General features: G+C 73.9%; 81 protein-coding genes and 4 pseudogenes. 43 read left to right on the forward strand and 42 right to left on the reverse strand.

Going from position 1 to position 90,833, the window contains the following annotated elements:
• Positions 1-10: 10 nt before the first annotated feature.
• Entirely contained in the window at positions 11-418 is a 408-nt protein-coding gene (locus AC3ET3_RS18410) for a DUF5997 family protein (RefSeq protein WP_435612484.1), read from the reverse strand.
• 58 nt (positions 419-476) lie between these two features.
• On the opposite strand from AC3ET3_RS18410, the gene AC3ET3_RS18415 reads away from it, so the two are divergent.
• Positions 477-1,295 (forward strand): LysR family substrate-binding domain-containing protein, encoded by an 819-nt coding sequence (locus AC3ET3_RS18415; protein ID WP_435612485.1) that lies wholly within the window; start codon positions 477-479, stop codon positions 1,293-1,295.
• 72 nt (positions 1,296-1,367) lie between these two features.
• Here the strand turns inward: AC3ET3_RS18415 and AC3ET3_RS18420 are convergent, their stop codons facing one another.
• Complete coding sequence (locus tag AC3ET3_RS18420) at positions 1,368-1,844, reverse strand: Lrp/AsnC family transcriptional regulator (RefSeq protein ID WP_432136140.1); 477 nt, start codon at positions 1,842-1,844, stop codon at positions 1,368-1,370.
• Between the two features lie 280 nt (positions 1,845-2,124).
• Here AC3ET3_RS18420 and AC3ET3_RS18425 point away from each other — a divergent pair, with 280 nt between their 5' ends.
• Positions 2,125-3,696 carry an FUSC family protein gene (locus AC3ET3_RS18425; protein ID WP_435612486.1) on the forward strand — a complete coding sequence of 524 codons (1,572 nt, stop codon included), beginning with the start codon at positions 2,125-2,127 and terminating at the stop codon, positions 3,694-3,696.
• 416 nt (positions 3,697-4,112) lie between these two features.
• A complete protein-coding gene (locus tag AC3ET3_RS18430) occupies positions 4,113-5,147 on the forward strand; it encodes a lactonase family protein (protein ID WP_432136142.1) in 1,035 nt (344 codons plus the stop codon).
• A gap of 107 nt (positions 5,148-5,254) precedes the next feature.
• Here the strand turns inward: AC3ET3_RS18430 and AC3ET3_RS18435 are convergent, their stop codons facing one another.
• From AC3ET3_RS18435 to AC3ET3_RS18450, 4 genes are all read right to left on the reverse strand, one after another.
• Positions 5,255-6,178: a sirohydrochlorin chelatase gene (locus tag AC3ET3_RS18435; protein ID WP_432136143.1), complete on the reverse strand. Its 924-nt coding sequence runs from the start codon at positions 6,176-6,178 to the stop codon at positions 5,255-5,257.
• 187 nt (positions 6,179-6,365) lie between these two features.
• Positions 6,366-7,355, reverse strand: coding sequence for an N-acetylglucosamine kinase (locus AC3ET3_RS18440; protein WP_435612487.1), 990 nt, complete (start codon positions 7,353-7,355; stop codon positions 6,366-6,368).
• Positions 7,352-8,029 (reverse strand): uracil-DNA glycosylase, encoded by a 678-nt coding sequence (locus tag AC3ET3_RS18445; protein ID WP_432136145.1) that lies wholly within the window; start codon positions 8,027-8,029, stop codon positions 7,352-7,354. The genes AC3ET3_RS18440 and AC3ET3_RS18445 overlap by 4 nt, the downstream gene beginning before the upstream one ends.
• A 137-nt stretch (positions 8,030-8,166) precedes the next feature.
• Complete coding sequence (locus AC3ET3_RS18450; RefSeq protein WP_435612488.1) at positions 8,167-9,252, reverse strand: WD40/YVTN/BNR-like repeat-containing protein; 1,086 nt, start codon at positions 9,250-9,252, stop codon at positions 8,167-8,169.
• 223 nt (positions 9,253-9,475) lie between these two features.
• Here AC3ET3_RS18450 and AC3ET3_RS18455 point away from each other — a divergent pair, with 223 nt between their 5' ends.
• A complete protein-coding gene (locus tag AC3ET3_RS18455) occupies positions 9,476-10,057 on the forward strand; it encodes an Rv1733c family protein (RefSeq protein WP_432157419.1) in 582 nt (193 codons plus the stop codon).
• A gap of 197 nt (positions 10,058-10,254) precedes the next feature.
• Here AC3ET3_RS18455 and AC3ET3_RS18460 read toward each other — a convergent pair whose 3' ends face one another.
• Both AC3ET3_RS18460 and AC3ET3_RS18465 read right to left on the reverse strand, forming a co-directional pair.
• Entirely contained in the window at positions 10,255-12,330 is a 2,076-nt protein-coding gene (locus AC3ET3_RS18460) for a HEAT repeat domain-containing protein (protein ID WP_435612489.1), read from the reverse strand.
• Between the two features lie 105 nt (positions 12,331-12,435).
• Positions 12,436-14,178, reverse strand: a complete 1,743-nt coding sequence (locus AC3ET3_RS18465) for a DNA alkylation response protein (RefSeq protein ID WP_435612490.1) — start codon at positions 14,176-14,178, stop codon at positions 12,436-12,438.
• Positions 14,179-14,252: 74 nt separating this feature from the next.
• On the opposite strand from AC3ET3_RS18465, the gene AC3ET3_RS18470 reads away from it, so the two are divergent.
• Positions 14,253-15,014 carry a PaaX family transcriptional regulator C-terminal domain-containing protein gene (locus AC3ET3_RS18470; protein ID WP_432136150.1) on the forward strand — a complete coding sequence of 254 codons (762 nt, stop codon included), beginning with the start codon at positions 14,253-14,255 and terminating at the stop codon, positions 15,012-15,014.
• Between the two features lie 29 nt (positions 15,015-15,043).
• Here AC3ET3_RS18470 and AC3ET3_RS18475 read toward each other — a convergent pair.
• Positions 15,044-15,435 (reverse strand): annotated as a pseudogene (locus AC3ET3_RS18475) (pectate lyase); the annotation flags it as partial.
• Positions 15,436-15,853: 418 nt separating this feature from the next.
• Here AC3ET3_RS18475 and AC3ET3_RS18480 point away from each other — a divergent pair.
• The 3 genes from AC3ET3_RS18480 to AC3ET3_RS18490 all read left to right on the forward strand — a co-directional run bounded on the left by AC3ET3_RS18480 (position 15,854) and on the right by AC3ET3_RS18490 (position 22,638).
• On the forward strand, positions 15,854-17,134 hold the full coding sequence (locus AC3ET3_RS18480) for an extracellular catalytic domain type 1 short-chain-length polyhydroxyalkanoate depolymerase (RefSeq protein ID WP_432136238.1): 1,281 nt from the start codon (positions 15,854-15,856) through the stop codon (positions 17,132-17,134).
• Positions 17,135-17,210: 76 nt separating this feature from the next.
• Complete coding sequence (locus tag AC3ET3_RS18485) at positions 17,211-17,954, forward strand: hypothetical protein (protein ID WP_435612491.1); 744 nt, start codon at positions 17,211-17,213, stop codon at positions 17,952-17,954.
• 7 nt (positions 17,955-17,961) lie between these two features.
• Positions 17,962-22,638, forward strand: a complete 4,677-nt coding sequence (locus AC3ET3_RS18490) for a cation-translocating P-type ATPase (protein ID WP_435612492.1) — start codon at positions 17,962-17,964, stop codon at positions 22,636-22,638.
• 264 nt (positions 22,639-22,902) lie between these two features.
• On the opposite strand, the gene AC3ET3_RS18495 is transcribed toward AC3ET3_RS18490, so the two are convergent.
• On the reverse strand, positions 22,903-23,982 hold the full coding sequence (locus AC3ET3_RS18495; protein WP_435612510.1) for an NADH:flavin oxidoreductase/NADH oxidase: 1,080 nt from the start codon (positions 23,980-23,982) through the stop codon (positions 22,903-22,905).
• A 117-nt stretch (positions 23,983-24,099) separates the two neighbouring features.
• Here AC3ET3_RS18495 and AC3ET3_RS18500 point away from each other — a divergent pair, with 117 nt between their 5' ends.
• On the forward strand, positions 24,100-24,453 hold the full coding sequence (locus AC3ET3_RS18500; protein ID WP_432136153.1) for an ArsR/SmtB family transcription factor: 354 nt from the start codon (positions 24,100-24,102) through the stop codon (positions 24,451-24,453).
• Positions 24,454-24,772: 319 nt separating this feature from the next.
• On the opposite strand, the gene AC3ET3_RS18505 is transcribed toward AC3ET3_RS18500, so the two are convergent.
• Entirely contained in the window at positions 24,773-25,483 is a 711-nt protein-coding gene (locus tag AC3ET3_RS18505) for a DUF305 domain-containing protein (protein WP_432136154.1), read from the reverse strand.
• Positions 25,484-25,663: 180 nt separating this feature from the next.
• Between AC3ET3_RS18505 and AC3ET3_RS18510 the strand changes: the two genes are divergently transcribed.
• Positions 25,664-27,166, forward strand: coding sequence for an LVIVD repeat-containing protein (locus AC3ET3_RS18510; protein WP_432157414.1), 1,503 nt, complete (start codon positions 25,664-25,666; stop codon positions 27,164-27,166).
• On the opposite strand, the gene AC3ET3_RS18515 is transcribed toward AC3ET3_RS18510, so the two are convergent.
• The 7 genes and pseudogenes from AC3ET3_RS18515 to AC3ET3_RS18545 all read right to left on the reverse strand — a co-directional run bounded on the left by AC3ET3_RS18515 (position 27,154) and on the right by AC3ET3_RS18545 (position 32,443).
• Positions 27,154-27,825 carry a TetR/AcrR family transcriptional regulator gene (locus AC3ET3_RS18515; protein ID WP_432157413.1) on the reverse strand — a complete coding sequence of 224 codons (672 nt, stop codon included), beginning with the start codon at positions 27,823-27,825 and terminating at the stop codon, positions 27,154-27,156. The genes AC3ET3_RS18510 and AC3ET3_RS18515 overlap by 13 nt on opposite strands.
• Before the next feature lie 187 nt (positions 27,826-28,012).
• The gene (locus AC3ET3_RS18520; RefSeq protein ID WP_432136157.1) at positions 28,013-28,702 is read right to left on the reverse strand and encodes an HAD family hydrolase; all 690 of its coding nucleotides are present in this window, start codon (positions 28,700-28,702) and stop codon (positions 28,013-28,015) included.
• Positions 28,703-29,039: 337 nt separating this feature from the next.
• On the reverse strand, positions 29,040-29,711 hold the full coding sequence (locus AC3ET3_RS18525) for a phosphatase PAP2 family protein (RefSeq protein ID WP_432136158.1): 672 nt from the start codon (positions 29,709-29,711) through the stop codon (positions 29,040-29,042).
• A 123-nt stretch (positions 29,712-29,834) separates the two neighbouring features.
• Positions 29,835-30,770, reverse strand: a complete 936-nt coding sequence (locus AC3ET3_RS18530) for a M56 family metallopeptidase (RefSeq protein ID WP_432136159.1) — start codon at positions 30,768-30,770, stop codon at positions 29,835-29,837.
• Positions 30,771-30,859: 89 nt separating this feature from the next.
• Positions 30,860-31,435 carry a DUF5134 domain-containing protein gene (locus AC3ET3_RS18535; protein WP_432157411.1) on the reverse strand — a complete coding sequence of 192 codons (576 nt, stop codon included), beginning with the start codon at positions 31,433-31,435 and terminating at the stop codon, positions 30,860-30,862.
• A 159-nt stretch (positions 31,436-31,594) separates the two neighbouring features.
• Positions 31,595-32,010, reverse strand: a pseudogene (locus tag AC3ET3_RS18540) (aldo/keto reductase); the annotation flags it as partial.
• 40 nt (positions 32,011-32,050) lie between these two features.
• Positions 32,051-32,443 carry a VOC family protein gene (locus tag AC3ET3_RS18545; protein ID WP_432157410.1) on the reverse strand — a complete coding sequence of 131 codons (393 nt, stop codon included), beginning with the start codon at positions 32,441-32,443 and terminating at the stop codon, positions 32,051-32,053.
• A gap of 73 nt (positions 32,444-32,516) precedes the next feature.
• Here AC3ET3_RS18545 and AC3ET3_RS18550 point away from each other — a divergent pair, with 73 nt between their 5' ends.
• Positions 32,517-33,074, forward strand: a complete 558-nt coding sequence (locus AC3ET3_RS18550) for a GNAT family N-acetyltransferase (RefSeq protein WP_432136162.1) — start codon at positions 32,517-32,519, stop codon at positions 33,072-33,074.
• Positions 33,075-33,077: 3 nt separating this feature from the next.
• On the opposite strand, the gene AC3ET3_RS18555 is transcribed toward AC3ET3_RS18550, so the two are convergent.
• A complete protein-coding gene (locus AC3ET3_RS18555) occupies positions 33,078-33,761 on the reverse strand; it encodes a glycerophosphodiester phosphodiesterase (RefSeq protein ID WP_435612493.1) in 684 nt (227 codons plus the stop codon).
• Positions 33,762-34,017: 256 nt separating this feature from the next.
• Between AC3ET3_RS18555 and AC3ET3_RS18560 the strand changes: the two genes are divergently transcribed.
• The 4 genes from AC3ET3_RS18560 to AC3ET3_RS18575 all read left to right on the forward strand — a co-directional run bounded on the left by AC3ET3_RS18560 (position 34,018) and on the right by AC3ET3_RS18575 (position 37,942).
• Positions 34,018-35,415, forward strand: coding sequence for a DUF6421 family protein (locus AC3ET3_RS18560; RefSeq protein WP_432136164.1), 1,398 nt, complete (start codon positions 34,018-34,020; stop codon positions 35,413-35,415).
• A 38-nt stretch (positions 35,416-35,453) separates the two neighbouring features.
• Positions 35,454-36,200, forward strand: a complete 747-nt coding sequence (locus tag AC3ET3_RS18565) for an SDR family NAD(P)-dependent oxidoreductase (RefSeq protein WP_432136165.1) — start codon at positions 35,454-35,456, stop codon at positions 36,198-36,200.
• Entirely contained in the window at positions 36,197-37,267 is a 1,071-nt protein-coding gene (locus AC3ET3_RS18570) for a threonine aldolase family protein (protein ID WP_432157408.1), read from the forward strand. Before AC3ET3_RS18565 ends, AC3ET3_RS18570 begins: the two co-directional genes overlap by 4 nt.
• 81 nt (positions 37,268-37,348) lie before the next feature.
• Positions 37,349-37,942, forward strand: a complete 594-nt coding sequence (locus tag AC3ET3_RS18575) for a transglutaminase domain-containing protein (protein WP_435612494.1) — start codon at positions 37,349-37,351, stop codon at positions 37,940-37,942.
• A 423-nt stretch (positions 37,943-38,365) separates the two neighbouring features.
• On the opposite strand, the gene AC3ET3_RS18580 is transcribed toward AC3ET3_RS18575, so the two are convergent.
• Positions 38,366-39,094 (reverse strand): lysophospholipid acyltransferase family protein, encoded by a 729-nt coding sequence (locus AC3ET3_RS18580; RefSeq protein WP_435612495.1) that lies wholly within the window; start codon positions 39,092-39,094, stop codon positions 38,366-38,368.
• Between the two features lie 218 nt (positions 39,095-39,312).
• Here AC3ET3_RS18580 and AC3ET3_RS18585 point away from each other — a divergent pair, with 218 nt between their 5' ends.
• The 6 genes from AC3ET3_RS18585 (at position 39,313) to AC3ET3_RS18610 (ending at position 44,544) form a co-directional block, all read left to right on the forward strand.
• Positions 39,313-39,639 (forward strand): TlpA family protein disulfide reductase, encoded by a 327-nt coding sequence (locus AC3ET3_RS18585; protein ID WP_432157406.1) that lies wholly within the window; start codon positions 39,313-39,315, stop codon positions 39,637-39,639.
• A 94-nt stretch (positions 39,640-39,733) separates the two neighbouring features.
• Positions 39,734-39,814, forward strand: coding sequence for a putative leader peptide (locus AC3ET3_RS18590; RefSeq protein WP_432136240.1), 81 nt, complete (start codon positions 39,734-39,736; stop codon positions 39,812-39,814).
• Between the two features lie 44 nt (positions 39,815-39,858).
• Positions 39,859-40,368 (forward strand): flavin reductase family protein, encoded by a 510-nt coding sequence (locus tag AC3ET3_RS18595; RefSeq protein ID WP_432157405.1) that lies wholly within the window; start codon positions 39,859-39,861, stop codon positions 40,366-40,368.
• A 218-nt stretch (positions 40,369-40,586) separates the two neighbouring features.
• On the forward strand, positions 40,587-41,375 hold the full coding sequence (locus AC3ET3_RS18600) for an electron transfer flavoprotein subunit beta/FixA family protein (protein ID WP_432136171.1): 789 nt from the start codon (positions 40,587-40,589) through the stop codon (positions 41,373-41,375).
• Positions 41,376-41,430: 55 nt separating this feature from the next.
• Positions 41,431-42,393 carry an electron transfer flavoprotein subunit alpha/FixB family protein gene (locus tag AC3ET3_RS18605; RefSeq protein WP_432136172.1) on the forward strand — a complete coding sequence of 321 codons (963 nt, stop codon included), beginning with the start codon at positions 41,431-41,433 and terminating at the stop codon, positions 42,391-42,393.
• A gap of 846 nt (positions 42,394-43,239) precedes the next feature.
• Positions 43,240-44,544 carry a DUF6986 family protein gene (locus AC3ET3_RS18610; protein WP_435612496.1) on the forward strand — a complete coding sequence of 435 codons (1,305 nt, stop codon included), beginning with the start codon at positions 43,240-43,242 and terminating at the stop codon, positions 44,542-44,544.
• 59 nt (positions 44,545-44,603) lie between these two features.
• Here AC3ET3_RS18610 and AC3ET3_RS18615 read toward each other — a convergent pair whose 3' ends face one another.
• The gene (locus AC3ET3_RS18615; RefSeq protein ID WP_432136174.1) at positions 44,604-45,665 is read right to left on the reverse strand and encodes a LacI family DNA-binding transcriptional regulator; all 1,062 of its coding nucleotides are present in this window, start codon (positions 45,663-45,665) and stop codon (positions 44,604-44,606) included.
• Positions 45,666-45,934: 269 nt separating this feature from the next.
• On the opposite strand from AC3ET3_RS18615, the gene AC3ET3_RS18620 reads away from it, so the two are divergent.
• The 3 genes from AC3ET3_RS18620 (at position 45,935) to AC3ET3_RS18630 (ending at position 48,409) form a co-directional block, all read left to right on the forward strand.
• Positions 45,935-46,897, forward strand: a complete 963-nt coding sequence (locus AC3ET3_RS18620) for an ROK family protein (protein WP_435612497.1) — start codon at positions 45,935-45,937, stop codon at positions 46,895-46,897.
• Between the two features lie 128 nt (positions 46,898-47,025).
• Positions 47,026-47,223 (forward strand): hypothetical protein, encoded by a 198-nt coding sequence (locus AC3ET3_RS18625; protein ID WP_432136176.1) that lies wholly within the window; start codon positions 47,026-47,028, stop codon positions 47,221-47,223.
• A 142-nt stretch (positions 47,224-47,365) separates the two neighbouring features.
• On the forward strand, positions 47,366-48,409 hold the full coding sequence (locus AC3ET3_RS18630) for an NUDIX hydrolase (RefSeq protein ID WP_432136177.1): 1,044 nt from the start codon (positions 47,366-47,368) through the stop codon (positions 48,407-48,409).
• 187 nt (positions 48,410-48,596) lie between these two features.
• Here the strand turns inward: AC3ET3_RS18630 and AC3ET3_RS18635 are convergent, their stop codons facing one another.
• On the reverse strand, positions 48,597-49,952 hold the full coding sequence (locus AC3ET3_RS18635) for a dipeptidase (RefSeq protein WP_435612498.1): 1,356 nt from the start codon (positions 49,950-49,952) through the stop codon (positions 48,597-48,599).
• A gap of 192 nt (positions 49,953-50,144) precedes the next feature.
• Between AC3ET3_RS18635 and AC3ET3_RS18640 the strand changes: the two genes are divergently transcribed.
• Complete coding sequence (locus AC3ET3_RS18640) at positions 50,145-51,383, forward strand: geranylgeranyl reductase family protein (protein ID WP_432136179.1); 1,239 nt, start codon at positions 50,145-50,147, stop codon at positions 51,381-51,383.
• 10 nt (positions 51,384-51,393) lie between these two features.
• Here the strand turns inward: AC3ET3_RS18640 and AC3ET3_RS18645 are convergent, their stop codons facing one another.
• The gene (locus AC3ET3_RS18645) at positions 51,394-51,846 is read right to left on the reverse strand and encodes a nitroreductase family deazaflavin-dependent oxidoreductase (RefSeq protein ID WP_432136180.1); all 453 of its coding nucleotides are present in this window, start codon (positions 51,844-51,846) and stop codon (positions 51,394-51,396) included.
• 193 nt (positions 51,847-52,039) lie between these two features.
• Between AC3ET3_RS18645 and AC3ET3_RS18650 the strand changes: the two genes are divergently transcribed.
• Positions 52,040-53,290 (forward strand): sensor histidine kinase, encoded by a 1,251-nt coding sequence (locus AC3ET3_RS18650; protein ID WP_432158530.1) that lies wholly within the window; start codon positions 52,040-52,042, stop codon positions 53,288-53,290.
• Positions 53,287-53,952: a response regulator gene (locus AC3ET3_RS18655; protein ID WP_435612499.1), complete on the forward strand. Its 666-nt coding sequence runs from the start codon at positions 53,287-53,289 to the stop codon at positions 53,950-53,952. The genes AC3ET3_RS18650 and AC3ET3_RS18655 overlap by 4 nt, the downstream gene beginning before the upstream one ends.
• On the opposite strand, the gene AC3ET3_RS18660 is transcribed toward AC3ET3_RS18655, so the two are convergent.
• Both AC3ET3_RS18660 and AC3ET3_RS18665 read right to left on the reverse strand, forming a co-directional pair.
• Positions 53,913-54,197: a DUF6332 family protein gene (locus AC3ET3_RS18660; protein ID WP_432136183.1), complete on the reverse strand. Its 285-nt coding sequence runs from the start codon at positions 54,195-54,197 to the stop codon at positions 53,913-53,915. The two genes, AC3ET3_RS18655 and AC3ET3_RS18660, sit on opposite strands and share 40 nt — an antisense overlap.
• A gap of 71 nt (positions 54,198-54,268) precedes the next feature.
• Positions 54,269-55,759, reverse strand: a complete 1,491-nt coding sequence (locus tag AC3ET3_RS18665) for an MFS transporter (protein WP_435612500.1) — start codon at positions 55,757-55,759, stop codon at positions 54,269-54,271.
• An 87-nt stretch (positions 55,760-55,846) separates the two neighbouring features.
• Here AC3ET3_RS18665 and AC3ET3_RS18670 point away from each other — a divergent pair, with 87 nt between their 5' ends.
• On the forward strand, positions 55,847-56,248 hold the full coding sequence (locus AC3ET3_RS18670) for a MarR family winged helix-turn-helix transcriptional regulator (RefSeq protein WP_435612501.1): 402 nt from the start codon (positions 55,847-55,849) through the stop codon (positions 56,246-56,248).
• Between the two features lie 27 nt (positions 56,249-56,275).
• Here the strand turns inward: AC3ET3_RS18670 and AC3ET3_RS18675 are convergent, their stop codons facing one another.
• Positions 56,276-57,007: a maleylpyruvate isomerase family mycothiol-dependent enzyme gene (locus AC3ET3_RS18675; protein WP_435612502.1), complete on the reverse strand. Its 732-nt coding sequence runs from the start codon at positions 57,005-57,007 to the stop codon at positions 56,276-56,278.
• Between the two features lie 174 nt (positions 57,008-57,181).
• Here AC3ET3_RS18675 and htpG point away from each other — a divergent pair, with 174 nt between their 5' ends.
• Positions 57,182-59,089 (forward strand): molecular chaperone HtpG, encoded by a 1,908-nt coding sequence (htpG, locus tag AC3ET3_RS18680; RefSeq protein ID WP_435612503.1) that lies wholly within the window; start codon positions 57,182-57,184, stop codon positions 59,087-59,089.
• Between the two features lie 108 nt (positions 59,090-59,197).
• Here the strand turns inward: htpG and AC3ET3_RS18685 are convergent, their stop codons facing one another.
• On the reverse strand, positions 59,198-59,977 hold the full coding sequence (locus tag AC3ET3_RS18685; protein ID WP_432136188.1) for a DeoR/GlpR family DNA-binding transcription regulator: 780 nt from the start codon (positions 59,975-59,977) through the stop codon (positions 59,198-59,200).
• Between the two features lie 130 nt (positions 59,978-60,107).
• On the opposite strand from AC3ET3_RS18685, the gene AC3ET3_RS18690 reads away from it, so the two are divergent.
• Together AC3ET3_RS18690 and AC3ET3_RS18695 are read left to right on the forward strand one after the other, a co-directional pair.
• Positions 60,108-61,004, forward strand: a complete 897-nt coding sequence (locus AC3ET3_RS18690; RefSeq protein WP_432158535.1) for an SIS domain-containing protein — start codon at positions 60,108-60,110, stop codon at positions 61,002-61,004.
• Positions 61,005-61,058: 54 nt separating this feature from the next.
• Entirely contained in the window at positions 61,059-61,919 is an 861-nt protein-coding gene (locus AC3ET3_RS18695) for a class II fructose-bisphosphate aldolase (RefSeq protein ID WP_432136190.1), read from the forward strand.
• Here the strand turns inward: AC3ET3_RS18695 and AC3ET3_RS18700 are convergent.
• Positions 61,906-63,042: a methyltransferase gene (locus AC3ET3_RS18700; protein ID WP_435612511.1), complete on the reverse strand. Its 1,137-nt coding sequence runs from the start codon at positions 63,040-63,042 to the stop codon at positions 61,906-61,908. The two genes, AC3ET3_RS18695 and AC3ET3_RS18700, sit on opposite strands and share 14 nt — an antisense overlap.
• A 489-nt stretch (positions 63,043-63,531) precedes the next feature.
• Here AC3ET3_RS18700 and AC3ET3_RS18705 point away from each other — a divergent pair, with 489 nt between their 5' ends.
• Entirely contained in the window at positions 63,532-64,773 is a 1,242-nt protein-coding gene (locus AC3ET3_RS18705) for an ROK family protein (protein ID WP_432136191.1), read from the forward strand.
• Between the two features lie 55 nt (positions 64,774-64,828).
• On the opposite strand, the pseudogene AC3ET3_RS18710 reads toward AC3ET3_RS18705, so the two are convergent.
• The 3 genes and pseudogenes from AC3ET3_RS18710 to AC3ET3_RS18720 form a co-directional block, all read right to left on the reverse strand.
• A pseudogene (locus tag AC3ET3_RS18710) lies at positions 64,829-65,211 on the reverse strand (phosphotriesterase family protein); the annotation flags it as partial.
• 18 nt (positions 65,212-65,229) lie between these two features.
• Positions 65,230-65,814 carry a DUF4865 family protein gene (locus AC3ET3_RS18715; RefSeq protein ID WP_432136192.1) on the reverse strand — a complete coding sequence of 195 codons (585 nt, stop codon included), beginning with the start codon at positions 65,812-65,814 and terminating at the stop codon, positions 65,230-65,232.
• A 17-nt stretch (positions 65,815-65,831) separates the two neighbouring features.
• The gene (locus AC3ET3_RS18720) at positions 65,832-66,392 is read right to left on the reverse strand and encodes a TetR/AcrR family transcriptional regulator (RefSeq protein ID WP_432136193.1); all 561 of its coding nucleotides are present in this window, start codon (positions 66,390-66,392) and stop codon (positions 65,832-65,834) included.
• Between the two features lie 176 nt (positions 66,393-66,568).
• On the opposite strand from AC3ET3_RS18720, the gene AC3ET3_RS18725 reads away from it, so the two are divergent.
• Entirely contained in the window at positions 66,569-66,859 is a 291-nt protein-coding gene (locus AC3ET3_RS18725; RefSeq protein WP_432136242.1) for an SHOCT domain-containing protein, read from the forward strand.
• 134 nt (positions 66,860-66,993) lie between these two features.
• On the opposite strand, the gene AC3ET3_RS18730 is transcribed toward AC3ET3_RS18725, so the two are convergent.
• Both AC3ET3_RS18730 and AC3ET3_RS18735 read right to left on the reverse strand, forming a co-directional pair.
• Positions 66,994-67,533 carry an ATP-binding protein gene (locus AC3ET3_RS18730; protein WP_432136194.1) on the reverse strand — a complete coding sequence of 180 codons (540 nt, stop codon included), beginning with the start codon at positions 67,531-67,533 and terminating at the stop codon, positions 66,994-66,996.
• A 211-nt stretch (positions 67,534-67,744) separates the two neighbouring features.
• Positions 67,745-68,068: a hypothetical protein gene (locus AC3ET3_RS18735; protein ID WP_432136195.1), complete on the reverse strand. Its 324-nt coding sequence runs from the start codon at positions 68,066-68,068 to the stop codon at positions 67,745-67,747.
• 350 nt (positions 68,069-68,418) lie between these two features.
• Between AC3ET3_RS18735 and cds1 the strand changes: the two genes are divergently transcribed.
• On the forward strand, positions 68,419-69,552 hold the full coding sequence (gene cds1 / locus AC3ET3_RS18740) for an L-cysteine desulfhydrase Cds1 (RefSeq protein ID WP_432136196.1): 1,134 nt from the start codon (positions 68,419-68,421) through the stop codon (positions 69,550-69,552).
• A gap of 30 nt (positions 69,553-69,582) precedes the next feature.
• Here cds1 and AC3ET3_RS18745 read toward each other — a convergent pair whose 3' ends face one another.
• Positions 69,583-70,050: an SRPBCC family protein gene (locus AC3ET3_RS18745; RefSeq protein WP_432136197.1), complete on the reverse strand. Its 468-nt coding sequence runs from the start codon at positions 70,048-70,050 to the stop codon at positions 69,583-69,585.
• 52 nt (positions 70,051-70,102) lie between these two features.
• The gene (locus tag AC3ET3_RS18750) at positions 70,103-70,930 is read right to left on the reverse strand and encodes a DeoR/GlpR family DNA-binding transcription regulator (protein WP_435612504.1); all 828 of its coding nucleotides are present in this window, start codon (positions 70,928-70,930) and stop codon (positions 70,103-70,105) included.
• A gap of 439 nt (positions 70,931-71,369) precedes the next feature.
• Between AC3ET3_RS18750 and AC3ET3_RS18755 the strand changes: the two genes are divergently transcribed.
• Positions 71,370-74,015: a hypothetical protein gene (locus AC3ET3_RS18755; protein WP_435612512.1), complete on the forward strand. Its 2,646-nt coding sequence runs from the start codon at positions 71,370-71,372 to the stop codon at positions 74,013-74,015.
• 73 nt (positions 74,016-74,088) lie between these two features.
• Here the strand turns inward: AC3ET3_RS18755 and AC3ET3_RS18760 are convergent, their stop codons facing one another.
• The 4 genes from AC3ET3_RS18760 to AC3ET3_RS18775 form a co-directional block, all read right to left on the reverse strand.
• Entirely contained in the window at positions 74,089-76,539 is a 2,451-nt protein-coding gene (locus AC3ET3_RS18760) for a right-handed parallel beta-helix repeat-containing protein (RefSeq protein ID WP_432136199.1), read from the reverse strand.
• A 157-nt stretch (positions 76,540-76,696) separates the two neighbouring features.
• Entirely contained in the window at positions 76,697-77,302 is a 606-nt protein-coding gene (locus AC3ET3_RS18765) for an Rv1733c family protein (RefSeq protein ID WP_435612505.1), read from the reverse strand.
• Positions 77,303-77,540: 238 nt separating this feature from the next.
• Positions 77,541-78,365, reverse strand: coding sequence for an MOSC domain-containing protein (locus AC3ET3_RS18770; protein ID WP_432136201.1), 825 nt, complete (start codon positions 78,363-78,365; stop codon positions 77,541-77,543).
• A 43-nt stretch (positions 78,366-78,408) separates the two neighbouring features.
• Positions 78,409-78,852, reverse strand: a complete 444-nt coding sequence (locus AC3ET3_RS18775; RefSeq protein ID WP_435612506.1) for a DUF6643 family protein — start codon at positions 78,850-78,852, stop codon at positions 78,409-78,411.
• Positions 78,853-79,115: 263 nt separating this feature from the next.
• On the opposite strand from AC3ET3_RS18775, the gene AC3ET3_RS18780 reads away from it, so the two are divergent.
• On the forward strand, positions 79,116-80,411 hold the full coding sequence (locus AC3ET3_RS18780; RefSeq protein WP_432158542.1) for a TerD family protein: 1,296 nt from the start codon (positions 79,116-79,118) through the stop codon (positions 80,409-80,411).
• A 14-nt stretch (positions 80,412-80,425) separates the two neighbouring features.
• Here the strand turns inward: AC3ET3_RS18780 and AC3ET3_RS18785 are convergent, their stop codons facing one another.
• Complete coding sequence (locus tag AC3ET3_RS18785) at positions 80,426-81,631, reverse strand: glycosyltransferase (RefSeq protein WP_435612507.1); 1,206 nt, start codon at positions 81,629-81,631, stop codon at positions 80,426-80,428.
• A gap of 39 nt (positions 81,632-81,670) precedes the next feature.
• On the opposite strand from AC3ET3_RS18785, the gene AC3ET3_RS18790 reads away from it, so the two are divergent.
• The 6 genes from AC3ET3_RS18790 (at position 81,671) to AC3ET3_RS18815 (ending at position 88,394) form a co-directional block, all read left to right on the forward strand.
• Positions 81,671-82,462, forward strand: coding sequence for a glutamate racemase (locus tag AC3ET3_RS18790; protein WP_435612508.1), 792 nt, complete (start codon positions 81,671-81,673; stop codon positions 82,460-82,462).
• 83 nt (positions 82,463-82,545) lie between these two features.
• Positions 82,546-83,091 carry a hypothetical protein gene (locus AC3ET3_RS18795; protein ID WP_432158545.1) on the forward strand — a complete coding sequence of 182 codons (546 nt, stop codon included), beginning with the start codon at positions 82,546-82,548 and terminating at the stop codon, positions 83,089-83,091.
• Between the two features lie 267 nt (positions 83,092-83,358).
• Entirely contained in the window at positions 83,359-84,969 is a 1,611-nt protein-coding gene (gene lnt / locus AC3ET3_RS18800) for an apolipoprotein N-acyltransferase (protein WP_432136207.1), read from the forward strand.
• 67 nt (positions 84,970-85,036) lie between these two features.
• A complete protein-coding gene (locus AC3ET3_RS18805) occupies positions 85,037-85,516 on the forward strand; it encodes an NUDIX hydrolase (protein WP_432136208.1) in 480 nt (159 codons plus the stop codon).
• Positions 85,517-85,570: 54 nt separating this feature from the next.
• Positions 85,571-86,371: a 3-hydroxybutyrate dehydrogenase gene (locus AC3ET3_RS18810; protein ID WP_432136209.1), complete on the forward strand. Its 801-nt coding sequence runs from the start codon at positions 85,571-85,573 to the stop codon at positions 86,369-86,371.
• A 76-nt stretch (positions 86,372-86,447) separates the two neighbouring features.
• On the forward strand, positions 86,448-88,394 hold the full coding sequence (locus AC3ET3_RS18815) for a helix-turn-helix domain-containing protein (protein WP_435612509.1): 1,947 nt from the start codon (positions 86,448-86,450) through the stop codon (positions 88,392-88,394).
• Between the two features lie 54 nt (positions 88,395-88,448).
• Here AC3ET3_RS18815 and AC3ET3_RS18820 read toward each other — a convergent pair whose 3' ends face one another.
• Both AC3ET3_RS18820 and AC3ET3_RS18825 read right to left on the reverse strand, forming a co-directional pair.
• Positions 88,449-89,837: an MFS transporter gene (locus AC3ET3_RS18820; protein WP_432136211.1), complete on the reverse strand. Its 1,389-nt coding sequence runs from the start codon at positions 89,835-89,837 to the stop codon at positions 88,449-88,451.
• A 388-nt stretch (positions 89,838-90,225) separates the two neighbouring features.
• Positions 90,226-90,504 (reverse strand): annotated as a pseudogene (locus tag AC3ET3_RS18825) (response regulator transcription factor); the annotation flags it as partial.
• 3 nt (positions 90,505-90,507) lie between these two features.
• On the opposite strand from AC3ET3_RS18825, the gene AC3ET3_RS18830 reads away from it, so the two are divergent.
• Positions 90,508-90,801 (forward strand): FtsX-like permease family protein, encoded by a 294-nt coding sequence (locus AC3ET3_RS18830; protein ID WP_432136212.1) that lies wholly within the window; start codon positions 90,508-90,510, stop codon positions 90,799-90,801.
• Positions 90,802-90,833: the final 32 nt, after the last annotated feature.

The following is a 90,833-nucleotide window of genomic DNA, read 5'->3' on the forward strand; positions in this document are numbered from 1 at the left end:
CTCCTCTTCGTCACGAGTGAGCCGGCTGCTCCTCCTCGGCGTCGCGCTCGGCGTCGCGTCGCTTGAGGCGGGCGGCCTCCTTGCGCACCTCGGCCTGCGTCGCGCGCTCCTTGACCAGCCACTCGGGCATCTCGCTCCTGACCGCCTCGATCTGCTCGGTGGTCAGCGCCTCGGTCACCCCGCCCCGGGCCAGCCCCGCGATGGACACACCCAGCTTCGAGGCGACCACCGGACGCGGATGCGGGCCGTTCTGTCGCAGCTCCCGCAGCCATTCGGGCGGGTTCGCCTGGAGCTCGTTCAGCTCGGCGCGCGAGACGACACCCTCCTGGAACTCGGCGGGGGTGGCGGGGAGGTACACGCCCAGTTTCTTCGCCGCGGTGGCGGGCTTCATCGTCTGGGCGCTCTGGTGCGACTTCATGCCGTCCAGAGTATCGGCCGCGGCACGGACGTCCGACCACAGCCGGTAATCTGGCGAGGTGACTGACTCGGCGGATCACCCCACCTTCCGGCTCGCCCACGTCCCCGGAGTGATGCCCGCCAAGTGGGTGCGCGTCTGGAACGAGCGCCACCCGGACACCCCGCTCACCCTGCTGCAGGCCACCGCCGCCGAGGCCTGCGATCTCCTGCGGGACGGTTCGGCCGACGCGGGACTGGTCCGCCTCCCCGTCGACCGTACGGTGTTGAGCGCGATTCCCCTGTACACCGAGACCACCGTGGTCGTGGTCCCCAAGGACCATCTGGCCACCGCCGTCGAGGAGGTCGCCCTCGACGACCTCTCCGACGAGGTCGTCCTGCACCCGCTGGACGACGTGCTGCCCTGGGACGGCATGCCGCCCGGCGAACCCGCGTTCGAGCGTCCCGCCACCACGGCCGACGCCGTCGAACTGGTGGCGGCGGGCATCGGCGTCCTCTACGTCCCCCAGTCCCTCGCCCGTCTCCATCACCGCCGCGACCTCACGTACCGCCCGGTCACGGACGCCCCCCGGTCCGGCGTCGTGCTCTCCTGGCCGCAGGACGCCACCACCGACGAGGTCGACGACTTCATCGGCATCGTCCGCGGCCGCACGGTCAACAGCACCCGGGGCCGCACCAGACCGGCCCCCGCGGCCGAGGAGAAGAAGCAGCAGCCCCGCAAGAGCACCGGCGCACGCACGGGCGGCGGTCAGAAGGGTGGGGGTCAGAAGGGCTCCGGGCAGAAGGCCGCCGGCGCGAGGACGGCCGGCGGTCACAAGAGCGCCGGCAGGAAGAGCACCTCCACCAGGCGGGGCGGTGGGAAGCCCCGCCGCCGCTCCTGACCGGACGGTCTCTCCGCGGCGGCCGGCCGGTGTGCGCCGCCGAAGGCGCCGGTGCCGCCACTTCCCGTGCTGTCACCTTCCGGCCGCGCGGCCGATCGACTCCACCAGGGGCAGCAGTCGGTGCGGGACCCGCTCGCGCAGTGCCACCTCGGTGCGGGTGCGGACGACACCGGGAAGACTGATGAGCTTCTGGATCACGTCCTCCAGGTGCGCGTTGTCACGGGCCACCACACGGGTGAGGAGATCGCCGCCGCCGGTGATGGAGAACGCTTCCACGATCTCCGGCACGGCGGCCAGCGCGTCACCCACGTCGTCGAGATGGCCCTGGGTCACCTCGATGTGCACGAACGCGAGCACCGGGTGACCCAGCGCGGCGGGGGAGAGGGAGGGGGCCGTGCCCGTGATCACACCGTCCCGTTCGAGCCGGTCCAGCCGGGCCTGGAGCGTGCCCCGGGCGATGCCGAGGATCCGGGCGTACTCGCGGACGCTCGTACGTGGCTGCTCCAGCAGCAGCCGCAGGATGCGGGTGTCCAGTTCGTCCACGGCCATGGTGCCCGGCCTCCTTGCTTTGTACATGATCTTCAACGACTGTACCAATGGCTCAGCCGGGTGCGATCCGGATGAACCGGACGTCATGGTCCGTTGGTCCGGCCGTGGAGCACGCCGACGCCGCGTGAGTGAGCCAATGGACCAGTCGGAATCGGTCCGCTTGAGCCGGTGGCGCCGGGGATGCTCTCATGGACCCGTCGATGGCGCTGCGGATTCCGCGGCGCCTTTTTCATGCCGGAGTCCGTCCGGCGCCGGCAGAGGGAACAGGGGGCGGTAGGCAGTGCTGAAGAGGGTGTTCGTGGCTGAGGACCCGGGGCGGGTACGGCTGCGCTTCGCCGCGCGGGCCGTGCTCGGCATCGGGTCGGCCGTCGTCGTCTGCGGTCTCGCGGGGCACTCCCTCGTCGGTGCCGTCACCGGTGGCCTCGCCGCGCTCCTCGCCCTGTTCACCGTCACCGACGCCACCGTCCGCGGCCAGGCCGTCACCACCGCCCTGCTGCCGGCGGCCGGCCTGCCGGTGCTCACGGCCGCGGCTCTGCTGCACGACCGGCCGCTCCTGCGGGACGCGGCCTTCCTCGCCGTCATCGGCGTGGGCGTCTACGCCCGCCGTTGGGGGCCGCGCGGGCACAGCCTCGGCGTGTTCGCGTTCATGATGTTCTTCGTCGCGCAGTTCCTGCGGGCGACCGGCGGCATGCTGCCCGAGCTGTACGCGGCGGTCGCCCTGTCCCTGCTCAGCGCCGCCACGGTGCGCTTCGGCGCCTGGTGCTACGAGCGCCGACTGCCCCCGGCGGCCGTACCCGCACCGCCGGGCGGCACCGGCCTCGACCGGATCACCACCCGCCAGGCGGTGCAGGCCACCGCCGGCGCGGGCTTCGCCCTGGTCGTGGGTCAGCTGCTGTCGGGGGAGCGCTGGTACTGGGCCGTCGGCGCCACCTGGTGGATCTTCGTCAACACCACCTCGCGGGGCGAGACGCTGGTGCGCGGCTTCCGGCGGGTGCTCGGAACGGTGATCGGCATCGGCCTGGGCCTGCTCGTCGCCGTCCCCGTGGCCGGCGCCCCCCTCCCCACCGCTGCCCTCGTGGCCGTCTGCGTCTTCGGCATCTTCTACACGGCCGCCGTGTCCTACACCTGGATGATGCTCTGGGTGACTCTCCTCGCCGAACTGCTCTACGGCCTGCTCGGCGTGCTGGACCCGGGGCTGCTGGGGCTGCGGCTCGCGGAGACCGGCGTCGGCGCGGTCGGGGCGGCGCTGGCGGTGCTGTTCGTGCTGCCGGTGACCACCCACACCGTCACCGACGCCTGGATCCGGCGCGCCCTGCGCTGTGTCCACGTCTGCACCGCCGAGGCCGCCGCGCGGCTCGCGGGTGACGAGGGCGCGGACCCAGCGGCCCGGGTCGCCGACCTGGAGCGGATGCTCGGCCGGGTGCGCCTCGCGATCGCGCCGCTCGTCCACCCGCTGAACCCGATGCGCGGCCGCAAGCGCCGTGCCGGCCGGGTCGTCGCCCTCCTCGACGACTGCGCCCGCGAGATCCGCGCCCTGGTCGCGGTCGCCGCCGACCCCGAGGCGTCCCACGACGCCCGACTCGCGGCGGCGTGCTGGCGCGTGCAGGGCGCGGTGGAGGCCCTGATGGAGGGCGAGTCGGAGGCCTCGGGCGCCGGGCCGGCCGTACCGGGGCGGGTCACGGCCCAGTCCGTCGTGCCGGTCGCCTCGGGTCCGGCCGGGAGTTCGACGGCGACCGCCGGTCTCGACGTCCCGCAGGGCCCGCTCGCGCATCTGCACGGCCTGGAGCGTGCCCTGACGGAACTCGCCCACCCTCTGCGGACGTGCTCCGGCTCGCCCCTCGTCGGGGCCTGAACCGGGCGGGGACAGCTGGAGCCGGGCGGCGGTAGCGGGAGCCGGGTGGGGCTAGCGGGGGCTGCGGGAGCCGGCCGGGCCAGGAGTCGGGCGGCGCTGCGGGTGCCCGGCCGACGGAGCGAGCGTCAGCGGCGGCGGAACGGGAGTCAGGGGCACGGTGGGAGCCGGTCGGCGGCGGGAGTCGGTCGGGCGGTCCGCTGCGGTGGGAGGGGGAGCCGGTCGGGCGGAGCGGCGGCCGGGCGGGCGTGCCGGGAGCCGTGGGGGAGTCCGATCGGTAGGGCCGTGTGGGTGGCCGGAGGCACGCCGTGGACGACCGGACGGGCCGACCGTCGGCCTCTTGGCGGCGTTTTGGTCTAGACCTTACGTGATCTGCTGCTACCGTCACCCCGACGGCGACGACACGAGAGGGGACTGCGGTGGCGGACGGCGGCAGGCGACGGGCGTTCATCGGGTCGTTCACGGCGGCCGGCGGCCCCGGGATCGTCACGGCGGCCGTGGACGAGGACAGCGGAGCCCTCACCCCGCTGAGCCGGACCGACTCCCTGCCCGACCCCTCCTGCCTGGCCCTCTCACCCGACCGGCGCACGCTCTACGCGGTCAGCGAGACGCCCCGCGGCGCGGTCGCCGCCTACCGAGTGGACGGCGACGCCCCCGAGCGCACCGGCCCACCGGTCCGGGTCGGCGGCGACGACCCCACCCACCTCAGCGTCCACGACGGGCACGTCCTGACCGCCAACTACGGTTCCGGCAGCGTCACCGCCGTCCCGCTCCGGCCGGACGGCACCCTCGCCCGGTCGGCTTCCGCCGTCCTGCGCCACACCGGCTCCGGCCCCTACGGCCCGCGCCAGCAGGGCCCGCACGCCCACCAGGTGCTGCCCGACCCCAGCGGACGCTGGCTGGTCAGCGTGGACCTCGGCACCGACTCGGTGCGGGTGTGCACTCTGGGCAACGGCACGCTCGCCGTGCACCAGGAGTTCGCGCTGCGCCCCGGTTCCGGCCCCCGTCACCTCGCCTTCCATCCCGACGGCGGCCACGCCTACGTGGTCAACGAACTCGCGCCCACCGTCACCGTGTGCCGCTGGAACCCGGCCGACGGCGCCCTGAAACCCCTGGGCGAGTCGCCGGTGCTGCCCGGGGCGCCGACAGGCGACGCCTACCCCTCCGGGATCGCCGTCGCCGCGGACGGACGGTTCGTATGGACGGCGACCCGGGGTGAGGACGTCCTGTCGGTCTTCACGGTCGCCGACGGCGGTGACACCCTGCGCCTGGCCGGCACGGTGTCCTGCGGAGGGCGCTGGCCGCGCGCCCTCACCGCCTGCGACGGCCGGCTCTACGTCGCGAACGAGCGCTCCGGCGACGTCACCTGGTTCCACCTCGACCCGCTCACCGGCCTGCCCGGACGCGGCGGCTCGGTCACCGTTCCCGCGGCGTCCTGGGTGGTGTTCGGCTGACGACCGCCGTACCGCGCTCCGCACCTCCGAAGGGCCCGCTCCGTACAGAGCGGGCCCTTCGAGGCCGTACGGACGTCACGCTGCCGTCGTGCGGCGTAGCGGCGGTGTCAGTGGGCCGGCGTGCCCTGCGGTTCCTGCGGGGTGATGCCGAGCGCCGTCATGTACTTGCCCAGGGCGAGCTTGCCGATCGCCGGGTAGGGGCCGAGCGCCTCGGCAGCCGGGCAGCCGGCCTCCTTCGCCGCGGCCTCGATCAGGGAGGCGTCGATCTCCGGGCCGATCAGGTACGGCGCCAGCGCCAGTTGCTGGGAGCCGGAGGAGCGCAGTTGCTCGGCCACGGAGGTGATCGAACCCTCCTCGTCGAGCGCCGCGGCGATCACCGGCACCGCGAGCCGGGCGGCGAGCAGCATGCCCGTGATGCCGGCGGCCTGCACGGCCTCGTCGCCGCCCACGGAGGCGAGGATGATGCCGTCGGCGGCCGTCGCCACGGTGAACAGGCGCGCGCGGTCCGCGCGCGCGAGGCCTGCCTCGGACAGCCGCACGTGCAGCGCCTCGGCCAGCAGCGGGTGCGGGCCGAGCACGTCGGTGAGATCAGCGGCCACGCGGCTGTCCATGACGGCCTGGCGGACCTGGCGCAGCAGGGAACCGTCGGGGCCGGCGAGCAGCGGCACGACGACGGCCACGGGGCCCTCGGGCTCCTTGACCTCGACTCCTGCGGCCTTGGCCTGCTCGTAACGGGCCGTGCGCTCCTCGGCGGTGTGCGTGAGCACCGACCGCACACTGGGGTAGTCGGTGTCGTCCCCGTCCAGGTAACCGATGCGCGCGTCGAGGCCGGGCAGCTCGGAGCGGGCGATGCTCACGATCTCCTCGGCCAGGCCGCGGCTGGCCTCACTCGGCGTGCCCGGCACCGCGAGGACGAGCGCGGGCGCGCCCTCCGGAGCCGCCAGGGGTTCGGGTCGGCGGTGCCGCCCGGGCTGGCGGGGGCGCGGCATTCGTACTGGCAGGCCGGACGCGGGCCCAGTGGGGGAGCTCATGGCGCCGCATGTTACTTGTTTCCGTGGCTCCCCTGTTCGGGGAGGGTGCAGGTGAGCGGTATCCGTCCGCTTTTGTCTGATGAGTTACGTACGGATCAGAAGTGATCAGTGTGTGTTCCGGGCGACTTGTCCCCCTCACGTGTCCGGCGTGGCGCACGGGGCGCCCGGCGAGGTGTGAGCGGCCGGCTCACCCACCGGGTTCGGACACCACGTGCAACATGCCTGGGTCCGGGGGCACGACGAGTGTGCCGGTCGTGAGCGCTGCGGCCAGCCGGACCGCGCCGAGCAGCGGGTCCCCGTCGGCGGTCACCCGCCGCGCATGCGGCAACCGCCGTGCCAGTTCCTCCTCCAGGGGGACGAGGAGCGGCTCGCCGAGCCGGAACAGCCCGCCGGTCAGCGCGATGCGCGGTTCCCCCGTCACCGGGCAGACGGCCGCGGCCGAGTCCGCCATGTGCCGGGCCGCCGAGCGCAGGATCTCCGCCGCGAGCGGATCGTCCGCCGCGCGGGCAGCCACCCGGGGCGCGAACGACGCCAGCACCGCGGGGCGGTCCGGGCGCGGATACAGCGAGCCCGGCAGCCCCGCGACCGGCCCGAACTCCTCCTCGACGCAGGCCAGTAGCGACGCGGACCCACCCGGCCGGCCGTCATGTGCCCGTACGGCGGCCTCCAGGCCCGCCCGGCCGATCCAGGCGCCGCCGCCGCAGTCGCCCAGCAGATGACCCCAGCCGTCGGCCCGCCGCCACCCGGCGAGATCCGTACCGACCGCGATCAGTCCCGTGCCGGCCGCGATCACCGAACCGGGACGCGGACCCAGCGCGCCGATGTAGGCGGTGACCGCGTCGGCGGCCAGCGCGACCTCCCGGATGCCGAACTCCCGTGCCAGTGCGCCCGGCAGCTCCTCGCGCAGGGCGCCGCCCAGAGAGGCGAACCCGGCCGCGCCCACCGCCGCCGTGACCGGCTCCGGGACACCGGCCTCGCGGGCCAGCCCCCGGACCATCGGCACCAGTTGCTCCATCAGATGCGCCGGGTCGACCCCCCGGCCGCCGGTGCGTACGGGCACGCGCGAGGAGCGCTCCGCCACCGCTCCCCGCTCCGCCGTACCGACGGCGACGCGCAGCCCGGAGCCGCCCGAGTCGACGGCCAGGATGCCGCGGCGCCCCGGGGCGGTCGAGGTCACGGCAGGCGCCAGTCCACGGGCTGTCCGCCCTGCTGGATCAACAGGTCGTTGGCCCGGCTGAACGGACGCGAGCCGAAGAAGCCGCGATCGGCCGACATCGGCGAGGGGTGCGCGGACTCCACCGACGGCAGACGGCCCAGCAGCGGACGCAGATTGCGGGCGTCACGGCCCCACAGGATCGACACCAGCGGCTTGCCCCGCGCCGCCAGCGCCCGTATCGCCTGCTCCGTGACCTCCTCCCAGCCCTTGCCGCGGTGGGCTCCAGGCTTGCGCGGCGCCGTGGTGAGTGCCCTGTTGAGCAGCAGCACGCCCTGCCGCGTCCAGGGCGTCAGATCGCCGTTCGACGGCTGCGCCAGCCCGAGGTCGGAGTGGAGCTCCCGGAAGATGTTGATGAGGCTGCCGGGCAGCGGCCGCACTTCGGGCGCGACCGAGAACGACAGCCCCACCGCGTGCCCCGGGGTCGGGTAGGGGTCCTGACCGACGATGAGGACGCGGACCTCGTCGAAGGGCTGTTGAAAGGCGCGAAGGACATGCGGGCCGGCCGGCAGGTAGGTGCGGCCCGCGGCGATCTCCGCTCGGAGGAAGTCGCCCATCGCGGCGATCCGCCCGGCGACGGGTTCCAGGGCCGCCGCCCAGCCCGGTTCGAGGATTTCATGCAAGGGTCGTGGTGCCACGGCCGTCACCCTACTGCCGCAGACACGGTGACGATCAACCGGTGGCCAAGGCCCCCAGGGCAGGCACCGCTCACAAGTCCCCCCACCCCACTGCTCCTTCCTCGGTCTCCCCGCCGCTCTCGGACACGGCCTCAGCGTCAGCCCACGACCGCGGCGCGCACGCACAGCACGTCGGGCAGATGGGCCGCCAACCGCCGCCAGCTGTCGCCGTCGTCGGCCGAGGCGTACACCTCTCCGTTGCGGTTGCCGAAGTAGATGCCCGCCGGGTCGGCGTCGTCGGTGCACAGGGCGTCGCGCAGCACCGTGCCGTAGTGGTCCTCCTGCGGCAGCCCGGCCGACAGTGCTTCCCAGGTCCCGCCCGCGTCCGCCGTACGGAAGACCCGGCACCGGTGCTCGGCGGGGACCCGGTCGGAGTCCGCGTTGATCGGGAAGACGTAGGCGGTGCCGCCCCGGTGCGGGTGGGCGGCCACCGCGAAGCCGAAGGTGGAGGGCAGCCCCTCACCGATGTCGGTCCACCGGGCGCCCGAGTCGTCGCTCCGGTAGACCCCCCAGTGGTTCTGCAGATACAGCCGGTCCGGGTCGGCGGCGTCCCGGGAGACCTTGTGCACGCACTGGCCGAACTCCGGGTCGGGATCCGGCAGGAACACCGCCGAGACGCCCGAGTTGGACGGCGACCAGCTCTCCCCGCCGTCGGTGGTGCGGAACACCCCGGCCGTGGACACCGCCACGGTCACCGCACGCGGGTCGCGGGCGTCGGTGAGCACCGTGTGCAGGCCCTCCCCGCCCCCGCCCGGTACCCACTGCGAGCGCGTCGGGTGCTCCCACAGCGGGCGCACCAGCTCGAAGCTCTCGCCGCGGTCCTCCGAGCGGTACAGCGCGGCCGGCTCGGTGCCCGCGTAGATCACGTCCGGCTCGGCGGCCGCCGGGTGCAGCTGCCACACACGCTCCAGCGACGCCTCCGTGTCCTGGGGGAACTTGACGGCCGGCTTCGCCGGCTCGGTCCACGTGCGCCCCAGGTCGTCGGAGTGGAACACCGACGGACCCCAGTGGGCGCTGTCACCCCCGGCCAGCAGCCGCGGACGCTCGCTCCGGGTGTCGATGGCGACCGAGTAGATCGCCTGTGCGTTGAAAGCCGGCTTGTCGTCGAACTCCCATGTGCCACCACGCCGACGCCCGATGAACAGGCCTTTGCGCGTGCCCACGGCGAGCAGTACCTCGGTCATGTCCCATTACCTCCGCGACGTCCTTGTCCCAGACATCGGCCAGTCTGCACCCAGCCACTGACAGTCACCCCTCGGCGGGGCGTCGCCGCAGGTCACGGCGGCCTTGCCGGATGCTCAGCGGTGCGGTCGGGGCCGCCCCGCTGAGCATCCGGGCGGCCGGCCGCGTAAGGGAGGGAGGGGTCAGGTCCGCGTTGTCCGCCCACTCACGAGGAGGAAGCCGTCGATGGGGTTGCGTGGTCCGAAGGTGTGGCTGTGGCGCTGGCGGCGCAATCCGCTCAAGCGGCGCAGCGACACCGTGGAGGGCTGGGTGCTGCTCGGCGCCTGGCTGCTCACCGTCCTCGTCGGGACGGTCACCGGCTGGGCGGCCGCCGGCTCCGTCGAGCGGAGCCTGGCCCGCGAGCGCGCCGAGTGGCGGCCGGTGCGCGGGGCGCTTGTCGAGCGGGCGCCGGGAAGGGCCGACACCCGGGCCACGGGGGCGGGGGAGCGGGTGTGGGCCGAGGCGCGCTGGGAGGCGCCGGACGGCACCGTCCGCACCGGGCAGGTCCGGGTTCGCCCCGGCAGCGCCCAGGGCGCCGCCGTCCGGGTCTGGACGGACCCGCGTGGCCGGATGGTGTCCGAACCGGCCTCGCCGGAGGAGGCCAGGCTGCGCGCCCTGCTCATCGGCGTGCTGTCCGGAGCCTGCGTCGCCTGCGTGCCCTTCGTCGCAGGGAGGGCGATCCGTGCGCGGCTGGAGCGCCGCCGGGGCGAGCAGTGGGACGCGGACTGGGCACGCTTCGACCCGCTGTGGGGGCATCGCACGGGCTGAGCGGGGTGTGTGCGGTTCCGCCGCCGTCTGCACGTCTGACTGCCTGTCCGACGGCGGCATTCAGCCGGTCGGCCGGTCGGCAGGTCAGCCGAACGCCGTCGGTGATCGGTCGCGCAGTTGTGCACGCTCCCCCCGGGGCATGCTCCTCCCCCCGGGGCGCGCTCCCTCCGGCGCGCTCCGCGTGGGGTGTGCGCGGGTCATGTCCTGGTGAGGATCTCCCGGCACAAGGTCAGCAACTCCTCGTCCTCCGGGACGTCCTGGATGCCGTATCCGCCGCGCCGGGCGGTGTGGCGGCGCGGTTGGGCCACTTCCGTGTCGGCCAGGTCCCGCAGCGGCGCGGCGGCCGGACCGAGGCGGGTCAGGACCGCGGCGATGGTGCGGCGGGCCGGGGGGTGGTCCGTCCAGAGGGTGCGGAGCACCTCGCCCGTCTCCTCGGTACAGCCCCTGACGGCGCACACCGCCGCGGCGGCAGCGGCCCGCTCGTACTCGTCCCGTGCGTCGGCCGCGCGGCGGCGCAGCACGGGCAGCGCCGCTGAGGCCGAGCCGCCCAGCAGTGCGAGCGTGCCGACGGCCTGGGTGCGGTGGTTCCGGTCGTCGTGCACCGACTCCCTCACCAGCACGGGCAGGACGGCCGACACGTCCGGTTCGACGGCCCACAGCGCGCGCGCCGCCGCACCCGCCTGGTCGGAGTGCAGCGCGGCCCGCAGCATGGGCACGGCCGACCGCCCGGCGGGCCCCAGAGCCGCCAGGACCGCGAAGGCCGCCTCCCGGAGTCGGCCGCGGGACGCGGCGGGTCCGTCGTGCAGCAGTCGAAGTATCTCGGGCACGGCTTCCGCAGCGCCCAGCGCCCCGAGCGCTCGCAGCAGGGGAACCGCCCGCTCGGCCGTGCCGGGCGCGTCGGCCGGCAGGTCGGCCAGCCGACGGCACAGGAGCGGGACCAGCGGCGCCGCTGCCGGGCCGAGACACGGCAGGACGGAACCCGCCTCGTACGGCGGCAGGGGGGCGGCCAGCACCTCCGCGAGGATCGGCACGGCGCGCGCGTCGCCGCTGCGGACGAGCGCCTGCAGCGGACCGCCCAGCCGCGTCGCCCCTCGCCGCGACGGCCGCACCCACAGATCCGGACGCGCGACGACCAGCGCGTGCAGCGGGTCCGCCGCGGGCGCGGCCAGAGGGCCGAAGCCGTCGAGGACGGAGACGGCCGCGTCGCACAACCGAGGTTCCTCCGGGTCCAGTTGGCGGCCGACCAGCCCGACCGTGCCGCGATGGTCACCGCGCCACTCGCGGACCAGCCCCGCGGCCATCCAGACGGCGTTGCACCGGTCCGCCGCGTCCGGACTGGTCAACTGGCCCGCGAGCAGGGCGGTCCGGTCGGCCGAGCGGTCACCGAGGGCGGTGTGCAGCGTGCGCAGCAGCCGGGCTCCCTCCTCGTCCGACGGGCGCAGCCGACGCAACCGCCCGACGAGGGTGTCCACCCCGGGAGCACCACCGCAAGCGCCGGAACCGCCTGAACCGCCTGAACCGCCTGAACCGCCGGGATCACCTGAACCACCGGCCGCCCTGGGCGAAACCGGTCCGCCGTACGCCCCGGCCGCCGACCGTGCGCGCGCACGCTCCGCGGAGCGCTCGCGCAGCAGCCCCACGGCAGTGCGCACCAGGTCGGTCGGGACCCGGTCGGGCGCGCACCCGGCGAGCTGCCCCAGAGCGGCCAGGCGCTCCTCCGGACCGTACGGCGGGCGGCTGCGCGCGGCCAGCAGGGCCAGGGCCGGCTCCGCGTGCCCGGGGTGGCGCCGGACGAAGAGGCCGAGCGCCTCGGTGAGGGCGAGCAGGACCCGGCCGGCCGGTTCGACCGCCAGCCGCTCCCGCAACAGGGCGAGGACGCGCGCCGGTTCGTCGAGGAACCGCACGAGCGCCCCGGCCGCGGCCCGCCGCACGCACGCGTCCGGGTCGTCGGACAGCTCCACGAAGACGCCGGACCCCGCGCGGACCGCACCTGCGCCGGCACCGTCGCCGATGCTGACCAGCAGGTCCACCAGACCGCTCCGCTCCGCCACCGCCGGGTCCCGCACCAGCCGCAGCAGAAACGGGACGCAGGCGAGCGTCGAGTCGTAGACGGCCCCTTGGAAGTGCACCGTGCCGTACATCTCGTCGAGTGCCGTCTCCCGTTGCGCGGGGTCCGCCGAGGCGAGACCCCTGAGCAGGACGGGCACGTCGTGCGCGCTGCCGTAGGCATGACGCAGCGAGGCCCAGTCGACCTCGTCGATCCCCGTGAACACGTGGTCCTCCCCCGGACGAAGTGCCAGAAGTGCCAACCGATCACGAGTCTGCCCCACACCACTGACAACGCAGCGGAATCGTGCGGTGACGCACAGGCGCACCGCTCAGTTCACGCCGGGCAGCGCCCTGTCCAGGATCGCGCCGAGATCGGCCCCCTCGGGCAGGGTGCCGAAGGCGTGGCCCCAGTCGCCGCCCAGCCGGCTCGCGCAGAACGCGTCGGCGACGGCCGGGGGAGCGTGGCGGACCAGCAAGGAGCCCTGCAGGGCCAGCGCCATCACCTCCACCAGACGGCGGGCTCCGGACTCGGCGACCGAGGTCAGGGAGTCCTTGAGCCGGCCGACCGCGGCGTCCAGCCGGGCGTCCGCGCCGGCCGCCAGGGCGAGTTCGGTGAACAGGGCGTCCGCCGTGGCGTGGTCGCGGGTCAGTGCCCGCAGCACGTCCAGGGCGTTGACATTGCCCGAGCCCTCCCAGATCGACAGCAGCGGCGCCTCCCGGTAGTGCCGGGGCATACCCGACTCCTCGACGTAGCCGTTGCCGCCCAGGCATTCCAGCGCCTCCGCGGTGAACGCCGGACCGCGCTTGGTCACCCAGTACTTGCCGACGGCCGTCGCGATCCGCCGGAACGCGCGCTCCCCCTCGTCCCCGCGCACCGCGCGGTCCGCCGCTCCGGCCAGTCGCAGCGTGAGCGTCGTCGCCGCCTCGGACTCCACCGCCAGGTCGGCCAGCACATTGCGCATCAGCGGCTGGTGCAGCAGCCGGGCGCCGAACGCGCTCCGGTGACGGGCGTGGTGACCGGCCTCGACCAGCGTCTTGCGCATCAGGGTCGCCGATGCCGTCACACAGTCCAGGCGGGTGCAGTTGACCATCTCGATGATGGTCTTCACGCCCTGCCCCTCGGGACCGACGCGCCAGGCCACCGTGCCGTCGAACTCCGGCTCGGAGGAGGCGTTGGAGCGGTTGCCGAGCTTGTCCTTCAGCCGCTGGACGCGGAAGGTGTTACGGGTGCCGTCCGGCAGCACCCTCGGCACCAGGAAGCACGACAGGCCTCCGGGCGCCTGGGCCAGGACCAGGAAGACGTCGCACATCGGGGCGGACGTGAACCACTTGTGGCCGCGCAGCGTGTACACCCCGGACTCGGCGGTCGGCGTGGCCGAGGTGGTGTTGGTGCGGACGTCCGAGCCGCCCTGCTTCTCGGTCATCCCCATGCCGGCCAGCAGCCCGCGTTTCCCGGTCGGCACCCGCAGCCCCGGCTCGTACACGCGCGCGGTGAGCAGCGGTTCGTACACCTTGGCCAGATCCGGCTGCCGCCGCAGCGCGGGGACGGCCGCGTACGTCATCGACGTGGGGCAGCCGTGCCCCGCATCGGTGTGTCCCCACACCAGCCCGCCCGCGGTGCGGGCGACGTGGGCGCCGGGCCGGCCGTCCGCCCAGGGTGCCCCGGCGAGCCCCTCCTCGACCGCGACCCGCATCAGGGCGTGCCAACTGGGGTCGAACTCGACCTCGTCGATCCGGTGGCCGTAGCGGTCGTGCGTGCGCAGCACGGGCGCGTGCCGGTTGGCCAGCTCGCCCCACTCCTGGGCCTCGGCACTCCCGGCCCGCCGGCCGAGCCGCCGTAGGTCCTCCTCGGCCCAGGCGGCCCCCTCCCGGCGCAGCCCCTCCAGCAGGGCGGCGTCCTCGGCCGCGTCGTACGGCGCGAACGGCGGAGGCTGGTTGGAGACGTCGTGCGTGACGTCGTGTGTGAGGCCGGGTGCGGGGTCGGGTGCGGGGTCGGCCGCGAGGCCGTCCCCGACGGGGTGTGCCGCGGCACGGGTGGGCGACGGCTGCGGTGGTGCGGATGTGGGATCCATGCCCGGCAATGTTGCATGCTGGCTGCGGTCGCAGCAATAGTGCAACGCGACGGTGGTGCGTAAGGTGCCTGTCCATGCGGAGCGACAACGGAACGGGACACGCGCGCGTGGTGGAGCTGCGGCCGCTGTCCGCGCGGTCGGTCGTGCTGAGCCTGCTGCTCGGCGCGGATCCGCCCGAGCTGCCGGTGAAGGACCTGGTACGGCTCGTGGAACCGTTCGGCATCGGCGGTTCCACGCTGCGGGCGGCGCTCAGCCGGATGGTGACGGCCGGTGATCTGCACCGCTCGGACGGCGTCCACCGACTCAGCGACCGGCTGCTGCAGCGCCGTCGCCGCCAGGACGACGCCGTGCACCCCCGCACGCGCGCGTGGCACGGCGACTGGGAGACCGTGGTGGTCACGGCGACCGGCCGCGGCCCCGCCGAACGCGCCGATCTGCGCGCGCGCCTCACGGGCCTGCGCCTGGCCGAGCTGCGCGAGGGCGTCTGGCTGCGGCCCGCCAACCTCGACCGCCCGCACCCTGCCGGGCTCGCCGAGGTCGCCCGCTGCTTCACCGCCCGCCCCGACGAACCGGACCGGGAACTCGCAGCCGCCCTGTGGCCGTTGGGCGAGTGGGCCGCCGCCGCCCGCGCCCTGCTGGACCACACCTCCCGGACCGCCGCTCCGGCCGACCGTTTCACCGCCTTCGCCGCCGTTGTGCGGCACCTGCTCGCCGACCCGGTGCTCCCCGACCGGCTGCTGCCCGCCGACTGGCCCGGAACCGATCTGCGCGCCGCCTACGCCGCCTACCGGGCGGAGGTGATGCGGGCGGTCCGCTCGGCGGGCGTCCGGGCGTGACGAGGCCGCCGTACCGTGCGCCCGCGCGGGGCACTGTCCTCGCCGACGTCCTCCCGCCACGCGTTCTGCAGAGTGCAGCTGCCCTTGCAGTGGACGCCGTCGGCGGCCGGGGCGCCCAGGATGACGTTCTTCAGGACGGCACCGTCCGCGGGTTCCAGGATCGGGGGCTGGTTCTCGTCCTGGCTGCCGGTTCCCAGGGAGCCGGTGCCGAAGAGGCGCTTCATCCCGTAGTCCTTGGTGCCGGAGACCGCGATGGTCGCGGAGACGCCCTGGCTGCCGTTGGCCGGGGGCCAGGTGGCGGCCTCACGGGGGAGAGCGTCCCGGCGGCCATGAGCAGGCCGGCCGAAAGGCCGAGGGAGGCCGCCGCGCCGGTCAGCGCGTGCCGGTGGGCGTGTGGTCGCGTCCTGGAGGTCGAGGTCATGTTCCGATTCCTTCTGTGAGGGGAGCGGAACGGATCGTGCACGTACGTGAACACTGCCTCGTTTCCTGAACCCGAAGGGCATGCAGCGATGCAGCGACCACCTTTTCCGTGGGTCTGAAGAGGGCCTGAGGAGGTGGTCCGGTCATGCTGTTGAACGGAAAGTATGGGGGAAGCGCTTTCTGGTCATGTCGCGCGCGGAACCCGCCGAGGTGTGTGGGAGCGCTTCCATGGTGGGCGTGCGCATGCCACCATGCGCCGAGTGCCTTCCTGGGATCCCGTTCGCCTTCGCGCCCCGCGTGGGCGTGCGTTTCGGTCCCGGATCATTCCGCACCCCCGTGAAAGCCGTTCCGCCCCTCACCGGAAAGGGCCCCACGTGTCCGACTCCCCGATCAGGAACCCGCGTTCGGTGCTGACCGTGCTGGTGCTGCTGTGTCTCGCGGCCCTGCTCCCGACGTCCACCGCGGCGGCCGGCGAGAGCCGCCCGGAGACGCCTCGCGCGCAGTCGCCCGAGGCGGTCCCCACCGCCACCCTCACCGAGATCACCGACTTCGGCGCCAACCCCAGCGGTCTGCGGATGTACGTGTACGTCCCGGCGAGTGTCACCGAGCACCCACCCGTGCTGGTGGCCGTGCACTGGTGCACCGGATCCGGTCCGGACATGTACAACGGCACCGAGTACGACACACTGGCCGACCGGTACGGCTACATCGTGGTCTACCCGTCCGTGACCCGGGCCAGCAAGTGCTTCGACGTCGCCTCGCCCCAGGCCCTGCGACGTGGCGGCGGCAGTGACCCGGTCGGCATCAAGTCCATGGTCGACTGGACCACCCGTACCTACGCCGCCGACACCGACCGCGTGTACGTGACCGGCATCTCCTCCGGCGCCATGATGACGAACGTGCTGCTGGGCGACTATCCCGACGTCTTCGCGGCCGGCGCCGCCTTCGCCGGTGTCCCGTTCGGCTGCTTCGCCACCACCAACGGCTCCGAGTGGAACAGCGCCTGCTCGGGCGGCACCGTGATCCGCACCGCCCAGCAGTGGGGCGACACCGCCCGCGCCGCCTACCCGGGGTACACCGGCCCCCGGCCCCGGATGCAGCTGTGGCACGGCACCGCCGACGACGTGCTGCGCTACCCCAACTTCGGAGAGGAGATCAAGCAGTGGACGAACGTCCAGGGGCTCGGCCAGACCCCGGCCGCCACCGACGCCCCCCAGCCCGGCTGGACCCGCACCCGCTACGGCAGCACGGGTGAGCGGGCCCCGGTGGAGGCGATCAGCCTCCAGGGCGTCGGCCACAACGTCTACAGCCAGGGCATGGCGGCCCGCGTCCTGACCTTCTTCGGTCTGGACGGCGACGGGCCCGTGCCGCCGCAGCAGCCGGGCGACTGCCGGGTGACGGTCACGACCAATGCCTGGAACACCGGCCTCACCGCGTCCATCACCGTCACCAACACCGGTTCGGCCCCGCTCGACGGCTGGCGGCTGGGCTTCACCCTGCCCGACGGCCAGACCGTCACCAACGGGTGGGGCGCCACCTACAGCCCGGCCTCGGGAGCGGTGACGGCCACCAACGTCTCGTACAACGCCAGGATCGCGGTGGGCGCGAGTGTGTCGATCGGCTACCAGGCCACCCACACGGGCAACAGCGCGGCGCCGTCCGGCTTCATGCTCGACGGGACGGCCTGTACGGCGGCCTGATCGGGCTCTTTTCGGCTACGTGATCCCGGGAACCCGGCTGTTCCAGGACGGTGGAACCCGGGAGGCGAGAAGAGTCATGGCACGGCAACCTTCTTCGTCCACCCTGCCCCGACCCGTGCACGGCACGGTCGCCGCGTTGCGTCGGCTTCCCGGCGCCGGCGTGGTGGGGAGGGTGGCCGAGGGAACGCTGGACACGGTCGGCAAGGTGTCGCCGCGCGGACGACGGCTGGCCGTCTACACGGGCGCCGGCCTGCTCGGCGTCATGGGGGTCGTCGAGTGGCCGGTGGCGATGGCGGGTGCGGCCGTGGCCTGGCTGACCCAGGCCCGACCGGGACACCCGGACGGCAACGGAACGCGGCGCGGCGCCGGCCCCGAGGGCTCGGCCGCGCAGCCGCCCGCCACCGCGCCGGCCGGGCTCGGCGGCACCGCAGCCGCCACGACCACGGGAGGAGTGTCCGAGAGCCGGGAGCCTGCCGAGAAGAGCGGGCCGAGCCGCACCGACTCGTCTGCGGCCGGCCGGCCGACCGGCACGGGCACCGTCACCGGCACGACCACGAACGCGGCTGGGACCGCCACCCCGGAACCGAGGGCTGCCGAGCAGTCGCCGGGCGCAGAGAAACCATCGAGCAGGGCCGGCAGCACGAGCAGGACGAGCAGCGCAGGCAAGGCGGCCGACGCGGCGAGCGCGACGAGTACGGCCAGGCCTTCGAGGGTGCGCAGGACCACGTCGCCCCGTAGCGCGAAGAGCGCCGGTGGGGCCTCCGGCACCGGTGAGCCCGCCGACCGGCCGGCCGCGGCGCGGCGCGGCTCCACGGAGTGAGGGCGCCATGGGTACGGGACCGCTGACGACCGTTTCCTCGGCCGCCGCCGGGGCGCTGCTGGCCGCGCCCCGGCTGGTGGCCCGCGGAGCTGCACCCGCCGTCGGGCTGGCCGCCGGAGCGGTGGCCGGCGGCGCGCGGAGCGCGGTGCGGACCGCCGACGCCGCGGCCCGGGTGGGGCGCGTGGCGCGGGCGGCCCTGCCGGGCCGGGGACCCCACTGGCGGGCGGGCCGACGCGCTCACCTGGCGCTGCGCCCCGCCGTGCCCGAGCGGGTACGGGGTGTGGGGGGCGTGGAGGCGGCGGCCCGGCGGGTGGCCGCTTCGCTGGCGGAGCACCCGGACGTGCTGTTCGCCTACTGGGACGGCGGTCTCGGCCGGCTCGTGGTCGCGGCCACCGAGGACGCGGTCAGTGAACGGGTCCTCGACAAGGCCGCCGAACTCGCCGAACACCACGGCCTGGCACCGTCCGGCGGGACCTTCGGGGAGCCCGCCGACACCTGCGTCCACCCCGGTGACCCCTGCGACGTGCGCACGGCGGCGGGGGCGCTGCTGGCCGACGCGGCAGGCACCGTCGCCGCGGTCACCGGCTCGGCGCTGAGACTGCCGCCCTCACCGCGGTTCGTGACCGCCGGCGTGACCATGCTCCGCGAGAACCCGCGCTTCCGGTCCTGGCTGCGCGCCGGACTCGGCCGACGGCGCAGGGACCTGCTGCTGGCCGCCGCCAACGCCGCCGCGCACGGCGCGGGCCAGACACCGACCGGCCTGGTGCTCGACGGGACCATGCGCGCGGGCGAACTGACGGAGGCGCTGGTCCGGGCCGCCGCCTTCGAGAAGCTGCATGACGGGTTGTGCGCGCCCGGCCGCGCCGGAGGGACGGCGGTGCGCCGGGCCCGGCCGCCGCTGCGCACCACTCCGGCCGAGCGGTACGCCAACTCGGCCGAGACCGGCGGGATGGTCGGCGCGGTCGCCGCACTGCTGGTCAAGCATGATGCCGGGGAGGCCGCCGAGGCGGTGCTGTCCGGGTCGCCCAAGGCCGCACGCTACGGACCCGGCGCCTTCAACGTGGTCCTGGGCTGCGCCCTGGCGCGGTCCGGGGTGCTGGTGCGCGACGCGGAGCGGCTGCGGCTGCTGGAGACCGCAGAGACCCTGGTGCTGCATCCGAGCGCCCTGCTGGCGCCGGACGGGAGCGCCGACCCCTGGGTGGAACCCGTACTGGACGCGGCGCGACGCGCGCGGCTGCGGGTCGTGGTGATGGACGATCCCGCGCTGGAGGATTTCGTCTCCCTCGCCGACCACGTCGTACCGGGCGATCGGCCGCTGGCCGACGTGGTCGACAGGATGCGCGATCGCACCGGCGGCGTCCTCGCGGTCGCCCGCCCCACGCCTTCCGGAGGCGGTCTTCCGGCGGAGGCCGGCCGGTGGACGCCCGGCGCCCCCCGAGACGCCACCGGAGCAGGCCCCGGGACAGCCGGGCGAGCGGACAGCGAAGCCGGCGCGGGCGGCCCGGACGCCCCCGGCGACGGGGGCACCCCCGGCGGCCGGGCCGCCCTCTCCCCGACCGGCGCCTCCTCCGCCTGCCTCGACGACCTGCAGACCGGCCTGGCGGCCGCCGACCTGGCCGTCGCGCTCGCCGACGGCGGCGGTCCCGTCGTGTGGTCCGCCGACGTCGTGGCGCCGCACGGGCTCGCCGACCTGTGGCGGCTGCTGGTGGCGGTGCCGGCCGCACGCGCCGTCGGCCGAAGGTCGCAGACGCTGGCCCGGTCCGGTGCGACCCTGTCCGGCCTCCTGGTGGCCGTCGGGGAGTCACGGCGCCCCGGCCGGCGGGCCGGACTGCCCGGGCTGCGGCACGCGCCGGTCGACGCGGCGGCGGCGGCCGCACTGCTCAGCGGTGGCCGTGCCGCCCTCGGCGTGGCGATGGAGCGGACGCCGCGGCCCCGGGCCCGGGTTCCGTGGCACGCCCTGCGGCCGACGGAGGTACAGCGCCGGCTGGCCCGGCGGGAGCAGGGCGAGCGGCAGGGACCGCTGGACGAGGTGGCCCACCGCGCGCACTCGGCGATGGACACCGCGGCCAGGGTCCCGGCACTGGCCCCCGCACGCTGGGGCCTGCGGCTGGCCGGTGCCGTACGCAGCGAACTGGACGACCCGCTGACCCCGGTGCTGGTGGTCGGCTCGGCCGCCTCGGCGATCCTCGGCTCGGTCGTGGACGCCCTGCTCGTCGTCGGCGCCCTCGACCTGAACGCGCTGGTGGGCGGCGTGCAGCGGCTGCGAGCCGAGCGGGCACTGGCCGGGTTGCGCGAACAGCACCAGCAGAAGGCACGGGTCGAGTCCGAGGAGTCCCCGGACGGTCCGCACACGGTGGACGCCGCCGACCTGGCCCCCGGCGACGTGATCACACTGCAGGCCGACGACGTCGTACCGGCCGACGCCCGGCTGCTGTGGCAGGACGGACTGGAGGTGGACGAGTCCGCGCTGACCGGGGAATCACTGCCGGTGGACAAGGAGGTCCGGCCCACGCCGCACGCCCCGGTGCCCGACCGCCGCTGCATGCTCTTCGAGGGGACGACCGTGGTCGCCGGACACGCCAGAGCCGTCGTCGTGGAGACGGGCGACCGTACGGAGGCGGCCCGCGCCGTCTCCCTCGCGGCCCGAACGCCCCCGGCCGGCGGGGTCCAGGCCCGGCTGCACGAACTCACCAGCAAGGCGCTGCCGTTGACGTTGGCCGGGGGAGCCGCGGTGACCGGCCTGGCACTGTTGCGCGGCACGCCGATACGGCAGGCGGTCAGCGGCGGGGTGGCGGTGGCCGTGGCCGCCGTGCCCGAGGGGCTGCCGTTGGTGGCGACGGTGGCGCAGCTGGCCGCCGCACGTCGGCTCACCCGCGGCGGGGTGCTGGTGCGCGCGCCGCGCACGCTGGAGGCGCTGGGCCGGATGGACACCGTCTGCTTCGACAAGACGGGCACCCTGACCGAGAACCGGCTGCGGCTGGTGCGGGTGACCGACACCGCCGGCACCGTCCACGAGATCACGGCCACGGCGGGCGAGGCCGTCGTACGGCTCGCCGCCCGCGCCTGTCCCCGCTTGAACGGCGGCAACGAGCGCCCCGCGCACGCCACCGACGAGGCGGTTCTGCACGCGGCCGGCGAGGACCCGTACTGGACCCAGGAGGAGGGCCTGCCCTTCGAGGCCGCCCGGGGCTACGCGGCCGCGGTGGGACGGGCGGACGGTACGTCCCTCGCCGGCGCCGGCGGCGCCGACAGAGGCACCGGTGGCGCCGCGGCGGGCACGGACCGCGGCGACGCGGCCGCCCCCGGCGATGTCGAGGACCGGCCGGGCGGCGGGGACGGCCGTTGGCTGGTCGTCAAGGGCGCCCCGGAGACGGTCCTGCCCGCGTGCGCCGACCTGCCGGACTCCGCAGCCGACGCGGCCTCGGCGCTGGCCCGCGACGGACTGCGGGTACTGGCCGTCGCCCGGCGCCGGCTGGCCGACCGGGAGGAAGCCGCCGAGACCCTGCAACAGCCCCTCGGCGAGCTGGAGTTCACCGGGCTGCTCGCGCTGGCCGACGTGCCCCGGGGGACGTCGAGGGAGTTGGTGCGCGGTCTGCGCGAGGACGGCGTACGTCCGGTGATGCTGACCGGCGACCATCCGCAGACGGCCCGGGCGATCGCCGTGGAGCTGGGCTGGCCGCGGGACACGGCGGTGGTGACCGGCGACGAACTCACCACCGCCGACCGGTCCGAGCGGGCCCGGCTGCTGCGGGACGCCGGTGTCGTCGCGCGGGTGGCGCCGGAGCAGAAACTGCAGGTCGTGGAGGCGCTGCGGGATGCCGGCCGGGTGGTCGGCATGGTCGGGGACGGAGCCAACGACGCGGCGGCGATCCGCGCCGCCGACATTGGGGTCGGCCTGAGCACCCGTGGCTCGGCCGCCGCGCGCAACGCCGCGGACATCGTGCTCACCGGTGATGACCTCCGGGTGCTGATCGAGGCGGTCGACGAGGGCCGCGCGCTGTGGCGCAGCGTCTCCGACGCGATCGTGATCCTGCTCGGCGGCAACGCGGGCGAGGTCGGCTTCGGCATGGTCGGCACCCTGCTCGGGCGGGCGGCCCCCCTGTCGACCCGTCAGATGCTGCTGGTCAACCTCTTCACGGACCTCTTCCCGGCCATGGCCGTCGCGGTCACCCCGAGGCGTGCCACGCCTGCCGACGAGGCGACCGGCGCCGGCGTGACCGGCGACGAGCTGACCAGGCGGAAGGGACCGGGGGAGGAGAGGCCCGGCGAGGCGGCGACCGACGAGGCACCCGGCGCCGCCCTGCTCGGGGGACAATTGCTCGACCGTATCCGGCACCGTGCCCTGACCACCTGTCTGGGCGCGGTGGCGGCCTGGCTGATCGGCCGGTTCACCCCGGGCACCGCGCGCCGGTCGACCACGATGGCGCTGTGTGCCGTGGTCGGCACCCAGTTGGCGCAGACTCTGACCGACCGGCGGGACAGCCCGTTGGTGCGGGTCACCGCGCTGGGCTCGGCCGCCGCCCTGGTGCTGCTGGTGCAGACGCCGGGAGCCAGTCAGGCGTTCGGCTGCACGCCTCTCGGTCCGTTCGCCTGGGCCGGTGTGGCCGTGGCCATCGCCTTGGCCCTCGTGGGCCAGCGGACCCTGCCCCGCCTGGAGCGGACGGTGCTGCGACTGGCCCGGTGACGGCACGGCTCGGCCACGGCCGGCACCGGCCACGGGCGCACGCACCGCCGTCCGGCGACCGGCCGCGACGGACCAGGGCCGAGGGACGCGGTGACCGGCCGACCGGACGTACGGCGTGGAGGGACGCGGTGACCGGCCGACCGGACCTACGCCGTCGAGAGGCGCGGTGACCGGCCGAGCGGGAGCGACGGGTGCGGCGGGGGCGTCGCGAGCCGGAGAGCCGCCGCCCGGCCGACGCGTCGGGCACTCCCGCGGGCCGTCCGATCAGACGGATCGCAGGTACTGCTCCGGCACTCGCGTCTGCGCCCCCAGGGTGCGGGCCGCGCGCCGGGCCCAGGACGGGTCGCGGAGCAGCTCACGCCCGAGGAGCACCGCGTCCGCCTCGCCGTTGGCGAGGATCTTCTCGGCCTGTTCGGCCTCGGTGATGAGCCCGACCGCGGCCACGGGCAGCGGGCTCTCGGCCTTCACCCGGGCCGCGAACGGTACCTGGTAGCCGGGTCCGGTCGGGATGCGGGCCTCGGCGACGTTGCCGCCGGTGGAGACGTCGAGGAGGTCGACGCCGTGCGCGTGCAGGTCGGCGGCGAGACGGACGGTGTCCTCAGGGGTCCAGCCGCCCTCCGGCAGCCAGTCGGTGGCGGAGACGCGGAAGAACACCGGCTTGTCCTCGGGCCACACCGCCCGCACCGCGTCGACGACCTCCAGCGCGAAGCGGGTGCGGTTCTCGTAGGAGCCGCCGTACGCGTCGGTGCGGTGGTTGGAGTACGGGGAGAGGAACTCGTGGATGAGATAGCCGTGGGCGCCGTGCACTTCCACGGCCTGGAAGCCCGCGGCGAGCGCACGCCGGGCCGCGTCGGCGAACTGCCGTACGACGGACGTCATCTGCTGGGTGGTCAGCTCTTCCGGCAGCGGGTGACCGGCCCCGAAGGCGATCGGACTGGGCGCGACGGGCCGCCAGCCGCCCTCCTCGGCCCCCAGTGGCGCGCCACTGCGCCAGGGCTGGTCCGTCGACGCCTTCCGCCCGGCATGGGCGAGTTGCACGGCCGGCACGGTGCCCTGCGCGGTGAGGAAGCCGGTGATACGGCGCAGCGCCTCGGCCTGGGTGTCGTTCCACAGGCCCAGGTCGTACGGCGAGATGCGGCCTTCCGGGCTGACGGCGGTGGCCTCGACGATGATCAGGCCGGTGCCGCCGGCCGCCCGGGCCGCGTAGTGGGCGAAGTGCCAGTCGGTCGGAGCGCCGGCCGTCGGTCCGTCGGGGGCGGCCGAGTACTGGCACATCGGCGGCATCCACACCCGGTTCGGGATCGTCAGGTCACGCAGGGTCCAGGGCTCGAAGAGCGCGCTCACGGCGACTCCAATCGTCACGGTGCCGGTGTCTGCTCCTACGATAGGCATCGTAGTACGTCGAGTGTCAAACTACGACGTCTCTCGTACAATGGGGGTCCCGAAGGAAGTGGAGCCATCGTGACCACCCCCGCCGTGAGCAGCCGTGACCTCCCGCATCCGCGGCGCGAGGACATCCGGCTGGAGCCCGTGCTGCACGCGCTGTCCGACCCGATGCGGCTGCGGATCGTCCGTGAACTCGCCGCCTGCGGCGACGAGCTGACCTGCTCGCAGTTCGAGCTGCCGGTCACCAAGTCGACGACCACGCACCACTTCCGGGTGCTGCGTGAGGCCGGCGTGATCCGGCAGACCTACCGTGGGACCGCCAAGATGAACGGCCTGCGCAAGGGTGACCTTGACGTACTCTTCCCCGGGTTGCTGGACGGCGTGCTCGCCGCCGCCGACCGGCAGTCGACCCGCCTGGGGGACGGCTGACCGCCTGGGGGGTGAGCGGTCGGCTCGGCCGGGGCGGCGCCGCGGCGATCATGCCTGCCGTCGAGGGTTCCCGGCCGTCCGGTACGCGTGTCTGTCCGTGTGTGGGGTGTGATCATGCGGTTGGGCCGCGCCGGCTTCCTGGCCGCGCGTCACGCCCGCCGTTGATCACGGCGCCCTGCGCGCCGCCGCCGGGCGCGCCGCCGCCGGGCGCACCGCCGATCGGGACCGTTGCCCGAGAGCCCGGGTTGGCGTGCCCGTTTCCGTATCGCCCGGCGTGCCCGTTCCGCATCGTCCCGGCTGCGTGCGACCGCCGGCCCCGTCAGCCGGTGGCCCCTCGGAGCAGCTTGCGCATCCGTTCGATCTCGCTCGTCTGCTGGGCGACGACCTCGTCCGCCATCTCCTCCACCAGCGCGTTGTTGCCCTGCGCCTTGACGCCCGTGGCCATGGTGACCGCTCCTTGGTGGTGAGTGATCATCAGGGTGAGGAAGAGCTCGTCGAACGCCGCCCCGCGGGCCCCGCGCAACCGCGTGAGTTGGGCCTCGCTCGCCATGCCGGGCATCATGCCCTGCTCCTGCCCCTCCCCTTGCCCCTGCCCGTTCCCGTGCTCGTGTGCGTGCGCGCCCTCGGTCTCGCTCTGACCGTGGGCCGCCAGCCAGCCGCGCATCGCCTCGATCTCCGGCCCCTGGGCCGCGGTGATCCGGGCGGCGAGCCGTTCGACGTCGCCCGACCCGGCGTGCTCCGGGGCGAGTTCGGTCATCTCCAGAGCCTGCCGGTGATGTGTGATCATCATCCGCACGTACGCCACGTCCGCCGCGTTCGGGGTGTCGTCGTCCGCCCGGCGCCGGTTCGCCTCCTCGGCGGACAGGGTGCGGTTGGCCTCGCCCGGTCCGCCCGGCACGATCACCGACGGCCCGCTGGCCGCGGGGCGCCCGGCGTCGCCGGACCCGTCGCACCCCGCCAGTGCCGAGAGGATCAGCGAGGCGGCGACAACAGCGGCGGTGCGGAGGGGGAATGTACGGCGGATCGGCACAACGACCTCCTGAAACAGGCGAGTTGAAGAACCGTCGACGAGCCCGCACGGGCCCGGGAGCGCCGTGGCCGGGAATGTCCCCGGCCCGGACGTGGCCCCTGTTGGCCTGTGCATGACCATGACCATACTCGGAGGAGCGTGCACCGTTCCCCTGCGAACGGCAACGAGGGAGGACACACAGTGACCCTGTTGAACGATCCCCGAACGCGTCGCAGACGCCTGGCCGCGGCGGCGGCCGCCGCCGGCCTCCTGGCCGCCCTGCTGACCGCGGCCCCGGCGGGAGCCGTCCCCGACCCCGGAGACGCCCCGGCCGCCGGACACCAGGTGCCGAACAGCACACAGGCTCGCACGGCGCGGGCGATCGCGGCGGGTGAGATCCCCGGCCAGGACCAGATCGTGCACTCCGCCAACATCGAACACCTCGCCAACGTCCCCAAGGACGCGCTGGCCGGCACCAACTCGGACCTCGCCTTCCAGGGCAGGTACGCCTTCGCCGGCAACTACGACGGCTTCCGGGTCTTCGACATCAGCGACCCGGCGACGCCGAGGACCGTCGCCCAGGTGCTGTGCCCCGGTTCCCAGAACGACGTGTCCGTCTCGGGCAACCTGCTCTTCCTGTCCACCGACTCCTCACGCAGCGACAGCAGTTGCAACAGCACCACCCAGCCCGCGACCGAGAAGTCCTCCTGGGAGGGCATGAAGGTCTTCGACATCACCGACAAGGCCAACCCCCGCTACGTCGCCGCCGTCGAGACCGCCTGCGGCTCACACACCCACACGCTGGTGCCCGAGCGGGACAGCGTCTACATCTACGTCTCCTCGTACTCGCCCGACGCCGCCTACCCCGACTGCCGGCCGCCGCACGACGGCATCTCCGTCATCAAGGTGCCGCGCAAGGCGCCCGAGAGAGCCGCCGTGGTGGGCTTCCCGGTCCTCTTCCCGGGTGACGGCCCGGACGGCGGCGGCAATCCGGGCGCGCCCACCAACCCCGGCGTGTCCAAGACCACCGGCTGCCACGACATCACGGTCCTGCCCGGCAAGGACCTCGCCGCCGGCGCCTGTATGGGCGACGGCATCCTGTTCTCCATCGCGGACCCCGAGCGCCCCAAGGTCCTCGACCGAGTGCAGGACAACGTCAACTTCGCCTTCTGGCACTCCGCGACGTTCAACCGGAAGGCGAACAAGGTCGTTTTCACCGACGAGCTGGGCGGCGGCGTCGGCGCCACCTGCAACGCGGCCGTCGGCCCGGACCACGGAGCCGACGGCATCTACGACATCGTCGGGCGGGGCGACCACCGCAGACTGGTCTTCCGCGGCTACTACAAGATCCCGCGCCACCAGGCCGACACCGAGAACTGCGTCGCCCACAACGGCTCGCTCATCCCGGTCAAGGGCCGCGACATCATGGTGCAGGCCTGGTACCAGGGCGGCGTCTCCGTCTGGGAGTTCACCGACTCGGCCCATCCCCGGGAGATCGCCTACTTCGAGCGCGGCCCGCTGAGCACCGAGCGGCTGGTGACGGGCGGCTCCTGGTCGGCGTACTACTACAACGGCTACATCTACTCCAACGACATCGCCAAGGGGCTCGACGTCCTGAAGCTGACCGATCGCCGCACCGACCCGGCGCAGCGCGTGCGCCTGCACCAGCTCAACGTGCAGACGCAGCCGGACTACTTCGGCTGACCCGGCGGCCCGCCGGTCTGGAAGAAGCGCGACAGATCGGTGTCACACCTCCCGCCGGGCGCCTCGGTGTCCGGCGGGGCCCCCTGGGACCAGTCCAGCCGGTACCGCCGGAACAGTTCCGCGCGCAGGACCGCGATCGGCATCGGCGCGTTGGGCAGGACCATCGCGAAGACCGAGCCCATCAGCAGCGAACGCAGCATCGGGTAGTCGGTCGCCACGTCAGGCGAGCCGTGCCGGGCCACGGTGTCGCGCAGCAGCTCGGCCAGCCGCTGCTGCTCCGGGCACTGGACGAACCCCTCGCTGTCCAGCAGGCCCGCCATGTGCTGGCGCATCAGCACCGTGCGGTCCCGGGCCAGCCCCAGCACCGCGTCGATGGCCCGCGCCATCCGCTCCGCGCCGTCCTCGGTACGCGGCTCCCGCTCCAGCGCCTCCTCCAGTGTGCGGTGCATCAGACGGTGCACGGCCGACTGCACCAACTGGCGTTTGCCGGGGAAGTAGTACGACACCAGACCGCGCGCGGTGCCCGCCCGATCCGCGATGTCGGCCAGCGTGGTGGCCTCGTACCCGCGCTCGCCGACCAGCTCCAGTGCCGCCTGCAGAAGCCGCTCGCGAGAACGGCGCCGCAATTCTTCATTGACCGAGGCGCTGCGAGGCGACATCCTGGACTCCTGCGTTGATTGGCTGCCAGCCAATATACTCAACGCGTTCCGGTGCGGCCCTTCGGGGCCCGGCCGCACTGCCGTCCGTCTCGGGCGACGCGGGGGATCGTCCGAGACGGGCGCGTTGCGCCCCTCAAGTTCGCTCAGGCTACTTTCCATAGGGGTGGCAGGCCGGCGCGGTCGCCTCTCAGCTCACGAGGCCGAGTACCGGCCGCAGGCCGTCCGGGCGCTCCGCCGCCGGCAGATGGTCCACGAAGTGCACCGCGCACCCCAGCGCCGCCGCGCCGCCGTCGGCCCGCCGGTCGTCACCCACCATCAGCGTCCGGCGCGGATCGGCGCCCAGCGCCTCGCAGGCCGCCGAGAACAGCCGCGGATGCGGCTTCTGCACCCCGTGCTCGTACGACAGCACATACACGTCGACGTACCGGTCCAGGCCATGGGCGCGGAACACCGGGCGCAGGTCCCACCCGATGTTGCTCACCACGCCCACCCGCGCGCCGCGCTCGCGCAGCGCGCCGAGCACCTCGACGGCATCCGGGTACACGGTCCACGCGGCCGGCCTCATGTGCCGGTCGTACAGCGCCTCGTACAGGGCCGGGTCCGGCAGCGGGACCTGCCGGGCGAGCCCCGTGTACGCGGCCCGGTGCAGCTCCGCGCTCTCGTCCCGGGAACGCCAGACCTCGGCCAGCTCCTCGGGAACGGACCTCGGAGCGGCCCCGCCGGGCAGCGCCCCGGCCTCCTCCAGCGCCCGCGCGGTGGTGGCCAGTTCGGCCGCCGGGAGCGTGTACCCCGCCTCGCCCAGGGTCGCGCGCAGCCAGGACTCGGCGGACTCGATACGGAACAGAGTGCCCGAGAAATCGAACAGAACGCTCGTCATGGACCGATCCTAGGCAGCGGTGATCGTGCTCGGGGGGCGAAGTGCCGGGCGTGCGGGAGATCACCGTCGCACAGCACACGCACGATGTGAGCCTCGCGCACCCCGTCCCGCGCCCCGCACCGACTGGTTGCTCACCTCGGCCGTGTGTCCCTCGCTCCCGCCCGCGGGGGCCACGTGCTCGCTCCGGCGGACGGCGGGACGCAGAAGGTCGTCCGGGGCCGCGACGTGGCGTACGGCCCGGCCGTGCCGTACGCGCAGGGCCCTGCGCGGGACCGGGCGGGCAGAGCGCAAGGCGGGACGGGGCCGGAGGAGGCCGCAAACCGGCGGTGGCGCGCGTTCACGGCCGCCACCGCTGGTGGGCCGCGACCGCGCCGGCGACCAGCGTGGCGCCGAGCAGCCAGCCCCCGACGACGTCCGAGGGCCAGTGGACGCCGAGCCAGACCCGGGTCAGGCCTACGCCCACCACGGAGACCGACGCCGCCGCCACCGCCGTACGCCAGAGCAAACGCCCGGCGCCCCCGCGGCGCAGGAGCCACAGCAGCAAGCCGCAGACCACTGTGGCGGTCATCGCGTGGCCGGAGGGGAAGGCGGCGTAGTGGGCGGAGTCGACGGGGTCCGGCCAGACCGGGCGGTCCCGGCCCACGGCGGCCTTCAGACCCTGCTGGACGAGGGTTCCGCCCCAGATGGCCGCCATGAGCCAGACGGCCGTCCACACGGCCGACCGGCGCCACACCAGCCACACCGCCACCGCCACGCTCAGCAGACGCAAGGTGACCGGGTCCCAGACCCAGTCGGTGAGGATCCGGCACGCGTGCGTGAGGCCCGGTTCGCCGACGGCCCAGCGGTGGGTGGTCCGGCTGATGTCGCCGTCCGTCTCCACCAGTGGCCGCCAGGCGGCCGCCACCAGCGAGAGCAGCACCGCGGAGCAGACGCCGAGGAGCACGGCGAGGCGGGCGGCGGGACGGTGGCCGGTCGGCCGGGTCGGGGCGGCGACGGACGAGCTGTGCATACAGCGATCCTCGCCGACTCATGGGCCGAGAGGCCACCACGGGGCCCCAGCCGTTCGGGATCTCCCGCAGAACACCGAGCCGTTCGAGATCAAACGCAGAACACCCAGCCGTTCGGGATGGATCTACCGCAGAGCACCCAGCGCCGGGGCGAACGTCACCAGAACCGGCACCACCGGCGCCAACGCCGCGGTCGTCGCCAGCCCCATGCGCCGGACCGCGCTCAGCCGGTCCGGTGGGGTCAGCAGCCGATGCACCCGCTCGGGCAGATGGCCCCGCGGGGCGGGGGAGGCGGCGAACGCCCCCCGGTCCTCGTTGAGCTCGACCAGCGCCAGCGCGACCGTCAGCCGGCCGTGGCGGCGCGAGGCCATGTCGTCGGCGGCCAGCTCCACCAGCCGGTGCATCTCGCCCCGGAACGCCGCGAAAACCGGCACTTGCGGAAAGCCGCCCGCCAGCGCGGCCGAGCAGTGCAGCAGCCAGTGGTGCCGGGCCTGCGCGTGACCCTCCTCGTGGGCCCGTACGGCGTCCAGCTGACGTCCCTTGAGACGGCGCAGCGCGGCCGTGGTCACCACCAGCCGGGGCGGGGCTCCGGGCAGCCACCAGGCGTCCGGCCGCTCACCCTCCAGCACCACCAGCCGCCCGGCGTCCGGTTCCTCTCCGGGCAACAGCGGTGCCCGAAGCAGCAGTTCGGCGTGTCCACGGCGATTCCGGCGCCGGGCGCCCGCGACCTCCCGCACCAGCATCGCGCCGCTCCACAGCCCGCCCAGGGCGAGCGCCACAGCCGTGGCCGCCGCCCAGGGACCGGCCGCGCCTAGGGCGTAGGCCTCCACGACCGATTCCGGCGCCGGCGCGAACACGTGCCCGCGCACCGCCTGCCAGGCGGCCGCCGCGCTCAACGTCATCGACAGCGCGCAGCACACCAGCACCGCCGCCACCACGCACTGCCACACCCACAGCGCGACCACCGGCTCCCGGTCCGGCCAGTCGGCCCGGGCCAGCACCCGGGGTGCCCCGACGGCGGTCAGCGCGCCGATCAGCAGCAGGACCGCGGGCAACATCATGAACGGCAGCCTATGAGCGGCGCGCCGCCCGGCGGTACGTCTGCGGACGGCAAAGTGACACAGACCACGAGGGGCCCGGCGGCGCACCCTCACATCGCGAGCAGCATCGCCAGCATGCCGATGCCCATCGAAAGCCGACAGGCTCGTGCCAGTTCCGGCCGGTCGCCCCAGCGCACTGGGGCACCCCCGCCACCGCCGCCGGCCGCCGCCGGCAGCAGCCGGGCCCCCGTCACCAGCACATAGGCGGCGAAGTACAGCAGCAGGGCGCCGGTCAGCAGCGGTACCCCGGAGCCGCCGGCCCCGTGTCCGTGCCCGTGTCCGTGCCCGTGGGCCTGCTCCGGCACGGCGGCCATCACCACCGCCATGTAGACCATCGCCGCCGCGCCGACCAGATGGTGCAGGTGGTGGGCGTCGGTCCGGGCCGACCACAGCGCGTTCAGCCCTGCCGCGCCGAACACCACCGCGTAGACCGGCCACGCCCATCCGGGTTGCGGGAACACCGCGGCCGGCACGGCCATCACGGCCATGCCGAAGCCCATCAGAGCCTCCCCGCCCGCGGCGCGCCGCTGCTCCGGGACCCTGCTGCGCATCCGCAGCACACAGTAGGACCCGGTCAGCGCGCACAGCGCCACGAGCATCCAGCCGGGCGATGTCGGTCCGTGCACGCCTACCTCCCCGCCGCAGTGCGTTCCCGTCGCTGGATGCGATGCCCGGGGCGGGCGGAGCGCACGCGAGCGCAAGGGGGTGTACGGGAGCACTCGCGGGAGCACGGCAGGCGGGGTGGTGAGTGGGCGCCGCCCGTCCGGTGTTTCGTGACCGGGGCGTCAGGGCACCTCGCGCACTGTGCGCCGGTGGGTGGAGCGCCGGTCGTCGATCTCCGCCCACCGGTCGCCGTAGACGGTCCCGACGACCTCCGGGAAGCGTACGAAGTCGTGCGGGAAGCCCAGCGGCACCGCGCTCACCTCGTCCAGCCGGGCCACGGCGTCCGCGTCCAGGTCTACGTCGAGACAGCCGAGGTTGTCGGCGAGCCGGCTCTGCAGGGTGGCACCGACGATCGGCACGATGTTCCCCGGCCGCCGCAGCAACCAGGCCGGCGCCACCTGGGCCGGGCTCCAGCCGCCTGCTCCGCGATCTCCAGCACCGCCGTGACCACGGCCTCCTCTCGCGGGTCGGTCCCGGCGTCCGCGCCCAGCCGGCGCGTCTCGCCACGGCGGTACTGCATGCCGACGACGCCAGGAGCTGGAGCGCGCTCCAGCGCAAACCTGCGCCGGGGACCGGTGTCACAGACCCGGCCGGTAGCGGAGCGGATGGTCCGCCGGGACCTCCACGAGCACGATCGGCGTGCCGTCGGGGTCCGCGACCCACATCTCCACCAGCCCCCACGGCTCCTTCACCGGAGGCCGGACGATGTCCACCCCCTCGGCGCACAGCTCCTCGTGGGCCGCCGCCGCGTCCTCCACCTGCAGCCACAGCCGCACCGAGCCGTCCGGCGGTGCTTCTGCGCGGCCGGAGAGCTCCAGGAAGCCGCCGCCCAGGAAGTACACGGTGCCGCGCTCCGGGCCCGTGCCGAACTCGCGGTGGACGGCGAGGCCGAGGCGACGGCCGTAGAAGTCACGGGAGCGCTCGGGGTCGGTGGGCCGCAGCAGGACGCGGCTGCTCAGTACGTGGACCATGCATCCGCACCCTAGTGGCGGCGCTACCCTCATCGGTGCCCCAGCAGCACCGCCAAGACCGGAGACACGCCGTATGGACAGCGCCACCTCCACCTCCACCTCCACCACCGCCCCCGTCTTCCGTGACGCCACCGACGCCGACGTGGACGCGTTGGTCGCGTTGGTCGAGTCGGCCTACCGCGGGGAGACCAGCCGGACCGGCTGGACCACCGAGGCGGACATCCTGGACGGGCAGCGCACCGACCCGGAGGAGGTGCGACAGGTCCTCAGGACGCCCGGCAACCGGCTACTGGTCTTCGAACGCGAAGGCGCGATCATCGCCTGCTGCCGGCTGGAGCACCGCGACGACCACGCCTACTTCGGCATGTTCGCGGTCAGCCCTGCCCTGCAGGGCGAGGGCCTGGGCCGGACCGTCCTCGCCGAGGCGGAGCGGCAGGCCCGCGCGGCCTGGGGCGTCACGGCCGTGCACATGACGGTGATCTCGGTGCGCGAGGACCTCATCTCCTGGTACGAGCGGCGCGGCTACCGCCGTACGGGGGAGCTGACCCCCTTCCCGTACGGCGACGAGCGCTTCGGTGTGCCGCTCCGCTCCGACCTGCAGTTCGAGCTGCTGGTCAAGTCCCTGGTGTGACGCTCACGCGGTGAAGCGGCCGGTGCGCTTGATCTCGGGGTAGTCGGTGGTGGCGCCGTCCAGGCCCAGTGCGCGCACCAGCCGCAGCTGTTCCTGGGTGTTCACCACCCAGCCGAAGACGCGCAGGTCCCGTCTGCGGGCCAGCTCGACGATCTCCAGGGTGAGCCGCCGGATGTTGAGGACGAGCGTGGCCGCGCCGACCGCCGCGGCCCGGTCCACCACGTCCGTGCTGTAGCGGCTGCCCACAAGTGCCGTGCGTACCCCCGGCACCAGCCGGGTGATCTCGGCGAGCGCCTCGTCGTGGAAGGACAGCACCTCCACCCGGTCGACCAGGTCCCGGGCGCGCATGACCTCGGCCAGCGCCTGCGCCGCCCGCACGTCCTTGATCTCGGCCTGGAGCGGTGCCCGCACCGCGTCCAGGACCTCCTCGAACACCGGTACGCGCTCCCCGCGCCCCGCGTCCAGGGTGCGCAGTTCGGCGAGGGTCTGCTCGGAGATCGGCCCGGTGCCGTCGGTCGTGCGGTCCACGTCCGCGTCGTGCATGACGACGAGCGCGCCGTCCTTGCTCAGATGCAGATCTAGTTCGATGACGTCGAGGCCGGCCTGCTCGGCGGCGACGAACGAGCGGACGGTGTTCTCGGGCTCGACGCCCATGACCCCGCGATGACCGATGGTGAGGAAGTTCAAGGTCGCCTCGCTTCCGGTGGACGACGGCGGCCGGAGCCGCGGCCTGGTGCTCTTCGCACGCCATGTACCCGTTCGTACACCGGAGTTCGCATGCACGTCACCGGGGTGGGGAAGTAGCCGTCTGACCGATGACCGACAGGAAAAACTGCGGTGACCATGGGTTTGAGCAGGACGATTTACTGACGGCCCCCTTGCTGTAGGCATCCTTCTGTGCCTACGGTGTCCCCACGGCAGCTTCTCCCGTGGAGGATGGGACATGACGGAAATTCTTGTGCAGGCGGGTACGGAGGGGCAGGTTCCTCCGGTGAGCAGGGTGGTGGAGCACCCGGCCTGGCCCCGGCTCAAGGATGCCGTGGAGCGGATCAGGCCCTGGCAGTCGACGGACGGCTCGATCGACTTCACCGCGGACGGTGCCCCCGAGCGCGCCGACGCCGAGGCCGCCGTACGCGAGGTGACCGAGGCCGTCGAGGAGCTCTCCCCGCTGCTCACCCACGACGCCGACTACCACCAGGCCCTGGTCAAGGACCTCCGGGCCTGGGCCGAGGGCGGTTTCGAGGTTCCCGACTTCCTGGACTCCCTGCTGGCCTTCCAGCCCGCCGCCGACCGCCGCGACGGTCTGCAGCACCTCGTCGTCTTCCCGATGTACACCCAGAACGGCAACCCCGACCGCAATCTCGAAGCGGTCGTGCTGCGCATGGTGTGGCCGGACTGGCTGGCCGAGCTGGAGTCCACCCGCTACGACAACCCGCTGTTCTGCGGCATCACCTTCGAGGACTTCACGTCCGGCTACGACACCAACTCGGCCGTGCTGTTCCCGGAGACCATCGCGGTGCGCGAGGCGCCGGAGCGCTTCACCTGGGGCGGCATCTTCTGCGACCGCGAGGCGGCCCGCTTCCGCCGGGTCACCGAGGCCGCCGTCGACATCCTCGGCCTGGACCTGCCCGAGGACATCGCCGCCATGGTCCACGACCAGAAGCGCTGCGAGGAGGCCTTCGTCCTGTGGGACATGGTCCACGACCGCACCCACAGCCACGGCGACCTCCCGTTCGACCCCTTCATGATCAAGCAGCGCCAGCCGTTCTGGATGTACGGCCTGGAGGAGCTGCGCTGCGACCTCACCGCCTTCAAGGAGGCCGTGAAGCTGCAGGCCGACGGCGTCCCGCAGGCCCGCGACGTGCAGTACGCCGTGCTGTTCGACCGCATGTTCCGCTTCCCGGTCACCGGCGACCGCCGGCGCAACTACGACGGACTCGGCGGCCAGCTGCTCTTCGCCTACCTGCACAAGCACGATGTCGTCCGCTGGACCGACAACAAGCTGCACATCGACTGGCAGCGGGCCCCCGAGGTCACCAACCAGCTGTGCGGCGAGATCGAGAAGCTGTACCGGGACGGCATCGACCGGCCCAAGCTCGTCCACTGGTTCGCGGGCTACGAGCTGGTCTCCACGTACCTCGCGCCGCACCCCGGCTCGAAGTGGGCCAAGGGCCCGGACGCCCTGGACCTGAGCCAGCCGCCGCGCAAGCTCGTCGATGACGTGCTTCCGGACGAGTTTCCGCTGAGCATGTTCTATGAGGCGCTGGCCAAGAAGCTCAAGCATGTGATCGCCTCTACCCGGGGCATCACCGCGGCCGGCGCCGAGCGGGCCGCCGCGTGAGCGACCCCGTCCAGAACACTGCTACGGAGGCGAAGACCATGGGGAACGGGGCTCTCAGCGGTGCGGTGATCGCGGTTGCCGGCGCGGGCGGTCCGGCCGGCCGGGCGGCACTGCTGCGGCTGGCGGAGGCGGGTGCGACCGTCGTCGGCGCCGACAACGACCCGGAGCGGCTGTCGGAGGCCGTGGACGCGGCCCGGTACGCGCGGGGAGGTGCGACCGTCACCGGCGAGACCGTCGACCTGCTCGACCTGGACGCGACCCGTGACTGGGCCAACCGCACCGAGAAGGAGTTCGGCCGCGTCGACGGCCTGGTCCATCTCGTCGGCGGCTGGCGCGGCAGCGAGACCTTCACCAAGACCAGTCTGGACGACTGGGACTTCCTGGAGCTGCTGCTGATCCGTACGGTGCAGCACACCTCGCTCGCCTTCCACGAGGCGCTGCAGCGCAGCGAACGCGGGCGGTACGTCCTGATCAGCGCGGCGGGCGCGACCAGGCCCACCGCGGGCAACGCCGCCTACGCCGCCGGCAAGGCGGCCGCCGAGGCGTGGACACTGGCCATGGCCGACTACTTCCGCAAGGCCGGGGGCGAGCAGGGGCCCACGTCGGCGGCTGCCATCCTGGTGGTGAAGGCGTTGGTGCACGACGCGATGCGCGCCGACCGCCCCAACGCGAAGTTCGCGGGCTTCACGGACGTCAACGACCTCGCCGAGGCCATCGTGGGTGTCTGGGACAAGCCCGCCGCCGAAGTGAACGGACAGCGCCTGTGGCTCACCGAGAAGCCGTGAACCCTCCCAGGACCGACGCGCGTCGTCATCACGACCCGGAGGTCCGCGGTTTCGCCAGCGACAACTACGCCGGAGCGCACCCGGAGGTGATGGCCGCCCTGGCCCTGGCCAACGGCGGCCATCAGGTGGCGTACGGCGAGGACGACTACACCGAGAACCTCCAGCGGATCATCCGCGGTCACTTCGGCCCCACCGCCGAGGCCTTCCCGGTCTTCAACGGCACCGGGGCCAACGTCGTCGCGCTCCAGGCGGTCACCGACCGCTGGGGCGCGGTGATCTGTGCCGAGAGCGCCCACATCAACGTGGACGAGGGCGGCGCGCCCGAACGGATGGGCGGCCTGAAGCTGCTCACCGTGCCCACGCCGGACGGCAAGCTCACGCCCGAGCTGATCGACCGGCAGGCGTGGGGCTTCGAGGACGAGCACCGCGCGATGCCGCAGGTCGTCTCGATCACCCAGAGCACCGAGCTGGGCACCCTCTACACGCCCGACGAGATCCGCGCGATCTGCGAGCACGCCCACGCGCACGGCATGAGGGTCCACCTCGACGGCTCCCGGATAGCCAACGCGGCGGCGTCCCTGGACGTGCCCATGCGCACCTTCACCAACGCGGTCGGCGTCGACATCCTGTCCCTGGGCGGGACGAAGAACGGCGCGCTGTTCGGCGAGGCCGTCGTCGTCATCAACCAGGACGCCGTGCGCCGGATGAAGCACCTGCGCAAGCTGTCCATGCAGCTCGCCTCCAAGATGCGCTTCGTCTCGGTGCAGCTGGAGGCCCTGCTCGCCAAGGACCTCTGGCTGCGCAACGCCCGCCACGCCAACGAGATGGCCCAGCGCCTCGCGGAGGGCGTCCGCGCGGTGCACGGGGTGGAGGTCCTGTACCCGGTGCAGGCCAACGGCGTCTTCGCCAAGCTGCCGAACGAGGTCGGCGAGCGCCTGCAGAAGCGGTTCCGCTTCTACTTCTGGGACGAGGCGGCCGGGGTGGTGCGCTGGATGTGCGCGTTCGACACGACCGAGGAGGACGTGGACGCGTTCGTCGCGGCCCTCAAGGAGGAGATGGCGCGGTAGTCGCCGAGCTCACTGCATAGGTATGCGGTCACCTGAAAAGTCATTGACTGTCAGGTGATCGCTTTCCTATGCTCTCGGGGCATGCAGCTGATCCAGACGGACCCTGACCTATCCGCATATCTGGCCGCCGACGAGGTCATCGACCACCACCACCCGGTGGTCCGTGACACAGCCTCGCGACTCGCCAAGAGCGCGGCGGATTCGTATGACTATGCGCGGAGCGCCTTCGAGTTCGTCCGCGACGCGATCCCCCACTCCCAGGACTCGGGCGACCCGCGCGTCACCTGGCGCGCCTCCGACGTCCTCGCCCTGGGCACCGGCATCTGCTACGCCAAGGCCCACGCGCTGGCCGCCCTGCTGCGGGCCGAGGACATCCCGACCGCGCTGTGCTACCAGAGCTTCGACGTGGTCCACGGCCTGGTCGCCGTACGCTTCCGCGGGTCCTGGCACCGCCAGGACCCGCGCGGCAACAAACCCGGGATCGACGCGCAGTTCTCCCTGGACGGCGAGCGGCCGGCCTTCGTTCCCGACCCGGCCGCCGACGAGTGCGACCACCCCGAGCTGTACGCCGCCCCCCACCCGGACGTCGTGCGAGCCCTGCGGGCGGCCTCCGACCTGCCGGAGCTCTGGGCGACCCTGCCGACCGCGCTGCGCGCCGTCACACCGGTCCGGTGAGCGGCTCCCGCTGATCCGAGGAAGCCGGCCATCTGACGCCGGCCGCCGTCGGCGCGGGTGGCCACCACCGCGTGGCCGGGCTCCCGGCCCGCCACGGGGGCCGCGGTGAGGCGTGCCCACCGCGGCCGTGCGGGGCTTCGCCGGGACCCGGGTGCGCGCGGCGGATCCCGTCCGGTCGGGTCGGTCTGTGGGCGGCGGTGCTGCGCGGGCACCGGCTGCTCGGCGCGTCGTGGTGCCGGCGCCGCCCGCCGCGACCGCCACGGTCGCGCCGCTGCCGCTGCCGCTCACCGACTCGGCGCCGCATTCCTCGCCCCCGTGGCGCGTTCGGCCTGCCGGTCGTTCGCGGGCGGCGTCAGGCCCCGGCCGGCCTCCGGTTCACCGCCCGGACCCTGTCGCCCGCCGTGCGCGGACCGTCGTAGGGGGTCAGCCGGCCTCGGCCTGGCGGACCTGCTCCGGAGTCGGCGCGGTCCCGCCCAGGTGGGCGGGCATCCACCAGGTGTCCTCCGGGCCCTTGGGGCGGACCGGGTAGGCGCGCTGCGCGGCTTCCAGCAGCTCCTGGACGCGCTCGCGCAGCTGGCGGGTGATGGCGCCCGCGTACTTGTCCTTGGACGCCTCGATCGCCTCGCCGACCCGGATGGTGATGGGGGTGTGGCTGCGCCGGAAGTTGCGCGGGTGGCCCTTGGTCCACAGCCGCTGGGTGCCCCACAGGGCCATCGGGACCAGCGGGACGCCGGCCTCCTGGGCGAGCCGGGCGGCACCCGACTTGAAGCTCTTCAGGCAGAACGACTGCGAGATCGTGGCCTCCGGGAAGACGCCGACGATCTCGCCTGCCCGCAGCGAGTCGAGGGCGTGCGCGTAGGCGGCCTCGCCCTGCCCGCGGTCCACGGGGATGTGCTTCATGCCGCGCATCAGCGGGCCGGAGATCCGGTGCCGGAACACCGACTCCTTCGCCATGAAGCGCACCAGGCGCTTCTGCGGGAGCGCGGCCAGACCGTCGAAGATGAAGTCGAGGTAGCTGATGTGGTTGCTGACCAGCACCGCCCCGCCCGTGCGCGGGATGTTCTCCGACCCGGTGCAGTCGATCTTGAGGTCCCAGATCTTGAACATCGTCTTCGCGAGACCGACGACGGGACGGTACACAAGCTCTGCCATGTGCGGGGCGGACCCTTCCTTCTTCTCTCACAGCCTGGAAGAGGGGTCTCTCCGGCGCGGAAAGTTACGCAGCCGTAGGTTTACGGCTTTCGCAGATCGTGCCCCATCAACGGCCGGACAGCCAGTCCTCGTGCCCGTGGGCGGCGAGATTCTCGTCACGTCCGTGCCGGGACCTCCTATCCTCGACGGAAGCAGGAGCGACCAGGTGGGAGGCGGGTGTGCGCGGGCACGACGAGGACCGGCGGCTCGGAGCCGACCGGCTGGGCGGCGAACTCGGCGAGCGCGCCACGCTCGTACAGTTCTCCACCGCCTTCTGCGCGCCCTGCCGGGCCACGCGGCGGGTGCTGGCCGAGGTGGCCGGCCTGGTGCCCGGCGTGGCCCACCTGGAGATCGACGCGGAGGCCCGGCTCGACCTGGTCCGGGAGCTGGACGTCGTACGGACGCCGACGGTGCTGGTCCTCGACGCCGCCGGCCGGATCGTGCGGCGGGCCGCCGGTCAGCCCCGCAAGGCGGACGTCATCGCGGCTCTCGGCCGGGCGTTGTGAGCGGTTCCGGGGCGCGTACGGCCGGTCAGTGAGCCATCTCCCACATCGCGGTACGTACTTGACTGGACACGCTGCCTGTCGTCAGCCTGACCGTATGCGTCAGGAACTCCTTCTCCACGGACGGGTCCACGTCGACCTGCTCCGTACCGCGAGCGCGTGCTGTCCGGGCCGTTGAGCAGCCCCGGACACCCACGTCACCTCTCGCAGAAGGACCACTCCATGACGGCCCTGCCCGACCTCGGCACCGCCCGGCTCGGCTCCCCGGAGCTCCTGCGCTCCGTCTTCCGGCGGCACGCGGCCGGAGTCGCCGTGATCACCGCGCCCGGCGCCGGCGGTCCGGCCGGTTTCACCGCCACCTCGCTGACCTCGGTCTCCGCCGACCCCCCGATGCTCTCCTTCGGTATCGGGACCCGCGCTTCCAGCTGGCCCGCCGTGTCCCGGGCGGACCACGTGGGCGTGCACATACTCTCCGAGCACCAGCGGGACCTGGCCGCCACCTTCGCCCGCAGCGGCGCCGACCGCTTCGGCCCGCCGACCTCCTGGCGCGAGGGCCCCGAGGGGGTCCCCGTCCTCGACGACGTGCTGGCCTGGCTGGTGTGCCGGGTGGTGGCCCGGGTGCCGGCCGGCGACCACCGCATCGTGCTGGCCGAAGTGGTCGTGGGTGACCCCACGGGTGCCGGCCGGCCCCTGCTCTACCACCAGGGTGCCTTCACCGCGCTGCGTGATTGATCACGGGCGCCGGGCCTGCGAAGTCGTCGGGTTCCGGTTACGCTGCGTTGCAAAGGTCACAGTTCAAAGCGCTTGCTTAGCGGGAACGAACTGGGTGTACTGACGAGTAATATTTCGGTCGGAGCGTGGGTCGCCCCGAACCGGGAACGGCCGCTTCAGGCGCCTATGCTGCCTGCAAGTAGGCAGCCGAGAACTGACGATGCAGTAGGAGAGCCGGCGTGAGCTTGAGGATCGTTGTCACTGTGAAGTACGTGCCCGACGCCACTGGCGACCGGCACTTCGCCGATGACCTGACCGTCGACCGGGACGACGTGGACGGCCTGCTCTCCGAGCTGGACGAGTACGCGGTCGAGCAGGCGCTGCAGATCTCCGAGAACTCCGACGACGACGTCGAGGTCACCGTCCTGACGGTCGGCCCCGAGGACGCCAAGGACGCCCTGCGCAAGGCGCTGTCCATGGGTGCCGACAAGGCCATCCACGTCGAGGACGACGACCTGCACGGCACCGACGCCATCGGCACCTCCCTGGTTCTGGCCAAGGCCATCGAGAAGGCCGGGTTCGACCTGGTCGTCTCCGGCATGGCCTCCACCGACGGCACCGGCGGCATCGTCCCCGCCCTGGTGGCCGAGCGCCTCGGTGTTCCTCAGGTCACGCTGCTCTCCGAGGTCTCCGTCGAGGACGGCACGGTCAAGGGCCGCCGCGACGGCGACGCCGCCTCCGAGCAGCTGGAGGCGTCGCTGCCGGCCGTCGTGTCGGTCACCGACCAGTCCGGTGAGGCCCGGTACCCGTCCTTCAAGGGCATCATGGCCGCCAAGAAGAAGCCGGTGGAGTCCTGGGACCTGTCCGACCTCGACATCGAGGCCGAGGAGGTCGGCCTGGAGGGCGCCTGGACCAAGGTCGACGGCGCGGCCGAGCGCCCGGCCCGCACGGCCGGCACGATCGTCAAGGACGAGGGCGAGGGCGGCAAGCAGCTCGCTGAGTTCCTCGCGAGCCAGAAGTTCATCTGAGGCCCGCAACCGCTGACCGCCCCTCAACTTCCGCAAGCAGGAGAGAAGAAGTCCCATGGCTGAAGTCCTCGTCTACGTCGACCACGTGGACGGTGCCGTCCGCAAGCCCACCCTGGAGCTGCTGACCCTGGCCCGCCGCCTCGGCGAGCCGGTCGCCGTGGCGCTCGGCAACGGCGCCGCGGACACCGCCGCAACGCTCGCCGAGCACGGCGCGGTGAAGGTCCTCACCCACGACGCCGCCGAGTACGCCGACTACCTGGTCGTGCCGAAGGTGGACGCCCTGCAGGCCGCCTACGCGTCCGTGTCCCCGGCCGCCGTGCTGGTCTCCTCCTCCGCCGAGGGCAAGGAGATCGCCGCCCGGCTGGCGCTGCGCATCGGCTCCGGCATCATCACCGACGCCGTCGACCTGGAGGCCGGCGACGAGGGCCCGGTGGCCACCCAGTCGGTGTTCGCCGCGTCCTTCACCACCAAGTCCCGCGTCACCACGGGCACCCCGGTCATCACCGTCAAGCCGAACAGCGCCGCCGTCGAGGCCGCCCCGGCCGCCGGTGCCGTCGAGGCCCTGGACGTGACCTTCTCCGACAAGGCCACCGGCACCAAGGTCACCGGCCGTACGCCGCGTGAGTCGACCGGCCGTCCGGAGCTGACCGAGGCCGCGATCGTGGTCTCCGGTGGCCGCGGTGTCAACGGCGCCGAGAACTTCGCGATCGTCGAGGCGCTCGCCGACTCCCTCGGCGCGGCCGTCGGCGCCTCCCGTGCCGCGGTGGACGCCGGCTGGTACCCGCACACCAACCAGGTCGGCCAGACCGGCAAGTCGGTCTCGCCGCAGCTCTACATCGCCAACGGCATCTCCGGCGCCATCCAGCACCGGGCCGGCATGCAGACCTCGAAGACGATCGTGGCGGTCAACAAGGACCCCGAGGCCCCGATCTTCGACCTGGTCGACTACGGCGTCGTCGGCGACCTGTTCGACGTCGTCCCGCAGCTGACCGAGGAGATCAAGACCCGCAAGGGCTGACCATCCGGTTCCTCTGCCGGCCACCGGCTGCACGAGGCCCCCGCGACCGCTCCGGTCGCGGGGGCCTCGGCTCGTCCCAGGCGCAGCGACGCCCGCACCGGGAATGGTCGCTGGGCGCCTGCACGCCCCATCCGTAGGTGTCCACGAGATCCGCGCCACCGTCACGTCGGGTGTCGTGAGGATCCAGTCGCGCTCCGCTTTCCGGCCGGCATCGGCGGTCGGAACCCGTGGAAGGCGCCGTACGACGACCCGCGACGCCCGGCAGCGGGCCGGGCGTCGGTGAGACCGGCGCCCGGGAGGGTGCCGTGGACCCCGCCCCCCGCGGGCGGGGGTGCGCCGAAGCCGCCGTTCACCGCCAGTGGTCCTGAGCGGGTGATGCGCGGCACGCGCCGGGCGATCGGCGCCTCCGCACGCGCGCGTGGTCGAGGCGCGGGCGAAGGCGCAGACCCGCCGCCCACCGCCGAGCCGCTCCCGGAACCGCACCCAGGCGACCACCCGCGGCACGGCCGCGCCCCAGGTAACTCGAACCGGGGAACCCGCGGAGCTGACCTCCAACAACGGCCGGTCCGGCCGGGGGCGCCGCCGGGAAGGGGCGACGCCGGAAGCACGCGAGGAGGTGAGCAGCGGGAGCGTGACGGCTGCCTGCGAGCACGGTGCGCCCTCCCGGGCGACGCCTCGGCCCGCTGCCGTCCGTCCGGTGTGCTCCGTCCACACCCGAGTCAGGATGAGGGGGAGCGGATGGCGAGCGAAAGGGAGGCCGCTGGGTGTTGACCCATGAGAAGATCCACCGCTAGCTTCATTATGCGGATTGTTGATTCCGTAATACGGAAAAGAGAGGGTGTTGGGATGGGTCAGGGCCAGCAGGAGACGGTGGCGACGAGCCTCGCGGACGCCGTCAGGCAGGAGATCAGCGCCTCCCTCGCGCCGGTCGACGCCGAACTGGAGCGTCGCTACCCCGGCGACCCGGGCACCCGCCAGCCGGTCCACACGGTGTACGTGCCCGGCGACCTCTTCGATGCCGGCACCCTCCGTGCGTGGGGCGACCGGGCGCTCGCCGCCCTCGACGAGCACGCCCCGGACGCCGCCGCCTTCGCCGCCGTCCTGGGCCTCCCCGACGACCTCGCCGAACCCGTCTACACGCGCGTGCGCGCCAAGCTGGAGCGGGAACCCGTCGAAGACCTGCGCGTCGACTTCGAGGACGGCTACGGGCCGCGCCCGGACGCCGAGGAGGACGAGGCCGCCGCCCGCGCGGCCCGCCTGGTCGCCGAGGCGTACGCCGAGGGTACGGCGGCGCCGTACATGGGCATCCGCATGAAGTGCCTGGAGGCCGCCGTCCGCGAGCGGGGCATCCGCACCCTCGACATCTTCCTCACCGGCCTGGCCAAGGCAGGCGACCTGCCCGCCGGGCTGGTGCTCACGCTGCCCAAGGTCACCTACCCCGAGCAGATCACCGCCCTGGTGCGGCTGCTGGAGGCGTTCGAGAAGGCGCACGGGCTCACCCCGGGGCGCCTCGGCTTCGAGATCCAGATCGAGACCAGCCAGGCCATCCTCGCCGCCGACGGCACCGCTACCGTGGCCCGCATGATCCAGGCCGCCGAGGGCCGGGCCACCGGCCTGCACTACGGAACCTTCGACTACAGCGCCTGCCTCGGCGTCTCCGCCGCCCACCAGGCCGGCGACCACCCCGCCGCCGACCACGCCAAGGCGGTCATGCAGGTCGCCGCCGCCGGTACCGGCGTCCGCGTGTGCGACGGCTCCACCAACGTCCTCCCGGTGGGGACGACGGAGAAGGTCCATGACGCCTGGCGGCTGCACTACGGCCTCACCCGGCGCGCGCTCGCCCGCGCCTACTACCAGGGCTGGGACATGCATCCCGGCCACCTGCCGACCCGCTACGCGGCCGTCTTCGCCTTCTACCGCGAGGGCTTCGCCGCCGCCGCGGCCCGCCTCGCCCGCTACGCCGGCCGGACCGGCGGCGACGTCATGGACGAGCCCGCCACCGCCAAGGCGCTCAGCGGCTACCTCCTGCGCGGCTTGGACTGCGGTGCGCTCGACGCGGGTGAGGTGTCGGCCGCGACGGGGTTGAGCCGGGCCGCCCTGGAGTCCTTCGCGGCGCCCCGGCGCGGTGATCTCACGGCTTCGGCGCCGTAGGCGGCGAACCGGTCGGCGGCGGGCGCGCACGAGGCCCCTCGCGAGCCCACGGGGGCCGCTCAGTCGGCCGGCGGCAGTTCGCCCGAACCGCGCTCGATCAGCCGGGTGGGCAGCTCGATGCGCTCCGGCACCGTCAGGGCGCCGTCCAGCTGCCGGAAGAGCCGCTCGGCGGCTGTCCGACCGAGCGCCGCCGCGTCCTGGGCGACGACCGTGACCCCGGGCTGCAGCAGATCGGCGAGCTCCAGGTCGTCGAAGCCGACGAGGGCGACCGGGCGGGGCCGCTCGGCGAGCACCCGGATCACGGTGACCGTCACCCGGTTGTTGCCCGCGAAGACCGCGGTGACAGGCTCGGGCCCCGCCAGCATCTCCTCGGTCGCCCGCCGCACCCGCGCGGGATCGGTGGCGCCGAGGGACATCCAGGCGTCCCGGACGGTGATACCCGCGTCCTCCAGAGCGGCCCGATAACCGCGCAGCCGCTCGGCGGCGGTGTGGATGCGGGGCATGTCGCCGATGAAGCCGATCCGCCGGTGGCCGTGCGCGACGAGGTGGGCGACTCCCTCGCGGGCCCCGCCGTAGTTGTCGGACAGGACGCAGTCGGCGTCGATCCGGCCGGCCGGCCGGTCCACGAACACGGTCGCCACTCCCGCGCGGATCTCCGGTTCGAGGTAGCGGTGGTCGTCGCCGGCCGGGATGACCACCAGTCCGTCCACCCGCCGCGCGCACAGCGCCAGCGCCAGTTCCTGCTCCCGGTCGGGGTCCTCGGCGCTGGAACCGTTGATCAGCAGCGCTCCGTGGGCGCGGGCCACCTCCTCGACCGCGCGGCTGAGCGGGCCGTAGAACGGGTCGGCGAGGTCCTCCAGGACCAGGCCTATGCTCGCCGTACGGCCCTTGCGCAGTACCCGCGCGCTGTCGTTGCGGCGGAACCCCAGCGCGTCGATGGCCTCCTGCACGCGCCGCTCGGTCTCCGGCGTGACGCCCGGCTCGCCGTTGACGACCCGGGAGACGGTCTTCAGACCGACTCCGGCGCGGGCGGCCACGTCCTTCATGGTGGGACGGTTGCCGTAACGGGTCACCGAGACACGGTCGGCGACACGGGTTGCACGGCGGGGCGTCTCGGGCACGATGCGGTGTCCTGTCCTGTCGTCCACGGGGACGCACGGACCGCGCCGGCCGCGTTCCGCGACCGTCCCGGACGGCTCCCCGCAGGTCTGCCGCCCGCGAGGATGCGTGAGTCCCTTGCCTTGTATGAGGATGTGGCGTCGAGCATAGGCCCTGGACAACGTTGTCAGATGCGGGGGAGACTGTCCACCGCAATCTCCGGCCCACGTCCCCCACCGCTGGACCGGCCAGCCCATTTTCCGGTTGACGTCGACGGGGAGATCCCAGACTCATGTACACCGACCTCGTGGCCGCGCTCGACATAGGTGGCACCAAGATCGCCGGAGCGCTGGTGGACGGCGACGGCGCGATCCTGGTCCGCACGCAGCGCCCGACGCCCGCCCGGGAGGGCGGCGAGACCGTCATGCGGGCCGTCGAGGAGGTGCTCGGCGGCCTGACCGCGTCGCCGCCGTGGAACCGCGTGAGCGCGCTCGGCATCGGCAGCGCCGGTCCCGTGGACGCGTCCGCGGGCACCGTCAGCCCGGTGAACATCCCAGGCTGGCGCTCCTATCCGCTCGTCGAACGGGTCCGGGCGGTGACCGGTGGGCTGCCCGTGGAACTGATCGGCGACGGCGTGGCGATCACGGCGGCCGAACACTGGCAGGGCGCCGCGCGCGGGCACGACAACGCACTGTGCATGGTGGTGTCGACCGGTGTCGGCGGCGGACTGGTGCTCGACGGCCGGCTGCACCCCGGCCCCACCGGCAACGCCGGGCACATCGGTCACATCAGCGTGGACCTCGACGGCGCATCCTGCCCGTGCGGGGGAAGGGGCTGCGTCGAGCGCATCGCCAGCGGACCCAACATCGCCCGGCGCGCCCTGGCGGACGGCTGGCGGCCGGGGGCCGACGGCGACGTCTCCGCCGCCGCCGTGGCCGCCGCCGCGCGGGCCGGTGACCCGGTGGCCGTGGCCTCCTTCCGGCGGGCCGCGCAGGCGCTGGCCGCGGGCATCGCGGCGACCGCCAGCCTGGTCGAGATCGACGTCGCGGTGATCGGCGGGGGAGTGGGCAAGGCGGGTGAAGTGCTGTTCGCGCCGTTGCGCGAGGCGTTGGAGCACTACGCGACGCTGTCGTTCGTGCGGGGGCTGAGCGTGGTGCCGGCACAGATGGGCACGGACGCGGGGCTGGTCGGGGCGGCCGCGGCGGCACTGGCGCGTGCGCAGGAACGTTCAGGCGGTCCTGCCGTGACCGCCTGAAAGCGCCGGGCCGTCCGCACCTCCGCGCGCGGGCCGGTGCGCCGAACGGCGCGGCCGTACGGCGCACCGGCCCGCGTCCCTTCGTCGGACCACCGTGACCTCTGCGGCGCCGGGCAGTTGAGCCCGGCATGAAGAAGCGCAGCATGCTGGCCATCGCCTCCCTCGCCACCGGGTTCGTCGTCGCGGCCATCACCCCGAGCCACGGGCTGGAACACGACACGATGCTCGGCGACCTGAACGTGGACGACACCCTCAGCGCCGTCGACCACACCCTCGCCAGCGACAGCCTGGCCATGGACGAGGGCGGGCCGGTCCGGACCGACTGAACCGGGCCCTGCCCGTCGCGAGCCACCGGCGCCCGTCAGTAGGGTCTCCGGTGGCTCGCTCTCGGGGGTCGTCTCCCGGAACTGGTTTCCGTGGCAGGGTGGAGCGGGCAAGCCTCAGGGGGCCAACAGAAGAGGGGGAAAAGTGACCGTCGTCTGGATCAACGGCGCGTTCGGTGCGGGGAAGACGACCACCGCACGGGAACTGATCGACCTGATCCCGAACAGCACGCTCTTCGACCCCGAGGTCATCGGAGCGGGGCTCGCGCACCTGCTGCCGGCCAAACACCTCGCCGAGGTGGGCGACTTCCAGGACCTCCCGATCTGGCGCCGCCTCGTGATCGACACGGCGGCCGCGCTTATCGCCGAGGTCGGCGGCACCCTCGTCGTCCCCATGACCCTGCTGCGCCAGGAGTACCGCGACGAGATCTTCGGCGGTCTCGCGGCCCGCCGAATACCCGTGCGGCATGTGCTCCTGGCCCCGGCGGAAACGATCCTGCGCGCCCGGATCGCCGGGCGCGAGGTGCCGCCGGACCTGCCCGACGGAGACATGCGGGTCCGGCAGTGGGCCTACGACCACATCGAGCCGTACCGGGCGGCGCTGGGTTCCTGGCTGGCCGCCGACGCACATCTCGTGGACACCGGCGCGCTCACCCCGCGCGAGGCCGCCACCCGGATCGCGCAGGCGGTCAGTACCGGCACCGCGCGCGTCAGCGACATCGTGCAGACCCCCGAGCCCACGGCGGAGACGCTGGCCGCAGGGGTGCTGCTCTTCGACGAGCGGGGGCGGGTGCTGCTGGTCGATCCCACCTACAAGCCCGGCTGGGAGTTTCCCGGCGGCGTCGTCGAACCGGGGGAGGCGCCGGCCCGCGCCGGAATGCGCGAGGTCGAGGAGGAGACCGGCATCCGGCTCGACGAGGTGCCCCGGCTCCTCGTGGTCGACTGGGAGCCGCCCCGGCCCCCCGGCTACGGCGGCCTGCGCCTCCTCTTCGACGGCGGCCGGCTCGAACCGGAGGCGGTGGAGGGCCTGTTGCTGCCCGGCCCCGAACTGCGCGCCTGGCGCTTCGTCACCGAGGCGGAGGCGGCCGACCTGCTGCCCCCCGTCCGCCACGAACGCCTTCGCTGGGCCCTGCGCGCCCGCGAACGCGGCGCGGCCCTCTACCTGGAGGCGGGCGTCCCCCTCGGCTGAGGCCCTCCGGCCGGCCGCCCGAGGACGCTGCCGGAAAGCCGTGGAGCGGCCCTGCGAGACCCGGGTGACGAGGGCGGCGACGGCCGAGTGCGCGATGCGGCGGGCCCTGGACGCTGCGGGTGACGGTGCGGTGCGGTTCCCGGCGCGGGCGGCTGCCGGGAACCCGTGCCGGGTGCGGTGAGAGCCGTCAGCTCGCCGCGTAGTTGCGCAGGAACAGGGCCTCCGCCACCGACAGGCGCTCCAGCTCGTCGGGGGACACGCTCTCGTTGACCGCGTGGATCTGGGCCTCGGGCTCGCTGAGGCCGATGAGGAGGATCTCCGCCTGCGGGTAGAGGGCGGCCAGCGTGTTGCAGAGCGGGATGGAGCCGCCCTGGCCGGCGTACTGCATCTCCTGGCCCGGGTAGGCGACCGCCATCGCGTCGGCCATCGCCGCGTACGCCGGGCTGTCGGTGTCCGCGCTGAACGGCTGACCCTGGCCGACCTGCTCGGTGCGCACGCGCGCGTTCCACGGCGTGTGCGCCTCCACGTGCGCCTGGAGGAGCTTGGCGGCCTCCGCCGCGTCCACACCCGGCGGCACCCGCAGGCTGATCAGCGCGCGGGCGCTCGCCTGCACGGACGGCGTGGCCCCCACCACCGGCGGGCAGTCGATGCCGAGGACCGTCACCGCCGGCCGGGCCCAGATCCGGTCGGCGACCGTGCCGGAGCCGGTCAGGCCGACCCCGTCGAGCACCTTGGCGTCCGCGCGGAACTGCTCCTCGTCGTACTGCAGACCCTCCCAGGACGCCGTCGGCCCCAGGCCGTCGACCGTCGTCGAGCCGTCCTCCGCGCGCAGCGAGTCCAGTACGCGGATCAGCGCGGCCAGCGCGTCCGGCGCGGCCCCTCCGAACTGTCCCGAGTGCAGATTGCCCGCCAGCGTGTCGACCTGGACCCGGACCATGGTCATGCCGCGCAGCGTGGAGGTCACCGTGGGCAGACCGACCCGGAAGTTACCCGCGTCGCCGATCACGACGGTGTCGGCGGCCAGCAGCTCCGGGTGCGCCTCGGCGTACCGCTCCAGGCCGCCCGTGCCCTGCTCCTCCGAGCCTTCGACGATCACCTTGACGTGCACCGGGACACCGCCGTTCGCCTTCAGGGCGCGCAGTGCGAGCAGGTGCATGATCAGACCGCCCTTGCAGTCGGCGGTGCCGCGCCCGTACCAGCGGCCGTCGCGCTCGGTCAGCTCGAACGGCGGCGTGGTCCAGCCGGACTCGTCCAGCGGCGGCTGTACGTCGTAGTGCGCGTACAGCAGCACGGTGCGCGCGCCCGCCGGGCCGGGCAGGCAGCCGTAGACCGACTGGGTGCCGTCCGGCGTGTCGAGCAGTGCGACGTCCTCGAAGCCCTCGGCGGTCAGCGCGTCCGTGATCCAGCGGGCGGCCGCCTCGCTCTCGCTCCTCGGGAACTGGTCGAAGTCCGCCACCGACTTGAAGGCCACCAGTTCGGTGAGCTCCGCCTTGGCCCGGGGCATCAGCGAGGCGATGGTCTCGGCGATCGGATTCGACGACATGGGCACGCTCCTTGTGGGTGCGACGTTGTACTCCACGCGCGCACGTGTGTGCGGGCGACCGTGCGAGGGTACGCGCCCGGCGGAGCCCCGGGCATCTCCCGGTCGATCCTGCCACGCGGACCTCGGCGATCTCCGCCGTAGGATGCGGGGGACGGAAGCGGCAGGCGGCTGGATCGGGAGCAGTAGACCATCGTGAGCAGCGAGAACTCTTCGGCGGACGACGTGCGGCAGGTATGGGACGTCGTCGTGGTGGGCGCGGGACCCGCGGGAGCGTCGGCCGCGTACGCGGCGGCGGTCGCGGGGCGGACCGTACTGGTGCTGGAGAAGGCGGAGCTGCCCCGCTACAAGACCTGCGGCGGCGGCATCATCGGACCTTCCCGCGACTCCCTGCCGCCCGGCTTCGAACTGCCCCTGCGGGACCGGGTGCGCGCCGTCACCTTCTCCCACAACGGCCGCTTCACCCGCACCCGCCGCTCCCGGCAGATGCTCTTCGGGCTGATCAACCGCCCCGAGTTCGACCAGCAGTTGGTCGAGCACGCCCAGAAGGCGGGCGCCGAGCTGCGTACGGGCGTCACCGTGACCCGGGTGGAGCAGCACGGCTCGGCGGTGCCGGACCGGCGCACGGTCGCGGTCGTCCTGCAGGGCGGCGAGACGGTGCTGGCCCGCGCGGTGGTCGGCGCCGACGGCAGCGCCAGCCGCATAGGAGCGCACGTCGGCGTCAAGCTGGACCAGGTGGACCTCGGCCTGGAGGCGGAGATCCCGGTGCCGGAGACCGTCGCCGAGGACTGGAAGGGCCGGGTCCTCATCGACTGGGGCCCGATGCCAGGGAGTTACGGCTGGGTCTTCCCCAAGGGCGACACGCTGACGGTCGGGGTCATCTCGCGTCGCGGCGAGGGCGCCGCGACCAAGCGGTACCTGGAGGACTTCATCGGCCGGCTCGGCCTCGCCGGCTTCGAACCGAGCCTCTCCTCCGGGCACCTGACCCGTTGTCGTGCCGACGACTCACCGCTCTCCCGCGGGCGCGTGCTGGTCTGCGGGGACGCCGCGGGGCTGCTGGAGCCGTGGACGCGGGAGGGCATCTCCTTCGCGCTGCGCTCGGGCCGGCTGGCCGGCGAGTGGGCGGTGCGCATCGCGGAGGCGCACGACGCGGTGGACACCCGGCGCCAGGCGCTGAACTACGCCTTCGCCGTCAAGGCGGGGCTGGGCGTGGAGATGGCCGTCGGCAAGCGGATGCTGGCGATCTTCGAGCGGCGCCCCGGGGTCTTCCACGCCGCCCTGACCGGCTTCCGGCCTGCTTGGCGGGCGTTCACGGACATCACCCGGGGCGCCACCTCGCTCGGAGAGCTGGTCCGCAGTCATCCGCTGGCCCAGCGCGCCCTGAACGCGCTGGACCGGCGGGCGGCGCCGGCCCCGGCCGACGAGACCGAGTGAGCGGGGCGGGTCACTTCTCGATCGTGATGCGGAAGACCGGGTGGTCCGGGGCCGCCGCGCCGATCTCCTCGTCGGAGGACTTCGCCGTGACGCCCTGGAAGTACTGGTTGACCTCCCAGCCCCACTTCTCCAGGTAGGACCGCAGCAGGGGGAGCTTCTCCTCGTCGGGAAGCTCCACCGCGGTGAACGTCCGGACCCTGCGGCCCACCCGCAGCTCTCCGCCGCCGGCCGCGCGCATGTTGCGCACCCACTGGGAGTGGCCCCGCGCCGACACGAGGTACAGCGCGTCCCGGTAGGTGTGCGGGTTGACCGGGATCCGCTGCATCCGGCCGCTCTTGCGGCCCCGCACCGACAGCTCCGCCGAGCCGGCGATGCTCACCCCGTGCCGGGCCAGCCAGCCGACCAGACGGTTGAACCGAACCGTCAGCGCGCTGCCCTCGCGGTAGTACGGCGATGACGCCATGGTGTGTCCCCGTTCTCCGGTCCCCGTTCTCCGGTTCCCGGTACCCGATGTGATCGCGTGCGGGGGATCACCTGTCCCCCGCAGAGCAGTGTGCAGGGTACCGGCTCCGGCCGTCCGTACTTCCGGGGGAGTACGCGTGATCACCTCGCCCGGCTGACGCCCGCCACGGCGCGGGCCGTCTAGCGTGGCGGACATGGAGGAACAGCAGCCGCCCACGGGCGACCCCGGCGGGGCGCGGCGGCACGGCCTGCCGTGGCGGTACGGCCCGCCGGGGCCCCACCACCGCGCGGAAGGGACCGGCACCCCGCCCCTGCCCTGGCGGTCCACCGCGGTGATCACCGTCTTCGTGCTGGTCGGCTCGGCCTTCGCGGCGCACGCGCAGGCGGGGGAGCGGGCCGGGCTCGACGCGTTCGCGCGGGTGCTGCTGTTCGTGTCGGCCGCCCTGCTGCTGTGGCGGCGGCGCCGGCCCGTGGCCGTGCTGTTCGGCACGGCCGCCGCCACCGCGCTCTACCTGGGCGCCGGCTACCCGTACGGGCCCGTCCTGCTCACGGTGGCCGTGGCCTTCTTCTCCGCCGTCGTCGCCGGGCATCGCGCCGCCGCCTGGTCGGCGGTCGGCATGCTGTGGGCCGTTCACGTGCTGGTCGCCCAGTGGCTGTACCGGTGGCTGCCGCCGTCCGGGGACACGGCCGCGCCCCTCGGGCAGGAGTTCCTGGTCGCCACCTGGGTCGTGGTGATCGCGGCGCTCTCCGAGCTGGCCCGCACCCGGCGCGAGCAGTGGGCCCGCGAGCGCGCGGAGCGGGCCCAGGCCGCCCGCCGCCGTGCGGACGAGGAACGGCTGCGCATCGCCCGCGAACTGCACGACGTCCTCGCGCATAGCCTCTCCGTCATCAACGTCCAGGCCGGCGTCGGCCTCGCCCTGCTCGACTCCGACCCCGAGCAGGCGCGCACGGCCCTGACCACCATCAGGTCCGCGAGCAAGGAGGCCCTCGGCGACGTGCGCCAGGTGCTCGGCACGCTCCGTACGCCCGGTGACGCCCCGCGCGCCCCCGCACCCGGCCTGGACCGGCTGCCCGAACTGGTGGAGCAGGCGGCGCGGGCCGGCCTGACGGTCGAGGTGGAGGGGGCGGCGCCTCGGCTGCCCGCGGGCGCCGACCTCGCCGCCTTCCGGATCGTCCAGGAGGCCCTCACCAATGTCGTCCGGCACTCGGGTTCCCGGCGCGCACGGGTGAGCGTCGACCGGGCGGGCCGGCAGGTGCGGCTGAGGATCGACGACGACGGGCCCGCGACCGGCGCCGACGCCGGGGGCAGTGGCCACGGGCTGGCGGGAATGCGGGAGCGGGCGGCCGCGCTGGGTGGCACGATCGAGGCGGGACCGCGCCCGGACGGCGGGTTCCGCGTGCTCGCCGTACTGCCGCTGAACGGGAAGTCCAGGGAGGACCAGTGATCCGGGTACTGCTCGCTGACGACCAGTCCCTGGTCCGGGCCGGGTTCCGGGCGCTGCTGGCCGCGCAGCCCGACATCGAGGTGGCCGGCGAGGCCGCCGACGGGCAGGAGGCGGTGCGCCAGGCGCGTGAGCAGCGGCCCGACGTCGTCCTCATGGACATCCGTATGCCGTTGCTCGACGGGCTGGCCGCCACCCGGCGGATCACCGGGGACCCGGAACTGGCCGGGGTGAGGGTGGTCGTGCTGACCACCTTCGAACTGGACGAGTACGTCTTCGAGGCGATCCGCGCGGGCGCCTCCGGCTTCCTGGTGAAGGACACCGAACCGGACGAACTGCTGCGCGCCGTGCGGGCCGTGGTCGCCGGGGACGCGTTGCTGTCCCCGGGCGTGACGCGGCGGCTGATCGCGGAGTTCGCCGCCCGGTCCAAGGAGCCGGCGGCCGCCGGGGAGCTGGCCCGGCTCACCGAGCGGGAGCGGGAGGTGATGGCGCTGGTCGGCATCGGCCTGTCGAACGAGGAGATCGCCCGGCGGCTGGTGGTCAGCCCGCTCACCGCGAAGACCCACGTCAGCCGCACGATGGTCAAGCTGGGGGTGCGGGACCGGGCCCAACTGGTGGTGCTGGCCTACGAGTCGGGGTTGGTGCGGCCGGGCTGGCTGGGCTGAGCACCCGGCCGGAACCGGAGCAGTACGGAGATCACCCGGGCCGGGAACAGCAGGGCCGCGAGGGCGAGTCCGGCGCGCGGGAGCAGCCATTCGACCGGCTGCGGAAGCCGGAACAGCAACGCCGGTCCCGCGACCGCGCCGAAGACGACCGCCGCGGCGAACGCGGCGCTGCACAGCGCGTACCCGATCTCCACGGTGATCGCGTCACGGTCGGCCTGGCTGCGTCGTCCTGTCTGCTCGGTCATATGACGCAGTCTCACAGACCGGTGCCCGGCGGGCCAAGAGCCCACCGGGCACCGTCGCGGAGGCGTCCCCCTCAGTCGCGGACCGGCACCCGGTCCGCGTGCGCCTCCTGCACCGTGGACCGGGCGACCACCACCGACGGCCGCGCGCGCCGGGTGCGCAGGCCGGTCAGGGAGATCAGCAGGCCGGCGAGGGCGATGAACGTCGTCACCGTCAGCCCGGGGCGGTAACTGTCCAGCACGGCCTGCGGGGTGGGGTCGGCCGGGGCGTGGGCGGTCACCACCGCCGTGACCACCGCGAGGAAGATCGCGCCGCCCACCTGCACCGAGGTGTTGAGCAGCCCGGACACCATGCCCTGCTCGTGGTCGTCGACCCCGTTGGTGGCCTGGATGTTCAGCGAGGGGAAGACCAACGCGCACGCCGCGCCGATCAGCAGCATCGACGGCAGGATCACCACCGCGTACGCCGGGTCGAGGTCGACCCGCAGGAACAGCAGGTAGCCGGTGGCCATCAGCGCGAAGCCGACGGTGATCAGCCGCGGGGTGCCGAACCGGTCGACGACCGCGCCCATCTTCGTCGCGGAGACCGCCACCAGCGCGCCCGCCGGAAGGAAGGCCAGCGCGGTGTGCAGCGCGGACCAGCCCAGCAGCGACTGCATGTACAGGGTGGCCAGGAACTGGAAGCCGACGTAGGAGCCGAAGAAGGCCATGGCGCCGAGCTGGGCGCGGATCTGGTGGCCCGAGCGCAGCACGCCGAGCCGGACCAGGGGACCGGGCGAGCGCCGCTCCACCAGCACGAACGCCGTCAGCAGCACGGCCACCGCCAGGAACGACAGCAGGGTCCGTGCGGACGTCCAGCCTGCCTCCGGCGCCTGGACGACGGTGAAGACCAGCAGCAGCATGGAGGCGGTGCCGAGGACGGCGCCGGGGATGTCGTAGCCGTTGTGGTCGCGCTCGCGCTCACTGTGCGGCAGCAGCTTCAGGCCCGCGAGCAGGGCGAGCAGCGCGATCGGGGCCGGCAGCAGCATCGTCAGGCGCCAGCTGGCCTCGGTGAGCAGGCCGGAGAGCACCAGGCCCATGGAGAAGCCGGTGGCCGCGCAGGTGGTGTAGATGGACAGGGCGCGGTTGCGCAGCGGGCCCTCGGGGAACGTCGTCGTGATGATCGACAGACCGGCCGGGGCGGTGAAGGCGGCGCTCAACCCCTTGATGAAGCGGCTGGCGATCAGCAGCGGACCCGAGTCGACCAGTCCGCCGAGCAGCGAGGCGAGCGCGAACACGCCGAGGGCGACCAGGAAGACCCGGCGCCGGCCCAGCAGGTCGGCGGTCCGGCCGCCGAGCAGGAGCAGCCCGCCGTAGCCGAGGATGTAGCCGCTGACGATCCACTGCAGGGTCGAGGTGGACAGGTCGAGGTCGGCGCCGATCGAGGGCAGGGCCACGCCGACCATCGACACGTCCAGCGCGTCGAGGAACATCGCGGCGCACAGCACCAGCAGCGTGCCCCACAGCCGGGGGGTCCAGCGGACCGCCGGGGCGGGGGACGCGGAGGAGGGGAGCGGAGAGGTCATGCCGAGGACAATTGCATGCGCGTGCATCGAATGCAAGTGCATTTAATTCGCGTGCAATGAACTCGGTGCTCTGCTACGGTGCCCGGCATGGCGGCGACGAAGGGCGACCAGCAGGCGCTGGTGCGGCAGTGGCGGGACTTGCTCGCGCTGCACGCGCGCACCCAGTGCGAACTCGACCGGGCCCTCGGCGGGCACGGGCTGTGTGCCAGCGACTTCGAGGTGCTCGACGTCCTCGCCGACGACGACGAGGACCCGTGTGTCGGCTACCGGGTGCAGGAGATCGCCGAGGACATCCACCTCAGCCAGAGCGCCCTGTCCCGTCTCGTGGCCCGCCTGGAGAAGGACGGCCTGGTCGAGCGACGCATGTGTCCGGAGGACCGGCGCGGGGTACGGGTGGCCCTCACTGCCAAGGGGCGCGCGCTGCACGGCGAGGTGCTGCCGGTGCAGCGCGCGGTGCTGGGGCGGATGCTGACCCGGGCCGAGGGCTGACCCTCGGCCGCCCCCGGCGGCTCAGCCTCAGGTGATCCCGGACGTCTCACGCCACAGCTCGGCCAGGGAGGCGTCACCGGTCACCGCGGGAAACGGCGCGCGGTTCCACAGCGCCAGGTACAACTCGGCCGCGGGGCCCGCCACTTCGCAGTCGGCCTTCCCCGCGCCGGTCCGCTCGGTCACCGGCGGTTCCGGCGACAGGCGCACGGTCCACACGGCGCCGTCGGTGTCCGTGGCCCGCACCCGCAGCACCCGGGGCGTCTCGCTGCGGACGCGGCTCTTGGGGCGGGCGTGGAAGGCGCACAGCAGCTCGTCGATGCCGTCGGCGGCGAACGCGCTGTCCACGGCGTCGAGTTCGCCGAGCGCCGACTGGGCGTCGACGCGGTGCACGGCCGTCTCGTGCGCCTGCCGCCGGGCCCAGAAGGCCAGCGGGGACGGAGCCGGCAGGAAGGACCAGCACGCGGTGTCGGTCGGCGCGGCGGTGAGGGCCTCCACGAGCGCGCCGTGCCCCGCGCGGAACCAGTCCAGCAGTTCGATGCCGTCCAGCTCGGGCGGGTCGTCGGCGGCGTAAGGCGCGGTGCGGCGCTCGGCGACGAAGGAGGTCGCCCACCGGTGCACCATGCCCGTGTGCCGCAGCAGATCCCTGACCTGCCAGTCGGGGCAGGTCGGCATCTTGGCGTCGGCCCCGGCCCGTTCGGCGGCGTCGGCCAGCAGCCGCCCCTCACGGTCGAGAACACGAACGTACACGTCAGTCTCCATGCGTGGAGTCTGCCGGACAGGGCGGGCCCGAGGGGAGACGGGTCTCAGGGGGTGGAAGCGCGGGCACGCGTGCCGGCTCGGTAAGGAAGAATCGCGCACCCCCGCTGACTTGGTGTTTTACAGTTGCCTCTGGCAGAGCCGACGACTGTGGGACCTGTGAGGTAAATCCGAATCATGGCGACCGAAACGTTTGAGTTCCAGGTAGAGGCCCGTCAGCTGCTCCAGCTGATGATCCACTCGGTCTACTCGAACAAGGATGTGTTCCTGCGCGAGCTGATCTCCAACGCCTCCGACGCGCTGGACAAGCTGCGCCTGGCCGCGCTGCGCGACGACGGGCTGGGTGCCGACACCTCCGACCTGCACATCACGATCGAGGCCGACCAGGAGGCCCGCACCCTCACCGTGCGGGACAACGGCATCGGGATGTCGTACGACGAGGTCGGCAAGCTCATCGGCACCATCGCCAACTCCGGCACCGCGCAGTTCCTGCAGGAGCTCAAGGAGGCCAAGGAGGCCAAGGACGCCGCCGGGGCCGAGGGACTCATCGGCCAGTTCGGCGTCGGCTTCTACTCGGGCTTCATGGTGGCCGACGAGATGACCCTGGTGACCCGCAGGGCGGGCGAGGCCCAGGGCACCCGCTGGTCCTCGCGCGGCGAGGGCACGTACACCCTGGAGAGCGTCGAGGACGCCCCGCAGGGCACGTCCGTCACCCTCCACCTGAAACCGGCCGACCCCGAGAACCAGCTCCACGACTACACCAGCCCCTGGACGATCCGGCAGATCGTCAAGCGGTACTCCGACTTCATCACCTGGCCGATCAGGATGACGCCGGAATCCGGCGAGGGGGAGGAGACTCCCGGACCCGAGACGCTGAACTCGATGAAGGCACTGTGGGCGCGCTCGCGCGACGAGGTGTCCGACGACGAGTACCACGAGCTGTACAAGCACGTCAGCCACGACTGGCGGGAACCGCTGGAGACCGTCCGGCTGCAGGCGGAGGGCACCTTCGAGTACCAGGCGCTGCTGTTCCTCCCCGCGCACGCCCCGCACGACCTGTTCACCCAGGGCTACCGCCGCGGCCTGCAGCTGTACGTCAAGCGCGTGCTCATCATGGACGACTGCGAGGCGCTGATGCCGCCCTACCTGCGGTTCGTCAAGGGTGTCGTCGACGCGCAGGACCTCTCGCTCAACGTGTCGCGCGAGATCCTCCAGCAGGACCGGCACATCCGGATGATCCAGCGCCGGCTGACCAAGAAGGTCCTCGCCACGGTGAAGGACCTCAAGGCGAACGACACCGAGAAGTACACCGCCTTCTGGCGGGAGTTCGGGGCCGTGCTCAAGGAGGGTCTGGTCACCGACCCCGACAACCGCGACGCGCTCCTCGCGGTCGCGTCCTTCGCCAGCACCCGCTTTGACGACGAGCCGACCACCCTCCAGCAGTACGTGGAGCGGATGGAGGACGGCCAGGACGCCGTCTACTACATGACCGGCGAGTCCCGGCAGAGCATCGAGAACTCCCCCCACATGGAGGCCTTCCGGGCCAAGGGCATCGAGGTCCTGCTGCTCACCGACCCCGTCGACGAGGTCTGGGCCGAGGCGATCGGCGAGTTCGACGGCAAGCCGCTGCGATCGGTCGCCAAGGGGGAGATCGACCTCGGCGGGCAGAACGACGGGCAGGGTGACGCGGAACGCGAGAAGCGCGACGAGGAGTACGCGGACCTGCTCGGCTGGATGAAGGAGCGGCTCGGCGAGGAGGTCAAGGACGTACGGCTGTCCTCGCGGCTCACCGTCTCCCCCGCGTGCGTGGTCTCCGACGCCCACGACCTCACCCCGGCGCTGGAGAGCATGTACCGCGCGATGGGCCAGGAGGTGCCGACCGCCAAGCGGATCCTCGAACTCAACCCCGAGCACCGCTTGGTGCGCGGCCTCAACAAGGCCTACCGGGAGCGCGACGACCACACGGACCTCGCCCCCACCGCCGAACTCCTCCACGACCTCGCGGTCCTCGCCGAGGGAGGCCGCCCCACCGACCCGGGCCGCTTCGTGAAGCTGGTGGCGGAGCGCCTGGAGGCGGACCTGTAACAGCCCGACGGGTGCCGTCGGCGACGGCACCCGTCCACGAGCGGTCCCGGTGCCGCGGCGGGCGACGTCGGCCCGTCGAGGAGCGGCGAACGCCGCCCGCTGCGTCCCTCAGGCGACGACCACCCTGATCCCCGTCTCCTCGAAGCGGCGCAGCACCGCGGGGTCGGCCGCCGTGTCCGTGACCAGGGTGTCCACCGTGTCCGCCGCGCAGATGCGGGCGAAGGCGCGCCGTCCGAGCTTGGTGGAGTCGGCGGCCAGGACGACGCGTTCGGCGCGTTCGCACAGGGCCCGGTTGACCGCAGCCTCCGACTCGTCGTGCGCGGCCGCGCCGTGCACGACGTCGAAGGAGACCACACCGAGCACGGCCACGTCGAGGGTGATCTGTCCCAGCACCCCGTCGGCCAGCGGACCCACCAGCTCGTACGACTGGGCCCGTGCCACCCCGCCGGTCACCACGATCTTGAACTGGGGCCGTACCGCCAGCTCGCCCGCGATGTTCAGCGCGTTGGTGACGATGGTCAGCGCGGGCGAGCCGGCCCCCAGGTCGTCGCGCAGGGCGAGGGCACGGGCCACCTCGGTGGTGGTGGTGCCGCCGGTGAGCCCCACTGCCTCGCCCGGCATGATCAGCGCCGCCACCGCCCGCGCGATCCGCTGTTTCTCGGGGGCGCGCCGGGCGGCCTTGTAGCGCAGGGGCAGCTCGTAGGACACGCCGTGCGCGACGGCGCCGCCCCGCGTGCGCACCAGCATTCGCTGCTCGGCGAGCCGGTCGAAGTCGCGCCGGATCGTGGCCGCCGACACCGCCAGCTCGGCGGCGGCCTCCTCGACGTCCAGCCGGCCGCGCTCGCCGAGCAGCTCCAGCAGCGTCTTCCAGCGGGCGTCCCGCGCCATCGACGACCCCTCCGTCCGGCATCCGTCTCGGTGTCCGCAGCGACCCTATCCGAGCCCTGATGCTTGAAACTGCGCGAAACTCAGCCCTATCGTGCAGGAACGAGCATCTCGCGTCGGGGAGGAACACGGCATGACGCATGTCGAGGACGAACTGACCAGCCAGCCGGAGTGCTGGAACCGGGCCGCCGCGACGGCCGCCGACCCGGTGACCGCCCGGGTGCTGCCCGCCCCCGGCGAGCGGGTCGCCGTCGTCGGCTGCGGCACCTCCTTCTTCATGGCACGGTCCGCGGCGGCCCTGCGCGAGGCGTCCGGCCAGGGCGAGACCGACGCCTTCGCCGCCTCGGAGTTTCCCCACGGCCGCGCCTACGACCGGGTCCTCGCCCTCACCCGCTCCGGCACCACCACCGAGGTGCTCGGCCTCCTCGCCCGACTGCGCGGACACACCCCCACCACCGCGATCACCGCCGACCCCGACACCCCCGTCCGCGCCGCGGCCGACGACCTCGTCGTCCTCGACCACGCCGACGAACGATCCGTCGTCCAGACCCGGTTCGCGACCACCGCCCTCACCCTGCTCCGCGCCCACCTCGGTCTGCACACCGGCGCCGCCGTCGCCGACGCCCGCACCGCGCTCACCGCCCCGCTGCCCGAAGGGCTCCTGGACTGCGAGCAGTTCACCTTCCTCGGCCGGGGCTGGACGACCGGGCTGGCCGAGGAGGCCGCGCTCAAGCTGCGCGAGGCGTCACGGTCCTGGGCCGAGGCGTACCCGGCCATGGAGTACCGGCACGGCCCGATCAGCATCGCCGGACCCGGCCGGGCCGTGTGGATGCTGGGCGAGGCGCCCGACGGACTTCCCGGTCAGGTCCGCGCCACCGGCGCACGGTGGGTCGCCGGCCGACTGGACCCGCTCGCCGAACTGGTCCGCGTCCAGCGGCTCGCCGTCGCCCTGGCCGCCGCCCGCGGCCTCGACCCGGACCACCCGCGCCACCTCACCCGCTCGGTGATCCTGGCCCCCGGCACTCCCTGACATCCCCCACGCTGCCGAGGTCCACCCCCTCGCCCCCGAACGTCAGGAGCCACCGTGCCGCTCGCCACCACAGGGGAACTCGTCACCCGTGCCGCCCGCGACCGCAGGGCCGTCGCCGCCTTCAACATCGTCACCCTGGAGCACATCGAGGCCGTCGTCGCGGGCGCCGAGTCGGCCGGTGCGCCCGTCGTCCTCCAGGTCAGCGAGAACGCCGTCCGCTTCCGCCGAGGCAGGGTCCTCCCGCTCGCCCGCGCCGCCACGGCCGCCGCCGAACGGGCCGCCGTCCCCGTCGCCCTGCACCTCGACCACGTCCGCAGCGACCGGCTGCTGCGCCAGGCCGCGGACGCCGGGTTCAGCTCCGTGATGTACGACGCCTCCCGCCTTCCCTACCGCGACAACCTCGCCGCCACCCGCGCGGCCGTCGACTGGGCGCACGCCCGAGGACTGTGGATCGAGGCGGAGCTCGGGCGGATCGACGGCAAGCGGAGCGACGGCGAGCCTCCCCGCGACCCGCACGCCCCCGGCGCCCGCACCGACCCGGTCGAGGCCCGGGCGTTCGTCGCGCACTGTGGCGTCGACGCGCTGGCCGTCGCCATCGGCAGCGTCCACGCGATGACCACCCGCACCGCCACGCTCGACCACGCCCTGCTCGAACGGCTCGACTCGGCCCTGACGGTGCCCCTCGTACTGCACGGCTCCTCCGGCCTGCCCGACGCGGAACTCACCGCCGCCGTCGCCGGCGGCATCGCCAAGGTGAACATCGGCACCGCGCTCAACCTCGCCCTGACGAACGCGATCCGCGCGTACCTCGACGCACACCCCGAGGCGGTCGACTCCCGGGACTACCTCGACGTCGGACGGGCGGCGATGGCCGCCGCGGCGACCCGGCTGATCAGGGTCCTCACGCCCGCTTGACGGCCCGCAGCACCACGAACTTCGCGTCGGACGCGACCAGTTCGCTGTTGCCGAACAGCCGGCGCAGCTTCACGTGATACGCCAGGTGCCGGTTGCCGATCACGTACAGCTCGCCGCCCGGCCGCAGTGCCCGCCGCGCCCCGGTGAACATCCGCCAGGAGGTGGCGTCCGATGTGGCCTGGTGCGAGTGGAAGGGCGGGTTGTTCAGCACGACGTCCACACTGCCGTCCGGCACCCCCGCCAGCCCGTCCCCGACGCGGAACTCCGCTCGCCCCGGGCTCCCGTTGGCCTCGTACGTCGCCTCCGCCGAGGCCACCGCCTGGAACGACTCGTCGGTGAACAGCACGTCGGCCCCCGGGTTGGCCAGCGCCACCGCCGTACCCACGATCCCGTTGCCGCAGCCCAGGTCAACCACCCGGCGCACGCCCCTGGTCAGCGGCAGATGGGTCAGGAAGAAGCGGGTGCCGATGTCGAGCCGGTCGGCGCAGAACACCCCCGCGTGGTTGACCACCGGCCGCCCGGAGACCGCTCCCACCCCCTCCGGCAGGTCGTACCGGTGCGGCCACGGATTGGCGGGCCTGGCCTGCTCCGGATCCGGAGTGCAGAAGATCAGCCGGGCCTTCTGCCGGGCCAGGGAGGTGCGCGTCGGCCCGAGGATCCGCTCGAAGAGCCGCAGCGTCGAGGTGTGGATCTCCTTCACCATGCCGGTACCGATGACGACGGTGTCCGTGTGCACGGCCGGCGCCAGCCGCAGCAACTGGTCCTCCAGCAGCGCCAGGCTCTTGGGCACCCGCACCAGCAGCACGTCGACCCGCGCGGGCGGCGGGTCCTGGGTCGTCAGCAGCCGGACCGCGCCGGGTGCGGCGCCGGCACGTGCCAGGTTGGCCCGGGTCGCCTCCTGTCCCAGATGGGAGTCGGTGATCTGCGTCGGCCGGAACCGCGCGAGTGCCGTGACCAGTGCGCCCCAGCGGTCCCCGAGCGCCACGACCGCCCCCGACAGCGGCACGCCTTCCTCCGCCAGATGCCGGAGCAGATACGCGTCCGAGGCGTCCCAGGCGCGCAGCCGATCGCGGGGGTCCTCGGGGAAGCGGGCCAGGGAGAACTCGCCCCACGGCGTCGTCATACGGTCGTCCACCGGGTCAAGGCTAGCCGAGCCGCAGCTCAGGGGCGGTGGGGGAGGTGGGTGGGGGGATGGGCGACCCGGGGCAGCCTCTTCCCGGCCCGGCCCGGCCCGACTGCCTCGCCCGCCGCGCGGTCACCGACACGCTCGGACCGCGGGCGGCCACGACACCGCCGTACGGCGTCGCGCTGATCAACTGCTACGACGGGGGACACCCGCGGGGAGAGGCACCGCGACGCCGAGGAGCGGTCCGACGCGCCCGCGGTGCCCCTCGGCTTCGGTGAGACCCGCGTCTTGCGGTTCGGCGTCATCCGGGTCCTCGGGTTCGGCGTCATCCGGGTCTTCCTGTTCGGCGTCATCCGCGTCCTCGGGTTCGGTGGCACCCGCGTCTTCGGTCCGGTGACACCCGCGTCCTCGGGTTCGGCGCCCCCGGCGGGTGAGCGGCCTGACCGGCGGCACCGCCGTGGAGCGGATCATGGGAGACTCGCCCTCATGAGCGGCATGGCGGACCCCCGGTCGGCGGGGGAAGGGACCACCTCGAAGACGCGGCTGGACCGGGGACGCGCAGCGCTCGGCCCCGCCTTGCAGCTCGTGCACACCGGGCGGGCGCCCACCCGCGCCGTCCTCACCGCCGAACTCGGTGTCACCCGCGCCACCGCCGGCGCGGTCGCCGCCGAGCTGGAGGCGCTCGGGCTGATCCGGGTCGACGCCCGGCCCACCGCCGCCGCCGGCTCCCAGGGCCGGCCCTCGCACCGGCTGGACATCGCCGACGACGGCCCGGTCGTGCTGGCCGCTCAGGTGCACGCCGACGGGTTCCGTGCCGCGCTGGTCGGTCTGGGTGGGCGGATCGTGGCGACGACCCCGAGCTGCGAGGCAGTGGACGCCGACCCGGCCAAGGTCCTGGGCACGGTCGTCGACGCCGCGGCCGACCTGCTGCGCGCCACCGGGCGGCGCTGCACGGGCGCCGGGCTCGCCGTGCCGAGCGCGGTCGCCGAACCGGAGGGCCTGGCCCTCAACCCGCTGCACCTGGCCTGGCCGGTGGGGGCGCCGGTACGGGAGATCTTCGCCGAGCGAGTGCACGCGGCCGGTGTCACCGGGCCGACCTTCGTCGGCAACGACGTCAACCTGGCCGCGCTCGCCGAGCACCGGCACGGCGCCGGGCGAGGCGCCCGCGACCTGCTGTGCGTGGCCACCGGGCACCGGGGCGTCGGCGGGGCGCTCGTCCTCGACGGGCGCCTGCACACCGGCAGTTCGGGGCTGGCCCTCGAAGTGGGCCACCTCACGGTCAATTCCGAGGGCCGCCCCTGCCACTGCGGCAGCCGCGGCTGCCTGGACGTCGAGGCAGACCCGCTGGCCCTGCTCACCACCGCCGGACGGCAACCCGGGCCCGAGGGCTCCCTGCTGCACCAGGCCGACCAGCTGATCCGCGAGGAGTACGCCGACCCGGTGGTGCGCACCGCCGTCGAGGCCCTGATCGACCGGCTGGGCCTGGGCCTGGCCGGGCTGGTGAACATCCTGAACCCCGACCGGATCATCCTCGGCGGACTGCACCGCACCCTGCTGGACGCCGATCCGGACCGGCTCCGCGCCGTCGTGGCCGACCGCAGCCTGTGGGGCCGCAGCGGGGGTGTGCCCATCCTCGCCTGCTCCCTGAACCACAACAGCCTCGTCGGCGCGGCCGAGCTGGCCTGGCAGCCCGTCCTGGACGACCCGCTCGGGGCGCTGGCGAGCTGACGGACCGCGGGGGCCCGGTTCCGCACCCCGTCCGTCCACCGCCAGGTCGGCGCCGGCCGGCCACCTGGACGAGGCCGGCGCGCACCCCGGACGTGCCGATCCCCTGGGTCAGTTCGGCCACGAACACCTCGGCGAGCCGCCGGCGCGGCCCCCGCAGGGCCGCCCCGTTGTAGTGCGCTGCCTCGTGCAGACCCGTCGCGGCCACCACGTGCACGCCCGACTCCCGTGCCGGCGGCGGCAGATGCGCGGCCCGCCGCCCCATCCCGTACGGCGTCCACTACACCAGGGCCGCCCCGCTCTCCGCCCGGAAGGCGGCCGGTGCCGCCCGCGCGTCGGCCACCGCGGCCGGCTCCTGCCCGGCACCCGCGGACTGCTGAGGAACAGATGGTCGTGGGTGTCGCGGAGACCCCACCGTCCGGGCGGCAGGCCGCCGAGCACCCTACGGACGGCGGGCGGTCACCACTGGCGCCCCCGGGGCAGACCCGGGCGCCCCGGCGCGGACAGGTGCAGCACCTGGAACAGATCGCCCTCGGCCTTCGGGGCGTCGTGCTCCCACAGCGAGAACTGCACGACCAGCCAGCGCCCGGTGTCCACGGCCGCCGCGGCCAGGACCGCTCCGTCCTCCCGTGCCAGCCGCCCGGTCTCGGCCACCACCTCGGCCACGACGTCCGCGAGTGCCGGCCCGTCCGGCACCGGCCGCAGCCGCCGTACCGCGAACCGCGCGTCCGCGCCGGCGGCCGTCCCCTCCTCGTACGCCAGCCCGGACCACTGCCGGGCGGCGGGACGCCCGAAGTCGTCGGCCACCCCCTGGAAGCCGCCGCCCCACAGGAACGCGTTCATGCCCGCCACGGTGCGCCACAGGTAGAACGGGGCGTACTGGTTGACCGGCGAGCCGTGCACGCCGCGTTCCCGGACCAGGTAGGCCTTGAGGCCGAGGCCGTCCCACCGGTCGAGCAGATGCCCCTTGCCGGCCACCCGTCGGCGGATGACGTCCATGTCGTAATCGGCGGGCAGGGTGATCTCGTACTGCAGGGCGTGCAACAGGGCCTCCCCAGGGCTCAGCGGGTGGGACGGAGCAGGGCGAGCAGCCCCCGGACAGCGGCGTCGAAGGCGGCCGGCGAGCGCGACGCGCGGGCCAGGACGTATCCGCCCTGCACGGTGGCGACGATCGTCGCGGCGATCTCCTCCCCGTCCAGGCCGGGGCCGAACTGTCCCTGCTCCACGCCCTCTTCGACGAGGCCGGCCAGCCGCTCGCGCAGCCAGTCCAGGGTCTCGTCGACCGGGGCACGCAGCTCGTCGTCGGCGATCACGTCCGGGTCCATGGTCAGCCGTCCCACGGGGCAGCCGCGCAGCACGTCACGCTCGCGCAGCAGGTACGCCCGGATCCGGTCGTACGGGGTGCCCTCGCCGTCGAGTACGGCACCGGCGGCGGCGCGCATCTGCTCGGCCGTGCGGCGGATCGCGGCCGACGCCAGATCTGGCTTGCCCTTGAAGTGGTGGTACATGCTGCCCTGGCCGGCGCCGGCGCGCTCCAGGATCGCCTTGGGGCTCGTGCCCACGTAGCCGCGCTCCCAGAGCAGTTCGCGGGTGGACTCGATCAGTCGCTCGGCGGTGCTCATGAAGACAGTGTACATACTAGTAGTTACAAGCGTCCGGCTCGCACGGGAGCGAGCCCCGGACCCTGGCGTACTCCGCCCGTGGTACCGGCACTGCCGCCGGTCGTACGACGACTGCGGCCCCCTGTCCGCGCGAGTCTCGAAGGGTCACCGAGGAAACCACCAGGGAGATGACCGAGATGCAGACCCTCGCGCACTGGGACGGCGGACCCGGCCCGTGGATCCTGTTCTTCCCGCTGATCTGGGCGGCCGTCGTCGTCGGCGCCGTCACTCTGCTGCGCCGCACCGTGTGGCGCGGCCGCCGCGGCCCGTGGGGCGTCGGCCCCGGCCCCCGCCCGTCGGGGGACTCGCCCCTCGCCGTGCTCGGGCGGCGCTTCGCCTCCGGTGAGATCGACGAGGACGAGTACTGGCGGCGACTGTCCGTCCTGGACGAGCAGTTCGGCCGCGCCGGCCACGGGGGAGCGATGTGACCGCGCCGGGGCGTCGCGCGGTGCGCCGGCGCCACGCGCCCGGGCGGGGATCCGCCCGGGCGCGTCGGCGGTCTCCGCCGACCGGCCGGCCCGCCGTTCGACGGCAGGCAGCCGAGGGCGGTCTCACCGCCCGGTCAGCCGGCGACGGCGGACCGGGCGGGAGCTTTGGCCGGCCGATGGACGTCGACCTGCTCGACGTCCGGGAACCGGACCGCCGTGGTCTCCGCCGTCGTACGGCGAGGCAGTCGCGCCGGCCGGGCCGGTGCCGAGGTGGTGGTCGGCAGAGTGAACCAGACCACCTTCCCGGACTCGCCGTCCGGGCGGGCGCCCCAGCTCTCGCTGACCGCGGCCACCATGGCGAGCCCGCGCCCGCGGGTGGCGAGCGCGTCGCCGTCCGCGGTGTCCTCCACGACCGGAAGCCGTGGATCGTGGTCCCGCACCGAGACGGTGAGCCGGTCGAGCAGCAGCTCCATCTCCACGACGCATGTCTTGTCGGACCGGGCGTGCCGGTGGACGTTGGTCAACAACTCGGTCACACCGAGCGCGGCCCGGTCTATCAGGGGATCAAGATGCCAGTAGCGCAACTGCGCCGATACGATTCTGCGGACCTGGCCGATCCGCGACGGCAGAGCTTGGAGCTCCACCGCGCAGTGCCTGCTTGGGTTGCTGATCACGGCTGCGACTCCCCGACGTGAGGTCCGGAAGAACACGGAGTTCGGATCGATCCAGCAGGGGCCCTGCACCAAGCGGTCGCCTGCTGTCGTGGCCGGCGGGCTGGTTCGCAGCGTTATCGCCGGTAAACCCAGAGTGACGTGACAACAGCGTGCCGCAGGAGGGTCCCGACCGCAACTCGCGTCCCTCGCGTCACTCCCGCCGCGCGAGCCGTCAACGACCGCCTCCCGCGGCCCGCCGCACGGCCTCGACGAACCGGCGCGCCGCGGCCGGCCCGGGCTCGCCCGGCGCGGGTTCGTCCTCGCCCAGCGTCAGCAGGTACCGGTGGCCCGCGAGGTCGGCCACCGCCCGGTCCTCCGGGACGAACCAGGGCCGGGAGGCGCGCACCGCCCGCGCCGGGGCGCTGTCGATCTCGATGCCGCGACTGTCCAGCAACTCCACCCGGCCGCCGCTGATCCGGATCTGCCCCGCCCTGGTGAGCGAGCGCAGTCGCCGCCCGATCCGCACGCCCGTCGCCGTGAACTCCGGCTCCGCCATGCCGCCCAGCCCCCTTGTGCCTCGTGGTGCCCCGTGCGCGGTGCCGGCTCCCCGCTGGACCGGAGACCGGCTCCTGCCGTGATCGCGTGTGCGCCCCCGTGCGGTGCAGTCTGCCCCCGCCCGACGGCGAGCACCAGTGCGTGCGCCGGCTCGGCCGGATCCGTTCGGAGCACTCACCCGAATGCGCCCCTTCGATGTGCCGTACAGCCGTCCCCGGGGGTTCCCCAGGGCTGGCTTTGAGCCGCCCAAAGAGGCGTTTATGCAGGTGGGGAGGCGTGCGGAAGGTGCTTATGATCGGTGCGTCGGCCGCGCCTGGTGCGCCGTCGGCACGCAGCGTAAGGAGCCCCGCCGTGCCCACCCACCAGCAGACCCGTTCCGGCGCCACCCTCGACGTCGACCACACCGATCCCACCTACCGCGACTGGCTGAAAGAGGCCGTCCGCAAGGTTCAGGCCGACGCCAACCGCTCGGCCGACACCCATCTGCTGCGCTTCCCGCTGCCGGAGCACTGGGGCATCGACCTCTACCTCAAGGACGAGTCGACCCACCCGACCGGCAGCCTCAAGCACCGGCTCGCCCGGTCCCTGTTCCTCTACGGCCTGTGCAACGGCTGGATCCGGCCGGACCGCCCGGTCATCGAGGCGTCCAGCGGCTCGACCGCCGTCTCGGAGGCGTACTTCGCCAAGCTGATCGGCGTGCCCTTCGTCGCGGTCATGCCGCGCACGACGAGCGCCGAGAAGATCCGCCTGATCGAGTTCCACGGCGGCCGGTGCCACTTCGTGGACGACTCGCGCCGGATGTACGAGGAGTCCGCCCGCCTCGCGACGGAGACCGGCGGCCACTACATGGACCAGTTCACCTACGCCGAACGGGCCACGGACTGGCGCGGCAACAACAACATCGCCGAGTCGATCTTCCGCCAGCTGGAGCTGGAACGGTTCCCCGAACCGGCCTGGATCGTCGCCACGGCCGGCACCGGCGGCACCTCCGCCACCCTCGCCCGCTACGTGCACTACATGCAGTACGACACCCGCATCTGCGTCGCCGACCCGGAGAACTCCTGCTTCTTCGAGGGCTGGACGACCGGCGACCCCGAGGTCACCTGCGACTGCGGCTCCCGCATCGAGGGCATCGGCCGCCCCCGCATGGAACCCAGCTTCGTGCCCGGCGCCATCGACCGGATGATGAAGGTGCCCGACGCGGCCAGCGTCGCCGCCGTACGGGCCCTGGAGCGCACCATCGGCCGCAAGGCGGGCGGCTCCACCGGCACCGGCCTGTGGAGCGCCCTGAAGATCGTCGCCGAGATGGTCGCGGCGGGACGGCGGGGCAGTGTGGTCACGCTCCTGTGCGACCCGGGCGACCGCTACCTGGACAAGTACTACTCGGACGCGTGGCTGCGCGAACAGGGCCTGGACATCGCGCCGTACACGGCGGCGATCGAGTCGCTGCTGGAGACGGGCGTGTGGTCGGCGGACCGCGCGTAGCGCCTCCCGTACGACGGGGGCGGACGGTGCTCACCCGCTCGGCAGCCGCCGGTCCAGCGCCGTCACCGCTTCCCGGAAGGCCCGCCCCAGCCCGGGCCGGGCCAACCGCAGCGCCGCCCGGAACGCCCTCGAACCGTCCGCCGCGAACGTCCACCGCACCCGCGACCCCCGGCCCGCGGCATCGATCCGCCACTCCTCGACCAGGGCCCGCGCACCGGGCGCGTTGGTGACGTCCACCCGGTACGCGTACACCTCGGGCCGCGTGGCCACCAGGACGGTCTCCTCGAACCGGGTGCCGCCGCGCAGCCAGACCTCGCGCCCGCCTGCCGTCGGCCGGGCCCTGCGCACCGCCGGGAACCAGTCGGCCCACCCGGCGACGTCCTCCGCGAGCGCCCGGAACACCGCCTCGGGCCCGGCACGCACCTCCCGGGCGAACACCAGGCGTACGGGCGCGGACTCGACGAAGTCCAGCCCCACCGGGCGCAGACCGCGGGCCATGGTGACGCCACCCCCTTCGACGACGGGCGGCGTCACCCTAGCCGAAGCCCCGTCAGATGTCTGTACCGTCGTCGGGCTCGCCCGCCACCACCACCCGCAGATGGTCGGAGATCTCGGCGCGCGCCTCCGCGGCCAGCCCCGCGTCCGTCACCAGCGTGTCGACCTGGTCCAGCGTCGCGAAGGAACTCAGCCCCACCACACCCCACTTGGTGTGGTCCGCGACCACCACCACCCGGCGCGCCGACTGCACCAGCCGCCGGTTGGTCTCCGCCTCCGCGAGGTTCGGCGTGGACAGCCCGGCGTCCGGCGATATGCCGTGCACCCCGAGGAACAGCACGTCGAAGTGGAGCGTCGCGATCGCCTGGTCGGCCACCGGGCCCACCAGCGAGTCGGACGGTGTGCGCACCCCGCCGGTCAGCACGACCGTCGCCGCGCCCTGCCGCGGCCCGGAGGTGCGCTGTGCCAGGTGGAAGACGTCGGCGACCCGTACCGAGTTGGTCACGACGGTCAGGTCCGCCACGTCCACCAGCTGGTGGGCCAGCGCGTACGTGGTCGTACCGCCCGACAGTGCGATCGCGCTGCCCGGGGACACCAGCGCGGCGGCCGCACGCGCGATGTCCTCCTTGGCACTCTGCTCCAGGCCCGACTTGGCCTCGAACCCCGGCTCGTGGGTGCTCGCCTCCACGACCGGAACCGCGCCGCCGTGCACCTTCTCCAGCACGCCCTGCCGGGCCAGCGCGTCCAGGTCGCGGCGGACCGTCATGTCCGACACGCTGAGTTTGCGCGTCAGTTCGTTGACGCGGACACCACCACGCCGCCGGACCTCGTCCAGGATCAGGGCGCGACGCTGCTCGGCGAGGAGGTTCTGATTCTCACTCACGTACGCTCCGGTCCTCTCGCCTCAAGCCGATACCCTCCGTCCGACACGGTCGCGCACCCGCGGCGACGAGGACGTCCCCGGTCGGGCGCGTGCGGGCGTCCCATCCTCGCACGGCGGGGTGCGGGACGCGCCACCACCCACCCGACGCGCGCATGTCACCTCCGGGGCTGTCCGGGGCGCACGCCGGGCACGCCGCGGGCCTGCCCCGGACACACGGCGGCCCGATCCTCGGGGGAGATTCGGTGACAACGGGTGTGGAGCGCGCCCCGAGCGGAGATCCTGTGCCCGCACGGAGACATCCGCCCGCGCGTCACGGGGGAAGTGCGTATCAGTGGAACGTGTCCTGACCGACGGGGCCGCGAGCCCCGACCGCCCCACCGGATCCCGAGCCGCCCTGGAACTCCTCGTCCACGGGGTGGGCGGCGCCACGCCCGAGAAGATGCTCAACGATCCGCGCACCGTGCGGATCACCGGCGACGACACGGCCGCCGTCCACCGGCGCGCCGACGACGTCGACGCCGAGTACGGCCCCGCGGGCCGCCGCGACCGGCCCGTCCCCGAGGCCTACGTCTGGTCCAACCTCACCTCCGGCAACGGCACCCGCGCCCTGTGGCTTGTGCTGCTGCCCTTCATGGTCGTCAACCTCGCCCACTGGATGCGCCCCGCCACCGAAGGGCGCGTCCGCCTCGTGCGGGTGTACGGACTGCTGGTCCGGCTCGCGGCGCTCAGCCTGACGGTGCTGCTCGTCGCCGCCGCCTGCGAGGTCGCCCTGGACCTCACCGCCTGGCAGTGCGCGGGCACGCGCGCGTGCGCCGCGCGCCACACCTGGCTCGGCTTCCTGTCGCCCGCCTCCTCCCGCGACGGCTGGTGGAGTCTGCCCGGCCGCCGGCTCGCCCTCGCCGCGCTGGTTCCGGCGGCCCTCACCGGACTGCTGTGGTTCCTCTCGCACCGCACCTGGCGGGCGTACGAGTCCCAGGAGCCGCTGGCACGCGCGCCCGAACCGGTCGACCGGCTCAGCCCGACCGCCCTGAGTCGTCCGGGGTTCTGGTACGGGCGCCGCCTGGTGGCGCGGCTGCGCGCCGCCCACACCTCGGCCGGGCTGCTCACGGTGGCCGCCGCCGTCGCCACGGCGGCCGCGCGCGAGGACCGCAGCCCCGGGGGCCCGGCGCTGCTCGACACCCTCGGCTGGCTGCTGCTCGGCGGGCTGGGCGGCGGCGGCCTCGCCGTCCTGTGGGCGGTGTGCCGCCGAGGCCGCAGCGAACACCGGCTGGACCGGGCGCTGGACCGGCACCTGGTCCGTGGCCTGCCGTCGGCCGCCCTGCTGCTGCTCGTCCTCACCCTGGTGTACGCCGGCTGGTCCCGCCCCGGGTGGCAGTCGGCGGACCGGCTGCCCGGGGACGTCACCTTCGGCGCCATCGCCCTGGTCCAGGGCTTACTGGTGCTCGCCCTCGCCGTGGTGGCCCGCGTCCTGCACCGCGGCTCCACCGCGCCCACCGGAACGCCGGCCCCCGGGACCACCTCGCACCAGTGCGTCCCGCCGGCACCGGACACGGACCCCGGCCGACGGCACCCCGGGAGGCTCGACGGCCCTCCACTGGACGCCGTACCCGGCCAGGCCGGGCCTGCGGGCGTGGAGACGCGCGGAGCGGGCTCACCTGGCGGGCGTTCCAGGTCGGCGGTCCCGGGGGACGAGACGGTCCGCCGGGCAGGAACGGACGGCGCGGGCGTACAGCCGACGGGCTCGATGGACCAGGAGCGGCAACTGCCACGAGGAGACGAGCAGCCTCGACGGGGGACCCGGGCGAGTGAGGGTGCAGCCCCGCCGACCGGCCGCACGCGGGCCGCCGACCCGGACGCCGAGGGCGGGCCGCGCATCGAGGAGGCCCCGGACGCCGAGGAGACTCCGGACACCGAGGAGGCTCCGGGCGCCGAGGGTGAGCGTGACGCCGGTGCCGTCGACCGGGCCGCCCTGCGCGGGCTCGCCGGTCCCGCCGTCGTCATGCTGGCGTGCGCGCTGGGCGGGTTGATGTCCGGTGGTGTGGCCCAGCGGGTCGGCGACTGGCTGGACGGCACCGGAGGGTCGACGCCCGGCCCCCCGGTGATGCTGACCTGGCAGGCCTCGGTGATCCCGGCCGTCCTCCTGGTGCTGCTGGCACTGACCGCGCTGCTCGGCCGCCGCGCCTGGCTGCTGGCCCGCGCCGAGCGGGCCGCCGTGATCCGGGACTACTCGCTCCGGCAGGGTGACACCGCCCGCACCGGGGCCATCGCCCGCGCCCGCGCGATGGCCACACTCACCGACCGCGCGCCCCTGGTCGTCGCCGTCACCGCCGCCGCCACCCTGCTCCTCGGCGCCGGCGCCCTCGTGGGCTCATGGCTGAGCGGCAGAACCCCCATCGGGGCCACCGAGGACGCCTACCCCTTCGTCCACGGCGCCGCGCACATCGCACAGGCGCTCGGCTCCTGGCTGATCGGGCTCGGCTTCCTGCTCTTCGTCACCTGGGGCCGCCGCGCCTACAAGGACGCCGCCGCGCGCCGCACCATCGGCATCCTGTGGGACGTCGGCACGTTCTGGCCCCGCGCCGCCCACCCCTTCGCCCCGCCCTGCTACGCCGAACGCGCTGTCCCCGACCTGACCTGGCGGATGGCGACCTGGACCCGGGAGACCGGCGGCCGCCTGGTGATCTCCGGGCACTCCCAGGGCAGCGTGCTCGCGGCGGCCGCCGCCTGGCAGCTGGAACCCGGCGCCCGACGACGCGTCGCCCTGCTCACCTACGGCTCTCCGATCGAGCGCCTCTACGGCCGCTGGTTCCCCGCCCACTTCGGTCCTGTCGCCCTCGCCGCGCTCCACGAGGACGTCGACTGCTGGCGCAATCTGTACCGGCTCACCGACCCGATCGGCGGCCCGGTCCGACTGTGCGGGCACTGCGGTCCCGCGGTCGACCGCCCGCCCCTGCGCGACCCGCTGGAGTACGGCCGTACCGGACGCCACCCGCTGCCCGCACCGCTCCTCGGCCACTCCGACTACCAGGCGGACCCGGCCTTCGCCGAGGAACGGGAGCGTCTGCTGGCCCGGCTGCGCCCCTGAGCCCCCGCCGTCTTCGCGCGGGACGGCGGCCGGCCCGGGGACGTGCCGAGCGGCCCGGCAGCGGAGAGTGCGTTCAGCTCAGCTCCGGCAGGTCCTCCGCGTACAGCAGGGTCAGGTCGTCGGTGCTCGGCTCGGTGACCTGAGCGACCCGGCTCGCGTGGCGCTCCACCATCGCCTCGAAGGTCTGGCGGGCGGTGCGGCCGTTGCCGAAGGCCGGGCCCTTCGGGAGCGCGGTGAAGTACTTCAGCAAGGCCTCCGCCGCACCCGGCGCCAGCCGGTACTCGTGTTCCTCGGCCTGCTGCTCGACGATGCGCAGCAACTCCTCGGGGCCGTAGTCGCCGAAAGTGATCGTGCGGGAGAAACGGGACGCCACCCCGGGGTTCACGGAGAGGAAGCGCTCCATCTCGGCGGTGTACCCGGCGACGATCACCACGACCGCGTCGCGGTGGTCCTCCATCAGCTTCACCAGCGTGTCGATGGCCTCCTTGCCGAAGTCGCGCCCGGCGTCCTCGGGGGAGAGGGCGTACGCCTCGTCGATGAACAGCACACCGCCGCGCGCCCGTTCGAAGGCCTCCTGGGTGCGGATCGCGGTCGAGCCGATGTGCTCGCCGACCAGGTCCACGCGGGACACCTCGACCAGGTGGCCCTTCTCCAGCACGTCGAGCGCGGCGAGGATCTCGCCGTACAGCCGGGCGACCGTCGTCTTGCCGGTGCCGGGGGAGCCCGTGAACACCAGGTGCCGCTTCACGGAGGCGGCCTTCAGCCCCGCCCGCTGCCGACGCCTGCCCACCTCGATCATGTCGATGAGCGCGCGCACCTCGCGCTTGACGCTGTCCAGGCCCACCAGCGCGTCGAGTTCACCGAGGACGTCCTTCGAGGTCCGCACCGGCTGCTCCGGCGCGTCCGCACCCAGAACGGCGGCCGGCGGGTCCGACGCGGTCGGCCGCTGCTCCGGGACGGAACCCAGCAGGCCCGCTGTCACGCCCGCCGTCTCCACGGCCGTCTCCCGCACCGCGGGCACCGGGGTTCTGAGGCCCGCTGACTCGTCGCTGGTGCAGTCCTCCACATCGGGTCCCGCCCCCGGCGCGGTGTCGACGCCGTCCGCGAACTCGTACCCGCCGCGCGCGCAGCGCTCGGTGCGGCACCTCCTCAGCGTCGTACGGCAGCCGTCTATCACGTGGAAGCCGTAGCCGCCGCTGCCCGTCACCCGGCAGTGCAGGAAGCTCCCGCGGCCACCGGCCGACACGTAGAAGCCGGCCTCGGCGGGGGAGTCGACCGTGCACCGCTCGACCGTGGGATCGGCGCCCTTGGTGACGATCACCCCGGTCTGGGTGCCGTCCACGGTGCAGTTGGCGAGGGTGCCGCCGCTGCCGTGGTCGCGGAACCAGGCACCCGTCGCGGCGTCCCGGATGCGGCAGTCGTCGAGCTGGGCGGTCGCGCCGTCGCTCACCGACACCGCGGTGTTGCGCACCTGGAAGAGGTCGCTGTCGACGACATCGGCGCGCGAACCGCGGTCCAGCACGAACAACGCGTCCGGCACGTCGTGCACCCGGCAGGAGTCGAGCACGGCGGTCGCGCCGTCGCTGACCCACACCGCCGGATAGTCCCCGGTGCTGTCGAAGATCTCGCACTGGTTGGCGTCCACGCGGGTGCCCGGGTCCCACACCGACAGGCCGTTGCGCCCGAACTGACGCACCGTCGTGCGGGTCAGGGTCAGCACCGAGCGCGAGCGCAGGTCGATCGCGTTCTCCGGGATGTCGTGGATACGGCAGTCGGCCAGCGTGAGCACCGCGTCGGTGTCGAGGGTGACGCCGTCGGCGGTGGTGCGGTGCACATCGCAGTCGGTGAGGTGCGCGGTGGCCCGGCCGGTCACCTGCACCCCGCTGCCGCGTACCTCGTAGACCTCGCAGCCCACCGCCTCCAGCGCGGAGTTGTCACCGGTCGCGCTCAGGCCCGTACCGGCCGCGTGGTGCACCCGGCAGCGCTCCAGCCGGGGGTGGGCGCCGCCGCGCACCGCGACCCCGGCCTGGCCGGCCGCGAGGACCTCGCACTCCTCGAACACCCCGCCCCCGCCGTCGAGTACGGCGATGCCGACGCCCGCGGGATTGTCCACCGCGCACCGGCGCACCGTCGGCCGCGCCATGCCGCGCACCTCGATGCCGGCCGCCGAACGGGTCACGATCCGGAGGTCCATCAGCTCCGGCGTGCCCTCCTCGACGAGTACCGCGGGCGCCGCCGCGTCCTGGCCCTCGACATGCAGGTCCTGCACCACCGCGGAGGCCCGCACCGTCAGCGGCACCCCGTCCACGGGCGCGATGCGCACCGACCCGGGGGAACCGTCCGGTCCGCGCAGGGTCACCGCCCGCTGCACCACGAGGTTCTCCCGGTAGGTCCCCGGGGCGACGGTCAGGACGTCACCGTCCGCCGCGGCCTCCAGGGCGGCGGCGAGCGACGCGTACTCACCCGTGCGGCGCCGCCACCGCGATGTGCCGGTGTGCGTCACCTGGACCGTGCCCTGTGCCATGGTGTTGCTGTGCCCCCACCTCGTCGTACCGGTTGGCTCGTTCGCCGTCGGGGCGCACCCCGGTGGCTCTCCCTCGTGCGCGGGTCGATGCCGAAAGCCTCGGCCGGTCCACCGTAGCGTGCGCGCGGGCGGTGAGTTGACCAGAGGCGGAAGGCGGTCAGCTGCCGGCGCCGGTCCGGCCCCAGTCCGGGCCCGCCCGCTCCCATGCCTGGTCCCAGCGTTCGTACCGGCGGCGCATCAGGCACCGGACCACGGTGCGCCGGGCCGCCTCGCCGGCGCCGGCGGCGAGGAGCGCGGCGCCGAACCCGGCGAGGACTGCATGGACGGTGGCCGTGGCGGAGTCCAGCGGGCGGGCGGCGACCCGGCCCTGACGGTCGGTCCATATGCGGAACCGGTCACCTGCCCGCGGTCGGGCGATGCCGGTCAGCACCGGCTGCCGGCGCAGGGTGCCGTCGGGGGCGGACCACTCGGCGAGCACCCGCGTGCGGGTGCCGCGTCCGGAGCCGCCGTCGGGGTCCGCCCGGAACGGGGACTCGGCAGTCCGCCGCACCACGGTTGCCGCCACCTCGTGACGGGAGGCGTGCTGCTCGCGCACCGACCGCTGCAGGGCCGCGTATGCCGCCTTGCCGGTCAGGACTCCCGCGACGGGCGCGAGAAGGAGGATGAGCAGGAGCACGGTCAGGGCGGTCCAGGCCTCGACCAGATCCGTCGTACGGCACAGCGGGTTGTGCCGCCAGCGCCTGAGCCCGCCGATCGCCCGCATCGTCCCGCACCCCCTCCCGCTCCGTGACGGCCCCCGCCCGAGCCGCCCGCCCGGGACTCCGGGACGAAGCGGGGGATACCACCGGCTCGCGGGCCCCCTCGCGAACCGCTCACGACCCGCCAACGAGCGGGGGACGCGGCGGGGTTCCCGCCGAGCGGGAGACGAGGGGCCGGGCCGTGCGGGGAGCACGGCGGGGACCTCGCCGGGTGCGGAACTCCGGGCGCGTCGAACGGTTCGGTCAGCCCACGGCCTCGACGGGGTCGCCGATCCGGATGGTGCCGCGGGCCAGCGGGACCAGGTTCTGCCCGAAGACCAGCTTCCCGTCCCGGCGGCGGTGCCGGCCCAGCGTGCGCAGGGGCTCGGCGCCGCGTGCCGCGGTGCCCTGGTCGGTGGTGGTCACCAGGCACCGCCCGCACGGCTTGGCGACCCGGAAGGGCACCGCGCCGATGGTCAGCCGGGTCCACTCGTCCTCGGCCCACGGCTCGGTGCCCGACACGACCACGTTCGGACGGAAGCGGTTCATGGGCAGCGGGCCCTCCTGAGGGTGGTCACCGCCGGCGATGAGCGCGTTGAGGGCCTCCAGGGAGGCGGTGGTGGTGACCAGGAGGGGGAAGCCGTCCGCGAACGAGACGGTCTCACCGGGCAGGGCGTACTCCGGGGCGAGGGGCCGACGCCCCGCGGGATCGTCCATATGGACCAGCCGCACGTCGGCGCCGAGATGGGTGCTGCACCAGGTGTGCGCCGCGGCGCCGGCCGGGACCGCTTCCACCTTGTCGCTGAACAACTCGACGGGAACCGTCTCCCCCGGCTCCGGCACGGCCACGTCCAGCGACGGCAGACCAGGGGCGGACAGCCGGACGCCGCCGCCGGGCAGGGGCTCGGCGGCGGCCAGGGCGAGGCGCGGGTGCCGGCGTTGCGTGACGACCCTTCCCCCGTCGTCGATCAGCGCCCAGCGCCGGTCTCCGGCCAGGCCCCAGGGCTCCACGACGGCCTCCCGGGGTGCCACGCCGCGGGCCGCCTTGACCGGATGGACATGAATCGACAGCAGTCGCGCCTCAGTCATGACGCCATGGTGCCAGGTGGCACCGACGGCGAACGGCCGAGGCTCAGTAGCCGCGGTACTGCTGGTTGTTGTACGGATCCTGGTAGGGCGCCGGACCCGGCCGCGGGGCCGCCGGGCGCATCGCCTCGTACCCCATGCCGGGCATGCCGGCCCGGGGCTGCTGCATCGGGCCGCCCTGCGGGCCGGGATAGCCGCGCGGCGCGGTGGCCTGGGGCGGGATGTAGGCCGCCGCGGGTGCCTGTTGCAGCGGGGCGGGCTGCGGCGCCTGCGGGTACCCGTAGGAGGGGTGGGACGGGGCCGCCGGGAGAGCGGGCAGCGCCGAGGGGAGCGCGGGCAGCGAGCTGCCCGTGTCGTACGCGGCGGGGACCCGGATCGGGGCGATCTGCGGGGTGCCCCGCTCGGCCACGAGCGAGTCGTAGATCGGGGTGTCCGGGAAGGAGGCGGACGAGTAGTAGCCGCCACCATAGGTGGAGCGGGGGGAGGTCATGGCACATAAGTTAAGCCCACGATGTGCTGGTTGGGGAGACCGATAAGAGGGTTGTTTTCCGTGTCGGCAGGGGCTCGGGATCCCCAATGCGAGCGAACTTGGGAAAAAGGGGCAGCGCGCCGGATGTAAATCGTGTAAAGCCCGAGTTCTGGAGGGGTTACCGGCGGTCTGCGCGGTCCGTTGCGACGCCCCCGGTGGGCGTACGCCGCCTCGCGCAATAGGTTGACCATGAAAAGAAGCGAGAGACGCACGAGGGGGCGGACATGTCGATGTCGAAGGGTTCCAACACACCGGTGCCGACCACGGCCCTACGGGTCGAGGTGGGCTGGCGTACCGGACCCGGCGTGCCCGACGCCGACGCCTCCGCGCTGTTGCTGGCCGGACGCAAGGTCCGCTCCGACGCCGACTTCGTCTTCTACAACCAGCCCGCGCACTCCTCCGGGGCGGTCCGCCACGAGGGCAAGCGCACCGCCGGCGGCCAGGTGACCGACACGCTCCTCGTCGACCTCGCGCGCGTGGAGGGCCCTGTCGAGACGGTGGTCCTCGCGGCCTCCGCCGACGGCGGCTCCTTCGGGCAGGTGCCCGGCCTGTACATCGAGGTCCGCGACGCCGCCCGGGGCGACGTCGTCGCCCGGTTCGACAGCACCGGAGCCGGCACCGAGACCGCGTTCGTCCTCGGCGAGTTCTACCGCCGCCAGGGCGCCTGGAAGTTCCGGGCCGTCGGCCAGGGATACGACACCGGGCTGGAGGGACTGGCCACCGACTTCGGGATCACGGTCGACGAGCCGCAGCACACGGCGCCGCCCGCACCCCCGGTCACCATGCCCTCGCCGCCCGCACCCCCCGTCACCATGCCCTCGTCGGCCGCCGCCGCGCCGCCGCCCCCGGCCGCGCCGCCGACCCCGCGGCCCGCAGCGCCGGTACGGCTGACCAAGGTGACGCTCACCAAGGCGGCGCCGTCGGTGTCGCTGACCAAACAGGGCGGCACCTCGGGGGCCCTGCGCGTGAACCTGAACTGGCAGACCCGCAAGCAGTTCTCCGGATGGGGCAGCAAGTTCGGCCGGGCGGTCGCCCTCCACAACGACCTCGATCTCGACCTGTGCGCCCTGTACGAACTCGCCGACGGCCGCAAGGGTGTCGTCCAGGCGCTCGGCAACGCCTTCGGCGCCCTGCACCACCCGCCCTACATCCACCTCGACGGCGACGACCGCACCGGCGCCGTCGCGAGCGGCGAGAACCTCACGGTCAACCTCGACCACCGGGACGCCTTCCGGCGCATCCTCGTCTTCGTCACCGTCTACGAGGGCGCGCGCTCGTTCGCCGACCTGCACGCCACCGTCACCCTGACCCCGCAGCACGGCGCCCCCGTCGACTTCTCGCTCGACGAGTGCACCGTCCCGTCGACCGTGTGCGCGCTCGCCCTGATCACCAACCAGGGCGGCGACCTCGTCGTGCAGCGAGAGGCCCGCTACCTGGTGCCCGAGCGCGGGGTCAGCCCGCAGCGCACGGTGGACCACGCCTACGGCTGGGGCATGAACTGGACCCCCGGCCGCAAGTAGGGCCCGGCGCCCGGTCACCCTTCGTCGGTCACCGCGTCCGGACGGGCGTAGGTGCGGCCCTTCCACGCCGCGCCGCGCCCCCGGTAGTGCTGCACCGCGCTGTCCACCGTCATCAGCAGGTAGAGGAACGCGGTGAAGGGCAGCAGGGGAGCGAGCCACAGGGGCTGACGGTAGTAGCGGAGCATCGGCACGTACGTCCCCGTCATCACCAGCCACGCCAGGCCGCCCGGCACCGCGGCCGCCGGAAGGCCGAGCCCGAGCCCGGCGACCAGCGCGAGCGGCGGCACCAGATACACCACTGCCAGGCCCAGCACCGTCCCGGCCAGCAACAGCGGACTGTGCCGCAGCTGCGCGTAGGCGCTGCGGGACACCATCCGCCACAGGTCGCCGAGGCGCGGGTACGGGCGCACACTGGCCACCCCCTCCGCCAGCCCCAGCCAGATGCGCCCGCCCCCGCGCTTGACCGCCCGGGCCACCGCCACGTCGTCGATGACGGCGTGCCGGACGGAGTCCGGGATCCGCGCCCGCTCGGCGGTCCGGGCGCGGATCAGGACGCAGCCGCCCGCCGCGGCCGCCGTCCGGCGCCCCTGCCGCGCGATCCACCGGAACGGGTACAACTGCGCGAAGAAGTAGACGAACGCCGGCACGACCAGCCGCTCCCAGAGGCCGGCCACCCGCAACCGCGCCATCTGCGAGACGACGTCGAAGCCGCCGGCGTGCGCCGCCGCCACCAGCGTGCGCAGGCTGTCCGGCGCGTGCGCGATGTCGGCGTCCGTCAGCAGCAGGTACTCCGGCTCACCCGAGCGTGCCCGCGCGATCCCGTGCCGCACCGCCCACAGCTTGCCCGTCCAGCCGGCCGGGGGCTCCCCGCCCGGCGACACCACCGTCAGCGGAAGGCCACCGTGCCGCCGTGCCAGCGAGCGTGCCAGATCCCCGGTGCCGTCCGAGCTGCCGTCGTCCACCAGGAGGACCTCCGCCCGCCCGGGATAGTCCTGCGCCAGCAGCGAGGGCAGACTGGCCGGCAGCACGGCCGCCTCGTCCCGGGCCGGCACCACGACGGCGACGGACGGCCACCGGCCTGGATCGGCGCGCAGCGGCAGCCGGACATCGGTGCGCCAGAAGAAGCCCTGACACAGCAGCAGCCACAGCCAGGCGGCGAGAGACACGGCGGCGGTCCAGGCGATCCACTCGTTGGCGCTCACCCGCGCAGTCTGCCCCACTCGACCGGCCCGAGGGCGTCCATCGTCTATCGTGGCCGGGTGAAGATCGCGCTCATGGACTCAGGGATCGGGCTGCTGGCGGCCACCGCCGCGGTGCGGCGGCTGCGCCCCGACGCCGATCTGGTGCTCTCCCTGGACCCCGACGGCATGCCGTGGGGGCCGCGCACCCCACAGGACCTGACCGGGCGTGCCCTGGCCGTCGCCGAGGCTGCCGCCGCCCTGCGGCCCGACGCCCTGGTCGTCGGCTGCAACACCGCCACCGTGCACGCCCTGACCACGCTGCGCGCCCGCCTCGAACCGGACCTCCCCGTCATCGGCACCGTCCCGGCGATCAAACCGGCCGCGGCCGGCGGCGGCCCCGTCGCCATCTGGGCCACGCCCGCCACCACCGGCAGCCCCTACCAGCGCGGCCTGATCGAGGACTTCGCCGACGGCGTACCGGTCACCGAGGTCCCGTGCTGGGGCCTCGCCGAGGCCGTGGAACACGCGGACGAGACCGCCGTCGCCACGGCCGTCGCCGCGGCCGCCGCCCTCACGCCCGACGACGTCACCGGCATCGTCCTCGGCTGCACCCATTACGAACTGGTCGCCGAGCGGATCCGCGCCGCCACGTGCCGGCCCGGCGGCCCGGAGCTCACCCTGTACAGCTCGGCGGACGCCGTCGCCGCCCAGACCCTGCGCCGCATCGGTGCCCGGCCGGAGCCGGACGCCCCGGCCTCCGGCACGGTCACGGTGCTGCTCAGCGGCCGCGAGGGCGACCTCCCGGCCGCCGCCCTGGCCTACGCCGAGGGGCGGCTGCTGCGGACGGTGAGCGCCGCCCAGCCGTACTGACCCGTGAGGTGGTGGACGCGGCCGGCGCGGTCACGCTGCGCGACGCGCTCCCCGCACAGCGAAACCTGAGTAACCTCATGGGCATGAGGCAGCAGGCCCCCGGCGAGAAGGCCCCCCACCCCGACATCTGGACCGGACGCGCCACCAACCGGTTCCAGTGGGTAGCGGCGCTCGTCGGCGCGGCTTTCATGGCGCTCGGCATCGAGCTGGCCGTGGACGCCCCGTGGACCTCCGGGACCGCCGCCCTCGTGATGGCCGTCGTCGGCTGTATCACCGCCGGGCTGCTGGTGATGTTCGGCACCCTCGCCTTCGTCCACGTGGACCTGAGACTCGACAAGGAGTCCGTCGAGGTGCGCTGCGGCCACATGGGCGTGCCGCGCCGCCGGATCCCGCTCTCCCGTGTCGTGGGCGCCGACTTCGCCCCCCACATCACCCCGCGCCACTGGGGAGGCTGGGGTTACCGCTGGCGGCCCGAGCAGGGCACCGCCGTCGTCGTACGGCGCGGCGAGGGTGTGGTGCTGCGGCTGGGGGACGGGCACACCTTCACGATCACCGTGGACGACGCGGAGGCCGCCGTGCACGCCATTCGCACCCGTCTGCGCCCCACGAAGCCCGGTACCGCCCACTGAGCGGCGGCTGTCGCAGCGGGTGCCGTGGTGGGGGACGGGTGCCGTCGCCGATCACCGTGGGTGGCGCGAGGGCCGCGGCACGCGCCCTTCACGCCCCGTGAAGCCCGGCACGACGCCCGGTACCGCCCACCGCGGCGCGGTGGGCGGGGCGAGCGGCTTCGGGTGGGTCGCTCCGGCACTGTCCCGGCCTCGCCGGCCGGCCCGCTCGGCCGACGGTGATCGACACCGTCCTGTCCGCCGCCCGGCCGCCCGCCGTACACTCCCACAGTGACCGTCACCGCAACGCCCGTCGGCCCGTCGGACCAGATGGAACCCCGCAACGCGCGCGTGTCGCGCGCCGCGCGGCTCCGTCGGCTGGTTCCGGCCGCCACCGCAGCGCTCGCCGGAGTGCTCCTGTACCTCAGCTTCCCGCCGCGCCCGCTGTGGTGGCTGGCCCTGCCGGCCTTCGCCGTGTTCGGCTGGGTGCTGCGCGACCGGACCTGGAAGGCGGCCCTCGGCCTCGGCTACCTCTTCGGCCTGGGCTTCCTGCTGCCGCTGCTGGTGTGGACCGGCGTCGAGGTCGGTCCAGGACCCTGGCTCGCCCTGGTGGTCGTCGAGGCGGTCTTCGTCGCGCTGGTCGGCGCGGGCATCGCCGCGGTGTCGAAGCTGCCCGCCTGGCCGGTGTGGGCGGCGGCCCTGTGGACCGCCGGCGAGGCGGCACGCGCGCGTGTGCCCGTGGGCGGCTTCCCCTGGGGCAAGATCGCGTTCGGTCAGGCCGACGGCGTCTTCCTGCCGCTCGCGGCGGTCGGCGGCACCCCGGTGCTCGGCTTCGCGGTCGTCCTGTGCGGCTTCGGCCTCTACGAATGCGTCCGTCTGGCGCTCGCGCGGCGCCGCGCCGACGAGGTCCGCCGGTCGGCCGCCGCGCTGGCCGTGCTCAGCCTGGCCGTGCCCGTGGGCGCGGCCCTCGCCGCCCGCTCCCTGGTCAGCGACCGGGCCGAGGACGGCACCGCGACCGTCGCCGTCATCCAGGGCAACGTGCCCCGGCTCGGGCTCGACTTCAACGCCCAGCGGCGGGCCGTGCTCGACTTCCACGCGCGCGAGACGGAGCGGCTGGCCGCCGAGGTCGCGGCGGGCAGGGTGGAGCGCCCCGACTTCGTGCTGTGGCCCGAGAACTCCTCCGACATCGACCCCTTCGCCAACCCCGACGCCTCCGCGGTCATCGCCCACGCGGCCAAGGCGATCGGCGCCCCGGTCTCCGTCGGCGGTGTCGTCGAGCGGGACGGCAAGCTCTACAACGAGCAGATCCTGTGGGACCCGGCCGAGGGCCCCACACAGACGTACGACAAGCGGCAGATCCAGCCCTTCGGCGAGTACCTGCCGATGCGCTCCCTGATCGGCGCGATCAACGAGACCTGGACGTCGATGGTCCACCAGGACTTCAGCCGGGGCACCACACCGGGCGTGTTCACCGTCGACGGCACCAGGATCGGGCTGGCCACCTGCTACGAGGCCGCCTTCGACTGGGCCGTGCGCGACACCGTCACCCACGGCGCCCAGCTGATCTCCGTACCCAGCAACAACGCCACCTTCGACCGCAGCGAGATGACCTACCAGCAGCTCGCCATGTCGCGGGTACGCGCCGTCGAGCACAGCCGCACCGTCACCGTGCCGGTGACCAGCGGTGTCAGCGCGATCATCCTGCCGGACGGGACGATCAGCCAGAAGACCGGCATGTTCGTCGCCGGCCACCTGGTGCAGAAGGTGCCCCTGCGCTCCTCCGAGACCCCCGCCACCCGGCTGGGGATCCTGCCGGAGATCGCCCTGGTGCTCGTCGCCGTGGGCGGCCTCGGCCGGGCGGTCGCGACGGGCGTGCGCGGGCGACGCGCCGCCGACCGCTAGCCGGAGGCTCTCCCGGTCCGGGGACTTCCCCCGCGGACCACGGCATCGGCCGATTAGGGTCGGTGCCATGGCAACTCCCGAGTTCATCCGCGCCATCAGGACGTCCGTCGGCCACCACCCCCTGTGGCTGCCCGGCGTCACCGCGATCGTCTTCGACGAGCGGGGCAGAGTCCTGCTGGGCCGCCGTTCGGACACCGGCAAGTGGTCGGTGATCGGCGGCATCCCCGAGCCGGGCGAGCAGCCCGCCGCCTGCGCGGTGCGGGAGGTGTTCGAGGAGACCGCGGTGCGGTGCGTCGCCGAGCGGGTCGTCCTCGTCCAGGCGCTGGACCCGCTCACGTACGACAACGGCGACGTCTGCCAGTTCATGGACATCACCGTGCGCTGCCGCGCCGTGGGCGGCGAGGCCCGTGTCAACGACGACGAGTCGCTGGAGGTCGCCTGGTTCGAGCCCGACGCCCTGCCGGAGCTGGCCGAGGGCGGACTGTTCCGGATCAAGCAGGCCCAGTCCGACACACCGACATGGTTCGACCCTATGAGCGCCGACTGAAGTATGGGCGCGGACCACATGGGAGGGGGCTCTGGCGCTGCCTAGGGTCGGCACATGACCGCGCCCAGTCCCTTCCCGGCTCCCCCCACCCCTCCGCTCGACCTCGACGGCCGCACCGCCCTCGTCACCGGCGCCGCGGGCGGTATCGGCCGCGCCTGTGCGTTGCGGCTGGCGGCCGCCGGGGCCAAGGTACGAGCGGTCGACCGCGACGCGGCCGGACTCGACGCCCTCGTCACGGCCGCCGCCGGACTGCCCGGCTCCGTCGCGCCCCACGTCCTGGACCTCACAGATCTGGACGCCACCGAACACGCCGCCGCCGGCACCGACATCCTGGTCAACAACGCCGGCCTGCAACGCGTCAGCCGCCTGGAGGAGTTCCCGCCGGACGTCTTCCACACGGTGCTGACCGTGATGCTGGAGGCACCGTTCCGGCTCATCCGCGGCGCCCTGCCCCATATGTACGGACAGGGCTGGGGCCGCATCGTCAACGTGTCCTCCGTGCACGGGCTGCGCGCCTCGCCGTACAAGGCCGCCTACGTCGCCGCCAAACACGGCCTGGAGGGCCTGTCCAAGACGGCAGCCCTCGAAGGCGCCGCGCATGGTGTCACCTCCAACTGCGTGAACCCCGGCTACGTCCGCACCCCCCTGGTCGAACGGCAGCTCGCCGACCAGGCCCGCGAGCACGGCATATCCGAGGAACGCGTCCTGACCGAGGTGCTGCTGCGGGACAGCGCCGTGCGGCGGCTGATCGAACCGGCGGAGGTCGCCGAGGCGGTCGCCTACCTGTGCGGCCCGCACACCGCCTTCGTGACGGGCACCTCCCTGGTGCTCGACGGTGGCTGGACGGCCCACTGAGCGGCCCCGCCGCGCTTGCTCCCGGAGTTTTCCACAGGGCTGACGAAGCGGCCCGGTCATGGGTGATCCTGTGAACATGTCCCGCGATCACGTGCAGTCCGCCGAGCGTCCCGCCGAAGACGGCGCGGCGCTGCCCGGCGGCGCCGAGACGCCGTACCTGGAGCTGCTGGCCCGAGGGGCGGCCGCCGAAGCCTACGAGCAGCCGGTGCTGCGCGCCCGCGCCGCGGGCCGGCCACCGGAGCACACCGCCGCGCTGGAGCACGCCAAGCTGCTGGCACTGCGCGTCCGCGCGGAACTGGAGGGCCGGCGCCGACGGGAGGCCGAGCTGTCCGCGCTGTTCGAGACCGCCCACGACCTGGCCGGACTGCGCGACGTCGACGCCGTACTGCAGGCCATCGTGCAGCGCGCCCGCTCCCTGCTCGGCACGGACGTCGCCTACCTCAGCCTCAACGACCCGGTCCGCGGCGACACCTACATGCGGGTCACCGAGGGCTCGGTCGCCGCCCGCTTCCAGCAGCTGCGCCTCGGCATGGGAGAGGGGCTCGGCGGCCTGGTCGCCCAGACCGCCCGCCCCTACGTCACCGACGACTACTTCCGCGACGAGCGCTTCCGGCACACCACCGCCATCGACGCCGGTGTACGCGACGAGGGCCTGGTGGCGATCCTCGGCGTGCCCCTGATGCTGGGACCCGGTGTGATCGGCGTGCTGTTCGCCGCCGACCGGCGCGCCCGGGTCTTCGAACGGGAGCAGATCGCGCTGCTCGGTTCCTTCGCCGCGCTCGCCGCGTCCGCCATCGACACCGCCAATCTGCTCACCGAGACCCGCTCAGCGCTCGCCGGCCTGGAGCGCGCCAACGAGATCATCAAGGACCGCAGCGGGGTCATCGAGCGCGCCTCCGACGTCCACGACCGGCTCGCCGAGCTGGTCCTGCGCGGCGGTGGCGTCCATGACGTCGCCGCCGCGGTCGCGCAGGTCCTCGACGGCACCGTGGAGTTCACCGAGGCCACCGCCGCACCGGCCGACGCGCTGGAGGCCTCCCGCGCCGAGGGCCACGCCGTACGGCACGGCAGCGAGTGGATCGCCGCGGTCGCCGCCGGCGAGGAACTGCTCGGCGCCCTGGTGCTGCACGGCCACCCCGGCCTCGACCCCGTCGACCAGCGCACCCTCGAACGCGCCGCCATGGTCACCTCGCTGCTCCTGCTCGCCCGCCGCTCGGCCGCCGAGGCCGAACAGCGGGTCCGGGGCGAACTGCTCGACGACCTCCTCGACGCCCGCGACCGCGACCCGCGCCTGCTGCGCGAGCGCGCCGACCGGCTGCACGCCGACCTCGACGCCCCGCACGTCCTGCTCGCCGCCCGCCTCGACACCGTGGCCGCCGACGCCGACCAGGAGGCCGCCGCCCGGCGACGCCTGTGGTCCGCCGCCTCCCACCTCGCGGCCACCCGGCACGGCCTGGCGGCCGCCCGCGACGGCGGCACCGTCCTGCTGCTGCCGCTCGCACCCGGCGACGCGGCCACCGACCTCGCCCGCCGCACCGCCCGCCATCTGGGCACGGCCGTCCGTGAACCGGTCACCGTGGGCGCCTCCGCTCCCGTGGACCGGCCCGCGGTCCGCCCCGACGCGGTGGTCGCCGCCTACGCGGAGAGCCGTCGCTGCCTCGACGCGCTGCGGCTGCTCGGCCGCTCCGGCGACGGCGCGGCGGCCGACGACTTCGGCTTCCTCGGCCTGCTGCTGGCCGGGGAGAGGGACATCACCGGGTTCGTCGACCGCACCATCGGCCGGGTGGTGGAGTACGACGAGCGCCGCGGCACCGACCTGGTGCGCACCCTGGACGCCTACTTCACCTGCGGCATGAGTCCGGCCCGCACCAAGGACGCCCTGCACGTCCATGTGAACACGGTCGCCCAGCGCCTGGAACGCGTCGGCAGGCTCCTCGGCGACGACTGGCAGGACCCGGCCCGCACCCTGGAGATACAACTCGCCCTCCGGCTGCACCGATTGTCCGCCCCGGCACCGCGGTGACCCCGCACGCCAGGGGCGTACGGGGTCACCGTTGCCCGCGGCCGGGCCCGGCTGTCAGACGGTGCGGGCCTCCACCTCGGCCGGCGCCGGCGCGGTATCGCCCTCCGCGGGGGTGTCGAGGTCGGCGAGATCCCGGTTCCGGGTCTCCCGGGCCACTCCGACGGCTACCAGGGTGAGCAGCGCCGCGGCGATGACGTAGAGGGCGATCGGGGTGGAGCTGCCGTAGTCCGACAGCAGCGCGGTGGCGATCAGCGGGGCGGGCGCGCCGGCCGCGACCGAGGCGAACTGGGCGCCGATGGAGGCACCCGAGTAGCGCATCCGCGTCCCGAACATCTCGGCGAAGAAGGCGGCCTGCGGGGCGTACATCGCGCCGTGCAGCACCAGGCCGACGGTCACGGCGAGGACGAGGGCACCGAAGCCCCCGGTGTCGACGAGCGCGAAGAACGGGAACATCCACAGGCCGACGCCGGCCGCGCCCGCCAGATAGACGGGCCGCCGCCCGAGCCGGTCCGACAGGGCACCCCAGACGGGGATGACCACGAAGTGCACGGCGGAGGCGATCAGCACGGCGTTGAGGGCGGTCTGCTTGGAGACACCCGCCTCCCTGGTCGCGTAGACCAGGATGAAGGCGGTGACCACGTAGTAGGAGATGTTCTCCGCCATGCGGGCCCCCATCGCGACCAGCACGTCCCGCCAGTGGTGGCGCAGCACGGCGACGACCGGCAGCTTCTCGGCGACATCCGCACGGGCCGCCTTGCGCGCCTCGGCGGCCCGCAGCGCCTGCTGGAACACGGGCGACTCGTCGACGGACAGCCGGATCCACAGACCGACCATCACCAGCACCCCGGACAGCAGGAACGGGATGCGCCAGCCCCAGCTGCCGAACGCCTCGTCGGACAGCACCGCGGTCAGCAGCGACAGCACCCCGGTGGCGAGGAGCTGCCCGGCCGGCGCACCCGTCTGCGGCCAGGACGCCCAGAATCCGCGCCGCCGTGCGTCCCCGTGCTCGGACACCAGCAGGACGGCGCCGCCCCACTCACCGCCGAGCGCGAACCCCTGCACCAGCCGCAGCACCGTCAGCAGCACCGGCGCGGCCGTGCCGATCGTGGCGTGCGTCGGCAGCAGCCCGATCCCGAACGTCGCCCCGCCCATCAGCAACAGGCTCAGCACCAGCAGTTTCTTGCGGCCGAGCCGGTCCCCGTAGTGCCCGAACACCAGCGCGCCGATCGGCCGGGCCGCGAACCCGACGGCGTACGTCAGGAACGACAGCAGCGTGCCCACCAGCGGATCCGAGCCCGGAAAGAACAGCTTGTTGAAGACCAGCGCCGCCGCCGAGCCGTAGAGGAAGAAGTCGTACCACTCGATGGTGGTGCCGATGAGGCTGGCGGCGACGATGCGCTTGAGGTTGGCGGGGGGTGGGGGAGCGGTTGCTGCGGAGGTCATGTTTCGCCACTTCCTCGGGTGCGGTGGGGACGGGTACGTGTCGGCACACCGTAGGAAGCCGCAGGTCAGGGGCACATGTGGTGGGACACCATAGTTCTGGGCGCAGGTGTGCGTGTGCCCACCATGGGGGAGCCGCGGGGCACCGCATGGGAGCTGCTGCTCGCCGGGCCTCGTGGTGTCGGCCGCCGGTCGTGCACGGAGCTGGTCCGCAGCGCCGTCGAACGGACGGGCACACGCCGGACCGCGCGGCGAGAGCGCTGGTCCCCCGGTGCACAACCCGGCCATTACGATGAGGAAGGCGAAGGGCCGGCCCGTCAGAGGCGGCTGCCGGCCTCCGGCGGAAACGGCGAACCGCGCGCCCCTGGCCGGGCCTGGGCCCTAGGACCGTTCAGGCCCGCAGATACGTCAGGACCGCCAGCACCCTGCGGTGGGTGTCGTCCGCCGGCGGCAGATCCAGCTTGGTGAGGCTGCTGCCGATGCGCTTGCCCACGGCCGCGTCGGAGACGACGAGTTCGCGGGCGATCGAGCTGTTGGACCGGCCCTGCGCGATCAGGGTGAGGACCTCGCGCTCACGTGGCGTGAGCCGCTGCAGCGGGTCGCGGCGGCGGCGCAGCAACTGCCGTACGGCCTCCGGGTCGACGACCGTGCCGACCGGGTCCGCGACCTCGCCGTGCTGCGGCTGGCCGGAGCCACCGGGTGGCAGGTGCTGCGGCTGGTGAGCGCCGAGGCCCTGACGGTGGTCGCGGCGGGCACGCTGCTCGGTCTCGCCGTCGCCGGGCTCGGCCTGGCCGGTCTCTGCGGCGCGCTCGCACTCGTGTCGGCACCCGTCACGCCCGCGCTCCCCTGGGCCACGATCACCACGGCCGCCGGTGCCTGCGCGTTCCTCGCCGTGCTCTCCACCGTCGTCCCCACCGCGCTCACCCTGCGGCGCCGGGCCGTGGAACTGGCGGGCGTACGGGAATGACCCCGCCCCGGCCGCTTCGGCGTGGCCGGGGG

It is taken from the genome of Streptomyces sp. bgisy159, from assembly GCF_057707805.1.

Excerpts from the sequence above, each read along its gene's own strand:
- AC3ET3_RS18410 (WP_435612484.1), bottom strand. The coding sequence starts at position 418 with ATGAAGTCGCACCAGAGCGCCCAGACGATGAAGCCCGCCACCGCGGCG.
- AC3ET3_RS18420 (WP_432136140.1), bottom strand. The coding sequence starts at position 1,844 with ATGGCCGTGGACGAACTGGACACCCGCATCCTGCGGCTGCTGCTGGAG.
- AC3ET3_RS18435 (WP_432136143.1), bottom strand. The coding sequence starts at position 6,178 with ATGAGCTCCCCCACTGGGCCCGCGTCCGGCCTGCCAGTACGAATGCCG.
- AC3ET3_RS18450 (WP_435612488.1), bottom strand. The coding sequence starts at position 9,252 with ATGACCGAGGTACTGCTCGCCGTGGGCACGCGCAAAGGCCTGTTCATC.
- AC3ET3_RS18455 (WP_432157419.1), top strand. The coding sequence starts at position 9,476 with ATGGGGTTGCGTGGTCCGAAGGTGTGGCTGTGGCGCTGGCGGCGCAAT.
- AC3ET3_RS18465 (WP_435612490.1), bottom strand. The coding sequence starts at position 14,178 with ATGGATCCCACATCCGCACCACCGCAGCCGTCGCCCACCCGTGCCGCG.
- AC3ET3_RS18470 (WP_432136150.1), top strand. The coding sequence starts at position 14,253 with ATGCGGAGCGACAACGGAACGGGACACGCGCGCGTGGTGGAGCTGCGG.
- AC3ET3_RS18485 (WP_435612491.1), top strand. The coding sequence starts at position 17,211 with ATGGCACGGCAACCTTCTTCGTCCACCCTGCCCCGACCCGTGCACGGC.
- AC3ET3_RS18490 (WP_435612492.1), top strand. The coding sequence starts at position 17,962 with ATGGGTACGGGACCGCTGACGACCGTTTCCTCGGCCGCCGCCGGGGCG.
- AC3ET3_RS18515 (WP_432157413.1), bottom strand. The coding sequence starts at position 27,825 with ATGTCGCCTCGCAGCGCCTCGGTCAATGAAGAATTGCGGCGCCGTTCT.
- AC3ET3_RS18520 (WP_432136157.1), bottom strand. The coding sequence starts at position 28,702 with ATGACGAGCGTTCTGTTCGATTTCTCGGGCACTCTGTTCCGTATCGAG.
- AC3ET3_RS18525 (WP_432136158.1), bottom strand. The coding sequence starts at position 29,711 with ATGCACAGCTCGTCCGTCGCCGCCCCGACCCGGCCGACCGGCCACCGT.
- AC3ET3_RS18530 (WP_432136159.1), bottom strand. The coding sequence starts at position 30,770 with ATGATGTTGCCCGCGGTCCTGCTGCTGATCGGCGCGCTGACCGCCGTC.
- AC3ET3_RS18545 (WP_432157410.1), bottom strand. The coding sequence starts at position 32,443 with ATGGTCCACGTACTGAGCAGCCGCGTCCTGCTGCGGCCCACCGACCCC.
- AC3ET3_RS18550 (WP_432136162.1), top strand. The coding sequence starts at position 32,517 with ATGGACAGCGCCACCTCCACCTCCACCTCCACCACCGCCCCCGTCTTC.
- AC3ET3_RS18560 (WP_432136164.1), top strand. The coding sequence starts at position 34,018 with ATGACGGAAATTCTTGTGCAGGCGGGTACGGAGGGGCAGGTTCCTCCG.
- AC3ET3_RS18565 (WP_432136165.1), top strand. The coding sequence starts at position 35,454 with ATGGGGAACGGGGCTCTCAGCGGTGCGGTGATCGCGGTTGCCGGCGCG.
- AC3ET3_RS18575 (WP_435612494.1), top strand. The coding sequence starts at position 37,349 with ATGCAGCTGATCCAGACGGACCCTGACCTATCCGCATATCTGGCCGCC.
- AC3ET3_RS18580 (WP_435612495.1), bottom strand. The coding sequence starts at position 39,094 with ATGGCAGAGCTTGTGTACCGTCCCGTCGTCGGTCTCGCGAAGACGATG.
- AC3ET3_RS18590 (WP_432136240.1), top strand. The coding sequence starts at position 39,734 with ATGCGTCAGGAACTCCTTCTCCACGGACGGGTCCACGTCGACCTGCTC.
- AC3ET3_RS18595 (WP_432157405.1), top strand. The coding sequence starts at position 39,859 with ATGACGGCCCTGCCCGACCTCGGCACCGCCCGGCTCGGCTCCCCGGAG.
- AC3ET3_RS18605 (WP_432136172.1), top strand. The coding sequence starts at position 41,431 with ATGGCTGAAGTCCTCGTCTACGTCGACCACGTGGACGGTGCCGTCCGC.
- AC3ET3_RS18610 (WP_435612496.1), top strand. The coding sequence starts at position 43,240 with ATGGGTCAGGGCCAGCAGGAGACGGTGGCGACGAGCCTCGCGGACGCC.
- AC3ET3_RS18620 (WP_435612497.1), top strand. The coding sequence starts at position 45,935 with ATGTACACCGACCTCGTGGCCGCGCTCGACATAGGTGGCACCAAGATC.
- AC3ET3_RS18625 (WP_432136176.1), top strand. The coding sequence starts at position 47,026 with ATGAAGAAGCGCAGCATGCTGGCCATCGCCTCCCTCGCCACCGGGTTC.
- AC3ET3_RS18635 (WP_435612498.1), bottom strand. The coding sequence starts at position 49,952 with ATGTCGTCGAATCCGATCGCCGAGACCATCGCCTCGCTGATGCCCCGG.
- AC3ET3_RS18645 (WP_432136180.1), bottom strand. The coding sequence starts at position 51,846 with ATGGCGTCATCGCCGTACTACCGCGAGGGCAGCGCGCTGACGGTTCGG.
- AC3ET3_RS18650 (WP_432158530.1), top strand. The coding sequence starts at position 52,040 with ATGGAGGAACAGCAGCCGCCCACGGGCGACCCCGGCGGGGCGCGGCGG.
- AC3ET3_RS18660 (WP_432136183.1), bottom strand. The coding sequence starts at position 54,197 with ATGACCGAGCAGACAGGACGACGCAGCCAGGCCGACCGTGACGCGATC.
- AC3ET3_RS18665 (WP_435612500.1), bottom strand. The coding sequence starts at position 55,759 with ATGACCTCTCCGCTCCCCTCCTCCGCGTCCCCCGCCCCGGCGGTCCGC.
- AC3ET3_RS18670 (WP_435612501.1), top strand. The coding sequence starts at position 55,847 with ATGGCGGCGACGAAGGGCGACCAGCAGGCGCTGGTGCGGCAGTGGCGG.
- AC3ET3_RS18675 (WP_435612502.1), bottom strand. The coding sequence starts at position 57,007 with ATGGAGACTGACGTGTACGTTCGTGTTCTCGACCGTGAGGGGCGGCTG.
- htpG (WP_435612503.1), top strand. The coding sequence starts at position 57,182 with ATGGCGACCGAAACGTTTGAGTTCCAGGTAGAGGCCCGTCAGCTGCTC.
- AC3ET3_RS18685 (WP_432136188.1), bottom strand. The coding sequence starts at position 59,977 with ATGGCGCGGGACGCCCGCTGGAAGACGCTGCTGGAGCTGCTCGGCGAG.
- AC3ET3_RS18690 (WP_432158535.1), top strand. The coding sequence starts at position 60,108 with ATGACGCATGTCGAGGACGAACTGACCAGCCAGCCGGAGTGCTGGAAC.
- AC3ET3_RS18700 (WP_435612511.1), bottom strand. The coding sequence starts at position 63,042 with ATGACGACGCCGTGGGGCGAGTTCTCCCTGGCCCGCTTCCCCGAGGAC.
- AC3ET3_RS18705 (WP_432136191.1), top strand. The coding sequence starts at position 63,532 with ATGAGCGGCATGGCGGACCCCCGGTCGGCGGGGGAAGGGACCACCTCG.
- AC3ET3_RS18720 (WP_432136193.1), bottom strand. The coding sequence starts at position 66,392 with ATGAGCACCGCCGAGCGACTGATCGAGTCCACCCGCGAACTGCTCTGG.
- AC3ET3_RS18725 (WP_432136242.1), top strand. The coding sequence starts at position 66,569 with ATGCAGACCCTCGCGCACTGGGACGGCGGACCCGGCCCGTGGATCCTG.
- AC3ET3_RS18735 (WP_432136195.1), bottom strand. The coding sequence starts at position 68,068 with ATGGCGGAGCCGGAGTTCACGGCGACGGGCGTGCGGATCGGGCGGCGA.
- AC3ET3_RS18745 (WP_432136197.1), bottom strand. The coding sequence starts at position 70,050 with ATGGCCCGCGGTCTGCGCCCGGTGGGGCTGGACTTCGTCGAGTCCGCG.
- AC3ET3_RS18755 (WP_435612512.1), top strand. The coding sequence starts at position 71,370 with ATGCTCAACGATCCGCGCACCGTGCGGATCACCGGCGACGACACGGCC.
- AC3ET3_RS18760 (WP_432136199.1), bottom strand. The coding sequence starts at position 76,539 with ATGGCACAGGGCACGGTCCAGGTGACGCACACCGGCACATCGCGGTGG.
- AC3ET3_RS18765 (WP_435612505.1), bottom strand. The coding sequence starts at position 77,302 with ATGCGGGCGATCGGCGGGCTCAGGCGCTGGCGGCACAACCCGCTGTGC.
- AC3ET3_RS18770 (WP_432136201.1), bottom strand. The coding sequence starts at position 78,365 with ATGACTGAGGCGCGACTGCTGTCGATTCATGTCCATCCGGTCAAGGCG.
- AC3ET3_RS18775 (WP_435612506.1), bottom strand. The coding sequence starts at position 78,852 with ATGACCTCCCCCCGCTCCACCTATGGTGGCGGCTACTACTCGTCCGCC.
- AC3ET3_RS18780 (WP_432158542.1), top strand. The coding sequence starts at position 79,116 with ATGTCGATGTCGAAGGGTTCCAACACACCGGTGCCGACCACGGCCCTA.
- AC3ET3_RS18795 (WP_432158545.1), top strand. The coding sequence starts at position 82,546 with ATGAGGCAGCAGGCCCCCGGCGAGAAGGCCCCCCACCCCGACATCTGG.
- AC3ET3_RS18805 (WP_432136208.1), top strand. The coding sequence starts at position 85,037 with ATGGCAACTCCCGAGTTCATCCGCGCCATCAGGACGTCCGTCGGCCAC.
- AC3ET3_RS18810 (WP_432136209.1), top strand. The coding sequence starts at position 85,571 with ATGACCGCGCCCAGTCCCTTCCCGGCTCCCCCCACCCCTCCGCTCGAC.
- AC3ET3_RS18815 (WP_435612509.1), top strand. The coding sequence starts at position 86,448 with ATGTCCCGCGATCACGTGCAGTCCGCCGAGCGTCCCGCCGAAGACGGC.
- AC3ET3_RS18820 (WP_432136211.1), bottom strand. The coding sequence starts at position 89,837 with ATGACCTCCGCAGCAACCGCTCCCCCACCCCCCGCCAACCTCAAGCGC.